The following is a 115,343-nucleotide window of genomic DNA, read 5'->3' as shown; positions in this document are numbered from 1 at the left end:
ACTTTGTTTACGTCGTTGTCAAAGAAGCGTGAGTTTGCGATAATCGTATCGGCGGTCAGCGTCTTTACTCTTGTTCGCGATGATAAAGATGAGCCTGGCTCATTAAACGCTATGTGACCATCCGGACCGATTCCTCCAAGGAACAAATCAACACCTCCGACAGCTTTCATTTTGGCTTCGTAAGCCGCGCATTCAGCTGAAAGGTCAGGTGCATTTCCATTCAGTATGTTTACATTCTCCGGATTAATATCTACCTGATTGAAGAAGTTCGTCCACATAAACGTGTGATAACTTTGTGGGTGATCTTTCGGTAATCCTACATACTCATCCATATTGAATGTAACAACATGCTTGAAAGATACCTTTCCCTGCTTGTGCAGTTCGATCAATCGTTTGTACATGCCCAATGGAGAAGAACCTGTAGGTAATCCAAGAACAAACGGTTTTTCTGCGGTTGGGTTCGCACTATTGATTTTCGAAGCAACATAATTTCCTGCCCAGGCAGATATTTGCGCATAGTCTGGTTCAATGATAAGTCTCATGGTTTGTGTATTTTATTGATTTAATTAATTTCTTTTACTTTTTCGGCAACAGCCTTTCCTAATGCGAGACAAGCCTCATAATTTGTTTCGGCAAGCGCGTGTTTTTGTTCCACAGGTACTCCGGTTGTTTCCCAGTTCATTTTTTCACCAAAAGCCGCGAGTTTTTTAACCGCTGCTCCTGCCCAGGTAAATGAACCGAAATAGCTATAGATTTTATTTTTAATTTCGCGAAGCTCTAATTTGCTCATAACAGATTCAATCTCAGGAAAAACCTGATTTGAATACGTAGGAGAACCGATGATCAGCCCTTTGTATTTGAATACATCACGTAATATATCCGATGCATGACTTTTACTTACGTTATGTAAAACAATATTCTTTATCCCGTTTTCGGATAAAGAAAAGGCAATTGCTTCAGCCATCTGCTCCGTGTTACCATACATACTACCGTAGATAATCGTAACACCCTGTTCACCTTCGTAACGACTTAACCGATCATAAATACCGATAGCTTCATTAATATGTTCACGCCATATCGGGCCGTGTGTGGAGCAGATCGTTTTTACTTCAATACTCTTCAGCTTTTGCAACGCGCGTTGTACCGGATTACCATATTTCCCTACGATACAGGCATAATAGCGATACATTTCATTCCATTCGTATGTGAGATTGATTTCAGAGTCAATAACCCCTCCATCTAATGTGCCAAAAGTACCGAACGCATCAGCAGAGAAAAGTATCTTCTCGGTCGATTCGTAAGCGAACATTACCTCCGGCCAGTGTACCATCGGAGCCATAATGAATGAAAACTCATGCTTTCCTATGTTAAGTGTTGTTCCTTCTTTCACTTCATAGAGTCCTGTGTTTATTCCGTGATATCCTTCCAGCATACTGAATGTTGTTTTATTTCCAACAATCTGTACGTCCGGATATTGTTGACGTAATAAGCGGATACTACCTGCATGATCAGGCTCCATGTGATTTATAATTAAATAATCCAATGGACGCCCGTTCAGCGCGTCTGCGATTTTCTTTAAGAAAACATCAGAATAGCATACATCAACAGTATCTACTAATACGCTTTTTTCGTCAACGATCAGATAAGAATTATAAGCCACTCCATAGGGTAGTGGCCATAAGTTCTCGAAAAATGATTTCTGACGGTCGTTAACTCCAACATAGTAGATATTGTCTGCTATCTCTTTTAATTTATACATAAAACTATACTAATTATTATTTTGTCTTAAGTGCACGCCAAATACTCCAACAGCCCAATATTACAAATGGTATGCTAAGGAGTTGTCCCATGTTCAGCATCATATCGGCTTCGAAGGTTTCCTGATCGTTTTTAAGAAATTCGATAAAGAAACGGCTTGTGAATATTCCGATCATGAAAATACCGAAGATCAAACCTTCTTTTTTATAAGCATCCTTTATAAAATATAACCAAAGACAGATCACAAATGTTATCAAATAACAACCTGCTTCGTATAATTGGGTAGGATGACTGGGAGCTGAGAATATAGGTTCGGCTCCTTGCCTCCAGGCGTGTAAATTCTCTATAAAGCGGAAACCCCACGACTGATCCGTAGGGTGTCCATATACTTCGTGATTCATCAGATTACCAAGACGTATCATTGCCGCAACAAGTCCGGTTGGTACAACTAACTTGTCGAAAGTCCACATCATACTTTTGTGCGTCACCCGTTTCGAATAGAAATACGTACCGATAATAATACCCAGTGTTCCGCCATGGCTGGCCAAGCCTCCTTCCCATATTTTGATTATCTCAAGCGGATTCGCGAGGTAGTACTCCGGTGCATAAAAAAGGCAATGCCCCAAACGAGCTCCGATAACCGTTCCCAATATGGTATAGATAAAAAGTGAGTCCAACCATTTTTCAGGCAGCTGTTCTTTCTTCCACATCTTAGCAACAATCCAATACCCGATGGCAAAACCAACAGCAAATGCAAGTCCGTACCAACGGATCTCACGGGAACCAAAAGAGAAAATGGCTGGGTCAACAGTCCATGTGATGAATGATAACATAATTAAACTAATCTTCTTATTAAATCTTCTTTATCTCCGGCAAGCATATCTATTACGGGGATTTCTATCATAGTATAAGCTCCGGGAGCTTGTTTCATACTTGCGCGAGCAACAGCTACCAATATCTGTGCTGTCAACGCCGGATTGTTGATCTTCATATTAAAGTCGATCAATTGATTCTGCGTTTTTCCGGAAACTCCTTTACGGGTAAGTTGTACGCCATGTCCCATATCGAGCAGGTTTTCAACAGACTCTACCTGCATAACGTGTGTTTCGTCGTGCGCAAAGTAATCATCTGCTTTGATTGCCGCTGCTACTTGTTTGAAATCATAACCGTCTTTCACTTCAATGTAAACCATGCGGCGATGAATACCCGTACCTACAGGGATTGTCATGCTTAGCGCGGCTTTAACTCCGTCGATAGCTTTCACTGCTACCGTGTGTCCCATACTCATACCCGGACCGAAATTGGTGTATGTAATTCCTTTGGGAACCATGGCTTCCAATAAAGCCCGTACAACAGAGTCGCTTCCGGGATCCCATCCGGCGGAGATGATCGACACCGAATTATGCGCTTTCGCTACTTTATCTAACGAACCGCGTAAATCAACGATACCGCCGTGAATATCAAAACTATCAACCGTGTTAATTCCTAAGGCAAGCATTTCTTTGGCAAAGGCCTCTACTTGTCTTGTCGGAGTTGCCAGAATAGCGACATCTACTTTCTCGAGTTTCGTGATATTGTCGGTTACCTTATACGGTTTTAGTTCCGCAGGAACGTCATCCGGGTTGCGTCTTACAACGCCTGCCACTTCAAAATCACAACTTGCCTCTAAAGCTTCAAGTACATATCGGCCAATATTGCCATAACCAACGATGGCTGCTTTTATTTTTTTCATACAATGCTAAACGTATAATTATTAGAATACAAAGTTAATGATAAATTAAAGTCAGCCCAACGGTTGAAAAATCTGTTTCATTTTTTTATATAATCCAATGGGAATACAGTTTCCTGATTTATGCCTGTAGCCGTGCGTATCCAGGTGCGAAAACTTCTTTCTCCTTCAGTCAGTTCAACTACACGAGCACCATTGGGCAGGTCGTTGTAAACCGTGTCTCCACCGGTGTAACGCCCGAAAGCTAAAAGTATGTTATGCCAGCTCACCGCATAATCGTTATTATGATCATGTCCTACGAATACACCCATCACGTCTCCTGCCTGTTTCATGGCTGTAAACATACCGGTGTTTAAAGCCGGAGGGCATGATTTTTCCCGACGAATGCCGTACAATTGCGCATCTTCAGAAGCGGCTGCCTGTGCGTATTCGGGCAAAGCGATGTGAAAATAAGCTAACGCAGGCAACGGTTTTCCGTTATTCCCTTTCGTAAACTCCGCGCTCTTATTCAAATACCAGTTGATCTGATCAAAATTGATAAAACCATATCCCTTTACATCCGGAATTGTGGAATAAGCGTTAGAGTCGAAACAATACAATAAAGCCTCGGTATCCTTTCCCGTAGCGCCTTTTACCTGAAGGATATAATTACCTACACCCGAAAGATTCGGTTCGTCAGCAGTTAGGCTGTTCGGAAACTCTTCAGACACCTTGATCAGCTCTTCCCTGGTCACGCCAAACTCATCGTCGTGGTTTCCGAAAAGAATAGAAAAAGGAATGTTATGACTTGCCACAGTCTGAAGCACCTTTCTCAGGTTGTCTTTAGCAGGTTTCCCAAAAATTATATCTCCGGTCAGGATGATCATATCCGGTTTTTCATCGCTGATCACCTGGTTGATACGCTCAAATACAATAGCTGATTTCGGTTCCTGATGCTGAACGTGCAGGTCCGTAAATTGAACTACCTTAAACTTCTTGTTCGCGTTGAATTTTAGTTCCGGCTTCTGAGCTGCCGTCAAAAAACTCATACTAAATAATAGAATAAAAGATAGAATGAAGTTGTTTGTAAATCTCATTATGTGTTTGTTTAAGTTTTTATTTTTTCTCGAAAAATGCGTCGAACGCATGTGCCGAAGGTTGGAAATCTAAGCGTTTTACAAATTCGCATGATTCCTTTGCTCCATGTTCACGGTCCATCGCGCTATCTTCCCATTCTACGGATAACGGACCGGTATAATTGATCGAGTTTAATGCCCGGATAATTTCCTCAAAGTTGATTTTACCTCGTCCCATACTTCTGAAATTCCAGAAACGCCGCGGGTCTCCAAACGTTACATAGCCACCGAAAACGCCCGCTTGTTTAAGTTCGTCGCTCCAGTAAACATCCTTCATGTGTACATGGAATATCCGTTCGGCGAAACGATAGATAAAATCAACATAATCCACGCCCTGATAACCTAAGTGACTTGGGTCGTAATTGAACCCGAATGCCGGGTGATAATTTACTGCCTGCAATGCTCTTTCAGCCGTAACTATGTCAAACGCGATCTCTGTGGGGTGTACTTCCAGCGCAAACCGAACGCCTAATTTCTGATAAGCATCTAAGATTGGAGTAAATCGTTTGGCAAAATCTTCGTAACCTTTATTAACCATTTCCTCCGTTACGGGAGGGAAAGAATATAAATATTGCCAGATGGAACTTCCGGTAAAACCCACAACCGTTTTCAAGCCTAATTCGGCAGCTACTTCTCCTGTGCGGATTAACTCGGCAGCCGCGCGCTCACGCACTCCTTCAGGATCACCGTCTCCATAAATGTAATCAGGAAGTATGGCTTTGTGGCGTTCGTCAATATTATCGCAAACAGCCTGTCCAATCAGGTGAGTTGAGATCGTATGAAGCTGTAAGCCATGTTTTTCCAGCAAAGCCTTAATCTTACTAAGATAAGCCGGGTCTTTACTGTGGATATCCAGATGATCAGGAAGACCGAGCTCAAGTCCGTCATATCCAAAACTTTTTGCCTTTTCGCAAACCGTGTTTAAATCCAGGTCACCCCATTGAAGGGAATACAAAGTTACAGGACGTGCCATTTTGTTGTTGTGTTTTAGCAAGTTAATAAAATTAGATTTTTACAAATCTACTAAATTAATGCTTTGTAGGGGTAGAATTACACGCTTTATATTTTAAAATACAAAAAATAAATAGTTCCTTTGCATCCGTGAAAAGCTATAATAATCAAACCTTATAACGAAAAATGAGCAAAGTTAACCTTACTTTCCCAGTCTGTATTTTTGTGTTATTTTTATTTTTTTCCTGTACGCAAACTGAAGAAAAAACCACCGAACAACGATTGTACTCCATAAGTTTTCAATTAATAAAGGATTTTGAAGTACTCCCTTTCTCCCGAACAAAGAGTATCCCGACTAACAAACCCGCAGAGCCTCATGCGAAAGAAGAGCAAGAAAATGCTTCGCTGTTTTCGCAAATAGAATACCTTGTGTATCATAAAGAGAGCGGTTCGGTTGTTAAATCTCAGTCCTTAACGGAGAATAATTCCGATGATTTTGGTATGTATATATACGACCAATTAGAAGCGGGAACTTACACGATCGTTCTGTTTGCACACTCAGCGTCCAACCTGTCTTTGTTGGGCAATGAGGCGCAGTTTCAGGAAATGACGGATGCGTTTTGTGCAACAAAAGATGTAGTCGTAGGGGCGGAAGACGAAGGAGATCCGATAGAAATTACCCTAAAACGCTTAGTTGCAAAAGTGGAGCTTGTAGGAACAAAATCAGTTCCGGCCAATGCAGCTAAATTTATCGTGGAAGTAGAAGAACACTACCGCTCAATCCTGTTGAGAAATGCCGAAACAACCACTTCCGGAACTTTGAAAAAGGAATATCCCCTTGCCGGAGGAATCAATCCGGCAGACGCTCCTGCTTATTCCTTTTATACATTTGTGCCCGAACCAATATCGGGAGATACTGCCTATCTGAGCGGAATTAAGTTGACAACGCTGGATATAAATGAAGACACCCTCCATACAATAAAACTGCGCGCTGTACCGGTGGTAAAGAACCGCGTGACACGTTATTCCGGTAGCCTATATACACCGAATACGTACACCGGAACATTAGCTCTTGATGTGGAAGATTACGGACATTGGCGAGATACAATTAATGTGCCGATTTAATCTTTCTTATATATATCTTGCATGATCAATCCGGCCAGTGTAAAGCCGAACATAGCTGTTGTGTGAGCCATTGTGCCATTTATTTTAGCCTTCAGGCTGCACCATTCATGATTCACAAGATCCGGATCTCCGGGGCCGTTAGTTGTTTTCGGACATAAACATTTCTCTGTGCCGCAAGACATATTGGCTCCTTTATTCTCCAGCAGTTCTTCGCTGAAGACACACTTGAATTTCTTCGCCGGTTTTTCTCCTTTTTTCATTTTTCGTCTCAACGCTGCCGCCAGCGGACAACCCTTAACTTTCCAGAATTCGGCTACCTGGATCTTTAACGGGTCTAATTTTAACGCGGCTCCCATAGAAGAAAAGAAGGTGGCCTGTGTGCGTGTTGCCCTGCGAATCAAATCGGCCTTGTTCTCCAGACTGTCTATCGCGTCGATAATATAATCGTATGAATCCAAGTTGAACGAATCTGCCGTTCCGGCCTCATAAATCTGTTGCAATGCCGTTATTTCAGCAGTAGGATTAATTTCGAGCAGACGACTTTTCAGTACATCCACTTTCACTTGTCCCACTGTTTTGGTGGTAGCCATAAGCTGGCGATTGATGTTCGTTACACAAACGCGGTCGGAGTCAACTATTGTCAGCAGTTTAATACCGGACCGGATGAGGCTTTCCGCGCACCAACTACCTACGCCGCCCACTCCGAATATAATAACCCGCAGGTTACCTATCCTATCCATTATATCATGACCCACCAGTAACTCGGTACGGTTAAATAAAGCACGTTCTATACCCATTTTGCTATGTCTGAATTCGGAGTGCAAAAATACAATATTTCTCAGAGAGGCAAAATAGCAATAAGTCATAATCACCAAAGCCCTACAAAGGCTTGTTTTTATAAGCGCCTACATCAAACTCCGCTGATTTGTATACAATTTTTTTATAATACTATATGAAAAAAAACATATCCTTTATAAATTAAAAAATAACCTTTATGTTTCCAAAAATAACCTTTATGTTTTTATCCATTGAAAATCAATAGCTATTTTCGCACTCATTTTGCCTCATAAATTCCAGTAAAAACAACATGAATTCGTAGGGGCGAAAAACATTCGCCCTTATCCCCGAAACCATCAAAAACACAATTTATTCCCCATGTCATCCTGAGCCTGTCGAAACATCTCATACCAACCCCATTGTCATGTTGAGCTTGTCGAAACATCTCATACCGTCTGACTATTATATAACGAAGCCCCATGCAGAGATTCCTCCACTTCGGTCGGAATGACAAAGAGGTTTACCAACAAAACTATCTAATAATCATTTGATTCCCATTGTCATCCTGAGCCTGTCGAAGGATCTCATCCCAACCCCTTGTCATGTTGAGCCTGTCGAAACATCTCATACCGTCTGACTATTATATAACGAAGCCCCATGCAGAGATTCCTCCACTTCGGTCGGAATGACAAAGAGGTTTACCAACAAAACTATCTAATAATCATTTGATTCCCATTGTCATCCTGAGCCTGTCGAAGGATCTCATCCCAACCCCTTGTCATGTTGAGCTTGTCGAAACATCTCATACCGTCTGACTATTATATAACGAAGCCCCATGCAGAGATCTCTCCACTTCGGTCGAGATGACAGGGAGGGGATGGTCGGAATGACGGGGAGAGGATGATCGGAATGACAGGGAGGTTTACCAACAGACTCATTATTGTTTTGTTCGTAAAACAAAAATACACTATCTTTATGCTGTGCGCAAAACAAAAGTAAAGGGCTATGGACAAAAATATGCTAAAAGCGGTTATTGCCGACAATCAAATAGAAGTTCCTAAATACAAGGTAATTCCAAGAAATTTCACTTTTGAGGAGTTTGGCAACTATGTTTTTGTCGGTATTCGAAGAGCGGGAAAATCATTCTTACTCTATCAACGGATGCAGCAATTACTTGTGCAAGGAGTGCAGTGGGATGAAATGCTGTACATCAACTTTGAGGATGAACGTCTGGTTGGTATGTCTTTGGACGATTTGAATCTGTTACTGGAAGTCCACTTAGAGATGTACGGAAAAAAACCGATACTCTTTCTTGATGAAATACAAAACATTGTGGGCTGGGAGAAGTTTGCTCGCCGAATGGCTGATACCAAACACCGGGTTTATATTACGGGAAGCAATGCCAAGATGTTAAGTCAGGATATCCAAACCACTCTTGGCGGACGGTATATTCCTGTTGATGTTTATCCCTATAATTTCAAGGAGTTTTTGACCGCAAATGAGATCAATTTCGATGAAACATCATTACTCTCAACGGAAGGAAAGGCAGAAGTCCTTAGAAAGTTCAATGATTACTTCTATTTCGGAGGATTCCCCGAAAGCGCAGAGTTTGCAGGCAAACGAGATTACTTGACAAGCGTTTATCAAAAGATCTATTTGGGAGATATTGCTATGCGACATTCGGTAGATAACACATTTGCGCTACGTATTATGTTCAAAAAAATAGCTGAAAGCGTAAAGCAGCCTTTATCGTTTACCAGAATAGCAAATATTGTATCGTCTACAGGGGCAAAAGTAGGAACACAGACGGTTATTAACTACATAGAATATGCAAAAGATGCTTGGCTAATCTCTTCGTTGCAGAACATAGCCGGAAAACTGGTTGATAAGGAACTGAATCCAAAGTATTACTTTACTGATAACGGGATTCTAAATCTTTTCTTACTTGATGGTAACACTTCCTTATTAGAAAATTTAGTGGCAATTAATCTATTGCGTAAATACGGTCGTAGTGATGCGGTTTTCTTCTACAACAAAAGCATTGAAGTCGATTTCTATATTCCGGATGAAGCAATTGCAATTCAGGTCTGTTATAATCTTGACAACAGCGATGGTACAATTGACCGGGAAGTTGGTGCTTTATTGAAGCTGCAGAGTGTGTTAGAATGCAAAAGGTTGATGATTCTTACAAGAGATAACGAACAGACGTTAGTGCTTGATAATAAAACAATTGAAGTAATCCCTATATGGAAATGGCTTCTGAATATATAGTATCCATCTGATAATCATTTGATCCCCATGTCATCCTGAGCCTGTCGAAACATCTCATCCCAACCCCATTGTCATGTTGAGCTTGTCGAAACATCTCATCCCGCCCCCCTTGTCATGTTGAGCTTGTCGAAACATCTCATCCCGTCTGACTATTATATAACGAAGCTATATGCAGAGATTCCTCCACTTCGGTCGGAATGACAAAGAAGTTTACCAACAAAACTATCTAATAATTATCTTACTCCTCATCATGTCATGTTGAGCTTGTCGAAACATCTCATACTGTCTGACTATTCTTTAACGAAGCTTTATGCTGAGATCTCTCCACTTCGGTCGAGATGACAGGGGAAGGTGGTCGAGATGACAGGGAGGGTAGTCTGGTTTGCAGGGAGGGTAGTCTGGTTGACAAAGAGGGTGGTCTGGTTGACAGGGAGGGCGGTCGTGTTGACAAAGAGGGTAGTCTGGTTGACAAAGAGGGCGGTTGTGTTGACAAAGAAGAGGGTGTTGGAATGACAAAGAAAGGGGAGGAGTATCATTCGTTACAGCGAAAAAAGCATTTTATCGGGTGATGGAACAGAAAAAAGATGTGCTTTCGTTTTTATCTATTGGAATTGTTTAATATTAAGCGCCTTATGAAAAAACTGAAATTTGTATCCTTATTTACAGTCTTGCTGTTTTGTTTGCTATTATTTGCCTGTTCTTCTAAAACAGCGCAAACTATTCGCTTAGGGGTTATTGCCGATATTCAATATTGTAATTGTGTTCTCTCATCATCCCCTTTATGCTTCTCCCGGTTTGACCGCGTTAAATGATATGGAAATATTGGACGTGCTTTCGGCATTTTCATGTGTGAAAGCCGGAATTAGCGGACACCATCATCCGGGTGATTTCGGGACATACAACGGTATTCCGTTTATAACGACCGAGGGTATGATTGAAACCGAAAGCAGTAATGCCTTTGGTGTGCTGGAGCTTACTAAAAAACAAATTAAACTTACAGGAAAGGGACGAACAAAGTCTTATACGTTAGAAATACGCAAATAGGACGACATATCTTACTTATATAATTGGGTGTTACTAATCTGTATTACTATCTTTGCACCCGTCGAAATAAAAATAAGTAGTTAAAATTATGGAAACAGTAGTTAGTGGTATTCGCCCAACGGGCAATCTGCATCTGGGAAATTACTTCGGTGCGGTAAAGAGTTTTTTGCAAATGCAGCATGAATATAATTGTTATTTCTTTATCGCCGATTGGCATTCCCTGACTACACATCCCCATCCTGATAATATCCGTAAAAGCGTTAAAACAATACTTGCGGAATATTTAGCTTGCGGCATCGATCCGGAAAAGGCGACGATTTATATTCAAAGCGACGTTCGTGAAGTGGCCGAACTTTACCTTTACCTGAATATGAACGCTTATCTGGGCGAGTTGGAACGTGTAACTTCCTTTAAGGATAAGGTTCGTTCGCAACCAAACAATGTAAACGCGGGGTTACTTACCTATCCTTCATTGATGGCTGCCGATATTATTATTCACAAGGCTGTGAAAGTGCCCGTAGGTAAAGACCAGGAACAAAATATGGAAATGGCGCGTAAGTTTGCCCGTCGTTTCAATAATATATATGGTGTGGACTATTTTCCGGAACCGGCTTCTTTCCACTTGAGCGAAAAGGCTGTAAAAGTGCCGGGACTTGATGGATCCGGGAAAATGGGGAAAAGCGAAGGTAACGCGATCTATCTGATTGACGACGAAAAAACAATCAAAAGTAAGGTGATGAAAGCCGTAACAGATTCGGGACCAACAGTGCCGAACAGCGAGAAGCCTGAACCAATCGCCAATCTTTTTATGATGATGGACATTGTTTCCACACCGGATACCTACCAGTTCTTCAATGAAAAATACAATGCGTGCGAGATTCGCTATGGCGATATGAAAAAGCAGCTTGCTGAAGATATCAACCTGTTTTGCAAACCTATCCGCGAACGTATCAACGATATGCTGACAGACGATGCTTATCTGGATCGTATTGCCCGTGAGGGAGCGGAAAAAGCGGCTGCAAACGCGTCGAAAACACTAAAGGAAGTGCGTGAGATCATCGGATTCAGGGGGTGATTAAGCACATAGGATATTGTTTTGTTTTAAATCAGCGAAGCCCTCAGCTTACGCTGATTTTTTGTTAAGGGTATGCAAAGAGATAATAAAGAATCTGAAATTCAATTCTTATATAAAATAAACGTGTTTCTTTGAAGGAAAATTATATAGCAACAAACTTTAATGACAGGTATATCTCTTCAGGAGTTTGAACGGAGCTTTAAATCCTTATACAAACCATTGTGTCTTTATTCATTGCGTATTACCGAATCATTGGATGATACGGAAGATATTGTGCAACAGGCTTTTTCCGACGCGTGGGATAAAAGCCGGGGTGGGGTTGTGATCGATAATTTAAAGGCGTATTTGTATAGGGCTGTTTATAATCGTTCGCTTTCTTTCGTATCACAGTCTCCTTCGCATCAAACTACAGAAGAATTGCCTGATATGGAAGATACGTCTGAGGATGAACAAATCTATGAAGCGGAACGGAACGCACGTTTATGGCGTGCGATTGATAACCTGCCTCCGGCAAGAAAAACTATTTTTTTGATGTCGAAACGCGACGGGATGAAATACCGGGAAATAGCGGAAAAGCTTGAATTGTCGGTTAAGACTGTTGAGAATCAGATGGGCAAAGCGCTTAAGGCTCTGCGGGAAACAGCTGTTCGCATTTATACATTCTTATTTTGCCCTGCATAAAATATTAATAGAGTAGGGGTTTTTCTTTTTATTCTGTCATAGGAGTAAAAGAAAGTATTTATTTAAAAATAAGAAACAGATATGAAACGTATTAAGGTCACTTTGATCGCTTTGATCGCTTTTTTAGGTATGCACGAAGCTACACATGCTCAATTGTCAGTTACTCCGGAAGCCGGGATTACTGCCGTAAACAGAGTAGATATGAGCAACTGGACGCCGAGTTTTAAAGTTGGAGCTTCTGTAGAGTACACTTTTAATGATTTCTTTTCTTTGCAATCCGGTTTGCATTACACGAAAAGAGATAATTCTTACAATTCACAGATCACAGTTCAAAAGATTGACGGAAGCGGCGAACAATGGACGTATTCTCTTTATAGTAATCACGGTTATCTGCAATTGCCGGTGAAACTTAAAATAGGTTGGGATATTTCGGACGATGTTCGATTGTTTATCGGTGCAGGGGCATACGTTGGTTACCGGGTTGGAGCTTCGTATAATTCGATGGGATACTATTTGTCTTATGGATACGGCTATGGTTATAGCGGATACGGTGAATACGGTTATGGCGGATACGGTTATGGCGACATTACCGGCTATTCTGTGTCGGGCAATCAGAATAAGGGGTACAAATGGGATTGGGGTACTACTTTTTCTGCTGGTATAGAAGCGAAAAAATGGGTGATGAGTGTAGGGTATGATCTGGCATTAGGGAAGGAATCTCAATTTGATTCTGTAGGTGCGAAATTTCATACCATCAGTATGACCTTGGGGTATAAGTTCAAATTATAAAAAATGAAAAACGAACAAGAGGATAAAACGGAAAAACGAATTCGCTTTGTAGCGAAACATTATCGTGAAGATGCAATAGACGAGAACAAAGCATGGCAGGTTTTTTCTGAAAAGAAAGGAATTAAACAACGCCGATTTACGCTTTCCCACTATTGGCAGGCTATTGCCGCTGCTATCCTTGTTTGTTTTGCATTAAGTACCTGGTATTATTTAGAGAACGTGAAAGAAGAATGGTTAATTGTTGTTTCGGATTCGGGACAAATAAAAAAGGTGTTTCTTCCCGACAGTTCTATGATTGTGATGGCTGAAAATTCCAGTATAAAATATAATCTGATTGGTTTTAAGAAGGGGAATCGGGATGTTGAATTGAAAGGAAAGGCTTTCTTTCAGGTGAAGAGAGATGAAGATTCCCCTTTTTCCGTTTCTACGGCAAAGACGGTAGTTAAAGTTTTAGGAACCAGTTTTCAGTTGAACGAAAAGACTGACCGCACAGCGTTGTATGTAAGCACCGGAAAAGTGGCATTTGCATCGATAGAAGGGGATGAGGAAATGATTTTGACTGAAGGGATGTCTGCTATTTACACGGACCGTGACGGTGTGGTGATGGAAGATGCTACTGATAAGTCGAATGTTCTTGCCTGGCAGACGAAAGAGTTGCATTTCAATAATGCATCATTGGAACAAATCGTTCGTGATCTGTCGGAATATTATGGGGTTGAGATTGTTAACCGTCTGGATAATGGCAATAAGCATCTGACAGCTTCATTTAATGATCTGTCACTTGATGAAACGCTGTTAATTATAAACCAGACATTGGATGTGCATTTGGTTGTTCAACCGGCTGATTAATTTTTATGCGAACTCTTGCTTTTTTATTCCTTCTTTACTGCTGGTTTATTACTCCTGTTTTTTCGCAAACCAGAGGTGCTGTTCCTTCGATTACGCTCGATGTGAAGGAAAAGCCTTTGAGGTATATCCTAACGGAACTGGAAAAGCAGAGTGGCTTCTTTTTCTCTTACGAAACAAATCTGTTGGATGATCTGCCTCTTGTTTCGTTCAGCGCGCAAAACGAATCGTTTAGCTTTTGCCTGAAAAAACTATTTATAAACCTTCCGATCACTTTTCGTGCTACAGGGCAATATATTATACTGAAACACAAACCGAGAGTGTATACGATTAGTGGGTTTGTGCGTGATTCGGCTTCTTATGAAAATCTGATCAGCGCTACAATCCTTGAAAAGAATTCGGGTACAGGGGCGATTACAAATAGTTATGGATTTTATAGTTTTAGTCTACCTCCGGGAGAAGTTACACTCCGGGTTTCCTATGTAGGTTATGAGGTTAAAGAGTTCAGGTTTAAGTTGGAGCGAGATACATTGGTTGATCTGCCGTTAGACCGGCAGGGTGTGTTGAACGAGGTGGTGGTAACGAGTTTTAATCCTGCATCAACCGTGTTGAGTTCCAGAACAGGATGTGCGGATGTTACCGTTAAACAAATCCGCCAAACTCCGGCACTACTGGGAGAGGCCGACCTGATAAAAACCATTCAGCAATTGCCCGGTGTTTCAGCCGGTATGGAGGGTATGAGTGGATTGTACGTACGGGGTGGGAATGTAGATGAAAACCTGTTTCTGCTGGATGGTAATCCGGTTTATCACATGAACCACATGCTCGGTTTTTTTTCAGCCTTTAATCCGGACGCGATAAAGAAGGTGTCCTTTTATAAAGGAAGCTTCCCTTCGGAATATGGAGGGAGGCTTTCTTCTATTGTAGATGTACGAATGAACGACGGAGACAGACAGGAATATCATGGAAATTTGTCTGTCGGGTTGTTGTCTGCCCGGGCAAATCTGGAAGGCCCGATAGTTAAGGGTCGAAGCTCTTTTCATGTATCCGTGCGCCGTACCTGGTTAGACCTGATTACGTGGGGAATCCTTTCCACACAAAATAAAGACAACGATGAAAAGCTGGTTGGTGGGTATCATTTTTTTGATGTAAATACAAAAGTAAATCATTCCTTTTCAGATCGTAGCCGTATGTACCTTAGTTTTTATATGGGACAGGATAGCTATCACGAAGGAGAACAAAGCAGATCACGAGAGGACCTGACGGATCTACGCTGGAGATGGGGAAATCTGATTGGTTCTGCCGGATGGACATATCTTTTCTCTAATGGTTTGTTTGGCAATTTTAATGCGGGGTATTCCAGATACCGGTCTCGTATACAAACGGAAGATGTAAACGTGAATTTGTTTATACCCAATGCACTAAGGCAGATTCAGCGTATAGAAGGCAATTATAGTTCTCAAATGGAAGATGTGAGTTTTCGCACTTCGTTTGATTATCGCCCCGAATCAAAACATAGTTTTAAGTTTGGTTCGGATTATCGCTTACATGTGTTTCAACCGGAAAATAATAAATTGAAAACCCTGTACATGGATTCGCTTGTGATGCAGCATACGTATACTGTTTTCGCACGTTCGGAACTGTTGGGGCATGAAGTTTCCTTGTTTGGCGAAGATGAATTAGAACTGACCGATCGACTGAAAATGACTGGAGGTTTGCGATACACGTTGTTTAATGTAGAAGGACAGACGTATCATTCTTTTCAGCCACGCTTTTCGGCCCGCTATTTATTGAACAAGAATCTCTCGGTAAAAGCCGCCTATACAAAAATGAATCAGTATATCCATCTGCTATCAAACGGAGATGTTTCTCAGCCAACGGATATCTGGGTTCCCGTAACAAAACGTATACGCCCGATGTTCTCGCATCAGTTTGATGCCGGAATTTATTATCAACCGGCTAAAGGCTATACGGTTTCGCTGGAAGCTTATTATAAGTACCGGCGCAACCTGATCGAATACAAAGAGAATAGTCTGGCTTTCCCAGCCTTTACAGAATGGGAAGACCGGGTTGCTTTAGGGAAGGGATATGATTATGGAATAGAACTGTTTGCCGAAAAAACAACAGGACGAACAACCGGAAGCGCTTCTTATACATTATTCTGGTCTGACCGGCTTTTTCCGGATGGTTCCGTAAATAGAGGAAAGCGCTATCCATCGCAATTCGATAACAGGCATAAGATTAATCTGATGTTTAGTCATAAGTTTTCCGATAAGATCGAGTTTACGGCAAACTGGACCTACGCAGGGGGTAATAACATAACACTCCCGGATGAGTTTCACCTGATTGATCTCCCCGAACCAACAAATTCCCCATATTATAATGGCAAATTAGCGGTCGGTGTGGCGCATGAGAAAAACAATTATCGTTTGCCCGCGTTCCATAAATTAGATATCGGTGTGAGTTTTTACCGCTACAAGAAAAACGGACGAATGGGTATCTGGAATGTAGGAATATACAATGTATACAACCGGATGAATGTGTTTAACGCTACCACTTATATCGGACATAATTATCGGGATGGAGAACCGGTATATGAGATGTGGATAGAGAAAAACACCTTATTCCCTATTCTTCCCTCTGTTTCATATACCTATAAATTCTGAATTATGAAAAAAAAAGATATAGGCTTTTATTTGTTGTTGTTGGTTCTTCACCTGTCTTGTGCGAATGAAGATATTGTGCGGATTAAGATAGGAGAGCCTAAATTAGTAATCAACGGCATTCTTTCTCCTGAACAAGAGATCGCAATACATTTAAGCAAGTCTTTTGGCAGTGGCAGCAAACTGTCTGACGCAGAGCTAAAGGAATTAGCTATTGTACGTGTATACATCAATGATCAGTTCAGCGGAGTTATGATTCCGGAGGATAAAGAACCCGAAGCGGAGAACGATATAGAAGAAAAAGGAAATTATCGTCTTGCCGGTGTAAAGCCTCTTGCACGGGATGAAATACGGATTGAAGCAGAAGTTGAAGGCTATCCGATAGCTGTTGTTACCACCCGCATTCCGGACTCACCCGTCTTGCTAACGGTCGATACGGTTCGTTATCTTGATGCAAAGACCGAGGAAAGAATGCGTTTGTATGTCAAAATGGAAGATGCGAAAGAGCAACGAAACTATTATCGTATACTTCTGAGTAAGGGAGTTACTAAGAACGGAATGAAAGAGAGGGAACAGTTTCCATTGTCTTATTCTTTCTACTATTATTATCCTTATTCGTATGGTTATGGAGGGTATGATGATGATTTCTGGTTCATTAATTATGAAGATCCGGCCTTTACCGCTGATCTTCCGATACAAACAATGGGTGCTGCCCGAATCAACGAATATGGTATTTTTTCAGATAATCTATTCAACGGGAATGAGTATGTGTTGAAGCTTTCTTTTACGAATCCGATAAATTCCATAAAATCAGACTCTCTTGATTTGCAGATTAAATATAATGTTAAATTGGTGTCTGTTTCAGAAAGCTATTACCATTATTACAAGCGAAGCAGTAGTTTATCGTTAAGTGTCGGTAATATCCAATTAACCCCGTTAAGGGATAATTATATGTCTTATTCTAACGTGATAAATGGGCTTGGGCTTGTCTTCTCCTGTAATGAAACAAAATATGAAATAGAGATGCCGGATGGAACTTCCTGAATGCTTAATGGAAAACCGGGAACACTAAAAACTGCCGTTGCCATTTTCTGACCATAGGGTTATAGTCATATTGAACACCGGCACCTACACCAAAATTCTTGTTTACCTTAATTTCTACCGAAGTTCCGAAATTATTGTGGTAAAAATAGGGACTCATTAACATGTGCGGGTTATTTCGTTCGTTGCTGTTGTAACCGGCATATTGCCCCCAGGCATTAAACTTAAGCCAGTCTGTTGCTTGATAGCTGGCATGTGCATTCACCCCACCAACAAATTCGGCACTTGGATTAAACGGAGTAAAATATCGTCCGCCAAATCCACCTCCTCCAATTGTCCAAGGGCCATCTTGCCAGTAAATAGAAGCGTGTGCAATGGTTTGTCCTCCCAGTCCGGGCCATGTTTGTTGCTGTCCCCCAACAACGAAAGTAAGATTTTCATTGATAGGGAAGAACTCCACCTCATTAAAATCAAAAGCAGTAGGAGAGACCCTTTTCAGCATGGGCGAATAAACATTATAAAACGGTTCATAAGCCAATGACAATACCTGCATATCCATTGGCCGTTCATCTAATTTAGGAGTTACGCCCGGTTCATAATGCTTAAGCACATCATGCTTAATTCGAGCTATAGAGGGAGTGTACGACTTATACGAAGCTTCGGGGATATTAAAGTCAAAATTAATACGTTTAGGCAAAGCGATCAACTTACCTTCCTTGTTGAGCATAAAGGTGAAATCAGACTGTGCATGAAGAACCTGCACCCCTAAAAAGAAAAACAGTAGAAATACGCATATTCTCTTCATAGTCAATCGTATTTAAATGGCAAGTTAATCGTTTTTATCCGGATTGACAAACTATAGCGCAATAAATCTGCTCTCAGTCAATCAAATAAAACACTTGCCCTACAACCCAAAAAAAAGCAGCTACTTTTTTGTAACTGCTTGATTATGACTGAGCCGAAAGCCGGACTTGAACCGGCGACCTATTCATTACGAATGAATTGCTCTACCAACTGAGCTATTTCGGCTTATTTGTTTTTATTTCGGGCACAAAGGTAAAAAATCATTCGATATCAGAAAGAAGTTTTTCTAAAAAATCATCCAAGTCGGCGTCTAAATCTTTTAGTAAAGGGTCGTCTAACCGTAATACTTCATCGTCGATGAACAGGAGCTCTTCTGTAACGGTAAAGTCTTCGTCTGTCAGGTTTATGGAGAATGGTTTGGCTATGCACGGCTGGTCAAAAGCTTCTTTGGATGCTAATGAAGCCAATGCGGCTTTAATGGCGGAGACCGCGTGCTTTATAAAGGCTTCTTCCGGTTGTGGAAAGTTAACCCAATCGAAAATCACTATTTTTTCTATCAATGATTCGGTGTCGTCGTAAATTGATAGTTCGCCACTTTCGCGGTCAAGTTGAACGTGTAGATCATTCACTAAACCTGTTGAATGTTCTTTTGCCAACTTCTCCAGAACTGTGGAAAACGTTGATTCTATTACTGTTTGTGTCTTTGCGTTGTTTGCACCCATTTTCGTCTAATTCAAATATTCAAACAAAGGTAGTAATAATATTGCTGAATAATAGGTTATGATTATCCAATTTGAATGTTTAGTTTTCTGTTTTCGGCAATACGTAGCCGAAGGGCTTTTGCATACTGATCTAACAGTTGATAGTCTCGCGTGTTTTCGCCTTTTTTCTGAAACGTTATTCGCGCTTTTTCCGCCCATTCTAAGGCTTCGGTATAGTTGCCTTGCATTTCTTTGGCAAACGCGATGTTGGAAGCTAACTTGGCTTTTTGGTTCTCGCTTTTTGTTTTGTTGTAAGCGGTATGCCATACTTGTTCCGCGGCATCCCATTTTTGAACTGAGGCATACGCGGAGGCTTGCTTCCATTCGGTGGATATACCGGTATAGAACCAGCGCACTTCATTATCCCAATGGGGCACGAAGTTCGGAGCGGCTATGCTGCCGAGGTATTTTGCCGATTCGCGTAGGGCATTCTCTACAGAAGGCAGGTAGTTTTCTATTTCTTTGATCGATTCGCCCTGCTCGCTCCAGAAAACGCTATCCGACAATAATACCGTAGCCAATGGGGTTTCTCTGTCGGGAATGTAAGCGCGCATAACGCTCGACATTTTTACGTCTATCAGGCCGAGGAATAGGTAGGCATTGAAAGAGGTTGTTGTTTTTGTTACGTCAAACAGCAAGCGATCGATGGAGATCACGGCGTCGGCATCGCTTTCTTCGCAGAGGGTCTGTACCGTTTCCTGAGACAGCTTCTTGTCTAATAGGTAGTTGTCGTCATCACGTGTTGTTTCGTGAAAAAGAAGTACGTCGCTGAAATAGTTGGTTTCTAAGATTGAAACGCCCAACGCTCTGCTTAAATCGAACAAGGCACTGTCTGTTTTAGCACGGGCAGTGTCTTGTTTCGTTCCTAAAAGTTTGTACTCGTATCCGGAGTTTTCGGGTTGAGGCACGGCGTTGTTTACAATTAATACCTTGTTTACCACTGAGGGGAATGTAATTTCCGCAGGCTTAAAAGTTTCTATATTGATGTAGCTTATGGTGCTACACCCGGTTAATACCGCTAATACAATGAATAAAAACAACGCTTTCTTCATACCTCTTTTTTTTAGAATTCCAGATCATTCATTGCTTTGAAATAGCCAATGGATTCTGCAATTCCAAGGAAAGGATCTTTCATGTCTTTCTCATATTCAAGACTGCACTTTCCGGTGTAATTAACTTCGCGCAATGCTTTTATAAGTGCGGGGAAGTCTATTTTGCCACGGCCTATTTCAATTCCTTTTCCTGCTTTGGACGAGTCTGTCACATCTTTAATGTGTATGTCGAATACACGTGTGTGATACTTTTTCAGATCGGCCACAGGGTCACATCCGTTTCGCAAGTCATGGCCGATGTCAAGACACATGCCAAGACGGGCATCCAGATCTTTTGTATGCTCCCATACGTCGGTTGCATCCGGATAGGTTTTAATGTCCGGTCCGTGCAAGTGAATAGCGTATTGGAAGTCATACTCTTTAACCTTTTTATCTACATAAGGCAGAAGCTCATAGTTCGGAACGCCGACAATCAGTTTCACGCCTACACGTTTCGCGTATTCAAAGCCTTTGTCTATTTCTTCCTGGCTTTTCATGTAGATAGGCCCTACGGCATATCCGGTAACACCATAAGAAGCGCACTTTTCATGAAAAGCTTTTATCTGCTCGTCTGTGCTGTTAAAAGGCAAATGAAAATCTTTGATACAAAGATAATGGATATCCAAACGCTGCAAAGTTTTTAGCGTAGTTTCTAAATCAAAGTGAACAAATGTATATCCGGCCATGCCTAATTGGAACGGATTTACTGCTTTCGGAGCTTTCGCTTTGACCGGATCGGGCAAGGTTACCGCGTGCCCTATCGAGGCTGAACCCATCAATAAAGCACCTGCAAGACCTTGTTTGAAAAAATTCCTTCTTGTGTGTTTCATGGTATTGTAAATTAATCAGTTGATAATGCTGTGTTGTGAATGTTTGCGAACACAGCGTAAAAATACTGAAATATTTTAGAATATCAATACGGTTGTTTAGGTTTTATAAAGGCCTATCGCAACTGTTCGGTTACTTGAACCGGACAGTTGCGATAGGCCACTACAGGTAATTTCCCCGGCTACTTGCTTAGCGAAGCGATGCTTTCTTCGATTGTTTTTATTTTGCTTTCCGCGTCGGCCTGCTTTTTGCGTTCGTTTTCTACGATTTCCGGTTTTGCGTTAGCCACAAACTTCTCGTTGCTTAGCTTTGCGGCTACTGATTTAAGGAATCCGCGTAGATACACAAGTTCATCATTCAGTTTTTTCAGTTCGGCTGCTACGTCGATGTTGTTGCCAAGCGGAACGGCATATTCGGTTGTTCCTACCAGGAAAGCCGCGGCTGTAGCGTCTTTTTCTGTTACTACGCTGATGGTTTCCAGGTTGGCCATTTTGCGGATGGCTTCGTCAAACGAATGGTCGTGTGTTCCGGCAATCTGAAGTGATAGCAGTTCCTTATTGGGGATGTTTTTTTGCAAACGTATGGAGCGTACGCCTGCTATGATCTCTTTTACTTTCTCGAACGAAGTGATCAGGTTGTTGTCCGTGGCTGATTCCTTCGGCATGGGCGAAACCATAATGCTTTCGTTTTTTTGGCGATCTGTTAATGCCTGCCACAATTCTTCTGTTATGAACGGCATGAACGGGTGCAACAAACGAAGCAACGCGTCGAAGTAATTCAGCGTGGCTGCATACGTATCCTTATCAATCGGTTGCTGATACCCCGGTTTTACTAATTCCAGATACCAGGACGAGAATTCATCCCAGAATAATTTGTAGATTGCCATAAGTGCCTCTGAAAGACGGTATTTGTCGAAAAGATCATCTACTTCCGCAATCGTTTTGTTCAACACGTGGCCAAACCAGTTGATGGCTATCCGGGCCGATTCCGGTTGTTCGGCGCTTTCGCTTACTTCCCAGCCTTTGATCAGGCGGAAAGCGTTCCATATCTTGTTGTTGAAATTTCGTCCTTGTTCGCAAAGCGCCTCGTCGAATGGTATATCATTACCGGCAGGAGCCGTTAGCATTAATCCCATACGCACACCATCGGCGCCGTATTGCTCGATCAACGCCAAAGGATCAGGCGAATTGCCTAAGGATTTAGACATTTTCCGTCCTAATTTATCGCGCACAATTCCGGTGAAATATACATTTTTAAAGGGCATCTCTTGTTTGTACTCATAACCGGCCATGATCATACGGGCCACCCAGAAGAAAATAATATCCGGTCCGGTTACCAAATCGTTCGTTGGGTAGTAATAGTTTATTTCCGCGTTGTCCGGGTTGTTTATTCCGTCAAACAAAGAGATTGGCCACAGCCAGGAAGAGAACCAAGTGTCGAGGCAGTCTTCGTCCTGACGCAAGTCGGCGATTGTAAGTGCCTTGTTGCCCGTTTTTTCGATAGCCGAAGCCAAGGCTTTTTCGGCCGTTTCCGCTACAACAAAACCTCCTTCCGGCAGGAAATAAGCCGGGATGCGATGTCCCCACCAAAGCTGGCGCGAAATACACCAATCTTTCACGTTTTCCATCCAGTGACGGTAGGTGTTTTTAAATTTGGCCGGATAAAAACGAATGTCGTCATTCATAACCGACTCTAATGCCGGTTTGGCCAATCCTTCCATTTTAAGGAACCATTGCATGGATAGCTTTGGTTCGATCACTACGTTGGTACGCTCGGAGTAACCCACTTTGTTTTCGTAGCTTTCTGCTTTTTCCAGCAAACCGGCCGCTTCCAGATCAAGCGTGATCTGTTTGCGCACCTCAAAGCGATCCTGTCCGATGTATAGTGTGCCGGCTTCGCTTATGGTTCCGTTGTCATTAAATATGTCGATGGCGGGGAGGTTGTATTTCTCGCCCAGCATATAGTCGTTTACATCGTGGGCAGGGGTAACCTTCAAACAGCCCGTACCGAACTCCACATCCACATACTCGTCCATAATGATGGGCACCGCGCGGTTTACCAGCGGAACAATCACTTTTTTGTCTTTCAGGAAGGCGTAGCGCGGATCATTCGGATTCACACACACAGCGGTGTCTCCAAGAATTGTTTCCGGGCGGGTGGTGGCAACTACAATGTACTTGTCGTTTTCTTCTTCTATTTTGTAGCGGAGGTAATACAGTTTGCTGTGTTCCTCCTTGTATATAACTTCTTCGTCTGATAGTGCCGTCAGTGCTTTGGGATCCCAGTTCACCATACGCACACCGCGATAGATCAGTCCTTTCTCGTATAAATCGATAAATACCTTGATAACGCTTTCCGAACGGGTTTCGTCCATGGTGAAAGCCGTTCTGTCCCAGTCGCACGAAGCACCCAGCTTGCGAAGTTGTTTCAGGATGATGCCTCCATGCTCTTCCTTCCAGTCCCAGGCATGTTTCAGAAAGTCTTCGCGACTTAACTCTTTTTTACTGATTCCCTGTTCAGCTAGGCGGCCCACTACTTTTGCTTCGGTGGCAATCGAAGCGTGGTCGGTTCCCGGAACCCAGCAAGCGTTTTTACCTTTCATACGGGCACGGCGCACCAGGATGTCTTGTATCGTATTGTTCAGCATGTGTCCCATGTGCAGCACCCCGGTGACGTTGGGCGGCGGAATAACGATGGTGTAGGGTTCGCGACCATCGGGTTTCGACTTAAAGTAACCATGTTCCATCCAATACTCATACCATTTCCCTTCCACTTCCTGCGGGTTGTACTTGCTTGCTATTTCCATCTATATCTGAATTAATAAATAGTTATTCATTTTTCACCGGAAAATGCGATTCTTCCGGAAAATGCAAAAGTATAAAATATTCATTATTGTGCGGTTACTTTTTCAAGAAACCACTTTTAACCGCGGCGAATACTTCGTAATAGTTTTTGGATTGCTTAAGTTTGCAGGGTATTTAGCCTGCATTTTATTTCAGTTGTTCTTAGAGCAGGCCGATTTTTCTACTCGTATTATTAATGTTTTTTTAAAATTTTCTACTTTATGGTGTATGGTTATATTAGAGTGAGTACCGACAGGCAAACTGTCGAGAATCAAAGGTTTGAAGTCAAAGAGTTTGCTGAACGAGAGAGTCTGAATGTTGATTCTTGGATTGAGGAAACAATTTCTGGAACCAAAGAAGTGAATGAGCGAAAATTAGGCTTACTATTTGACAAGATGAGAAAGGATGACATCCTTATTTGTACCGAGCTGTCGCGCTTAGGCCGTAATCTGATGATGATTATGGGTTTTTTAAACCAATGCATGAAAACCGGCGTTAAGGTCTGGACCATCAAAGACAATTATCGTTTAGGCAACGACATCAGCTCCAAAGTTCTTGCTTTCGCATTTGGCTTGAGTGCGGAGATAGAGCGAAATCTAATTTCCCAGCGTACGAAGGAGGCGCTGGCGCGTAAACGTTTTGAAGGAAAAATTTTGGGGCGGCCCAAGGGAAGCCTTTCGAAGAAAAGAAAATTAACAGGAAAGGAGAATCTGATTAACGATTTGCTTGCGAAACGTAATTCAATTTGTGCGATAGCACGGAGGTTAAAAGTTCACCGGTATACGCTTACCACATTTATCAAGGACTTTTTGTTGGAGAAAAAAGTGTTAATCCAAAAAGACGCGATTCGTGTAGACGGACGAATTTTTCTGCAATGCAAGGCGGGCTCGTCTTGTCTTAGCCAGGGAATGGAGCTTTGCGCTCCTTCGATAAATCCGCTTGATTTACCGAAAATGGATCGTTTGTTGGATAAACTGAAAGAAATCCTTCAAAGTGCTAAAAAACCGGGAATTTCGCTGATGCTGTCTATTTGGCAACTAAGTATGGATTACGAGATGAATTAAAGCGCGATTTTCCTGCTTTTTAATCTGTTTTTAGTCGTATAATTATGACTAAAGCTACTTTGTATCTCTCTGAAAAAGGGGGGACAGGGGATTTTTTTTGTCTGTTTTTTAGCTTGTGCGCAAGTCGGATTTTCGCCATAAATGGCTGGTTTACTTCCTAAAAGCGGAATATAATTCTGTTATTCCATCTCTTAAAAAAGAAACAAACGCAAAATACGTTTGAAGATATTACTCTCCCTACGTAAAACGAATTTAGTATGTGTGAAAATTACTTGTTATATCTATGGAAAATTGATATTTAAGTCTTTAGAAATTGAGAACACTACTAAATCAGAGAAAAAAGAATACTTATAACCGTCAATTAAATTCAACAGCAAAGATATATATAACATTGAGATAGGCAATTCCTTTCCGTGTTTTTTTTTCCTTACCCTATTCATTCTTATCCATAACCGACTATTTCGAGTACGAATGTAAGCATTTTCAATACAACACGACGTTTTTTTTCCTATACATTAATTAATAGGCTATCTTTTTCTTTTTTGTTTATATCCTTTTCTTTTCCTTTTATATCCTTTCTTTTCCTTTTTCTATATCTGTGGAAAAACTTTTCTATATCTGTGGTAAAGTTTTTCTATATATATGGAAAAAGGAAAATATCCTTTATTGAAACAGATTTAACCTATGTATCGGGGATTATAACCAATAATGCACAAAAAACGGCAAATCAAGCCGTTGTTTTCGAAATTCAATTGTACATTTTAATTGACGGTTTGAATTGTGCACTTCCAATGCAATTTGCTTGTGCATAGTTGCTGTGCTTAACTATATACAAGTCATTAAAAAGAAATTTTAAGTAATTCTATTACTAATATTAATTCTATTATTTTATGAACAAAAAAATTTTTACTTTATTTGCTGCTGCTGCGGCTTTGGGTATAGGTTCTTCTGCCTACGCTCAGCATGCAGGTTTGAGTACGAGTGCGGAGATTCCTTATCGTACGCAAGCAGTAGGCTCTGCTTCTTTTGATGCTACTCAAAACGACTTAGCGGTAAAACAAATTGAATCTACAAAGTGGTATCAATTGGAAGTTACTGATGCAAGTAGTACTGTTCCAGGTGGTACAGGTACGAAAGTATTGGTTCAGATGCGTGATTATGACACGGGCGAACTTACTTTGAAAGCTGTTGACCAGTCTTCATTAACAACCCCTGCTTCGAATGCTTCTTTGAATGCTTCTTTGTGGAAGATCAACGTGGTTTCAAGGACTCAGGGAGCTTATTTGTATGAGTTCACCAACAAGGAAACCGGCTTTAAATTAAGCTACAACTGCAATGATGCTGTGAAGTTGGACGCTTTGACTGACTTAAGTGCTAGTTCAGTAATAACAAAGGCCGGTGTGAGTACTGCTGCTACGGTTAACAAAACAGAAATCAGCAGCTGGCGTTGGTATACCGCTGATGTAAATGCAACAGGTGATTTTGATGAAGCTAAGCTTTATACATTTAATCACGGAGAAGGTGCTGACGAAAGAGTGCTTGGTTTGGCGATTAATACAAATGACGAGGTAGTATTGGTTGATATACCTTCTTCTCAGGTTACTGGTGCTGGTAATGCAATGGTTGCTGGCTACAATATCCTGAACTTTACGGTACGTAACGCAGGTGCGCGCGTATTGAGTGCTGCAGACATTAACTCAATGATCGATTCTGATAATTCATTAGCAAACAGAACGAATACAGCACTTAACGCGAAATTTAAATTAGCAGACGGTACTGTAGCTAACGATTTCTTCAAATCAAACTATACTGCGGTTGACGTGACTGACACACAGGTGGATAATGCAACCGGAGGTGTTTATGCCGGTTATAGCGTTGTATTGAAAGATGGTGATAAATATTTAATGGTAGCGACAGACGAAACGTACGAAAACGACCAGCTTCCTTCTCAACATAGTGGCTTTGTGGTTAAAAACGATGTGTATCCGCCTGCGGCTACAACACCTCAAGACCCTGCAACTACCCCAATAAATGCTCTTTCTGCTCGTTATATTTGGAAAGTTACTTATTTCCCAACTCCGGACAGTTTGGCATTCGAACCATTGAATGCTTCAATTGTAAGTGATGAGGATAAAAAAGCTGGTACAGACTGGTTAGCTTCTAATTTGTCTGGTGCTGCTATCACGTCTTTCTATAATACTGTTAATGCGGGTGTACCTCACGGTGCCGGAGCTGCAGCTACAGCAACAACAAATACAGTAGCACCTAAACTAGCACTTGAACCGGTTGCACTTACTTTAATGAATAAAAGTACCGGTATCGATTCAAAACAGGTATTAAGCGTAGGTAGTTCAACCAATCCGTTGGCTCCCGCACACGCTACAGCTAAATATGGTAAACCTGTATTGACTAATGTTCCTGCTGAAATGGGATTGAAAGTACAATTCGACCATACATATACTTATCTTGAACGCGCTGCTGTTGCAAGTGATGTATACATGATCCAAATCAACGTAAGTGATAACAAGAAAACAGACTACCGCAAAAATGGTATGTACCTTGTTTACAACATGGAAGGTCGTTTGATGTATGACAGACCGGATGACAACCAAGATTACCTGCAAATGCCGGCTACTCAATGGGTTGTTGAACGTGACACATGTGCTGTTAACAACGATGCTCCTTATGTAACAATTAGAAACCGTGAATACGGAGATCAAACTCCTGCTCCATTGTTCAAAGGACAATTGTATAAAGTTGCAGGTTCAACAGATAAATATTACATCATCAACCACCGTGATTATGATGTAAAATCAAATTCAAATGGTCTGTTTGCTGATGCACATCTTTCTTGTGGCGACACGATTTCTTTCACAGCAGTTCCTGCTGCGATCAAAGCTGATCCTTATTTGGGTTACAAAAAATTCAACGCTGAAAGTTTGAAATACGAAACTTATGCAATGCAATATCTGCAAGCTACTGAATTAGGAGCCCCTAACACAGATAAATTCCTTAGCATTGATGGTGACTCTAAATTATTAGGTATTAAGACTGAACTTTGGTCTGATTTCGAAATCGACACATTGTATGCTAATAACTTCGGTTATGCAAGTGCATTGGCTGGTGCGGTTCAATTGGAAAGAAGCAGTTATTCGTTGAAAGTTAAAGACGCCAACTTGGTAGACAACCAATGGAGATATGTTGTTGTTAAAGAAGACGCTAACGGTAATTCTTATTATCAGATGGCTCACCTGAAAGATGTAGATGGAAAGAATGTGAAATTAGGTACATTCTATTTCAAAGCAGATCAGGTTACTTCAGACAATACACCGGTTAATGCTTATGCGTTAGTTGATGCTACAGGATGGAGTCAAACAGCTTCATTCAAGAAAGAATACTGGATCAATGGTAAAACATACGCCGGACTTACAGTTATGGCAAAAGACTCTATGATGCTTGAAGCAAATCCAGATGAATCAGGTGTTTATGCAGGACGTAAATTCTTTGAAAATGGATTCAAACGTGCTGACGTAAAAGATCAAAACGCTAAGGTTTCATTCGCATCATTGAACACTGCTCCTATGGATCGCGTATCTGCATTCGTATTTACAGATAACCCACGTCCATTGTACAAAACACTTTCTTTAGAAGGAAACAATACAGTAAGTAAAGTATTCCGTCAAAGAGGTGCTAACGCTGAAGCTACTGAATATTTATTCGAAGATGGTAACAACGCTGCAGGTTTAAATGCCGGCGAATACATCAAAGGATTTAATTATTTAGGAATTACTGCTGAAAACGTAAAACCTGTAGGTAAAGAAAGCACAACAGCATTCTATATTGATTCTGTTATCTCTTCTAACCCACGTATGCCGAAGTATTTATTCTTCGTTGCTCCTGATAGCGTGAAAGATGGTCGCTGGTGTTCAACTAACCAACACGGTTACTTCCCAAGCGAATCAACTGCTGACGAAAACGATAAATCTCACCACGTATTCTACAATGGTTACCTGGCTGGTCGCGTAATGATTAACTTGAATGACTCTATCGATAAATATGCAGGTCATAACATGTTGAACGAAGCTCGTAGCTACGGTTACAGAAACTATTCACGTCTTGGATTTGTTGAAGCAATCCACATGAATGTTACTGCTGAAGAAGCTGCTCAAGTAGGTAAAGCATTTGATTTGAGTGAAGGTGAATACTTGTTCGTATTCAAAAGCACTACAATCAAAGATGTAACAAGCAAATGGAACGTTGTTGATCCTGCTGCTTTGAATGACGCTGTTAATGCAGGTAAAGTAGATAAGATCGTATTGAACGATGCTCACCAGAATGTAGCCTTCTCTTTACGTTTGACAGACGATTCTCAAGAAACTATCTTGTTAGAATCTAAAGGTCTTAATGTAACTGGTTCTTATGGAACATTCAGCGAAGCAAGTTGGGTACAGATCCTTGACGGAGTTCCAGTATTGGCTCAGAAATATAACATTAATGGTGACCATACTGAAATCGACGGAACATCAACGCTTAATCAATTGCTTAACCAAGCTCAGATCTTACGTATTGCAAACACAGACGATCGCCCAACTTCAAACGAAGACATCAACGCTACAGATGTTAAGGTTATCGCTGGTAATGGCAACGTAACTATTTTGAATGCTGCAGGAAAAACTGTATCAATCAATAATATCTTAGGTCAGGTTGTTGCTAAAACAACTATCACTTCAGATAACGCTACAATCTCTGCTCCTAAGGGAATCGTAGTAGTAGCTATCCAAGGTGAAGACGCTATTAAAGCAATTGTAAAATAAAAAACAACGAAATTGTTTACCCTATTGGGTAGATAGTGATAAATTAATATTAAATAATACCTTGAATCTGCTCCCTCTCAGGAGGGGGCAGATAAGTATCTCGAGAGAGTGAACAAGAGGTAAAAGTAGAAAAAGAAATGTTTTTAGTCTGTGAAGATTGAAGCACAAAACAAATGTAAAGAGCTACCATAAAATTCGTTTTATGGTAGCTTTTTTCTATTTACCCCACTTACACCCGTCATCACAACCACCCCTTCCTTCCTTCCCTGTCACCCCAACCATCCTTCCTTTATCACCACGACCACCCCTCCTTTGTCATCTCGACCGAAGTGGAGAGATCTCTGCATAAAACTTCATTAAACAATAGTCCGACAGTATGAGATGCTTCGACAAGCTCAGCATGACAGTGGATGGGACAGGGTTTTAAGGGGTTTCACCCCTGCGACCCCACATCATTTTTTGGCTTGATCCAAAAAACGAAGCAAAAAAGATCAAGGCTGCACTTCCTTCGCTAAAAAACACTGCGCTTTCGCTAAACAAATCGAAAACTCGCTTCGCTCAAACAACGATTTGTTTTTAACGCTCTCGCTCCGTGTTTTTCTTAACGCTCATCCAATGAGGCCGGTTTTTTCACGGCTCGCCGCTTATCGCGGCATCGCGCTCTTTTCCGGGTAGGAGTCATCCTTTTTGTCATCTCGACATCTCTCCCTGTCATCCCGACCACTCTTCCTTTGTCATTCCGACCGAAGTGGAGGAATCTCTGCATACAGCTTCGTTAAACAATAGTCCGACAGTATGAGATGCTTCGACAAGCTCAGCATGACAGTGGGTTGGTATGAGATGCTTCGACAGGCTCAGCATGACAATAGGAAATAAGATGATTATCCTACGAACACCGAACGCCTTTCTGTACTGATTGGCTGTGCGTATATAAAAAAAGCAGGAAGAACCACGATGGAACTTCCTGCCTGGAAAGATTTTGTTAGATAATTAGAAACGATTTATTTTTCTACTGTCAGTTTATAAATACAACGACTCTTATAGGTTTCTCCCGGATTTACAGTCGTTGTCGGGAAATTAGGTTGATTTGGCGTGTCAGGATAGTGTTGAGTTTCCAGACAAAGCGCGCCACGATGGTTGTAAGTTGCACCTAATTTGCCTTTATCTTCTGTCATAAAATTGCCGGAATAGAATTGAACTCCCGGTTCGTTTGTATAAACTTCAAGCGATATACCACTCTTCGGACATACTGCCTTTGCAGCTAAAGTGTTTATGTTGCCGTTTGCATTTAACACCCAGTTGTGGTCGTAGCCTTTTCCTTTAACCAACTGATCGAAATCATCATTTATGTGATCTCCTATAACGATTGGGTTACGCAGATCCATCGGTGTACCCTCTACAGAAGGAAGTTCTCCCGTAGGAATCAAGAGATCGTCAACCGGAGTATAGGTATCGGCGTTGATTGAAATAACATGATCTACAATAGAAGCTGTAGTGCCTGACAAGTTGAAATAGCTATGATTTGTCAGGTTAATTACCGTTGATTTATCCGTTGTAGCTTCGTAAGCAATATCAATCGCGTTATCATTTGTTAGCGTATAAACCACTTTAATAGTTACATTGCCCGGGAAACCGGCCTCTCCATCAGGAGAAAGATAGGTTAACTCCAACGCTTGGTCATTTAGCTGTTTAGCATCCCACACCCGGGTATGATAACCTTTAGGACCACCATGCAGACAATGTCCGTTATTGTTCTGAGGAAGCGTGTATTCTGTTCCATCCAAAGTAAATTTACCTTGCGCGATACGATTGCCGTAACGACCGATCAAAGCACCGTAGTTGCCGTCCGTGTTCACATATTGGGCGATATTATCATATCCCAATACTACATCAGTCATCTTACCATTCCTGTCCGGAACCATAAGAGAAACCAAACGTCCACCGTAGTTTGTAATACAAGCCTCAACGCCATTCATGTTCTTAAGCACGTAGAGCGCAGTAGGCTTACCTTCCACTTCAGAAACGAAATTAGTTTTCATTAAACCGGAAAGCGTGGCCTCTTCCTTTTTTTCGGTACACGACAACAGCACAGCCATTGCCATTACAGCCATAAATAATTTTTTCATCTTATAAAATTAGTTTTTGTGAGTAGTTCATCATGATGAAGACAAATATACACTTTTCATAGATTCCACGTGTACGCGCTCACAATAAATATTCTAAAACCCACCCCCATATCCCTCCCAAACAATGAAATATCCCCCCTTTTATCATTTCTATTAAATAAAACGTAAATTATAGCATGAATCTCCAAGAAGAGTCCTTTTAAAAAGCAACTGAGGTAATCTTATAAATAAATTAAGAGAGAATTCCATGTTCAAGAATAAAAAACTAAATTGGACGGCATATATTAGTGGTAGGTGAGAATCTCGCAGACTTTTTGGTGATTTTGTTTTGTGGAAAAATAACAAATAATACGATAAAACATGAAAACACGATTGGTGATGATTTTGGTTCTTTTGTTGAACATGGGTTTGGCAAATGCGGCTCAGCTTTTGGTTGAGGCGGAAAGTTTCAAGCATAAAGGAGGTTGGGTGGTAGATCAGCAATTTATGGATTTAATGGGGTCTCCGTATCTTATGGCGCATGGTTTGGGTGAACAGGTGGATGATGCGGTTACTCAGGTTACTTTTCCTGAAAGTGGAACTTATTTTGTTTATGTAAGAACGTTTAACTGGACTTCGCCCTGGAAAAAAGGAGAGGGTCCCGGTAAGTTCCGTTTGTCTGTGAATAGGAAAAAACTTCCTGCGGTTTTGGGTGTTGAAGGAGATGCCTGGATGTGGCAGTCGGCCGGAAAGGTTACCGTCAAAGATAAGCAGGTAACGTTGGGATTGCATGACTTGACAGGGTTTAACGGTCGTTGTGATGCGATTTATTTCACAACGGTAGAGAATGATATTCCTCCGACAGATAAGACTGCTTTGGATGCATTTCGTAGGAATGCACTTCAATTACCTGCCATAGCTCCCGATGCCGGCACGTATGATCTGGTTGTTGTTGGTGGCGGTGTTGCCGGGATAAGTGCTGCGGTATCGGCAGCACGTTTAGGGTGTAAAGTTGCTCTTATTAATGATCGTCCGGTACTGGGCGGTAATAACAGTTCTGAAATACGTGTTCATTTGGGTGGCCGTATTGAATCCGGACCATACAAGGAACTGGGAAACCTTCAGAAAGAATTTGGTCCTACTCGCGGAGGTAATGCGCAACCGGGTGATTTTTATGAAGATGAAAAGAAAGAACAGATTGTTGCCAATGAAAAAAACATTACGCTATTTTCTAATTTCCGTGCTATCGCAGTGAATATGGATAATTCAAAAATAAAAGCTGTAACAGCTAAGCATATTGAAACGGGTGAAGAGAAAACTTTTACTGCTCCCGTGTTTTCCGACTGTACCGGAGACGGAACAATTGGCTACCTTGCCGGAGCTGATTTTGCGATGGGACGTGAAGGGAAAGATGAATTTGGTGAAGCGACTGCCCCTGATATTGCCGATAAAATGACCATGGGCGCTTCTGTACAATGGTATTCTGAAGATCAAAAGAAGCCGGCTGCATTCCCGTATTTTAATTATGGCGTGAAATTTACGGATGCGAGTGCTGAAAAAGTGACAATGGGAGAGTGGACATGGGAAACCGGAATGAATTATGATCAGATCAATGAATTCGAACGTATTCGTGATTATGGTTTGATGGTTGTATACTCTAATTGGAGTTATCTGAAGAATGACCTGAAAGAAAACGACCTGTATAAAAATCGCAAATTGGGTTGGGTAGCTTATGTAGCCGGGAAGAGAGAATCTCGCCGGTTATTGGGCGATTATATATTAAAAGAAGAGGATTTGACCAAATATGTGGTGCATGAAGATGGTACCGCGGCCACTACCTGGACGGTCGATCTTCATTATCCGGATCCAAAAAATACAGAAAACTTCCCCGGAGCTGAGTTTAAGTCAATAGCCAAACACAATCCGATCTATCCTTATCCTATTCCTTATCGTTGTTTGTATTCCAGAAATATTGATAATTTGTTCATGGCCGGAAGAAATATCAGTGTGACGCACGTTGCATTAGGTACAACACGTGTGATGCGTACAACTGGAATGATGGGCGAAGTGGTAGGTATGGCAGCGTCATTGTGTAAGAAATACAATACGCTCCCGAGAGGTATTTATCGTTATCACCTGAACGACCTTAAATTGTTGATGCATGAAGGTGTCGGACAGAAAGGACTTCCCAATAATCAAAAATACAATGAAGGGGGAACCTTGAAAGCACCACCTACGATCAAATAACAGATAGCATAAAATTAGTATTAAAACAGAGGCTGTCCACCTAAATAAGCGGACAACCTCTGTTTTATCGTGTTTTACACAAAAACCTTTATAACTTAATTTTGGGTCTGTACATATCTTTTGCAGTCAAACCACATTCTTTTATCATCTGGATGGGATATTCTAACATACTAACTTGAGGTTCAACATTATTAGTCCCGAAGGTAAGCTTTACACCGGCTTCCTTTGCTTTCCGGATCACTGCCTTATTCGGTATTTTATAGCGCGCGTTTATTTCAAGTGCTTTTCCGCTTGCGGCTAAAACACCTACCACCTTATTCATTCGCTCTTCTGTCCAAAATTCATCGTATTGGTCTTGCATTGCTTCGGGTAGGAAAAAAGGATTTACATAAACATCCGCCGGTTCATTTTGTAAAACGGCACATGTTCTTTCTACAATCAGATCCATGTATTTCTGTTTGTTGTCAATTATTACTTCATTATTAATCCATAGATGAACACGTCTGTTCTTATGGTCGTTGAATGTCATGGCGTCAGTAAAAACGAAGTCAAACTCATCGCGGGCTTCCTGAGAAAAGGTAGTTACCCATTCACGCCCTTCTGCCTGCATTGCTAAAATGAAAGGCTGACTCCTCATCGTGTTCAGATAAGTATAAATCTCTTCATCATTTGTAATTGGGAAACCAATACCACAATTAGGAGCTATGGTATAATTAATGCCTGTTTTTCGCGATTGAGCAGCTGCTACCTCCTTTGTAAGTCCCCCCTTTAGATGTACATGATAGTCTAAAACCGGGAAATCGTTCTGATGTAATTTAATTATATCATCATTTTGTTCGTCTAAAGCCGATTCTAATTGAGCAACCATTTCTATGTTTTTGCTATCAAGAATGTTAACAGAAATGTTCTTAAATTCTACTGTACCGTTACCTGTGCTAACCAGAGCAAAAGTACCTTCAGATAAAACGGATTGTGAATTTTCACTTGTTCTATATGGTGTCGCTGGTTCTGTATACTCTACAACAAGTTCGCCGTTGACCTTAACCGTAATAAACCGCCCTTCTACTCGAATAGTCATATTGAACCAGTCGTTCTCACGAACAAAACTTTTTGTTAAGTTACGAACAGACATAAGACTACCCGTCATCCTCCACCAAACAGGATCTTCCCTGTCATTATTAAGCGCAACGCGATATCCTTTTCCGGACTGATCTGTGTGAATACCAACAAAACCTTTACCTCCTTTTGTTGTACGTGCTTCAAGTTCCAATTCAAAGTTTTTGTAATTCCCACCCTTCAAGACAGAACTCGAATTAGGACCAGATAAAGACAAGACACCTTCTTCAACAGTTACATCACCGGAGCTGATCCAGTCTGCATTTTCACTACCACTAAATAATACACCGCTTTTTGGCTGATTACATGAAGTAATAAATAAAAGACAAAAAGCCACCAATACAAAACTTATTTTACTCATATCGTTCTATTTATGTTAATGATAAATTTCTGTTAAAACATACCCTTTACAAAATGAAGGGTCACCAATATGAAACGAATATTCGATGAAATTACTAAATTCGTGCTTACAAAGAAATAAAACCTAAAACAATATTGTTATGTCAAACAGACGAGATTTTATCAAAGGAGCGTCTCTCCTTACTTTAGGAGGTTTACTGGCTGGGAAAACTACTCAGGCGGTGGCTTCTACAACGATGAAAACATCATCATCAGCTAAGAAGAACATCGGCTTGCAAATTTATTCTTTGGGAAAGGAACTTTATGAAGACGTGCCGGGAGGTTTGAAAAAGATTGGTCAGATGGGTTATTCTACAATTGAACTTGCAGGTTACAAAGAAGGAACGATTAATGGTGTTGATATGGTAGAATTCAAGAAAATGGCAGAAGATGCCGGCTTGAAAATAACCAGTACGCACGTAAATCCTCCTGTTCGGGAATATACTGCGGCCAATAAAGGAGAAATCGCTGACTTTTGGAAGAGAGCGGCTGATGATCATGCGAAAATTGGTGTTACTTACTTGATTCAACCGGGACAACCGTCTACTCGCAATGTGGAAGAAGTGGCTCGTGTTTGTGAGGTGTTTAATGAAGCCGGACAAATAGCGAAAGCTGCCGGATTATCATTTGGCTACCATAATCATGAAATGGAATTTGCACGTGTAATACCAGGAGGCGAAGATATGGTTTTCGGGCGTCGTGGATTTGGTAGAGAACAGCCAAAGGGCATTGAGGTAATCTATGATGCTTTTATTCAGAGAACAGATCCTTCATTGGTGTTTTTCGAAATGGATGTGTATTGGGCAGTTATGGGACAAAATGACCCGGTAGCTTATATGCAAAAATATTCGGACAGAATCAAGGTATTGCACATTAAGGATAAAGCGGTATTAGGACAATCCGGAATGATGAACTTTGAGAATATCTTTAAACAAGCTTATGCCAATGGTATCAAGGATTACTTTGTAGAACTGGAGGGCATAACAGCCGGTACCCAGTTTGAAGGAGTAAAAGGTTGTGTTGACTATTTATTGAAAGCTTCGTTTGTAAAATAATCTGTGACATCATATTCTGTAGCGACCTTTATTTTTTACATAATCTTCATGTTAATTTCTTTTTCGAGAAAAAACTTGAAGATTATGAAAAGGATAAAGGTCGTTTTATTATAAAAAAAATACACTTTCTGTTCACAAGTGGAATGAAATAAAGCGACAGGAATAAATTACTCCAACTGAAATGTCGCTAAAAGACCTTTGTGGTCTAATTCTCAACAACTGTTCCTTGTTGCCGGATATTGATCTCATATACCTAAATCACCGGTACTTAACCTTTACAAACGCTGATTTCGGATGTAAACTCGGTTGTTGGTGCGGCCTATGGCTTCCAGTTGTCCGTTTTGTGTTAAGAGGTGTAAATCGTCTTTGGCTTTGTGGGGGGATGTTTTGTTTAGGGGGGCACAGGTTTTCAGATCGATGTAGTGATGCTTTTCTACGTGGTAGAGTATTCGTTTGAGGCGTTCATCTTGTGGATACTCCGAACTTTTCTTTTTGGGTTTATGCTTTAATTTGAATTTTACTATCTGATTTTTTAAGTTGACAGAGGGGCGAAAGTGTATGCTGTTGATTTTTACCGTGAGGGCATTGTCTTTGTCTGTCTCCGGTTTTCTGGTGCTTTTTAATCCTAAGGAGAAAATTCCCAAATCGTCTAATTGAATACTATACCCTTGGGATAAATAGTATTCAAAGAAAAAATTAAGTGAATCTAATGTTGCCTTTACATCTGCGGAGGAAATGGAGCTTCGTTCGGTTATTAGCTGACAGAGTGATTTTGTGTCTATTGTTCCGGCGGAATTGATTCGCGCCTGAAGCATTTTTTGTTGTTTTCCTTGCTGTAAATTATAGACTTCATAGATGCTGTAAGATACTTCTTTCATGAGTTATTGTTTTAGTTACTGTTAATTTGGTTATATAAAGGGTTTTATCCTTAAAATATAGGCGTGAAATTATTTTTGAGGCTCCTCAAAAGATAAAAGCACGGCCGTCAAAAGACAAAAGCACGACCCTCAAAAAACAAAAGCACGGTCGTCAAAATTTTAGTTGAACGGTTGCAAATATAAAACCGGTACTACCCCTTTTGCAAGAAAAAAGAGAAATATTTTTATTGAAAACTAATCATATTATGGAGAAATGGTATCGGGAGTTATTGCCGAAGTATAAAGTACCCACCGAATAATCTGATTCGTTTCCTCACTCCGGAGAATTGCCATATACAATTAGTTTTGTAATTTTGCATCCAATTGATTTGGGAATGAAAGCATGAAACAATGAAACAATATTTGTCTTTACTTGACCGTGTGCTGACGGAAGGGGTGAAAAAGGAAGATCGTACGGGAACGGGTACACTTAGTGTGTTCGGACATCAGATGCGGTTTAATCTGGAGGATGGTTTTCCGATGCTTACTACGAAGAAGCTGCATCTGAAATCAATTATATACGAGTTGCTTTGGTTCCTGAAAGGGGATACGAATGCGAAATATCTACAGGATAACGGTGTGCGTATCTGGAATGAATGGGCCGATGCGGATGGTAATTTAGGACATATTTATGGTTATCAGTGGCGTTCGTGGCCTGATTATGATGGAGGAAGTATTGATCAAATCAGCGAGGTTGTTGACCAGATCAAGCATAATCCGGATTCAAGGCGGATCATTGTTAACGCATGGAATGTGGGAGATCTGAAAAATATGAATCTACCGCCTTGTCACATGTTTTTCCAATTCTATGTGGCCAACGGAAAGTTAAGTCTGCAAATGTATCAGCGTAGTGCGGATATTTTTCTGGGCGTACCGTTCAATATTGCTTCTTACGCGCTTCTTCTGCAAATGATGGCACAGGCAACCGGACTGCAAGCCGGAGAGTTTGTACATACACTCGGAGACGCGCATATTTATCTGAATCACTTGGATCAGGTAAAGTTGCAAATGACCCGTGAACTTCGTGCCTTGCCTCAGATGCTGATTAATCCGGAAGTGAAAAGTATTTTCGATTTTAAATATGAGGATTTTGAACTGACCGGTTATGATCCACACCCGCATATTAAGGGCGAGGTGGCTGTATAACTTTAAAACAGAACAGATATGAGTACTCTTTCTTTAATAGTGGCGATAGCAGATAATCAAGCGATTGGTAAGCAACAACAGCTGCTTTGTCACTTGCCGAAAGACTTGAAGCGTTTTAAGGAAATCACGAGTGGCCATACGATAATTATGGGGCGCAAAACATTTGAGTCTTTGCCTAATGGAGCTTTGCCTAATCGGAAAAATATTGTTCTGTCTTCGTCTGAAGGACTGTCTTATCCGAATTGTTTGGTTGTTAACTCTTTGGAGAAAGCATTGGCGGCATGCGAAGGAGAGTCTGAAGTGTTTATTATAGGAGGGGCTGCTGTTTATGAATTGGCATTAAAACAAGCGGATAAACTCTACATTACCCGTATTCATCATGCTTTCGAAGGTGCCGATACCTTTTTTCCGGAGATCGATAAATCGGATTGGACAGAGATCGAACGAGTGTCTTGTCAAGCCGATGAAAAGCACGCATATCCGTTTACTTTTATCACATACATCCGCAAACGTTAAGTCGATTGTGGATTTTTTTTAGTAGATTTACACCTTATTAACCGTTTATTCACTCTTTTTTAGACATTCTTTGTATCTATACTTTTATGTAGATTGTTTTACCTATAAACTCAAAGGGAAATGAAAAAAATAGCAATAGCTCTTATTTTGGTACTACTCTGTGGCGTTTCTTTACCTATATTTTACTCAAAAGCAGAAACCGTTGTAAATAATACGCAAATGATTACGCTGGCAATTAAAGAAAAAGATACATCTGCTCTGATCAAAAAACTGGTTGAAAAAATAAAAAATGAAACAGAAATAGATGAAGCGCGTTATCCGGCTCTTATTAAAGAGATAGAGGTATACGCAGCGTCATGTAATAAACCGGAAGAGGCGGCGATCCTTCATTCCCTTATTGCTGAAATGTATTCGAGTTTTGAGCAACAAAACGCGTGGAAGTACAGACAGCGTACTCCTATCGTTGGTTTTGTGCCGGAAGATATAAATGAATGGACAACAAATCTGTTTGAAGAAAAGATAAAGAAAGAGTATCAGTTGTCACTTCAACCGGAAGCACTATTGCAAGAAATTCCGATTAACCGGTATGCCGAACTGCTCAACTCCGGTAAGGATGAAAAACTGCGACCTACTTTATATGATTATCTGCTTTATCGTGTGCTGGAGGTTGATCCTACAGATGAGTTGTATCAAAAATTAATCACCTATAAAAAAGGAGCCGGTGATCAGAAGGCTTTGATGTTGGCAGAGTTGGATTATACGGAGTTTAAACACCGGAACACCCAATTTGCGAATGAACGGACGGCGTATCTTGCTTCATTGGATAGCTTGTATAACACTTATTCTACGGCCGACTTTGCAGCTGAAATATGGATAAACCGTGTTGGAGCGATGGAGTATGAAACTTACCGCTCGGGCGATCCGAATGCAAGCTCTTTAAATGGAGAGATTATGGCTCTTTGCGAACGGGCGATAAAAACATATCCGCAGTATGAGCGAATCAACTTTTTTAAGAATAAGCTGACCTCTATGCAAAATCCGGATCTGAATGTGAGTATACCTACTGTTTTATATCCGGGTCAGGAGGTGAAGATGAGTCTGAAATATAAAAATGTGAAGTCTGTTAGCATAAAGATGTATGAAACGGATATAAAACCGGAAGACATCAATGTTGCTGATTATTGGTATGGAAAGAGGGAAGGGCAGAAAAAAGCGAATCGTAAACTTATTCGTCAGGTAAACTCTTCTTTGGATATACCCAATACCTACCAGTTGGTGGATACGACTGTGTGGCTGAGTGGTTTGGATAGAAATGGTATCTACGAGTTCGAGGTGAGTGTACCGAATACGAACCTGAAATCATCACAATATATTTTCTTTAGTAAAATAGCTTCCGTGTCCCGTTCTGCAACAGGCGGAGGTGCAGAAGTTTTAGTTACGGATATGCAATCCGGAAAGCCGATCGAGAAGGCTTTAGTCTTGTTATATAAATCACACCAAAATGAAATTGTGCAGATCGATTCTGTGCAGACAGACACTAACGGTATAGCTCAAATAGCAGCGAATGATAAAATCCGTTATTTCCGTGCCGTAAACCGGGATGATAAGTTTACGCCTCTCACCTCAATCTATTTGGCGAATAATCGCTTTGGCGAAAGCGTTACGAATAGTGAGGAGAAAACGCAAGTGGTTTTATTTACCGACAGAGGGTTATATCGTCCGGGGCAATCTGTTTGTTTTAAAGGAATAGCTTATAGTGGAAACAAGGAAGATCGCGTTGTATTGCCGAACCGGGCAGTCAAGGTTATTTTAAGAGATGCAAATCATAAAGAGGTGGTTACCCGCGATTTTACAACAAACGAATTTGGGTCGTTTAATGGTGAGTTTACGTTGCCTCGTCAGGGATTAAACGGAAGGTTTACCCTATCTACTGAAAATACAACAGTTTCTCTTCAGGTTGAAGAGTATAAACGTCCTTCTTTCAACATAGAAATCAGTCCGATCAAGGGAGAGATCACTTTTGGCGATAGTGTGAAGATCGAAGGTAAGGCGCAAACCTATTCAGGCGTTGCGTTGCAAGCCGGAAAGGTAAGTTACCGTGTGTTGCTTCGTCCGTTCCGATTCTTCTATTATGGTGTGCCTTCTTTCGCTGAAACACAAGTATTGCAAGGGGAAACTACGCTGGACGAAAACGGCAATTTCTCATTTGATTTTGTGCCGGAAAAACAGAACGGAATACAGGCTTGGGCGAATTATGTATCGTATGAAGTCTCGGCAACAGTGAGCGACAGTAAAGGCGAAACACAGGAAACAAACTCCCGGTTCTCTGTTGGCAGCAGTAGTATTGTATTATCTACAAACCTTACCGAACAGATGAAAAACGAAGATCTGTCCGTACAGGTAAGTGCTCAGACATTAAACGGAGAACCTGTTCGTTCGCAGGGAAAATATACGATTTATAGCCTGATACATGAAAAGAAAAAAGGAGCAACGTCGATCGAAAAGAAGGAAGGCAATATCGTTACGCAAGGACAGTTTACGACAGACGAGCCGATTTCATCGACAGTCTTTTCTGAATTAGCTTCCGGCAGTTACCGGATTAAGTTTGAAACTTCTGATGCAAAAAACCGTCCGGTAGAATTGACGCAGGATGTGATTCTTTATACTGAAAAAGATAAACGCCCACCCGTTTTCTCGGATATATGGTTGGTTATGGATGATCTTTCCGCTCAACCGGGAGAAGAGGTAGAGTTTGTTTTTGGTACGTCGCACAAAAAGGCTTATGTTCTTTACGAATTGGTTTCAGCCAACAAAGTGGTATCCCGTAAACGTTTTGAACTGTCTGACGAAAACCGCAAAATAACGGTGCCTTTCTTAGAAACCTATGGTGATGGGGTAGTGGCTTTATTTACTTTCATTAAAGAAGGCAAATTATATACCCGACAAATAAATATAACCAAAAAAGTACCGAGCAAAACATTAACAATCAAAACGGAAACATTCCGCGATAAGTTAATGCCCGGTAATAAAGAAAGCTGGAAACTGAAAGTACTTACTCCCGACTCTTTACCTGCCACAGCAGAAGTACTGGCTTCTATGTATGATGCCTCATTAGACGCGATTACATCTTTCAAGTGGTATCTTTCCATCTGGGATCGTTCGTATTTGAATGCTTCTGCTTTCCGTGAAAATCGTTCTTACTTAGCTGCCGGAATGTATCTGACCGGTGATGTGAAATATGCAGCTATTTCCAACTTTGAATACAGTCGGTTTAATTGGGATATGGCAATGTTGAGGACCTATGCGTATTCCACTCGCCAGTCCCGGGCATCTTTAACGATGAAAAACGCGGCACCGGTAGCAGATATGGTTACAGCAGAAGCGGCTGAAGAAGAAATGGATGTAGCGGCATTTTCTAAACTTGATCAAGATGATCGTACAGCAACCGGAGCAACCGAGAAGGTGTCTTTAAGAAAGAACTTTAATGAAACAGCGTTCTTCTTCCCGGTTTTAAGAACGGATAAAGACGGTGCGCTTACGGTCAACTTTACTTTGCCTGAGAGCAATACAACCTGGAAGTTTCAAACGCTGGCACATACGAAAGATATGAGTTATGGGCAATTAACGAAAGAAGTTGTTTCGAATAAACCGTTGATGGTTTTACCTAATCTTCCGCGCTTTGTTCGTAAGGGAGACGAAGTAAATATTAGTACACAAGTGATTAACCGATCGGAGGGTTTATTGGCAGGAAAAGTGCGCTTGGAACTGTTTGATCCTGCGACTGACGAACCTATAGTTTGCCTTACGAAATCTCAATATCCATTCGATCTGGCTGCCGGACAGCAAACAACGGCCAACTGGACTATCCCGGTTCCCGCAGGAAACGAATTGCTCGGCGTACGCATTATCGCGGATACTGAAACCGTTAGCGACGGAGAACAGCATTTGTTACCCGTTCTGTCAAACGAGATTTTAGTGACGGAAACTACTCCAATCTATCTGAAGAGTGGTGGTGAAAAGACGATTGCTATTCCCGGAAATAGCACGGCTTCGTATAAACCTTATCTACAAACGTTAGAGGTAAGTGCAAATCCGATCTGGTATGCTGTGCAAGCATTGCCCAACCTTACTCGTCCATCCAATAATAGTGCGTCTGCTTGGTTTACTTCCTATTATAGTAATATTCTGGCAACTTCTATTGTACAGGCTAATTCTCGTATGCGTAAAATCATTGACCAATGGACGGCTGCAGGCAAAGATGCGAACTCGTTGTTGTCTAACCTGGAAAAGAATGAAGAGTTGAAGAATGTCTTGCTTGAAGAAACTCCTTGGGTATTGGAAGCGGAAAATGAAACCGAACAAATTCAACGTTTGAATACGTTGTTTGATCTTAATCGCGCGGAAAGTCAGCATGCCGAGGCGCTTCAGGAATTAATTCGTCTGCAACGTGAAGACGGTGCCTGGGGATGGTTCAGTGGTTTCGGGGCAGATCGATATGTAACGACCTCTATTCTGCAAGGAATGGCTGATCTTGTTAATCTGAATGCGGTACAATATGCTCAGTCGGAGAAAGAAATGCAAATGAATGCGCTTCGTTATTTGGACAATCAGATTGAAAAAGATTTTGAGTTGCTGAAAAAACATAACCAGAACTGGAAGAATATGTCTCCTTCCGGATGGCAACTGGATTATGTACTTATGCGTAGTCAATACCGGGATATTCCGGAAGAAAGAGGAACGCGCGAAGCCATTCGTTTCTATACCGATCAGGCAGAAAGCCAATGGGAGAAGCTGCCAATGCGTATGCGTGTTCAAACAGCATTGCTTTTACACAGAAACGGTAAGAAAGAAAAGGCGGAAACTATCATGAACTGGTTTAAGCGTACGGCTACTCAATCGGAAGAACAAGGGCTTTATTGGGCGAATAACCGTAGGAATGGTTTTTCTCCCGTGTCGCCTATCGAAACACATACATTACTGATGACTGCTTTTGCTGAAATCCCGGTTAAAGACATGGATGTAGATAAGATGAAGCAATGGTTGCTGAATCAGAAACGTACGCAAAACTGGGAAACAACTCCTGCCACACTCAATGCTGTATATGCCTTATTGCTGACGGGAGGAGATTGGCTGGCAGAAGATAACCGGGTGATTGTTAACTGGGGCAATGAAGTTATAGATACCCAAAATGGCACCAAGGGAATCGGATATAGCAAGACCGTACGTAAGTCGGCAGAAATATCCGGAAACGAAAAACTGACAATCCGTAAAGAAGGGAATAATCCGGCTTGGGGAGCATTGTATAATCAGTATTTTGTTCCAATGGATCAGGTCACCAAACATAAAGGTGATCTGAGTGTAGAGAAGAAGATATTTGTAGAAAAAGCATCGGATAAAGGACTTCAGTTAGTCGCTTTACAAGAAGGGGAAACGCTTCGTATAGGGGATAAAGCTGTTGTGCGCCTAACCATACGAACAAAACAGGAGATGACTTACGTACATTTAAAAGATATGCGCGCGGGTTGTTTCGAGCCTACAGACCAATTGTCGGGAACACAATACCGCGATGGTGCGTTCTATTACAGAAGCTCAAAGGATGTGTCCGAACAATTTTTCTTTGATCGTCTGCCTGAAGGAACTTATGTTATTGAATATGGTGTATACGTTTCAAGAAACGGAGAATATGCTTCGGGACCTGCTTCAATTCAGTGTTTATATGCACCGGAATATACTTCTCACACAGAAGGAGGACGTCTTATTATAAAAGATTAAACATCAAAGGAACAACCTAATGTTTGAAATTTATTAACTTTGCGAGTAATTAATTATAAATGAATAAAGAACGTATGAAACAGATTGTATTTATTTTCATGTCTTTACTTTTAATGACAGGAGGAGCTTTTGCTCAAAGCCAAGCTGTTATTGCTGCCGAAACAGCAACGCACGATTTCGGTACAATTCAGGAAGATAACGGAACAGTAACGCATACTTTTAAAATATCGAATACGGGAGATGCTCCTTTGGTACTTACACGTGTTATCGCGTCTTGTGGTTGTACCACTCCGGTTTGGACAAAAGAGCCTATTGCTCCGGGAAAGACAGGTGAGGTCAAAATTACGTTTGATCCTAAAGGACGTCCGGGTCCGTTTGCTAAAACAATATCTGTTTACAGCAATGGTAAAACCGGTAGTTTCGTTTTAACAATAAGAGGTGAAGTTCAATAATTGAACTTCCCTTCCCTTAATAATACCCATATACAGGTGAGACAGCTAACTTTCCTAATCTTTACTTTTTTACTTTCAAGTTCTCTACTTCTTGCACAGGATAAGACGAAGATCAGTGTAGATAAAGCCAATCATGATTTTGGTCTGATTAAAGAAGAAAAAGGAGAAGTAGAGCATGTCTTTTTGGTGAAAAATGCGGGAAAGACTCCACTTGTAATTGATCGTATTACTACTTCCTGCGGTTGTACTCTTCCCGAATGGTCTAAAGAACCGGTGCCTCCCGGAGGAACAAAAGAAATTAAAATATGGTATGATCCTGAAGGACGACCAGGCAGTTTTCATAAAACAATTTCCGTTTACAGCAACGCCGATACCAGGCGTTTTGTGATGACTATTAAAGGTGAAGTTCAGCGTAAACCGGCAGTCGTGTTGTCTCGTAATTATCCCTACTCTATCGGTGAACTGAAGCTATTGTCTAAAGCAATATCGTTTAATACGATTCGTCCGAATGAAACACTTAGCGAGAAAATAGAAGTAAAGAACTCCGGAGAAAAGACAATTACCGTTCGATTTGAAGAATTACCTTCCTTTATTACAGCCGAAGCACGTCCGATGTCTATTCGTCCGAACGAAGTGGGCGAAATCGTTTTTCTCCTGAATGCAAATGGTGTAGGCCGAAAAGGTCGTTATCATCTCCTTCTTCCCGTAAAAGTGCAAGCAGAAGGTGCCGCACCTATTGTTCAGAACATCACATTATCCGCCAATATTATTGATGATTTCACTAAATTATCACCTTCTGATAAGGAAAAAGCACCGGCTGCTCTAATTTCATCTACTTTAGTGGATTTCGGAAAAGTGGAGAAAAAAAGTACTATCTTAGGACTTGGTGGAAAAGAAACCAGGACATTTGAAATTACAAATAAAGGAAAATCGCCGTTAATCATATACAGTGTCTCTTCAGACGACCCTGTGATTGATATAAGTGGAGGAAAGAAAGAGTTGAAACCGGATGCCTCTGCTTCTTTTAAAATAGCTATTCGGCCTAAAGATTTTAAAGTAAAATTAGAATCAACAATTACAGTTGTTTGTAATGATCCGAATGGTCCGGTCAGATTAATAAAAGTTACAGCAGAAAAATAAAAGCCAAACGCTATGCAACATCCTGAAAACGATAACCAATACAAAGGGTTAAAAGTAAATAAAGGAGTAGCGGCGATGCCGACTATCAATCCTTATCTGAAAAAAAGAACACAACGTAAAGCCTATACCGTTGACGAGTTTGTGAAAGGAATCCTGGATGGGAATATCACAATCCTGAGTCAAGCCGTAACTTTAGTGGAAAGTTCTCTTCCGGAACATCAGGTGTTAGCGCAGGAAATTATCGAGAAATGCCTTCCTCATGCCGGAAAATCGATGCGTATCGGTATAACCGGCGTACCGGGAGCGGGCAAAAGTACGTCAATAGATACTTTCGGTATGCACCTGCTCGAGCAAGGACGCAAACTGGCGGTATTAGCTATTGACCCCAGCAGTGAACGATCTAAGGGCAGTATTCTTGGTGATAAGACACGAATGGAGGAGCTTTCACGTCAGAAGAACGCGTTTATTCGTCCTTCTCCCTCAGCAGGTTCGCTTGGTGGAGTTGCCCGTAAAACACGGGAAACCATTGTTCTTTGTGAGGCTGCCGGATTCGATACCATATTTGTGGAAACTGTAGGTGTCGGACAAAGTGAAACTGCCGTACATTCAATGGTGGACTTCTTTCTCCTGATTCAATTAGCCGGAACGGGGGATGAGCTGCAAGGCATTAAACGTGGTATTATGGAGATGGCAGACGGTATTATTATTAATAAAGCCGACGGCGATAATATTGACAAAGCCAATCTGGCTGCCAGCCAATTTAAAAATGCGCTACATTTATTCCCGCCCGCCGCATCCGGTTGGACGCCAAAGGTGCTGACCTATTCCGGCTATTACAATATCGGAATAAAGAAAATCTGGGATATGGTGGATGAATATTTACAATTCACCCGAGACAACGGTTACTTCACGCTTAAGCGCAAAGAACAGTCAAAATACTGGATGTATGAAAGCATAAACGATTCTCTTCGTAATGCTTTTTATCACAACGCAGCAGTTCAGGCTTCAATAAAAGAAGCAGAAGATCAGGTGTTGAAAAATGAAATTAGTTCGTTTGTTGCCGCACATCGCATGATGGAAACTTTTCTGTCTGATATTAAGAAGTAAGATTGATTCAGACACAGTTGTTTTTCTCCCCATTTTAACATAAAAACGAGCTTCTTTTTGTTAAAATCTTCAATTTTAAATAACGTTGAAAATCAACGAATGTAAAAGGTGTAAAAACATATCCTTTATTTTTGAAAAAATATCCTTTATTTCCGAAAAAATAAAGGATATCTTTTTTTTAATAAAGGATGTAGTTTTACCAGCTTTTGTTTTGCGGAAAATTTGAATTGTTAAAACAGGTTGTAGTTTGTTCGTAAAACCTTGAATTCTGTTCGGCGATTTATTTGGTCGGCTGTTTCCTGTTGTTCGGGTGTGAGCGTGAGTATAAACTCTTCGGTCAAAATATCTTCTTCTTTCAGGAAGTCGAATTCTTTAGCCATTTTCTTGTTGATTACTTTGGGCATGCTCTCTCCATAGCCTTTTGCTTCTAATCGATCGGTCTGGATGCCGTTTGCTATGAGGTAGTCTACTACCGACTGAGCACGGCGTTGTGCCAGGCGTTCGTTGTATTCGTCTGTTCCTTTGCGGTCGGTGTGGGCACCCAGTTCGATGGTTACGTTGGGGTTGTCGTTCAGCATTTTGATCATCTCGTCTAAGGCTTCTTTTGATTCCGGACGTAATGTCGCTTTGTCGAAGTCGTAGAAGATGTTTTCTATTACAACGGGCTTGCTGATCGGAGAGAGGAAGAAGTCGACAATATAGGTTTCGTTTTTTTCTTCCGGATCGGTCTTTAGCTCGAAGTTTTGATTGAGGTAACCACGGGCGCTTGCCATCATTACGTAGCTGATGTCTCTTTCAAGTTCTATTTTATAGGTTCCGTCTTTCTTTGCAATGGCCTTCTCGTTCAGTCCGTCTCTGCCTACAATGCGAATGGTAGCGTCTTCTATCGGATATTCATCGGCGTCAAAAACAATCCCTTCTATAAATACTTTAAATGTAGGGTATTCAAAGGAGTAGATATGGTCGTTTCCGCGGGCATCGTTGCGGTTGGAACTAAAAAAGCCTTGTTCTTTATTTCCTGCAAAGGTGATTCCGAAATCATCTGCCATGGAATTAATGGGGGCTTTCATGTTTTCTACAGTCCACCTCCCTGTGCTGTCTTGTGTAGCTTTAAAGAGGTCTAAACCACCCATCCCCGGATGTCCGTTTGATGCGAAATAAAGTGTAACAGAGTCTTTCACGTAGGGAAATAGCTCATCTCCCGGCGTGTTGATCTCCGGCCCGAGGTTCTCCATGGGACCGAAATCACTACCTATTAAGCGAGACCTGAAAATATCTTTTCCCCCGTGACCTCCTACTGCATCGGATACATAATAGAGGTATTTCCCGTCCGGTGAGATGGCCGGATGACCCAATGCCGTAACCGAATCTTTTACGATCGATGCTCTTGTTCCCTTTCCCCAGGAAGCACTGCTGCGGTTCGAAACGTAGATTTCGGAGGTGCGGTTGCCTTCGGGGTCTTGGGCGCAATAGGTATAATACATTGTGCTGCCGTCTGCAGAGAAAGAGGGAGTGCCTTCGTCGAATTCCGTATTGACGGGATCGGTTAATTCTTCAGGAGCCAGCCAGTCTCCTTTCTCATCTTGCTTTACTAAGAAAAAGTTATTGTTGTTCAGTCCGGTTATGGCACTGATTTTGGCGTCTTTATCTTTACTCCTGGAAGAGGCGAAAAGAAGTTGGTCGTACATACTGCCGTAAAGCATAGGACTGAATTCCGATCGGCGTGAATTAAATTTATCCATGCGTTTAACCAGGTACTTTGTGGGGTTTTTGCGCCAATCGGGAGCTTGCTCTGCTCCGGCAATGCCATTTAGCGCCAGTTGATCGTCCGGCTTATAGGTGAGGTATTCTTCGTAACTTTTTATAGCGTCCGCATATCTTCCGCTTTTATGTGCCATCTGAGCGGCACGTAGATAAACAACGCTGTCCGGATAATTATACCTCACGGCGTTGAGATAAGCACTTGTTGCGCGAGGCGTATTGTTGATCAACCGATTGCATTCGGCCATACGGAATGCGATATAACCTCGCAGATCACGTTTCTTGGCAGACGTTTTAGCATATATTTTCCGGTAGATAGCGGCTGCCTCGAAATACTCTCCAATACGCTGCTTCTCTTCAGCATCTGCAAGTTTGGCTGTCTTACATGAAGATAATCCTCCGGTAAGTACGGTGAGAAGAAAGATATAAGATATAATTGTACGCAAAGTCATCTGATACGCTAAATTTCTTATTCTATAACGTTGTAAGTCTGTTCTTATTGCTTATAGAAGCAAGGAACTATCTCCATAACTAAGAAAACGGAAGTCGTGATCAAGGGCATAGTCATATATCGGCTTCCAGTTTTCTTTTACAAATGCGGAAATCAACAGCAGCAAGGTGCTTTGTGGTTGGTGGAAATTGGTTATGATTCCACGCACGAGCTTGAATTCATACCCCGGTGCAATGATTATACGCGTCGCGGTCAGGAGTTTGTCGGATTGATGTCTATCCAGATAATCCACAATATGCTGTAGAGATTCGTCGATGCTCAACTGATTGTTCGCGTCGTCGTAGGGCATCCATTGGTTTACGGTTAGCTCCTCACCGCTTGCTTCGGGATTGCGCGACAGGGTTACTCCTATATAATAAAGACTCTCCAACGTGCGAACCGAGGTAGTACCTACTGCAATAATATTCCCGATATTCTCTTTGATGTGCTCTATCGAACTACGGTTAACCGAGATAAACTCGGTATGCATCTCGTGGTTTTCAATGGTTTCGGTCTTAACCGGTTTGAAAGTGCCTGCACCAACATGCAATGTTACCTCTTCCCGTACGAACCCCTGATTGTCTAACTCCTTTAGCACATCGTCGGTAAAATGAAGACCGGCCGTAGGGGCAGCCACAGAGCCTTTAATCTTGGAGTAAACCGTTTGATAGGTACGTAAATCCTTTTCTTCCGTTTCACGGTTGAGGTAGGGAGGGATTGGCAATATTCCGGCAGCATCGAGAAGTTCGGCAAAAGTCAGCTCCGGGTTATTCCACGAAAATTCAATCAGATGGCTTTCGCCGTAACTTTCCTTTTTCTCCGCGCGAAGGGTTACGTTCTTATTGTCAACCAGGATCTCTTTCTCGAGTATGCCCTCTTTCCATTTTTTCGCGTTTCCTACAAGGCATAACCAACTGCAACGTTCGGTTTGCTGAAAAATCAATGCGTAATCGTGCGGGCTAACCGGCTCGAGGCAAAAGATTTCTATTTTCGCACCGGTCGATTTGTTGAACAACAGCCGGGCTTGTATTACCCGCGTGTTGTTGAATACAATCAAAGCACCATTCGGTAAGAAATCGGGCAGATGCTTAAACTCACTTTCGTTAATTTCCCCATCGCGGTACAGAAGTAATTTGGATTCATCCCGTTTTTCCAATGGAAAGCGCGCGATACGCTCATCGGGTAGCGAATAGTTGTATTCCGCTATATGTATTTGCTTAGTTTTTACAGTCATTTTTTTATTATCTGCGCAAAATTAGTGAACTTTGTCCGTATAACAATCATAGGTAGAGACGATATGGGGATAAAAGTAGGAGATAAAGTTCGCTTTCTGAATAGTGTAGGAGGTGGTGTTGTGACAGGTTTTACCGGAAAAGACAAAGTGTTGGTAGAAGATGAAGATGGTTTTGAAGTACCTTCGCTTATTCGTGAATGCGTGGTGATTTCGGATGCAGGACCGCAGGTGCATAGCTCAAATAAACCCCGGGTTTCTGTTCAGCCGGAGGTTAAACGCCCGGTTCCTGTGCCGGAAGAAGTAATAATCGAAGAAACTGCCGAAGGAGAGCGATTGAACATATTCCTTGCTTACCTGCCCGTTGATCCGAAAGCTTTTCAGCAAACAGGCTATGAAGCCTATTTTGTAAATAGCAGCAATTATTACCTGTTCGTAAACTATATGAATAGAGAGAACAATAGCTGGATAAGTCGCTATAACGGAATTATCGAACCGAATACAAAAATATTCATGGAAGAGTTCGATAAAACCGAATTAAATAAATTAGAACGCATTTGTGTGCAATTTGTGGCATTCAAAAAAGACAAGCCGTTTGCCTTGAAAAATACCGTTTCGGTAGAACTCCGTCCGGATACCGTGAAATTCTATAAAGTCCATTGTTTTATGGAGAATGACTTCTTTGAAGAAGACGCATTGGTGTTTCCGGTTGTGAGGGAGGATGTGCCTGAAAAAGAATTGCTCGTTTCGGCGGTAGATTTGCAAGAAGCCATGATGCAGAAAGCGAAAGAGGATAGACGCGCTCCCAAGCCTGTTGTAAAGAAGCATAAAGAAGCTACAGCCGTGATCGAGGTTGATTTGCATATTCATGAACTGTTGGATAATACAGGCGGATTAAGTAATACGGATATGCTGACTTGTCAATTAGATAAATTTCATGAAGTATTGAGCCAATACGCAGGAAAGAAGGGCCAAAAAATTGTATTTATCCACGGTAAAGGCGACGGTGTGCTGCGAAATGCGATCGAAAAAGAATTAAAAACAAAATATAAATCGTATTATTATCAGGATGCTTCATTTCGCGAATATGGATTTGGAGCAACAATGGTAACCATAAAATAAAATGGCAATTGAAATAGAGCGTAAGTTTTTAGTTTCAGGCAATTTCCGGGATGCGGTAATACGTGCTGAAAGGATTGTGCAAGGCTATCTTTGTGCGGCCCCTGATAAAACCGTGCGTGTGCGTATTCGTGCAGAGAAAGCTTTCCTGACTATTAAAGGAGCCTCCGATAAAGCAGGACTTGTGCGAAGTGAGTTTGAATACGAAATTCCGGTAGCTGATGCAGAAGTATTACTTACGCTTTGTGAATCCGGAGTGATCGACAAAGTCCGGCATTTGGTGCCTTTTGAGGGGCATACGTGGGAAGTTGATGTGTTTCATGGCTGCAACGAAGGATTGGTCGTTGCCGAGATAGAACTGACAAGCGAAGATGAATCTTTTGAACGGCCGGATTGGCTGGGCGAAGAAGTGACAGGAGAAAACCGCTATTATAATTCGATGTTGTCGCAACATCCTTATGCTACATGGCTTCCTGTAGAAAAATAAATACTATAAAAATAAAAAAATGAAAAAAGGATTACTTGTACTTATCGTGACGGTCTTGGCTTTTCCCTTGAAGGCAGATGAGGGAATGTGGCTATTGCCGTTGTTGAAACAACAGAAATTTCCCGAAATGCAGGCTTTAGGGCTAAAGTTGCAGGATTACGATATCTACAGTCCGGATTCATCAGCACTTAAAGATGCGGTTGTTATTTTCGGTGGTGGTTGTACGGGCGAAATGGTTTCCTCCGAAGGTTTGTTGCTGACGAACCATCATTGTGGTTACGGACAGATACAAATGCACAGTACGCTGGAGAATGACTATCTTACAAATGGATTCTGGGCAATGTCTCGCGAACAAGAACTCCCTAATCCCGGATTAACAGTTACGTTTATTGACAAGATAGAAGATGTAACCGATTTTGTGAAGAAAGAACTCGCGAAGGAGGATGATCCGAATAATATGAACTTTCTTTCTCCCAAATACCTGAACGGATTGGCTAAAACGCGTGCCGGAGATGCTTACTTGCAGAATAATCCGGGACTTTCTGTGGAGATTAAGCCTTTTTATGGAGGTAATGTATATTATATGTTTACGAAGAAAACCTATTCAGACGTTCGTTTGGTTGGTGCGCCACCTTCTTCCATTGGTAAATTCGGTGCTGATACGGACAATTGGATGTGGCCTCGGCATACGGGTGACTTCTCTGTTTTCCGTGTTTATGCAGATGCGAATGGGAATCCGTCGGAATATTCCGAGCAAAATGTACCTCTTCGCCCCAAGCGTTGGCTGAATATTTCCTTGAAAGGAGTACAGGAGAACGATTTTGCGATGATGATGGGATTTCCCGGTCGTACGAATAAGTATTATACGTCATGGGAAGTAGCCGAAAGACGGGATATCGATAATACCGTACGTATAAATATCCGCGAACTACGTCAGCAAGTAATGCTGGAAGAAATGCTGAATGACCCGGCTGTGCGTATCCAATATTCAAGTAAATACGCCGGCTCTACCAATGCGTATAAAAATTCGATAGGAAGTAATTGGGCTATTAACAAACATAACCTGGAGCAGGTAAAAAAAGTAGAGCAAGACAAACTGATCGAATGGGGAAGGAAAAACTGTCAACCGGATTATGAAGAAGCGCTTTTAAGCTTGGAGCAACTCATTCATGAAAGAAAGGACCTGCGTTTTCGCAGTTGGATGCTGGACGAAGCCATATCGCGTGGGATAGAATTTACGCGTGTGCCAACAGATATACAAACGCTTTGCGATGCACTTCGTGCGAAAGACAAGGCTGAGCAGCAACAACAACTTCGGTTGTTAGAAATGGCTTATAAGAGATTTAAGGATAAAAACTATTCGGCCGAAGTCGATAAGAAAATAGCCAAGGTTATGTTGGAAGAATACAGACGATTGCTTCCTCCGGCTTCTCAACCGGCTTATTTTTCGGTAATTGACAAACGCTTTAAAGGTGATGTAGGTCGTTTTGTGGATGATTTGTTTGCGAAATCGGTGTTTGGAGATGAACGAAATATGCAAAAGTTCATGTCTTCGCCTTCTGCCAAAGCCTTGGAGAACGATCCGATGATCCTTTTTGCTGTTGCAGTGCAGAAAGAAAAGGCAGCGTTGACTCAGGATCTTGCCAACTTTGAAGACGGCTATGCCATTGCACATAAAACTTATGTAGAAGGTCTGCTGAAAATGTACGGCGATAAAGCGAATTTTCCCGATGCAAACTTTACTTTGCGACTTACATACGGTCAGGTAAAAGGCTATACACCCCATGATGCAGTTTATTACCGTTGCCAAACAACGTTAGACGGTGTAATGGAAAAGGAAGACCCTGACAACTGGGAGTTTGTTGTTCCCGATCAATTAAAGAAATTTTATGCTGAAAAGAATTTCGGCAGATACGCCATGCCAACCGGTCAGATGCCCGTGGCTTTCAGTGCAACCACGCATACAACGGGAGGAAACTCAGGAAGCCCGGTTCTGAATGCCAATGGCGAACTGATCGGGATAAACTTTGACCGAAACTGGGAAGGTGTAGGCGGTGATATTCAATACCTGCCGGATTATCAGCGCAGTATAATAGTTGACATCCGATACGTATTGTTTATAATCGATAAATATGCCGGAGCCGGATATTTGCTGAATGAAATGAATATCAAAGAATAATTGCAGTTACGTGTATATACGGAAAAAGCGGATGATTAAAAATCACCCGCTTTTTTTGTATTTTCTGATAAGAATTTCTTAAAATGTGAATTTATCCAAGTCTGATGCTTTAACACGGAAAATTTTACCGTTGCGTGAAAAGACCAATTCACCATTCACTCTCTTCTTTTCTGTAACCAAACGTTGGAAAGCGATGTTTGCCCCTTTCAGGATATTCTCATCAAATTCTCTTTGTTCTTTCTCATTCATGATTCTCAAGTTTTTTAAAAACAATGGGATTAAAAATTTCTTTTTTATCTTCTTTAAAACCTTTGGCTATAATTTCCATTGGAGTCATAGAGTTGTCTGTAATCATCCAATAGTCACTGGCCGGTAAATATAATTCAAATAAATTGTGTATTCCGGCTTCATAACGTCTGCGAATTGTACTTTCCTCGATGTTATGCCCACCGGCTGCTACTCTCATTTTTACCCGTTCTACTGCTAAATCCGGCGTGTTAAGCCAAAAATAGAGCAAAGTAACATAGTAACCAGCTTTTTGAGCCTCCTGCATCAGTTTTACGACTGAACGGGTGGCCAAAGTTGTTTCTAATGCGAATGTTTCCTGAGCGGCGATAAGTTCTTTTATTCGTTTATACATTATTCGTCCTGCCTCAACCGCTACTGCAATGTTCTCAGAATTAAAAGGAGAGAGTCCTTTCGCTATTTCGTCAGAATTGACAAACTCCTTACACTTAAGCATTTCCGGCAAAATAGTATAAGAAGCAGTCGTTTTTCCTGCACCGTTACATCCTGATATTATATATAAATAGGGCACCTTCACATTGTTTACACTCTGCAAATATATACAATAGTTTAATATCACAAGCTTTTTTCATAAAAAATAGAACAGCCGGATACTTAAATGTCCTTAAAATCGAAGGGTTTGTAGGCGAAACGTACTGTTTCGTCCTCGTGTTAAACGTATAAAAGATCGCTCATAATGCGGTCGGAGATGAAAATTCCCTTGGCAGATAGCTTTAAACTGTTTTCGTGATGCAGTAATAAGTTGTTTTTAATATACGTATCGGCTTGTGCTAAGCAGAAGTTTTTCTTTTCCAAACCGTATTTTTCTTCTATTTTGTCTAAACGAACACCCCACATTGTTCTTAGTCCTGTAATGATGTATTCGTTGTATTTTGTGTTCGCGTCTAACAATTCCTTTTCAACGTTTGGTACACCTGTTTCTATTCCGGACAGGTAGTGTTTCATGGAAGCGATGTTCCATTGGCGGCTGTTTCCATCGAATGAGTGGGCCGATGGTCCTATACCTATATAGGTTGTTTCGTCCCAGTAAGCGCTGTTGTGTTTGGAAAAGCAATCGGGTTGAGCGAAATTAGAAATCTCGTAATGCAGGTAGCCGGCTTTGCTTAGTTTATCGATCAGCAGCGTGAAGAAATCTTCGCTGAACTCTTCGCTTACCGGAAGTACTTTTCCTGCGGATTTCAATTTAGTGAGCTTAGTTCCTTCTTCATATATAAGATGGTAGGCGGAGATATGCGGCACTTTCAGCGCAATTGCTTCATCCAGGTTTTGGCTCCATTGTTCCGGTGTTTGCCCGGGCAGACCGTATATCAGGTCGATGCTGATATTCGACAAGCAGTTTGCCTTGCACGTAGCTACGGCATCAATTGCCTGTTGGCGGTCATGCCGCCTGTTTAAGAAAATCAAATCCTCGGGTTGAAAACTTTGCACCCCCATGCTCACCCGGTTGAAGGGGAGGCTTTGCAACGAGTGTACGTATTCCGGCGTCATGTCGTCGGGGTTAGCTTCAAGGGTGATTTCTTCGCACTTGTCCGTATTATAATAGGTAAAGACGGTGTCGAAGATGCGCTCGAAATTATTTGCTGAAAGCTGCGAAGGCGTTCCACCTCCGAAATAAATGGTTCGCAGCGATTCGCCCTTCAGGTAATCTTTACGAAGAATAAGTTCTTTACATACAGCATCAACATAAGCAGCTTTGCTCTTTTGGTTGGTGCTGGTAAAAAAGTCGCAGTAAATACATCTTTTCGCGCAATAAGGAACGTGTATATAAAGTCCGGCCATTCGGTGTGTTTTTTTTGCGGTAAAGATACGATACAAAAGTAGAATATAATTTCCCGACTAACCTATATACTTGTTTTTATATCCTTTATTTATTTTGTTCTACAGCTGTGGTAAAGTTTTTCTATATATATGGAAAAACTTTACCACAGCTGTAGAAAGCTTTTTCCATATATATAGAAAAAGGAAAATAAAGTATGTTTATATTAAAACAAAGTATGTTTGCATTAAAAGAAAGAATAAAAACATAGCCGTGAAGGATGTGTGTCAGCGGTGCTACAGAAATATGTTTTCAAACAGAACGCTTAAATTGTAAATCTTCCTCATAATCTATAATTTGCAGGCTCACGAAGAAACGGATTTATTCTTTTAGTTAAACATAAATTTAATATCTGATATCATGAAAGTTTATCAAACGGATGAAATTAAGAACATCTCTATCCTGGGAAGTTCGGGCTCTGGGAAAACCACTCTCGCTGAAGCAATGCTTTACGAGGGTGGAGTTATAAAACGTCGCGGAACAGTTGAGGCCGGAAATACTGTGAGCGATTATTTCCCGGTTGAGAAGGAATATAAGTATTCAGTGTTCTCAACCGTTTTTAGTGTTGAGTGGCAAGACAGGAAGTTAAACTTTATAGACTGTCCGGGTGCTGATGACTTTATCGGAGGGGCAGTGTCTGCTTTAAACGTTACAGATACGGCTTTGATGGTGCTAAACGCGCAATACGGTGTTGAGGTTGGCACGATTAATCAGTTCCGTTACACAGAACAATTCCACAAGCCGGTTATCTTCGTGGTTAACCAGTTGGATAATGATAAGGCCGATTATGATAGTACAATGGTTCAACTGAAAGAACGTTATGGCGACAAGGTGGTTGCTGTTCAATACCCTGTCAATAGCGGTTCTGAGTTTAATGCCATTGTGGATGTGCTAAAGATGAAAATGTATCGTTGGAAACCGGAGGGAGGAGTGCCCGAGGTGCTTGAAATTCCAGCAGAAGAATCCGAAAAAGCAATGGACCTGCATAAAATATTAGTGGAGGCCGCTGCTGAACACGATGACGCGTTGATGGAGAAATTCTTTGAAGAAGGAACTTTAAACGAAGATGACATGCGTGCCGGTATTCGTGCCGGATTAGTTACGCGCGGAATGTTTCCTGTTTTCTGTGTTTCTGCCGCTCGCGATATGTGCGTGCGTCGTACGCTGGAGTTCCTTGGCAATGTAGTACCTTGTACGGATAAAATGCCACGTTTGGTAACTACCGAAGGTGTTGAAGTAACGCCGGACGTAAAAGAACCAACCAGTTTGTTCTTCTTTAAAACAATGACGGAGCCTCACATCGGGCAGGTGTCTTACTTTAAGGTACTCTCCGGAAAGGTTAAAGAAGGTGACGATTTGCAGAATTCAACCCGCGGTTCCAAAGAACGTATCGCGCAATTATTTGTTCCTGCCGGACAAACCAGAACGCAGGTGCCCGAAATGGTGGCCGGAGATATCGGTGCTACTGTTAAACTGAAAGACGTACGTCTGGGCAATACATTGAACGGTAAAGGGGTAGATTATAAGTTTGACTTTGTAAAATATCCGAACTCAAAATATCGTCGTGCGATAAGACCGGTTAATGAGGCGGACTCGGAAAAGCTGAGTGAAATATTGAGCCGTATGCGTCAGGAAGATCCAACCTGGGTTATCGAGCAATCAAAAGAACTGAAACAAACGATTGTTTCCGGTCAGGGAGAATTCCACCTGCGTACGCTGAAGTGGAGAATTGAGCATAACGATAAGTTGGCGATCGAGTTTCTGGAGCCTAAGATTCCTTATCGTGAAACAATTACCAAATCTGCCCGTGCGGATTACAGACATAAAAAACAATCCGGTGGTGCCGGTCAGTTTGGCGAGGTGCATCTGATTGTTGAACCTTATTATGAAGGTATGCCGGCTCCGGATGTGTATCGTTTCGGCGGTCAGGAATTTAAAATGAACGTGCGTGATACGCAGGTGATTGATTTGGATTGGGGTGGCAAACTGGTGTTTGTAAACTGTATTGTGGGTGGAGCTATCGATGCCCGTTTCCTTCCTGCCATATTAAAAGGACTAATGGCAAGAATGGAACAAGGACCGCTAACCGGATCGTATGCCCGGGATGTGCGCGTGTTGGTTTACGATGGTAAGATGCACCCGGTAGATAGTAATGAAATCTCGTTCATGCTTGCCGGTCGTAACGCATTCAGTACGGCCTTTAAAGAAGCAGGACCGAAGATTCTGGAACCTGTTTATGATGTAGAAGTGTCTGTTCCGGCAGATTTCCTTGGTGATGTGATGGGAGACCTTCAGGGACGACGCGCGATAATCATGGGTATGAACAGTGAAAAGGGTTATGAAAAACTTCAGGCAAAAGTTCCTTTGAAAGAAATGTCAAACTATTCAACATCGTTAAGTTCGATAACTGGTGGTCGTGCTTCTTTCATGATGAAATTTGCTAACTATGAACTTGTTCCTGCGGATGTTCAGGACAAATTATTGAAAGAATACGAAGCTTCTCAGGAAGATGATTGATTTTGATAATCCATAAAAACTAAAGGAAGGGGGTGGAACTTCCCCTTCCTTTACATCCTTTTTTCACTTGTTCGTCTTCATACTGTAATGGTGAATGCATTCTTTTGGTGATGTAATAACTGAAAGTTATCCAAACCATTTATGCCGCAGTTATATGAGAATATTATTTATCATACAAGGAGAAGGACGTGGGCATTTGACACAGGCATTGTCATTGCGACAGAAGCTGGAAAAAGATGGTCATAAATTAGTCGGAGTTTTGGTTGGAAAAAGTCCTGCGCGGACTATCCCATCTTTTTTTAGTGATAAAATAGCGGCTCCGGTATATTCTTTTGAAAGTCCGAATTTTCTTCCTACAGCAAAAAACAAGCAAGTTAATATGCTTAAAACCGTAGCATATAATCTTGTACGCCAACATAAGTATATTTCCGGCATCCGATTTATTCATCGGATGATCAAAGAAACAGACGCCGAAGTAGTCGTTAATTTCTACGAACTGCTCACCGGACTTACCTATTTATTTTTCCGTCCGAAGGCGCATATGATCAGTATTGCGCATCAATACCTTTTTTTACATCCTGATTTTCAGTTCCCAAAAGAAAGGAAACTTAATTTAGCTTCATTGCAATTTTTTACCCGCCTGACTACAATAGGAGCAACCAAGATTCTCGCTCTCTCATTCCGTAAGATGCGTGAGTTGCCGGATGCCCGTATCATTGTTGTGCCCCCGTTGTTGCGTAAGGAAATTTTCTCAATTAAGCCTGAGAAAGGAGATTACCTGCACGGTTATCTGCTAAATAGTGGATTCGCAGAAGAAGTTAAAGGCTGGCATACTGATAATCCGGATGTTCCGCTGCATTTTTTTTGGGATAAGAAAGATGTCGAGAAAAGAGTAGATATCGATAATACTTTGTCTTTTCATCAGTTGGATGATGAATTATTCCTTCAGTATATGGCCGGGTCCAAAGCCTATGCAACAACCGCGGGGTTTGAGTCCGTTTGCGAGGCAATGTATCTGGGCAAGCCGGTGTTGATGATACCTACCCATATCGAACAAACATGTAATGCCTACGACGCTATGCAGTCCGGCGCCGGTGCTATATCAGATGAGTTTAATCTGGATACATTGCTCGAACTTGCCGAAAAGCACCAACCTAATCAAGATTTTAAGTATTGGGTAAAGCAAGCAGACTGGCTTGTGTTAAGAGAGTTTCGTGAGGATCTGCTTCGCAAAGAAACTCAGCTCGGTTTATTATCTCGCTTGTTTGTTCATTGGATTGCCCGACTTGGCAAAAGTTTGTCTATATAGAATCAACTTGATCTGTTCGTGCATATTTATTTTCGCCTGAATAATCATCGGATTAGTTGCGTTTTCAGGTTTTTTTAGTTGGATATGTGTTTTTTTTAAGACCGATTATGGCTAATAAAGGAAAAATTCTTATGAAATCGCTGTGATTTTCGAATAATGAAATTATTGATTTGCAAAACTTCTTATCGGCTGATAGAGTATCTCTATTGGCTATTTGGAGTGCGGTAGTCAAGAAAATCAATGCTTATAGGGGTATAATGTGCGAATTTAATTTTCTATATGCGTGTTTTTTATAAACGATAATTACAAAAAACGAAAATATGTTGTTTCGAAATTTGGCATAACGAAACTTTGTTATATCTTTGTTGTCATAAAAGGGAACGTCCGAGCGCGGAAGTCCTTCGAAAATGGATAATTGACAAGTTAGAACTTTATAATTTTTTAGAATTTAGAATTAGAATTAGTAGTTAGAATTATTTGATTATAGGCATACTCTTTCCAAAAGATAATCTATAATCATGGATTAAAAGCTGTTATTATTGATACTAACAAGACAATGATTTAGAGAATGTAATAACAGACATTTACATAGAACAATAGTTAAGCAAATTTGATAAGTAGCTTCTCAACTTTTCTAATAAAAGTAAGTAACCTGCGAGGGCGAAATAATTGGAAGTGAACTAGTGATAAAATAATAGAAATACACCGTGATTAGACCTTGTGAAAGAGTAAAGCGGAAAAAATTACCTCCTTCAGTTTTTTTTTTAGAATCTGAAGGAGGATTTTTTTGTATTATCCCGTCCTATACTTTCAGGAATATATTGTGTTTATACATGTGCCGGATAATTAAATAGAGAATGCAAAACTCTCCTAAAGCAACAATGCAGGGAAAAAATGAGCCGCTATACTGCTCAAAACCACGCAATAATGTAGCTGATATCTGTCCTAATCCAAATGTAGTATGAAGCATATATGCCGCGATAGAGTTAAGACCAAGCACACGGAAAACCTGCACTAATCCGGATTGTATTTTCCATCTATCCGTAATTTGATAAGTACATGCTAAAAGCAGAAAACAAATGCCACTGCTTAAAAGAATCATGGAGCAAGACCAGATTTTTTTGATAATGGGCATTTGCATACTAAGAAGTAAACCGGCGGAAATCAACAGAATTCCTGCAATGAGCAGATGTCGAAGTCGCTCTGCCGGTAGGTAATTATGTTTCATAATCAAGCCGGCGCAATAACCGGAAAAGACGGTAGCCCCGAATCCCAAGCTGCTTATCACCCACGTATATTGTGTGCCGTCGTCGAACTTACCAAGAAGTAGGTGATCAATGTATATTGCCGCATTGCCGTCTGGTGTTAATGCATTGATGCCATGTCCGGGCACGGGGATAAATGTCAGCAGGATCCAGTAAATAAGTAACAGGGAACTTCCGGCAATAAGCCGTTTGGGTATGCTCCTTATATTCAAGATAATAATCGCAGTGATCAAATAACCAAAGGCTATCGAATGTAATGTGTTACAGTAAATATGGAAACGATCCAAACTTAAATCAAGTAGGTTTCCTTGCGCGATCCAACCGAGTAAAAAGAGCAGAAAGAATCGCTTCAGGATTTTTCTGTACAGTTGACTTTTACTATGCCCCTGATCCCTGAATTTGCCGAAAGAAAAGGGCATCGATAATCCGCTTGTGAAAAGGAATAGCGGCATGATGATGTCCCATGCCGTGAATCCAATCCATTCTGCATGACTTAATTGATACATCACAGGGTCTAAAGAACCGGTGTTGAAGCCGCTGATGAAACGACGTAAAACGTCTCCAATACCAACTAAGAAAAACATATCAAATCCCCGGAGCACATCAATAGAGAGCAATCTTTGCGGGGGAAGGCTTGTCGGTCGCATACTTGTGTGAATTTAAATTTTATTCAGGGCTTGTTCCAAATCTGCTATAATATCGTCAACACTTTCAATCCCGACGGAAAGGCGGATCAGATCAGGGGCTATGCCTGCTTCTATTAATTGCTCTTCGCTTAATTGTCGGTGTGTATGACTGGCCGGATGAAGAACACAAGTGCGGGCGTCAGCAACGTGTGTAACGATAGCTGCTAATTGAAGATTGTCCATGAAACAAGTAGTTTTCTGTCTGTCTCCTTTCAAGCCAAACGACATTACACCACAAGTACCTCTCGGCATATATTTTTGCGCAAGGTTATAATGTTTGTTGCTTATCAAACCGGGATAGCAAACCCAGCTAACTTTCTCGTGCTTCTCCAACCATTCGGCTATTGCTTGAGCATTTTTACAATGTTGAGGCATTCTTAAATGGAGCGTTTCTAACCCCAGATTAAGGAGGAACGCGTTTTGCGGAGATTGTATAGCGCCTAAATCACGCATCAGTTGACTGGTTGCTTTTGTAATGAAGGCCAGTTTTCCAAATTTTTTAGTATACGTGAGTCCGTGATAGGAGGGGTCCGGATTGCATAACCCCGGAAACTTATCGGCATACATATCCCAGTTGAAATTACCACTGTCTACTATGCAACCTCCAACGCTTGTGGCGTGCCCATCCATGTATTTAGTTGTTGAATGCGTAATGATATCGGCACCGTATTCAAACGGGCGACAGTTGATCGGGGTCGCGAACGTGTTATCTATCATTAGCGGTACGCCTTGCGCATGTGCGATACGCGCAAACTTTTCAATATCCAAAATCATTACTCCCGGATTTGAAATTGATTCGCCGAACAACAGCTTGGTGTTCGGACGGAATGCTTTTGCTATCTCCTCTTCTGAAGCATCCTGATCGATAAACGTACATTCAATGCCAAGCTTTTTTAACGTAACGGCAAGTAAATTGTAGGTTCCTCCGTATATACCTGTTGCACTCACGATATGATCTCCCGCTTCACATATATTAAAGAAGGCAAAGAAGTTGGCTGCCTGTCCTGACGACGTTAGCATTGCGGCAACGCCTCCCTCTAACGCGGCAATCTTAGCCGCAACGGCATCGTTGGTGGGGTTTTGTAATCGGGTGTAAAAGTATCCGCTTTCTTCCAGATCAAACAGCTTTGCCATCTGATCACTGGTTTCGTATTTGAACGTTGTGCTTTGATAAATAGGAAGTACACGTGGTTCTCCTTTTTTGGGTTGCCAGCCTGCCTGAACACAGAGCGTTTCCGGCTTCAATTGTTTTTCCATTTTTATAGTAAAAATTAATTTATAATCGTTTTGTGTCACAAAGTACGCAAAAAACAATGCAAAAGAAGCGCTGAAAGCCTATTTTTTATTTAATAGCTAAATATTGCCGTTCCGTCGCTGTTTGTTGCTGAATTATTAAAAACAGAAACGCTATTTCAGCAGCTTCTTTTTTAATAGCCTAAACCACCCGAAGGCTACGATTCCCTTCAGCGTACTTGTTATGCTGATTGCCCACCATACGCCTTCGATGCCCAGAGAAGTCCCTGCGAGATAGATAGCTAAAGGTATGCGAAGAAGATTAAGCGTGATGCTGATAATGGCAGGAGGCATTGTGCGTCCGGTTCCATAGAATAGCCCTTGCATCGTTATTTCCAACATCATAAACCACATGGAGTAGCCGTCTATGCGTAAGAAAACCCCTCCGGCCTCAAAAGCCTCTTGGGTGGGAACGATCAGGGAAAAAACTTCATTCCCGAAGAAAACAAATAGGATGGTGCAAAATATCCCCAGAACGGATGTCATCACCAACGTGGTGCGATAGGCTGAGTTTATCCGGTCGCTCTTTTGAGCTGCGTAATTTTGCGCGACAAAGGCGCCTAAGGCCGAACTGAATCCTTGAGACGTGTTCCATGCGATAGCTTCTATTTGTCCGCCCGCCGTCATGGTCATCACACCAATATGACCACCGGCAACTGAGGCAGTTCTGGCCATAAACAAGTTGATTACCGCAAATAATGAGTTGAGTAAAGCAACGGGAAGTCCTAACTGGAAAATCCGACGCGTGAACGTGCCCTTTAGTTTTGTGATGATCGGGAAGCCGCCGAAAAGAGGATTGCGTACCTTTATATTATAGAGAAATAAAACGAAAACAGTTCCTTGCGATATCCATGTGGCCCATGCCGCACCTATTATGCCCCAATCGAATACCCAGATAAATAAGGGATCAAGAATCATGTTGATTACTAAACCGGTAGCACTGATGTAAAAGGGAATACTTGTATGTCCGCAAGCATTATAAATGCCGGTAAACGCGGCCGAAAGAAACACGAATGGGAAAGCCGTAGTGATGATCTTCAGGTAGATCGCTGCCTGATACGTAATGTTAGCTTCAAGCTTGTATATGCTGATTATCGGAAACGCCAACGCGAATAGAAGCCCTCCCCAAAGTAGAGATAAAATAAGTGAGATCGTGAGGTTGTGTGATGCGAACGAACGAGCTTTATCAACATCCTGCCCACCGATGCTTTGTCCGACACTAACTTCCGAACCCACCCTGTTCAGCAGGGCGATAGAGCTGGTCATCCAGGTGAGGATACCTACCGCACCGATCACGGCTACCGCCTCACTGCCAAGCCTGCCTATCCAGGCCATGTCCGTGATGCTATAAGCCATTTGGGTAAAAGAAGTTCCCATGATCGGTATAGCCAGATTGAAAAGTTGCTTTCTGATAGATCCCTGAGTTAAATCTTTTGCTCCCTGCATATTCATCTTAATTTTCGGCAAAGGTAAGACTTTTTCTACCGTATTTATGGTATGCGGAATGCCATATTTATGCGATTGCGCACTTCTGTGCCTTGAAATATCTTTGCTGCATGAATTAATTAATACTTATTCTTATGCATTTTTATTTTTGATTAGTAACAATTCATCTCCCGTCGATACAGGGAGAGCAAAGTGATGTTTTTACCAAGTGATTGCTAAGGTTATCTAAATAAAGGGTACACTGTGAAAGTATACCCTTTATAAAAAAATACATAAAGGATGTTTTCCTTTTTCTATATATATAGAAAAACTTTGCTATATATGTAGAACAACTTTACCACATATATAGAAAGCTTTTTCTACAGTTGTCGAAAAAGAAAAATATCCTTTGTTTTTTCTACGCTATCCTTTATGATTGAAAAAATAAAGGATGCGATAACGTTTTTTTCCGGTTTAAGTGCTTATGTTGGTGAAATGATCTGTTTTGTAAGAAGAATGCTGCATTTCGTACAAGGAAAGATATTCAATGGATAAGAATAGGTGTAATATGATAAAAAAGAGCTAAAAAGAATTGCTTGTATAATTCTTATCGTTATCTTTGTTCGCTAAGAACTGTATTGTATTCGCCCCTGTAGAGGGTTGTTTTGGTTGAATTTTAGAATTTTATTTACGCAATTATTAATATTAATTATTTTATTATGAACAAATTGATTTCTACATTATTTTGTGGAGCTTTAGCACTTATGTCGTTTACGGCATCTGCTGCTGTTGAACCTCCATTCTTTAAGCTTAAGGCTCAAATTAATGGTTCAGACGCAGGTTATGTTGTTGGAGTGAGCAAAGACTCTGTAATTCTTTCAACAGACGCTGCTGTTTTGACTTCAAATGCGGCTTTATGGCGTGTAACTTCTGAAAAACGTCCAGTATCTGAAAACTTGGCCTATCGTTTCCAAAACAAGAGCACAAATGCTTTTTTGACATTTGATAACGATGGTGATCAGTTGGCCGTTGGTGAACGCCTTAATGTGTTGAACCGTTTGGATACATTGACAGAAGCTTCTCCTGTTTACAAACAAGTATTTTTTTCTAAAGAAGATACTGCTAAGTATTTAGTTAAAGGTGCTACAGGTAAATTAGTTGCAGATGCAAATGCAACTCCTAGTGACATTGTAAAACTAGTATTAGAAGTTCCTGCTCGTCGTTGGTTATCTACTGTTGACTTGCAAGAAAATCAAAAATACACATTCTCTATTCCTTCTCAGAATGGTAATATTGAAGGTCCGTATACTTTTACTGCTTCAGATAATGACAATACAGTTTTTGTGTTAAACACTCCTAAAGGTCATTTATATGTAGACTCTGCAAGCTGGTTAACAAACTCAACTGTAGATCAAACATTCATGGCAAAACAATTTGGTTTCAAATATGGTGTGGCTGACACAACAGGTTTGATCAATACATTTGGTTTACTTTATGACCCAACTACTGACAAAGTAGCTGTAGCTGTTAGAGATACAATGTATGCATGGGATGTAGTTAAGAAAAAATATGATGCAGCTTCTAATCTTTCTGTAGATACTGCTGCTTTCTTAGGTACAGTTCGTTTTGTTGGTGACTATGTTTATTATACAACTGTAGATAGTGTTGATAATCCAACAAACGGTAATGCTTTCTGGGTAGCTGCTCCTCAACCAGGTGACGAAATTGGTAATATCTTCGAAAAAAATCAACCTTATACATTAACTGTTGTTTCAAAAGATGCAGCAAAGAATGATTTCATGAAGGTTAATGTTTATAGAACTTTAGGACAAGGTAGAACTGGTGCTCTTGTAAAAGATGCTAAAATCAAACCTGAAAACCAATGGTATATTGACACAGACCTAGAGTATGGTAAATTAATCTATACTATCTCCAACCGTTATTATGCTGCTGATACTTTGTTAAATAAAGGACGTATCACGAAGGTAGATGCTGGATTTGTAGTTGGTACAGATACATTGAAAATCGAGAAAGTTGCTAATTTGAATGGCTATAAAGTATTCTCTGATTTAGAATCTAAAACAGCAACTGTAAGTATTGAAGTTGTTAATGCATTTGGTGCTGATGTTTATTTAGCTCAGTCTACAGAAAAGGGAGATACTACTTTAGTTGCTTATTCTACAAAGAATCCAATTAAATTCAGTTTCAAACCATATCAGAACTTTCTTGCTCCTGATTCATTCCCATATTCTTACTTAAGCAAAAAACTTAAGAATGAAGCTGACATCTTGCAAGCATATGAATTATCTACAGTAGTTGGAAAAGATACATTGTATTTAGGTTTTGGTCAAGGAGGAGTTTCTCCTTATACAACTAATCCTTATTTTGTATTATCAAAAACTCCTGCTCGTAAGTCTGCATTTGTTTTCAAAGCGGCTACAGATGCTGAAGAAACTGGTTATTTATTAGTGCCAGTAGCTACTACAGAGCCTAAAGTTGCTAACCCAAGTAGTACTGAAGGTGCTTATGTTGCTCGTGTTCATGAAAGAGGTGAAGCAGTTGAAGCTATCCAATATACTGCTGTAGATGCTACAACAAACCTTTCTTCTCGTCCTTCTTACTTTAATCTTGTATTGTCGGATCCTATTTACGAATATGCAAAATTAGCTGCCGGTCACTATACATTCAAAGATGAAAGCGAAACGGCTACAGGTCTTGATTATTTAACGAAGAGAGACAATGGTGAAGCTAAATTCTTACGTGTAGGTGATGATTTGAAAGCAGCTTCTATTGCTTCTGATTTTGCATTGTGGGTTGATTCTGCAAGCGTTGCAACATCTGGCGTAGAAAGCTTAACTCCTTCTTATTATATCTTGAAGGGTGCTGAGCATTTTGCTGACAATGATTCATTGAAAGGAAACTTCTTAACGGTTAAGGGTGAATTTGATAACCTTAACGATAGCATCAACTTCATTGCTAATGAAAATGGTGTTCGTGTAAACGACGTTAGAGCAAATATCAAGAAAGAAAGCGCATTCTTGTTCCGCATCACTGATGCAGACAACGTTTATGAAATCGTTCCTTTCGAAGAAGTAGAAAAAGCTGAACCTCGCAGACTTGCGCTTATCAATGGTGTTGTTGTTTCTTCTTCTGATAAAACAGCTCTTCCGGTACTTGTTGCTCCAACAACTGATGCTCCGGTTGCTAATGAAGATGTTAACGCAGCAGATGCTGTTAAGGTTTCAACTGAAGCAGGTGCAGTAAGAATTCAAAATGCTGCCGGCAAATCTGTAACTATCAGCAATATCTTAGGACAAACTGTAGCCAGCCAGACTATCTCTTCTGACGATGTTACTATCGCTGCTCCTAAGGGTATCGTAGTAGTTTCAGTAGTAGGTGAAAAAGCGGTAAAAGCTATCGTTAAGTAATTAACGGTCAATAAATAACCTGATAAGGGGTAACTGTTTTAATGCAGTTATCCCTTATTTCTGTGAAATATTGCAAGCCACGCGTCAGGTTTCCCTCAAATATTCAATTCTCCGAGCGTTAACTGAATACGTGAGAAAGCTTGATTTCAAGGCACATTGGCGTATAACAAAAAAGAGGCAGCCCCTTACATAAAGGCTGCCTCTTTTTTTGTTATCAACTGCGTTATTAACGTATAAAGAGTAATTCTCTGTATTTAGGAAGTGGCCAGATTTGATTGTCAACAATCAATTCCAAATCGTCAATATGTTCGCGTATTTCATTTAAGTAGGGCGAAACGGTATCGTGGTAGGCTATCGCTCTTTCCCGCAAGTCTTGAATTCGATTGGCCTTTTTACGCGCCTCGATCATGTCGTCTACCATACGTGTAACAGCGCATATATGATGCCCTATCTTACGTACCAACCGACGTGGTTCGGTGGACAGATCTTCGTATTCGCCTTCACTAAATGTTTCTTTCAATTTTGTCAGATTGTCTAAAAGACTCGATTGGTAGCGTAAAACTACGGGAGTGATGTGATTCATCGACAAATCACCTAACACACGTGCTTCAATCTGTACCTTTTTGATGTAAATTTCCCATTTCACCTCATTGCGAGCGTGAAGTTCTTTTTCATTCAATACTTTTGTTGCTTCAAACATGCGTATAGACTCCGGAAGCAAATAGGCGTCATATTGTAGCGGAACGCTGGTTTCGCAATCTAATCCACGTTTATTAGCTTCTTGCTTCCATTCTTCGCTGTATCCGTTTCCATCAAAGCGGATAGGCTTAGATTCTTTAATATAGGCTTTAAGAACTTCGTAAATAGCTTCTTGTTTGCTTTTCCCCTTTTTGCAGCGTGTTTCTACCTCTTCTTTGAATTGCTGAAGCTGATAGGCTACTGCCGAGTTTACAGCAAGCATAGCGACTCCACAATTGGCCGATGATCCGAGCGCTCGAAATTCAAAACGATTCCCGGTAAAAGCGAATGGCGAGGTGCGGTTTCTATCCGTGTTGTCAAGTAAAATCTCCGGAATTTGACCAAAGCCAAGATAAAGGCGTTTTTTGCTGTCCATCTCTATCGCATCTTCGATCGAACTGTTTTCAAACCGGTCGAGCACTTCGCTGATTTGAGTGCCTAAGAAAGAAGAAATAATAGCCGGAGGAGCTTCGTTAGCCCCTAAACGATGTGCGTTTGTAGCCGAAGCAATACTTGCTTTTAGCAGCGAATTGTGCTTGTAAACCGCCATTAAGGTGTTTACTACGAACGTAATAAACAGTAAATTGTCTTCCCTGTCTTTTCCCGGTGAGAAAAGATTGATACCCGTGTCTGTTGCCATAGACCAGTTACAGTGTTTGCCGGATCCATTTACACCCATGAACGGCTTTTCGTGCAATAATACACGGAAGAAATGTTTTTCGGCAACCCGTTTCATCAATGACATAAGCAACTGATTGTGATCGTTTGCCAAATTGCACTCTTCAAAAATAGGAGCAAGCTCGAATTGATTAGGTGCAACTTCGTTGTGACGAGTTTTAACCGGAATGCCCAGTTTATAACATTCGATTTCCAGGTCTTTCATGAATTCTTGTACACGTGTAGGAATCGAACCGAAATAATGGTCGTCTAACTGCTGGTTTTTAGCACTTTCATGTCCTAAAAGCGTACGTCCTGTTAATGAAAGATCCGGACGAGCCGAGTATAGATCTTCGTCTACAAGAAAATACTCTTGTTCCCATCCGAGAAAAGTAGTGATTTTATTCACCTCTAATGAGAAAAAGTCGCACACCTCTTTCGCCGCTTTGTTTAATGCTTCAATAGAGCGGATAAGCGGCGTTTTATAGTCGAGTGCTTCTCCTGTGTAAGCAATAAAAATGGTAGGAATACAAAGCGTGTCATCTACAATAAATGCCGGTGAGGAGGGATCCCAAGCGGAATAACCACGTGCTTCGAACGTGTTTCTGAGTCCGCCGTTAGGAAAGCTCGATGCGTCCGGTTCCTGTTGAGCTAACAGTTTGCCGCTGAATTCTTCGATCAGTCCGCCGTTGCCATCGTGTTCCACAAAAGCATCATGTTTTTCCGCTGTTCCGTCGGTAAGCGGTTGAAACCAGTGTGTATAATGCGTAACACCTTTTTCGAGCGCCCACATACGCATACCGGCAGCAACATGATTTGCGATCTCCCTGTCTATGGGGGTGCCGTTATCAATTGCTTCCGTTAATAATCGGAACGTTTCTTTAGAGAGATACTTCTTCATGGCCTTACGATTAAACACGTTTTCGCCAAAGAAGTCGGATACTTTGCGATCCGGAACAAGAGCCGGAACAGCCTTGCGGTTAGATGCTCTTTCTACCGCATTGAAACGGAAAGTTGACATTTGTGTAGATTGATTTATGTTATAACGGCGTAAAGGTACGCAGTTTTTTGAATAGATATTCTAATATTTCCGATTAAGAATTTCACTATATATGATTGCTTTTCTTACTTCATCTACATCTTGTATATGAAAATCTTCCCTGGATATGTGATGATCTGTTTCGATAGGTTCTTCAAGAAGAATGTTGGTTTGTTGTATGGGAGACGAACCAATGGATTCACCCGAAAGGAAAGGCGAAGAGATAACAGTTGCAGCTTTCGTGCTTTTTGCGGCAACTTGCTTTTTCTCCGGTTTTTGTTTTGGCAAACGTTTGGGTTGTTGCTGGCCGTTCTGCATTTCTTGCAATATTTCCCAGAAACCTTTTCCCTGATCCGAACCGGGTGATGTGTCGACTTGTTGTTGGGGTTTAACAGGCTTTGCCGCAGACCGTTTTTTCTTCTTTTCGGAGAAAAGACCGCTTACTACCGCAATGGCGAGGAAAACAATATAAAGCCAATCACCCAGGTTGTCCATAACTTTGATTATTTTTGCACTTCAAATATAAAAATAAATAGTGGAACAGAAAATATATAACCTATATAAAAGCAATAAGGGTAACTTCTCAGCCACCCTTATCAAATTTAACCAAAACCTTAACTATGAAAAAATTTACGTTTTTCTGATGCAAATATAGCCCTAATAATTAATCGGGCAAATATTTCTAATCATGTTTTGTAGTAATATGATGTTTTTTTAGTAATTATTAATAAATATAAACTTAATGGAAACAGAAGACAAGGGTGCGGACTTAAAATCTGCTACTCCTAATTTAGAAAAAAAGCTGTTTATTGAAACTTACGGCTGTCAGATGAATGTGGCAGACACGGAGGTAGTGGCGTCTATCATGCAAATGGACGGTTATGTGGTGACTGAAGATGTAAACGAAGCTGACGCGGTTTTTGTAAACACCTGCTCTGTGCGTGATAATGCCGAACAACGGGTGTATAACCGGCTTCAGTACTTTCAATCATTAAAAAAGAAGAAAAAGAATCTTATCGTAGGTATTCTGGGTTGTATGGCGGAACGTGTGAAGGAAGAGTTGATCAATTCTCATCAGGTGGATTTAGTGGTGGGGCCCGATTCTTACTTAGACCTGCCGTCGTTGGTAGGAGCAGCCGAGTCCGGAGAAAAAGCAATTAATGTTCAGCTCTCGAAACAGGAGACTTATAAAGATGTGATCCCGCTAAAACTGGGCGGACAACGTATCTCGGGATTTATTTCTATCATGCGTGGTTGTGATAAGTTCTGTACGTATTGTATTGTGCCATACACGCGTGGTCGCGAAAGAAGCCGCGATGTGGAAAGTATTCTGAACGAAGTGCGTGATATGAAGGAAAAAGGCTTCCGTGAAATTACACTTTTAGGTCAGAACGTAAACTCCTATGCGTTTAAAAGAGCAGAGGATGATGTCGTGACTTTTGCCATGCTGCTTGAAATCGTGGCCGAAGCGGCTTATCCGATGCGCGTACGATTCACCACGTCACATCCCCGTGATATGGGCGATGACATGCTTTATGTAATGGCAAAACATGACAATCTGTGTAAGCATATTCATTTGCCCGCACAGTCCGGAAGTTCGCGTATGCTGAAAATAATGAATAGAAAATACACGCGCGAATCCTATATGGAAAAGATAGCGGCAATCCGTCGTATATTGCCGGAGTGTTCAATTACCACCGATCTGTTTTGCGGATTCCACTCCGAAACGGAAGAGGACTATCAGGAAACGCTTGCTATGATGAAGGAAGTAGGCTACGACACCTCCTTTATGTTTAAATACTCCGAACGCCCCGGCACTTATGCTGCCAAGCATTTGCCGGACGACGTGCCTGAAGACGAGAAAATTCGTCGTTTGCAAGGCATGATCGATTTGCAGAACAAATTATCGGAAGAAAGTAACCTTCGCGATATAGGTAAGACTTTCGACGTGCTGATTGAAGGTTTTTCTAAACGCTCCCGCGAGCAATTATTCGGGCGTACGGGTCAGAATAAAGTTGTGATCTTTGATAAGCGCAATTATCATGTTGGGCAAGTGGTGAAAGTTAAAATAAACCGGGCTACCTCTGCCACAATGTTTGGTGAGCCGGTAGAAGAATAATATAAGGATTATATCTATCCGTCAACTCGTAATCACGAACTAACAAAGCGGGGTTACGGGGGCTGGAGGCAGGTAAAAAACAGGGCTTGATTTGCTGTTTTTTACCTGCTTTTTATGTTGCTGAAAATCAGCGAGTTGTTTATGCGGAAAAACATAAAGGTTATTTTTGAAAAAATAAAGGATATCTTTTCAAAAATAAAGGATATCTTTTTTTTTATATAGTAATGTAAAAAACAGCCGCTGTTTTAAAACGAATTTTACAGGTTGATTGTATGTACCAACCGGGTTTTCTTGTTAAATTATGGTAATGGGTAGGGTTCTTAGGTAAATAATTCGTTATTTTGCAGAAAAATTGGGCGGTTTGTTGTCTTTACATAGCTGCTCTGTTCTGTAAATTAAAAAGGTATCGTCAGATGGCTGATAATAAAAAGATTAGTTCGGTTTCTTTCTTCAATTCCCGTCTTACTTCTATAATAAGCATTGCCTTGGTGCTGTTTTTGTTAGGTCTTGTTTTTTTAATCGGACTGTTAGGTAATAAACTATCTGTATATGTGAAAGAGAATATGTCTTTTTCAATTATTCTTAAAGACAACCAAAAAGAGGCAGACATCAAAAAGGTTCAAAAAACATTGGATGCGCAACCCTTTATAAAGTCTACCAATTACATATCCAAAGAGCAGGCCGTAAGGGAGTTGGAAGAGGAGTTGGGCGAAAATCCGGAAACGTTTCTGGGCTTTAATCCCTTGCAGGCTTCTATCGAAGTAAAGCTGAATTCCGAATATGCCAATGTAGATAGTATGGCCATTATCGAGAAACAGATAAAAAGCTACACTTCCGTGTCTGACTTGCTTTACAGGAAAGATATGATGGAGATGGTGAACGAAAACATGAAGAAAATAGGTTTTGTTCTTCTGGGGCTGGCCGTGTTGCTGATGACTATTTCTTTTGTTCTGATCAGTAATACAATTCGACTTTTAATTTATTCGAAACGTTTTTTGATTCATACCATGAAATTGGTCGGTGCGACATCCGGGTTTATCCGTGCGCCGTTTATTCGTTATAATATGGTTAGCGGTATATTTGCCTCCTTGCTGGCAATATTGATGCTAACCTCTGCGTTATATTATTTACAACGGGAAATATTAAGCGGATTCATTCAGATATTGGATTTGACTACACTGCTTGCGGTTTATGGCGTAGTGTTGATTCTGGGTGTTTTGTTGTCTGTATTTGCCACAATCGTTTCTGTGAATAAATATCTTCGTTTAGGAGTAGATAAATTATACTATATATAAATATAAAGAAAAGATGACTAAAAGAGACTTTGCTTTTGGTAAGGAAAATTTTATCCTGATTGCTGTAGCCGTTGTGTTCATAGTGATTGGTTTTGTGTTGATGAGTGGTGGAGGCCCTGTGGATGAAGTATCCTTTAACCCTGAAATATTTAGCGCGCGGAGAATTGTGATTGCTCCAATCGTTACAATGTTAGGATTTCTTTTGATGATAGCCGGTATTCTTGTTAACAGTAAAGGAAAAGAAACGGCCGAATGAGTTGGATAGAAGCATTGGTGCTTGGTATAATTCAAGGACTTACTGAGTTTTTGCCCGTGAGTAGTAGCGGGCATCTTATTATTGGTGGTGAGATTTTCGGACTGAGTGGAGAGGAAAATCTGACTTTTGCCATTGTTGTACATGCGGGCACCGTATTGAGTACAATCGTTGTGTTGTGGCCGGAAGTGTCTACACTCTTCAAAGGCTTTTTTAGTTTTAAATGGAATAAAGAGACGCAATTTGTCGCCAAGATATTGCTATCAATGATACCGGTTTGTATTGTCGGTTTGTTCTTTAAAGATTATGTTGAAGCGCTTTTTGGCAACGGATTATTGTTGGTTGGTTGTATGCTGCTTATAACAGCGGCGTTGCTGGCTTTTTCATATTACGCAAAACCTCGTTTGAAAGAAGAAATTGGTTATAAAGACGCATTTCTGATTGGTTTAGTACAGGCATGTGCTGTTTTACCCGGACTTTCCCGTTCGGGCTCAACAATTGCAGCCGGTTTATTGTTGGGTAATAAGAGAGAGCTTGTGGCCAAGTTTTCTTTCCTGATGGTTATCATCCCTATTTTAGGTGAAGCATTTCTGGATATGCTGAAAGGTGGCTTCTCAGCAGAAGCGTCCGGTATACCTGCCGTTTCGTTGGTAGTTGGTTTCCTTGCTGCTTTTGTATCCGGTGCTTTAGCATGTAAATGGATGATTAAACTGGTAAGTAAAGGTAAGCTGATTTACTTTGCTTATTATTGTATGTTTGCAGGTTTGTGTGCGGTTATATATTCGTTGATTTAAGAGCAGATGGATTTTATTGCGGGAGAAGTTCTCTTTTTTAATAAGCCACTAACGTGGACATCATTTGATTTAGTAAATAAGTTTCGGTATAAATTATCCCGAAAACTGAATGTGAAAAAAATAAAGGTGGGTCATGCGGGCACTTTGGATCCGTTGGCCACGGGTGTTATGATTATCTGCACGGGAAAGGCTACTAAACGGATTGATGAGTTTCAGTATCAAACCAAAGAGTATGTCGCTACAATCAAGCTGGGGCAAACCACTCCTTCTTTTGATTTGGAAACGGAGGTTGATCATGAATACCCGACCGAACATATATCAAGAGCGCTTTTAGATCAGGTGTTACCCAATTTTATCGGAAAGATCGAACAGGTTCCCCCTGTTTATTCGGCTTGTAAAATAGAGGGTAAAAGAGCGTACGAACTGGCACGCGAAGGAAAAGAAGTTGAGCTCAAGTCTAAAACATTAGTTATAGATGAGCTGGAGCTATTATCCTGTGAGTTGCCTGTTCTAAAACTCCGGATTGTTTGCAGCAAAGGTACTTATATCAGGGCATTAGCCAGAGATATCGGACTGGCGCTCGGTTCCGGTGCTCATTTGATTGCTTTGGAACGTACCCGTATAGGGGATGTGACGCTGGATAAATGTATGAGTCCGGAAGACATAGATTCGTTTCTGGAGCAAGTAGTAATAGAAGAAAAAGAAAATAAATAAAGTTCATTATGAAGTTATCAAAATTCAAATTTAGTTTACCAACAGAATTGATCGCTCTTAATCCTACCAAAAACAGGGATGAGGCGAGATTGATGGTGGTGCATCGTAAAACCGGTGAGGTTGAGCATCGTGACCATTTCAAGGATATCCTTGAATATTTCGACGAGAAAGATGTGTTTATCTTTAATAATACAAAAGTATTCCCTGCCAGATTGTATGGAAACAAAGAGAAGACAGGTGCTCGTATCGAGGTTTTTTTGTTGCGCGAACTGAATCCTGATTTACGCCTGTGGGACGTACTGGTTGATCCGGCCCGTAAAATTCGTATCGGAAATAAATTGTATTTCGGTGAAGATGACTCCATGGTTGCGGAAGTGATTGATAATACTACTTCACGTGGACGTACGTTGCGTTTCCTTTATGATGGCGATCACGATGAATTCAAGAAAGCATTGTATGCGTTGGGTGAAACTCCGCTTCCAAAATACATTGAACGCGAAATTAACGGAGATGATGAAGAGAGATACCAGAACATTTTTGCTTCCGAAGAAGGTGCGGTTGTGGCTCCTGCGGCAGGTTTGCACTTCAGCCGTGAGCTGATGAAAAGACTTGAGATTAAAGACTGTCGTTTTGCGTTTCTTACGCTACATTCCGGTTTAGGTAACTTCCGTGATATTGATGTGGAAGACCTGACAAAGCATAAAATGGACTCGGAGGAAATGATCGTTAACGCTGAAGCTGTTCGTGTCGTAAATGAAGGAAAAGACGCCGGAAAACAGATATGTGCTGTCGGAACTTCTGTTATGCGTGCGATCGAAACCGCGGTAAGTACAGACGGACATTTGAAAGAATTTGCCGGATGGACAAATAAGTTTATTTTCCCTCCGTATGATTTTAGTGTAGCTACAAGCATGGTAACAAACTTCCACATGCCTTATTCTACTTTGCTGATGATGTCTGCTTCATTTGCCGGTTACGATCTGATGATGGATATTTACCAGCAAGCGATAAAAGAAAAATATCGTTTCGGAGCGTATGGAGATGCGATGTTGATCATTTAATATGGCAAAAGTATTTATAAGTCTGGGCACCAATCTGGGCGACCGGCATAATAATATGTTAACAGCTATTGCGCTGTTGGCAGAAAGGGTAGGAAAGATTCTTGCCCTTTCTGATTTATTCCAAACCGCACCATGGGGCTTTGATTCAGACAATCATTTTCTGAACGCGGCTTTGGAGCTGGAAACCGACCTTCAGCCTTTGGAACTGCTGGAAATAACGCAGGATATTGAGCGGAAGATGGGGCGAACGGAAAAAAGTAACGGTGCCTATGCTGATCGGCTGATCGATATTGACCTGCTTATGTATGATGATCTTGTTTTGAACACTCCTTTGCTTACCTTACCCCATCCACTGATGTTAGAGCGCGAATTTGTATTGAAACCATTGGTTGAAATTGCCGCCGATGTTGTTCATCCGGTAACGAAAGAAACGATTCGTCAATTGTATGATCGGTTGCTTTCATAATAAATAAGGTTAAAATTGTCGTGTGATAACGATTAAATACTAAATTTGCGAATTATAGAATTGACGTGGATAGATTTGTCTTTGATTGCAACCACGGGAAAAAATGCTAAAACAAATATTCTTCCTGTTGTTTGTCTTCCAGACAATTTCCTATCGTCAATTCATTACAAATAATCAATTTAAGTTAGTAATGAGTTATTTATTCACCTCCGAATCGGTGTCTGAAGGGCACCCCGATAAAGTAGCCGATCAAATATCGGATGCTTTGCTTGATGAGTTTCTGGCGTATGACAGAAATTCGAAAGTTGCTTGCGAAACTCTTGTAACAACCGGGCAGGTTGTTCTTGCTGGAGAGGTTAAATCGAAAGCATACGTAGATGTGCAGGAAGTTGCCCGCACAGTCATTGAACAGATCGGTTATACAAAGAGCGATTACCAGTTTGAAGCAAAATCATGCGGTGTACTCTCCGCTATTCACGAACAGAGTGGCGATATTAACCGTGGTGTAGAGCGTCAGGATCCTTACAATCAGGGAGCAGGAGACCAGGGAATGATGTTTGGTTATGCAACCAACGAAACCAACAATTATATGCCGTTAGCATTAGATCTGTCTCACTCGTTGTTGCAGGAGCTGGCATTGATACGAAAGAAGGAAATCAATCTGATGCCGTATCTTCGTCCGGATGCGAAGAGTCAGGTAACGATCGAATATGATGATAATGGCAAACCGCTTCGTATTGATACCATTGTTGTTTCTACTCAGCACGATGAATTCGTACAAACAAAAGGCATCTCTCAGGAAGAAGCGGATCTGGCGATGCAACGGCGCATTGCGAATGATGTGAAAAGCATCCTTATCCCTCGTGTGAAAGCACATTATCCGAAGCATGTACAGGAACTGTTCAATGATAATATTATCTATCATGTAAATCCGACAGGTAAGTTTGTTATCGGTGGGCCTCATGGAGATACCGGTCTTACCGGACGTAAAATCATTGTAGATACATACGGAGGAAAGGGTGCTCATGGTGGTGGTGCTTTCTCCGGAAAAGATCCTTCCAAAGTGGATCGTTCGGCAGCCTACGCAGCTCGGCATATAGCGAAAAACTTAGTTGCCGCCGGAGTTGCTGACGAAATACTCGTGCAAGTGTCTTATGCAATCGGTGTGGCCAAACCCATGAACATTTTTGTAAACACGTATGGTCGTTCGAATGTGTCTTTGACAGATGGCGAAATTGCGGAAAAGATTTGGAATCTGTTCGATATGCGTCCTAAAGCTATCGAAGAGCGATTAAAATTAAGAAACCCGATTTATCTCGAAACAGCCTCTTACGGACACATGGGGCGTACTCCTCAAACAGTGACAAAAACGTTTACTTCACGTTACATTCCGCAACCGGTCGTTTGCGAAGTAGAGTTGTTTACCTGGGAAAAACTTGATTACGTAGATAAGATAAAAGAAGCGTTCGGATTGAAATAAACACGCTGAAATTCGTGCGAAAAGCTGTTTTTAGTCTTCTTATAAGACTGAAAACAGCTTTTTTATTTAAAAAGGGGCGCACAGCACGTGCGTCTCTACAATAATATTTACCCTCACCCTTCTTCCTGTGTTTTTTCCATGTCTTTTACTTTTCGGAATAGGTCTGAGGCAAAGATGAAGTCGTTTAGTGCTTGGTTGTTTGATGTGATTACCTGATGTTTGTTGCCTTGCCATTCTAAGATTCCTTCTTTGATAAAGATGATGTTATCTCCGATATTCATAACCGAATTCATGTCGTGCGTATTGATCACTGTCGTCATGTTGTATTCTTTGGTGATGGAATAAATCAGGTCGTCGATGATGAGCGACGTTTTGGGGTCAAGACCGGAGTTTGGCTCATCACAAAAAAGATATTTAGGTTGCAGCGCGATGGCACGGGCAATGGCGGCACGTTTCATCATTCCCCCGCTTATTTCAGAAGGATATAAATGTCCGGCTTCCGATAAGTTTACACGCTCAAGGCAGAATTCTGCCCGTTTTTTTCGTTCACGTGTCGAGTCTTTAGAAAACACATCTAAGGGGAACATCACGTTCTCAAGCACGGTCATACTGTCAAACAAGGCCGACCCTTGAAATAGCATTCCCATTTCCCGGCGCAGCAACTTTAGTTCCTTTTTGTTCATGTTCAGGAAGTTGCGCTTGTCGTATAGAACCTCTCCCGTGTCCGGTTTCATCAATCCGATGATGTTTTTGATCAGTACCGTTTTGCCGGAACCGCTTCGTCCGATAATCAGATTGGCTTTTCCATCCTCAAACTGTGCGCTAATATCGTGCAGGACAGTGCGTCCGTCAAAAGATTTCGTAAGATTTTTAACCTCTATCATTTTAGGTAAGCATTAAGTGGGTTAAGATAACATCAGCCAAAAGAATCATTACGCTGCTCATAACAACCGCGTTAGTACTTGCTTTACCTACTTCCAAAGCACCTCCTTTAACATAATAGCCGAAGAAAGCAGCGATAGACGAGATGATGAAAGCGTATATGATTGATTTAATGATAGAATACCAGATGTAGAAGGAATTGAAATAAAACTGCAAGCCGTATTCAAAAGAAGCCGGCGTCATACCGTTGCCAGAAACATAACTGGCCGCTATCCCCCCCAGAATTCCGGTGAACATACTGAAGATCACAAGCACGGGGATAAACAACATAAGTCCGGCTATTTTAGGCATTATCAGGTAATTGGCAGAATTAACACCCATAATTTCCATTGCGTCGATTTGTTCGGTCACGCGCATGGTTCCGATTTCGGAAGCGATATTACTACCTACTTTACCGGCAAGGATCAAACACATGATGGAAGACGAAAATTCCAGCAGAATGATCTCGCGGGTTGTATAACCGATTGTAAACTTAGGGATTAACGGCGAACTAATGTTCAACGATATCTGGATTGCGATAACCGTTCCGATAAATATCGATATGATGATAACGATCCATAATGAGTCGACACCCAACTTATAGATTTCACGTATCAATTGTTTGAAGAACATATTCCACCGGTCGGGAAGTGTAATCGATTTCTTCATCAGGAGCGTATATTCTCCCATTGTATGTAATGCTTTGTACATTTCTGTTTCTTTGATTTAGAAGATGCAAATATAAGTTATTTATACTAACACTAATAGCTAAAAGATGTTGTTGCCAAGAATAACAGTCGTTTTCTATTGGCATAAAGCTTTTTAATTCAGCAGTAAATTATACATTTATTTGTAGGAACAATAATTAACCAGTATGATACATCTATAAGAGCCTGCTAAAATATTGCTCGTTTCCGTTTTGACAAATTGATACTAAAACAGCCGTTTTTGTATTCATCTATAGATGGCATGATTGTTAACAGGTGTTTAGTGGTGGTGTTGAAAAGTAAATGAATGCTAATAAAGAACGAAAACTCCTTTTAAAAACCCGAAATCATCCCTTTTTCTCTCATAATCACACGAACGCTTCCGGGAAAATAAACTGATAACTTTTGTGAGACATCCTTTATGTTTTTAAAAATAACCTTTATGTTTTAAAAAATATCCTTTATCCTGAAAAACACATAGTAATATAGTTTTTAACAATAAAAGAGTACGATTGAAAACTGCGATAAATCGATTCTGAGACACTGAAGGCGTAAATGGGGCGATGGTTTGTTTTTTCAATAAAACGCGTTGAGGAATCATTAAAATAAACGGGTGGCAATTTGTTTGGAAAAAGACTGTTTTTCTTACTTTTTTGATTAACCTGATCGCTGTGGAGCAATCTGATATATAGCAGATATCTGCCTTAAACAGTTGTTGATTGGTGAAAGAACGTTAAACGTGTAAGCCTGCATTTAAAACGCGATTAAATTCTGTTACTTTGCAGTAAATCTTTAGTTATGACAGACGATCAGCAAATGGTACTCCGCACGGAGGATCTGGTAAAAAAATATAGAACCCGTACTGTGGTGAACCATGTTTCTATCAATGTGAAGCAGGGCGAGATTGTAGGTTTACTCGGTCCGAACGGTGCCGGAAAAACAACTACATTTTATATGACCGTAGGACTTGTCACGCCTAACGAGGGTAAGATTTTTCTGAATGATATGGAGATCACAAAATTTCCGGTCTATAAAAGAGCCCGAAACGGAATTGGTTACCTTGCCCAAGAAGCCTCTGTGTTCCGTAAAATGACGGTTGAAGATAACATTCGTTCCGTACTGGAAATGACCGAAACCACCCCCGAATACCAGAAAGAAAAATTAGAAAGCCTGATTGCTGAATTCGGCCTGTATAAAGTGCGGAAAAATCTGGGAGACCAGTTATCCGGAGGAGAACGCCGTCGTGTGGAGATTGCCCGTTGTTTGGCCATAGACCCGAAGTTCATCATGCTTGACGAACCCTTTGCCGGAGTCGATCCGATCGCCGTACAAGACATTCAAGCCATTGTAGCAAAGCTAAAGCACAAAAACATCGGTATCCTTATCACCGACCACAACGTATACGAAACCCTAAGCATAACCGACCGTGCCTACCTGTTATTTGAAGGAAAAGTATTGTTTCAGGGCACAGCCGAACAATTAGCCGAAAACGAAATTGTCCGCGAAAAATACTTAGGAAAAGACTTCCAACTACGAAAAAAAGTCTTTTAACCCCCCTTCACAGTCACCCAAAGCCAGTAAAAGCATCTCATCCCATCAGACTATTCTTTAACGAAGCCCCATGCAGAGATCTCTCCACTTCGGTCGGAATGATAAAGAGGGATAGTCGGGTTGACAGGAAAGGGTGGTCGAGATGACAAAAAAGATGATTCCTACCCAGAAAAGAGCGCGATGCCGCGAAAAGCGGCGAGCCGTGAAAAAAACCGGCCTCATTGGATGAGCGTTAAGAAAAACACGGAGCGAAAGCGTTAAAAACAAATCGTTGTTTGAGCGCAGCGAGTTTTCGATTTGTTTAGCGAAAGCGCAGTGTTTTTTAGCGAAGGAAGTGCAGCCTTGATCTTTTTTGCTTCGTTTTTTGGATCAAGCCAAAAAATGATGTGGGGTCGCAGGGGTGAAACCCCTTAAAACCCTGCCCCATCCGCTGTCATGCTGAGCCTGTCGAAGCATCTCATCCCATCAGACTATTCTTTAACGAAGCCATACGCAGAGATCTCTCCACTTCGGTCGAGATGACAGTGGAGGGGTGGTCGCGATGACAAAGAGGGGTGTCGGAATGACAAAGAGGAAGGATTGTGATAACAGGAAAAATGTCAGTATAAAACAAAAAAAAACGAACTGAAATACCTAATTTCATTTCGGGCTAATTATTTCTTTATATAGAACTACTCTATTTTTTACTCTTTCTTTTGTTCGTTTCAGGAGACTGACGACAATCCCAGATATCATATACGTAAATTACATCACTGCCAATGTAGTATACCACTTTATACGTGCTTGTAACAACCAACGAGCGGTAAATTAGAGGTTCATCTTCTAATAAAAATTCAACAGCAGCCATTTCCGGAAAATCCTTCAACTTCATTACTGCTGTTTTTATTTGCCTTACTATCTTCCTGGCCGCCCTCTCGCTATACTCTTTCTTATAGTAATCTGTTATTTCTTTTAAACTTTCCTTTGCAGGTGAAAGCCATATTAGAACCATGTTTCAACCTCTTTCATAAATTCTTCATGCTCAATACCGCCACCATTATCAGCCTCTTCTTTACCTCTGGCTAATCGACCTTTCAATTCATCCAATGTATATTGGCAAGGCATATTATCACCCTTAGCCTTTTTCAATTTACGGTAATATTTTTGTATTTTTTCCAATATAACATTATCTTGTTCATTGTCAATATCTTGCAGTATTTTCGCTTTTAATTCTAAAGTAGTCATAGTAACCCCCTTTCTTATTCGTTATATATGCAAATATACAAAAATAAATACCAACCGTAGCAACAACCGCTCATCATTCAAAACCAAACCAATACACATTAATAAACAACCAATAACCACTGTCATGCTGAGCCTGTCGAAGCATCTCACCGCAACCCCTTGTCATGCTGAGCTTGTCGAAGCATCTCATACCGTCAGACTATTCTTAACCGAAGCCATATACAGAGATCTCGCCACTCCGGTCGAGATGACAAAGAGGGGTGTCGGAATGACAAAGAGGAACGGTCGGGATGACAGGAAAGGATGTCGAGAAGACAAAAAAGATGGTTCTTATCCAGAAAAAAGCGCGATGCCGCGAAAAGCGGCGAGCCGTGAAAAAACCGGCCTCATTGGATGAGCGTTAAGAAAAACACGGAGCGAAAGCGTTAAAAACAAATCGTTGTTTGAGCGCAGCGAGTTTTCGATTTGTTTAGCGAAAGCGCAGTGTTTTTTAGCGAAGGAAGTGCAGCCTTGATCTTTTTTGCTTCGTTTTTTGGATCAAGCCAAAAAATGATGTGGGGTCGCAGGGGTGAAACCCCTTAAAACCCTGCCCCATCCACTGTCATGCTGAGCTTGTCGAAGCATCTCATCCCATCAGACTATTATATAACGAAGCTTTATGCAGAGATCTCTCCACTTTGGTCGAGATGACAAAGAGGGATGGTCGGGTTGACAAAGAGGAGCGGTCGGGTTGACAGGAAAGGGTGGTCGGGTTGACAGGGAGGAACAGTCGCGATGACAAAGAGGAACGGTCGCGATGACAAAGAGGTTGGTTGTTTATTAAAGAAATATGGATTATCATTGTATTGTCTATTTGTATTATCTCTTTGTATTTACGATAAATTTAAATTCTATGAAAACATCAATTGATTTACATCACCGGAGTTCTACCCGGGGAAAAAACTTTTCGGGCAGTTTGTTTGTCCGGATCATTCGCGAACGGAAATCAGCAAGTATAACATTACCCTATACGCTGTTTCCCGAAGAGTGGGATCGGAACCGTAAACGTGTGCGCTGGGAGGATGCGCCAAAGTCGCGGTTGGATTACCTGAGCCGTGTGGAACGGGAAACTGTTCAGGTGCTCAGTTGTTTGCGTCAGTTGGCCGACCGGTTGGCATTGAAGGGGGCATTTTCATCGCTTGAACTTGTTGCCGCGTACCGGTTGAAAACTTCAGGATGTTCTTTCTTCTCCTTTGCATCATCGCTGTGTGAAGAGATGCGCGCCGCGGGAAAGATCAGTTCTGTCCGTTCGTACACTACGGCCTTACTTCGGCTGAAGAATTTTACCGGCAACGGGAGTCTTTCTTTTTCGGACATTACGCCGCGATTGATCAGCTCGTTGGAGGAACATTTGCAAAAGGAAGGCATGAGCCGCAACACTACCTCTTCTTATATGCGAAGCCTTCGCGCTATATATAACAAGGCGGTGGAGTCGGGTAGGGCAGACCGCACCGGTATCGATCCTTTTATGAATGTATATACGGGAGTGGACGAAACACGTAAACGCGCGCTTTCGGAGAAGGAGATCAACCGGATTGCGAAACATGTTCGTGATTTTTCGGCAGACGAATGCAGCCCTTCGGAAGAAGAGAAGCTGCAAAAGGCGCGTCGTTACTTTCTGTTTGCTTTTCTGGCGCAGGGCATGTCGTTTGTCGATATGGCTTTTCTCCGCAAAACGGATATCCGTGGCAACCAGATCTGTTACCGCCGCCGTAAAACGGGTCAGCGTATAGTAGTGAGTATTACGCCGGAGTTGCGAAAGCTGATCCACAGTTACGCTGACCAGGTGAAAAACTCGCCTTATGTGCTTCCGGTTATTTCCCGTCCGGGCGAAAACGAGTTTCTGCAATATGAGAGCGCGCTTCGTCTGCAAAATAAATGGTTGAAACGGCTTACGGCTAATCTTTCCACGCACGTTGCCCGTCATACGTGGGCTACTATCGCGCGTCGTAAGAATCTTCCTGTGGGTCTGATCAGTGAATGCCTGGGCCATACGTCCGAAAAGACCACCCGTATTTATCTGGGAGCTTTCGATGGGCGTGCGTTGGCGGATGCGAATAAGAAAGTTACTTGCTTTTTAAGTTAACTATTGTTAATGGGCTGTGGTTTATAAAATTGTTTTTTACCTTTGCTCCTGTAAAATTAATGTTGTTAATCAAGACCTATACTAACTAAGTGTCGGAATGTAAAGACATAATTGGCTGTAAAAAACCGAAACCATTTAATCCTTTTACTTAACTTTTCAAAGCTTTTTGTGTAGATTAACTATCAAATTCATCCATTAAACGGAACTTCCATACAGTGGTTAGCTATATATATCCGCTTTGATTGTGTTTGCCCATAAAATCCGGGTTGTCATCACTTATTTTATAAGCGAGCGTACCCTTTTTTCGTCATTCAACAGGTAAAAACACGTGTCGACAAGTATGCTTTTAAGCAACTTAGGTGTTTTTATCGGTCTGATACTCAGAAGCTGTAGTTGATTATGGTTTCCGAGCCGGACCGGCTATACCCGTTTTCTGTTAATTTTTAGAGGAGAAAATAAGGAGTCACCTCCAAACTTATTTTTAGTTCGGCAACGTACTTATTTTATATCCTTATGGGCTGCATCTATCACTTAATTAGTTGTTAAACCTTCAATAGAAGATTAAATAACCCTGTAATAAAGGTTTGTCTTTTTCTCTGCTGTTTTTATCACCCGGGCTTATCTGCCGCCAAGTGTAAAAGACAAGCAATACTTGTTTTTGAACAGTAACATAGTCATAATTTTGGTTCATAATACATTGTAAATTACCTTGTTTAAAAAACGCTTACAATTTTTCTTTTCGTAGTGTTGTAATATCCGCCTAACGGATGCTATACAAAACATATTTTTTCAATTTTTACGCCTGATTGTTTTCCCAATGTTTTCAGGCCTAAAAATGTTGAGGTTTTAATTTAATCAATCCGCTAACTAATAGCGTTTTAACACGCTCGCAAATAGACATTCCGACACTTAGTTAGTACCGGAATAAGCGAACTGTTCTATATGACTTTGTTCATGGAGATTAGCTGCTGAAAGACTGCCAAAGAAATAAACGATTACATATAAAAAAGAGGTGTTCTGTGGTGTGTACCACGGGGTGGAGAGTATTTGCTTTTATTTTACATTATAAATATATATTAAGTATTTCTATTATTAATTAAACAGATTTTGAAAATGAAAAAGAATTTCAAATTTTCGGCTTTAGTAGCCATGGCATTAATGGCCGGTTTCAGCAGTTGTTCAAACGAGAACGAACCTACGGAAATCAGCAAAGAAACGAAATCGGTTACATTGAAATTGGACCTGAGCTCTCCCACCACTTATGCGGACGAAGCTTCAGCTACAGGCACTACCGCTACGCTTAGCAATGGGTATGTGTATTTTGTGAAAACTGGCGGAGCGATTGATCGAGTGGTTGCAATGTCATTATCTCCGGCTCCGGGTGAAGCAGATATCAATACGATCGCTACTGCCGGTCATACTGAAACGGGTGTTGACGGAGCCGTTCAAACTATTTATGTTGTTGGTAATGTACCTGCTTCTTTGAACGCTACATTGTCTGCTGCAACAACTCTTAGTGCGGTTGAAACTGCGGTGCTGGCTATTGCCGATCAAGCTACGGTAGCTAATGTAACGCTGCAAGGACAGAGCGGTCTTTCTGTTAGTCCTACAGCGACTAATGTGTATACGGCTACTGTGACCATCAAACCGGTTGTTTCTCGTTTTGAGATCGCGCAGATTGAATACGATAACTCGACTGCCGCATCTTTAGTCGACCCAATTACCGGATTTAGCGTAGAGGGTATTTTCGTGAATAACACGTATCGGGCTATGCAATTTGACGGTACTGTATCAAGCTTGCTTTACAACGGTCCTACTGCTGCTGCAAACTTCACTGCTGCTAATTATGGTTCCTTGGCTGATTTAGGACTCCCATTAGGTTCATCAAGTGTAAGTTCACTAACGAAAGTTCCTAACACTACCCCAGGAGTTTGGGCTTACCAGTTCTTCCCAGTTGATGCTACAGCTGCTAATCCATCTCCCGACGCGCTTCCGGAGTTAGTAATTAAATTAGACAATTTCACGAGTACCGGTGGTACAATAACCGGAACACAATGGATTACTATTGCTCAGTTCAAGGACGCTTCAACCGGTTTGGTGATTGATAAATTTGATGCGAATAATATTTATAAAATTGCGAATATCAAATTTGATAACAGCAATTTAAGTGCAACTCCTTCTACTACAACTAAGGATATCACGGTATATGTAACTGTTCAGGCTTGGGATACAGTAAATGTAGACCCTGTTTTATGATCGGTTTAATATAAAAAGGAATTTATAAACCTTAACTATATAAGCGGGGAGGGCATCCCTCCGGTCTGTTTTCTGATTGGCGCCGCCCTCTTCCGCTTTACAAACTTATCAATCCGGTCTTTTGCTTTGATCCGGTCTAAATGTCTTACAAATGAAATGGTTTAAAACGATATTAATTCTTTCACTGCCGCTGCTGCTTTGTTGTTGTTTGCATGACAACGGAGGGAGTTGCCCATCCGATCGTAACCACCTGCTGCTGTTCAACTATCCCGATTTTCAGTCACGCATAAGTTGTGTGAACCTGGGTGTTTTTGATTCGTTGGGTGTTTGCGTGGAGAGTAGGTGTGTGGAGAAAGAGGAATTAATGTCTCTTCAAGGTATTGGTCTTTCGCTTGCGGAGGGTGATTATACCGTTGTTTGCTGGGGTAATGTGCTCGAAAATACGGTACTCAGCGGCTTTTCCGTGGGGTGTTTCTTCGAAGAGGTGGAAGTATGCCACCCGAACCTGAACACCGACCTGCCGATACCGACCACCGACCCGTTATATTACGGCACACAGACTTTTACCGTTGATTATTCCGCCGTACAGCCGGATACGGTTTTTTTTCGTCCTGCCCATATCGGGCTTGATATTCATGTGCGCGGCATCGACGCACCACAGCTTAGGGAAGCGGCTTCGTTTCCGCTTATCGGCATCAGCCATACGCGTACGTCTTTCGGTTACGCGATGCAATGTCTGGGAAAGTTTGCTGATTATTATCCTCCTGTTGTTTTTGAACCGATAAATAAAATGGCACATACCTCACTGAATGTATTACGCTTTTCGGAAGCAGATGATTTAGAAGTGGTTTTATACGATACGCATACGGGAAAGTCCCGTTTTTCGGTCTCGCTTTCCTCCTTTGTCCGTAAACACGGAATCGAGATCACGGAAGACAATGAGGTGCTTGTCCCGATCTATTTAGAAATAGTAAACACAACTGTCCGGGTTACTGTGGAACCTTGGAAAGAAACTCCGGTGGATCAGTCCTAAAAAGAAATTGAACGAATGAAAATAAAGAAAAACTTTGCTTTTTTCCCTGCCGTTACCCGTGTATTGGCTTTTATGTTCGTGCTCTCGCTTACTGCCTGTAGTGATGAGGAGGCGGTGAACCCGACGGGTACGGGAGGAGATGAAAAAGAAATTGTGCTGACGCTTTCTACCGGAAAAGGGCTCTCGCCCACCACCCCGTCTACCTACGCGTTGACGATGACGGACGAAGCCACGATAGCCGGCGTTGATGTTCTTTCCTTCCTCAACGACGGTTCCGGCACTTATTACTATGAGAAAAGGCAACAGCCCCTTTCCGCAGGTGGCAACGGCTATAGCTTTAAAGTCGCGAACCACAGCCAAAGCCAGCGGTTTGTGGTGCTGACCAACGCGAGTGCCGCGTTGACGGCTGTTACGCTAACACCTGCCGACAAGCTGGATGATGTGTTGCAGAAATTAGAACTGGCAAACACGGGCGAATGGCAGGGAAACAGAATCCCGATGTACGGCTGCACGGCACCACTAAAGGCGGATACGCTCAGCCGTATCGATCTGAAACTGATCCGTATGCTGGCGCGCATGGATGTTAGTGTGAAGAGTGGTGTTGATTTTAAACTGACCAACGCCCGACTATATAATATACCGCTTAACGGACGGGTAGCCTATAGTGAACTGCCTACCGCTTGGGATGCTGCTAAATTTACGGTGCTGGCTCCCACGCTACCGGCATCTGTACAAAAGCAGGAAAAGCCTGCCGTTGTGTTCAAGGCGGACGCTTCGGGTATAATCCGGCGTGAGATCTACCTGTTTGAATCCGGTAAACCTCTGAACCGCGACCATGCCACCGCGCTTGTGGTGGGCGGTTTGTATAACTACTCGACCAATAAGAACGATACGACCTATTACCGCATCGACATACCCGAGTTTGTGAATGGAACGGAGCAACCCAACTCGTTGGGCGAAATTTTACGCAACCATTCTTATGATATAAAAATACAGGGAGTAACGGGCAAAGGTAGCGATACGCCCGATGAGGCTTTTTATACGATCGCCAATATGACCAGTAAGGTACAAGACTGGAGCCTGCCGGATATTGACGACGCCGTGTTTATGGGTGTGAACAGCTTGCGTGTAAACCAGGCGCTGTTTACCATCGCCAACAACGGAGAGAATAATCTTCGTTTGGATATCGAAACGAGCTATGACGAAGGCTGCGAAGCTTGGTTGGTTCCGTCGGATGCCGATTCCTGGCTGAAGTTTACGCCTGCGCCGAACGCTTCGCGCAATCCGGATTTCAGCAGAATTACCGCGGGGCAATTACAACTTCGTTTCAATGCCTTGACAAATAGTTCCGGAAAGGACTGGCGCCATGCTGCGCTGAAGATCCGGTCGGGTAATCTGGTAAAATACATTGATTTTTTCCAGTCGGAATACCGGCTTGGGAATGAGCTATTTGATTGGGAAACAGCGGATATCGAAACGGGCATAGAGATGTACCGCTTGGGCGTGAGCCGCGCCGCTTTCTCGTTGGGCCTCAATAAGAACGATTCCATAGAAGTGGTGGCTACGACCGATTTTTCGGGTGGATTAGAGGTGTATACGGAATACCCGAATGGCGGCAACTGGCTGTCGGTAAAGGGGCCGAATAAGTTTCCGTCGGCGGGAACGCATACGATCCGTTTTGCGGTTGAACTGAATAATACGGGTAATCCACGCATGGCTTACTTGGTGATAAAAGCGGGCACCTTGCTTAAGAAAATCAAAATCGACCAGCTGATCGGCCCTGAACTGGATCCGTCTGTTCGCCCCTGGGACGATCCGGGATTCGACCCGGAAACTCCGGTGATCGACTACTGGCTTAAAACAAGCCGTTCGGGTTATCTCTTGTACCGCAACGCCTACGATAAGGTGGAATTGATTGTCGAAACCAATCAGCCGGGAGGATTCAAGGTGTATCCCGAAAACGGCAGTTGGCTTTCGGTGGTGGGCAACGACACGTTCGCGACCGGACAGCATTCGGTTTATTTCGCGGCCAAACAGAACGATTCGGGCAGTCCGCGTACGGCCTATTTTGTAGTGAGTTCGGGCAATATGCGCAAGAAAGTGGTGATCAACCAAGCAATAACGGTAGGCCCTGCCGTATTGCCGCCATTGAGTCCTTGGGAAGATCCGGGTTCGGAACCCAATATCCCGGTTGAATCGAAAGACTTTTATGTGAACCGCACCGCTTGCGCGTATGATAAAGACGCGAAAAATTCGATTGAATGCGTGCGGGTAACCACGGAAACAGGCAAGAGCTGGTCGGCAACGTCGAGCGTGCCTTGGCTGACGATCGAAACGCCTCCGACCACCGGCAACGGAACGCCGCAACCGCTGAAGATATCGGTGGATGCTTACCCGAGTGGCGCGGACCGTACGGGTACGATCATACTGCAATCGGATAATCTCCAAAGAGAGATCAAAATAACGCAATACAGCAGTACAGGAGTTCAGATAAGCAATCTATTAACGGAATACGGGTACAACCCGGATATGCCCAATGAGAAACATAAATTCAGGCTGCGCACAAAATCTCCGTGGGAGGCAACCGTGATTACGGATACACAAAACCTGATCCGTCAGTTGCATACGCCGTCTGATATGGGAAACTGGACCGGAATAGATTTTCTGTTCACGCTGAACGGCTTTGCTTCGGGTACTAAAAGCGCGACCATACGCATCAGCAGTATCTATAATGAATTTAATCCGATGGATGTAACGATAGATGCAAAACCGGTACTTCCGTATTTTGAACTGGGTGGGTTGCAGGTGAAACGCAATGACCAGCCGGGTAGTCAAACCTGGTATGTTTTCGCCAATGTGCCGAATGGTACTAATACGTTCGATGTGCCGCCGCTTGGACAACAGGTAACTCCGCCGCGCCAGTATAGTTGCGCTTCGTACAAAACAGATAACTCATCGAAGCCCTGGCGCTTGCCTACACAGGCGGAGATGGCGGCTGTTATTGCCGATGCCAAAGCAAACGGAGGGCTTGCCGCGTATAATTTTCCTGCCAGCGGTTATTACTATACTGCCACTTCTACCACCGGAGATAACACAAAGGCTATACAGGAGAGAACTAACTCAAGTACAATTTATAATGAGAGTAAATCAAGGACAGGTGGCGGATCCGACTTTGCCCGTTGTGTACGTGATATATAAAACAATATAAAAACAACATAATAAGATGAAAAAATGGATTATAGTATGGTTGTTGCCTGCCTTGCTTTGGCTGGTAGGGTGTAGTGAAGAGAGCATTTACGAACAACCGGCCGGCAAAAGAGTAACCGAACTGACGCTCAACGTGGCGTTGCCGATGGCTTTCGAACCGACTACCTATGCGGCGTCGGAAGCGCAGGAAAACCAGGTAGACTCGATCAATGTGCTGGGCTTTGAAACATCGACAAAGAAACTGCTGTTTCATACGCAGGGCGTGGACTTAAAAGACGCGACGGGCTCAGTAAATGGAGACAAAAAAAGCTTTCGGGTGCTGATTCCCAATGGAACGTACACCAGTGTGTTTTTGGTGGTGATCGGCAACGCGCACAACGAAATAGCGACCGCTTTGCAAACAAACACAGTAACGATGGGAATGACGCACGACCAGGTTGCGACCGCCCTGCAACTCACAAAGTATTCGACCGATCCGACAGCAAACGGAAAATGGACGGTTAAGCCGTCACCTTTCCGGGCGTTTCCGATGTGGGGCAGAACAGGTGATATTAACCTGACCAGTGCCTCACTAACTATCCCCATCTTGTCGCTGCTTCGCTCTGTGGCGCGTGCGGATGTTGAAGTGAATTCGGGAAACGGACTGTCTAACTTCGAGATGAAAGAAGTTTGGTTAGGCAATTCGATGAAACACCTGCAGCTGCTTCCCTTGGAAAGAAACATCGATCCTTCGCTTTCGTTGGTTACGGATGCTTCTGTTCGCTATTCCGCAACCAGTACGTCAAATGTATATTCGCAGATTAAATACGATGTTCCGAATGCCGACCAGAATGCGTTTAAGGGAGAAATCTTTATACCTGAACATGCAAAAGGCGTTTCGGGAACTAACGTAAAGTGGAACTGCTGCTTGATTATCGGGGGGTACTACAATGGCTCGTCCACTATATCGTATTACAGGGTGGATTTTGCAAAAACAACGCGTAATGCGGCAGGAGACGTAACGGGTAGCGAATACCTGCCGGTGATGCGTAACCACAAGTACGCGGTGAATATCACAAAGATAAAAGGCGCGGGCGCAACCTCTGTAACCACGGCCATGGCCGGTGCAGGAGTAAATATCGCGGTGGATGTGATATGTAAATCGGAAGATATTGTTAATATCGTGTACGACGGGCAATATATGTTGGGTATCGATCGCCCCCACGACGATTATAAACTAAGCAACCAAGCAACCAGCCACTCGGTAGCCGTTAGCACCACCTTCCCCAGCGGTTGGAAAGCCACAACAGCACAATCCTGGATTACGCTCAAGAACAGTACTCAAAACGCAGCCGGTCAATCAAACCTCACGTTTGATATTGCCGCTCAGGCCACTACTTCCAGCACAAAACGTACCGGACAAATCCAGATACAAGCCGGAGGATTAATCAAAACCCTGAACATCTCTCAGGAGTTAAGTAACTATATTGAGCCTGTCAATAAAGACACCATTTACCCGATGAGTGGCGATACTTTTACCTTTAAAGTAAAGTCCCCTCATCCTTGGTCTGTCAAGATAAAAGACGACCAATACAATATACTGAAACACTTCACTACATCGGGAACAGCCAACGCAAGCAGCGGAGTTGACTTTAAATTTAGTTTAGTAAATGATATGCCGGATCAGTTCTTAAAGGATAAAACCACGAAGCTGACCTTTTATAGCCCAACCAACGATTTCCCTGAAGTAGATGTTCCCATCAGAGGATGGAGCGATCCGGCGGTAGTTTCCTTTGACTTAGGAGGTGTTTGGGTTTGGAAAAGTGATGATGGCAGATACAATGAATCATGGTATGTAGTTACCAATACACCGGATAATACATACTCAATGTTAGTTCCTCCGGGAAACGGTGCTTTACAGGTGAGTCCTCCCCGGCGATATAGCTGCGCCGAAATTCCCGGAAACCCGGCTAAACCCTGGCGTGTACCGACCTTAAGTGAGTTGAGTGCTATCGGTAATGCTGCAAGAACGGGAGGAACCCCTGATCGATACGGCTTTAAAAATTCCAATTATTGGACAGCTACGTCAGGCAACACCTCAGCTGCTTATTATATAATAATCTACAATGGAGGGCAGTATAGTACGGGTAAAGGCGGCTCATCAAGCATGAGAGTCCGATGCGTAATGAGCAAATAAGATATTTTTTTATTTATCGTTTAAAAAATACAATAGAGAATAAGGGCGTGATCAGTTGTGAAACTCGTCTCGTTCGATAATAGTCAAGAAAGTTGATTAAAATAAAAATTAACTTTAAAAAGCTGTACCGATTGTGAAATTAGTACAGTTTTTTTATTTCTTCCCACCACCACATTGTCATGCTGAGCCCGTCGAAGCATCCCGCCCCACCCAACCACACTGTCATGCTGAGCCTGCCGAAGCATCTCATCCCAACTCATCCCCACTGTCATGCTGAGCCTGTCGAAGCATCTCATCCTGTCTGAGTATTCTTTAACGAAGCTATATGCAGAGATTCCTCCACTTCGGTCGGAATGACAAAGAGGTTGGTCGGGTTAACAAAGAGGGCGGTCGGGTTAACAAAGAGGGCGGTTCCCTCCCCACTGTCATGCTGAGCCTGTCGAAGCATCCCATCCCAACCCATCCCCACTGTCATGCTGAGCCTGCCGAAGCATCTCATCCCAACCCATCCCCATTGTCATGCTGAGCTTGTCGAAGCATCTCATCCTGTCTGAGTATTATTTAATGTAGTTTTATGCAGAGATTCCTCCACTTCGGTCGGAATGACAAAGAGGGGAAGTCGAGTTGACAGGGAAGAGATGTCGAGATGACAAAAAGGGAAGTTCCTACCCGTAAAAGAGCGCGATGCCGCGAAAAGCGGCGAGCCGTGAAAAAACCGGCCTCATTGGATGAGCGTTAAGAAAAACACGGAGCGAGAGCGTTAAAAACAAATCGTTGTTTGAGCGCAGCGAGTTTTCGATTTGTTTAGCGAAAGCGCAGTGTTTTTTAGCGAAGGAAGTGCAGCCTTGATCTTTTTTGCTTCGTTTTTTGGATCAAGCCAAAAAATGATGTGGGGTCGCAGGGGTGAAACCCCTTAAAACCCTGTCCCTTCCTTTGTCATGCTGAGCCTGTCGAAGCATCTCATCCCATCAGACTATTCTTAACCGAAGCCATATACAGAGATCTCTCCACTTCGGTCGAGATGACAAAAGAGGGGCGGTCGGGTCGACAAAGAAGGGCGGTTGGGTTGAAAGGAGGAACGGTTCCTTCCCCCATTGTCATGCTGAGCTTGTCGAAGCATCTCATACTGTCTGACTATTCTTAACCGAAGCCATATACAGAGATCTCTCCACTCCGGTCGAGATGACAGGGAAGGGCGGTCGGGTTGACAGGGAAGGGTGGTTGGGTTGAAAGGAGGAACGGTTCCTTCCCCCATTGTCATGCTGAGCTTGTCGAAGCATCTCATCCCATCAGACTATTCTTAACCGAAGCCCCATGCAGAGATCTCTCCACTCCGGTCGAGATGACAAAGAGGGGCGGTCGGGTTGACAGAGAAGGGTGGTTGGGTTGAAAGGAGGAACGGTTCCTTCCCCCATTGTCATGCTGAGCTTGTCGAAGCATCTCATCCCATCAGACTATTCTTAACCGAAGCCATATACAGAGATCTCTCCACTTCGGTCGAGATGACAGGGAAGGGCAGTCGGGATGACAGGGAAGGGTAGTTGGGTTGACAGGGAAAAGCGGTTCCTACCCGTAAAAGAGCGCGATGCCGCGAAAAGCGGCGAGCCGTGAAAAAACCGGCCTCATTGGATGAGCGTTAAGAAAAACCCGGAGCGAAAGCGTTAAAAACAAATCGTTGTTTGAGCGCAGCGAGTTTTCGATTTGTTTAGCGAAAGCGCAGTGTTTTTTAGCGAAGGAAGTGCAGCCTTGATCTTTTTTGCTTCGTTTTTTGGATCAAGCCAAAAAATGAAGTGGGGTCGCAGGGGTGAAACCCCTTAAAACCCTGTACCATCCGCTGTCATGCTGAGCCTGTCGAAGCATCTCACCGCGTCTGACTATTCTTTAATGAAGCCATATACAGAGATCTCTCCACTCCGGTCGAGATGACAAAGAGGGATAGTCGGGTTGAAAAAAGAGGATAGTCGGGTTGAAAGAGAAGGTAGACCCTGATCAACTATGTTATCAATCGTGCTTTTTTTCATATAGTATTATAAAAAAACGCATCATTTTAACGCTGACTTTTGTGAGCACTAATCCGAAGGAATTATAGTATATTTGCAGAATAAACTAATAGTATCACAACGTAATAAACTAACAGATACACATCATAATAAACTAACAGTTGCACATTGAGATGTACTAAAGCAATGGTGAGCATTAAAAATAGAATAAAAATATGGCAGCAATTCAGGAAAAACTCGCGGAATCGTTGACGATATTACAAAATTTGCAAAACGAGAGTGGCTTTGCAATCGTAAAGTCTTCGGAAATTTCAAGAACTCACATGGAGAGATTGGTTTCCAATAGCTTTCTTCAAGAGGTGATGAAAGGATGGTATATTTCTGCCCGTCCAGACAGTGTTCCCGGTGACACTACGAATTGGTACACTTCATATTGGTATTTCATTACAGCGTATTGCAATTCACGTTTTGGCAAAGATTGGTGTTTAACGCCCGATCATTCTTTATCCATATATAGTGGTAATTGGATTGTTCCAACGCAGGTTATTATCCGTTCCCCCAAAGGAGCGAATAATGTGGTGAAACTTATGCATAAGACATCACTACTGGATATTAAAGTATCAGTAGCCAATTCAATTTATACAGAACCACGATTTGGCATAAATCTTTACTCTTTGCCGGAGGCATTGATAGAATGCAGCCCTGATTTTTTCAAATCAGATAGTATTACCGCACGTACGTGCTTATCGTTAATTGCAGATGCCTCGGATTTATTGACTATTCTATTAGAGAAAGGACAAAGTACAAAGGCTGGGCGACTTGCCGGAGCCTTCCGCAATATAGGACACACGGTAGTAGCTAATGAAATTGTTAGCACAATGAAAAGTCTTGGATACGATATTCGTGAAGAAGATCCATTTGAAGATAAAACAACCATTTCCTATTCTCGTGAAACATCACCTTATGTTGCCCGATTAAAACTTATGTGGAATAATATGCGCGAAGCTGTGATAGCTAATTTCCCTGAGACAAATAATGTATATACTGATATTGATGCTTGCATGAATGATATTGAAGCTCAATATAAATTGGATGCATACCACTCCCTTTCCATTGAAGGCTATCGGGTAACGGACGAGCTCATAGAGAAAGTAAAAAGTGGGAATTGGCAACCGGATGCCAATTCCAATGATGCGGAACAAAAAAATGCAATGGCTGCCCGTGGTTACTATCAGGCTTTTGAATCGGTAAAAAGTAGCATAAAAAGTATACTGGAAGGCAAAAGTGCAGGAGAGGTTATTGACAACGATCACAGAGCATGGTATCGAGAGCTTTTTGCACCAAGTGTTACTGCCGGAATCTTAAAGCCGTCCGATCTGGCCGGATATCGTACCGGGCAAGTTTATATTCGTGGTTCACAGCATACGCCTCTAAACCCGGAAGCAGTGCGAGATGCAATGCCTGTCCTTTTCGAATTACTTAAAGAAGAAGCGGACGCTCGTGTTCGTGCAGTATTAGGTCATTTCATATTTGTATACATACATCCTTACATGGATGGAAACGGAAGAATGGGACGGTTTTTGATGAATGCCATGCTAATATCCGGTGGATACAGTTGGGCAATAGTCCCCGTTGAAAGACGCCAAGAATACATGAAAGCCATAGAAAAAGGAAGTGTTAATGGAGATATTACCGGCTTCACATTATTTATTGCTTCATTAGCATCTCATCCCACCCCCCTGTCAAACTAAACCCGTCGAAGCATCTCATCCCACCCCATTGTCATGTTGAGCTTGTCGAAACATCTCATCCCATCAGACTATTCTTAACCGAAGCTCCATGCAGAGATCTCTCCACTCCGGTCGAGATGACAGGGAGGGAGGTCGGGTCGACAAAGAGGAACGGTTCTTTCCCCCATTGTCATGCTGAGCCTGTCGAAGCATCTCACCGCGTCAGACTATTCTTAACCGAAGCTCCATGCAGAGATCTCTCCACTCCGGTCGAGATGACAGGGAGGGGTAGTCGGGTCGACAAAGAGGGCGGTCGGGCTGACAAGGAGGAACGGTTCCTTTCCCACTGTCATGCTGAGCCTGTCGAAGCATCTCATCCCATCAGACTATTCTTAACCGAAGCTCCATGCAGAGATCTCTCCACTTCGGTCGAGATGACAAGGAAGGGTGGTCGGGTCGACAAAGAGGAACGGTTCTTTCCCCCATTGTCATGCTGAGCCTGTCGAAGCATCTCACCGCGTCTGACTATTCTTAACCGAAGCTCCATGCAGAGATCTCTCCACTCCGGTCGAGATGACAAAAGAGGGGCGGTCGGGTCGACAAAGAGGAACGGTTCTTTCCCCCATTGTCATGCTGAGCCTGTCGAAGCATCTCATCCCATCTGACTATTCTTAACCGAAGCTCCATGCAGAGATCTCTCCACTTCGGTCGAGATGACAAAAGAGGGGTGGTCGGGTCGACAAAGAAGGGTAGTTGGGTTGACAGGGAAGGGAGGTCGGGTTGACAGGAAAGGGCGGTTCTTATCCAGAAAAGAGCGCGATGCCGCGAAAAGCGGCGAGCCGTGAAAAAACCGGCCTCATTGGATGAGCGTTAAGAAAAACACGGAGCGAGAGCGTTAAAAACAAATCGTTGTTTGAGCGCAGCGAGTTTTCGATTTGTTTAGCGAAAGCGCAGTGTTTTTTAGCGAAGGAAGTGCAGCCTTGATCTTTTTTGCTTCGTTTTTTGGATCAAGCCAAAAAATGATGTGGGGTCACAGGGGTGAAACCCCTTAAAACCCTGTCCCATCCCCTGTCATGCTGAGCCTGTCGAAGCATCTCATCCCAACCAACTGTCATGCTGAGCCTGTCGAAGCATCTCATCCCAACCAACTGTCATGCTGAGCCTGTCGAAGCATCCCATCCCATCAGACTATTCTTTAACGAAGCTCCATGCAGAGATCTCTCCACTTCGGTCGAGATGACAGGGAAGGGAGGTCGGGTTTAAAAAAGAGGATAGTCGGGATGACAGAGAAGGGTGGTCGTGTCGACAAAGAAGGGTGGTCGGGTTGAAAGGGGGGAACGGTCCTTCCCCTTGTCATGCTGAGCCTTTTGGGGATCAAGCCAAAATGACGTGGGATAGCAGGGGTGAAACCCCTTAAAACCCTGTCCCAAACCCGGAAAAAAGAGCCTGTTTAATCTACCGGTTTTGCTTCTTTGGCCAGTTTCTTATTTAATAAAAAGAAGAGGGAAAAAGTAATTACGGCAAAAAAGAAATAACCGAGCAAATGCTCACTCTTAATATCACCGGTGATAAATTCATTATAATTATTTTCCGGATTCATATTCCGGGTAGCAACAACAGCAACCGCATTGTTGATGAAATGCGCGAGTATAGGAAGCCATATACTTTTGCTCCAATATAAAAGATAACCTAAATAAGCCCCCAGAATCATACGCGGGATGAAACCGTAAAACTGCATGTGTATCGCGCTGAATACGATTGCTGCAAACCAGATAACAACATGATGGTTCTTTGTCCATTTTTCGATGATTCTTTGAATAGCTCCCCTGAAAAGAATCTCTTCGGTCAATGCGGCAAGCAGTGCCATCACTACGAGATTGGCTATAAACGCACCTCTGCTTTTATCTTGAATCAAAAGATTAACAATACCCTCCATTTCGGCTTCCTTCGCTTTCATCCATAACTCTACAGACTCTAAAAAAGGCGGCAATACTAATTGCTTATTAAGCAGGGCGGTCATATTTATTGTTGGTCCGAGTAAAAATAAACTTACAAAAACCAACAAACACACCTTTGCCGAGGGAAATTTAGTTAATGAAAGATATTCGAGTGGCGATTCGCTGCAAAACCAGGCCAAGGCAAGCGCAGGCAATAAAAAAGAAAACACGACGGAAACAGACTGGATCAGTCTCAAATAGCCCGGATCTTGCAAAGAACCGACAACGTCTGCCTTAATAAAAAAAACAACACTCAGGAGGGAAATGATCAGTAAACCTGCTATAATTAAGAAAAACAGTAACCACAACTGAGTCAGTCCGGACTTGTTTGAAAAGGAAGCTTTTAATCTCATTTTGTTTTTTCGCTGGTATTTGTTTCTGTAAAAAAAAACTCCCACCAAATGCTCGGCGGAAGTTCTTTATTTCTTCTAAACAATAAGAAGTACGGTAGCTTACGCTTTAGGTCTAGCTTCTTTAACAACCATCTGGCGACCTTCGTATTCAGCTTCGTTCAACTCTTCGATCGCTTTTTTAGCGTCTTCGTCGTTAGCCATTTCTACGAAAGCAAATCCTTTAGATCTTCCGGTTTCACGATCCTTGATGATTTTTACTGAGTCTACTGCTCCGTATTCTTCCATCACTTGTTTCAAATCCTCTTCCCGAACACGATAATTCAGGTTTCCAATGTAAATGTTCATAAAAATAAAAGTAATTAAAAATAAAAATTGTTGTTTCAATGAAAAGTGGTAAACCGGAATTTCGTAACAGTGATAGATAAATCGACAAGAGATATTGAAGAAATAAAAAACATTGTTAGGTACGTTCAAGGTAAATTGCCTTTCACGCTACAAAGGAATATATTTATTTTTGAATAGCAAGTTTTTAGCTTAATAAAATATGCGCGTAATAGTTTTTAAGTAAACAATTTGCGTTATTAAAAGAATAAGTCTAATTTTGCACCCTGAAAAAATGTGAAGGATAAAACAAATTAAATAAAACGTTCAGAATGAATATTTCACTTCAAAATAATGATGCTGATAATAGCGGTATCCTGAAAATAGAAATAGTGAAGGCCGATTACGCAGAAAAATTAGAAAAAAGTATGCGTAATTTTCGTCAGAAAGTAGCACTTCCGGGTTTTCGTAAAGGTATGGTTCCACTGGGAATGGTGAAGAAAATGCATGGAACTCAGTTGTTGGTTGAAGAGATCAACCGACTGGTTTCTGATAGCCTGTTTGATTACATACGGGACAATAAGCTGAATATACTTGGCGAACCGATGCCGAATGAAACTGAACAAAAAGAGCTGAACTTCGTTACACAGGAAGATTTTGAATTTTCTTTTGACTTAGCGTTTGCTCCTGAAATAAAAATCACCTTGAACAAAAGAGATAAGTTGACTTCTTATAAAGTACTTATCGATGATGAGATGGTGAACGAACAAGTTGAATCATATCGTTCGAATTTCGGGCAATATGACGAAGTAGATGATACAATCGTAGAAAAAGATTTGCTTAAGGGAACTTTGGCTGAACTGGAAAACGGAGCGGTTAAAGAAGGTGGCATTGTGGTGGAAGAAGCCGTGTTGATGCCTTTCTACCTTAAAGATGAAGCGGAAAAAGCGAAATTTCTTGAAGCAAAGAAAAACAGTGTAGTGATTTTCAATCCTAAGAAGGCTTATGAAGGCGCAAATGCTGAAATAGCTTCATTATTGAAGATTGAAAAAGATAAGGCGGAAGAAATTACGGCTGATTTCAGCTTTGAAATAGAGGAAATTACCCGTCATAACCTTGCTGAATTGAACCAGGAGCTTTTTGATAAAGCATTAGGTGAAGGTGCTGTGAGCAATGAAGAAGAATTCCGTGCTAAGATAAAAAGTATTTTGGCTGAACAATTCGAGCCACAGGAAAACTACAAGTTTTTGACTGACGCCCGCGAACTGTTGGTTAAAAAAGCAGGAGACCCTGCATTTGCCGATAGCATATTGAAACGTTGGTTGTTGGAAACAAACAAAAAACAATCTGCGGAAACGCTGGATGAAGAGTTTCCTAAACTGATTGAAGACCTGAAATATCAGTTAGTGAAAGAGTCGTTGGTGAAAGAACACGACATCAAAGTAGAAGATGCCGATATCGAAGCTTTTGCTGTACGCATAGCTAAATCTCAATTTGCACAATATGGCATGCTGTCCGTTCCTGAAGATGTATTGGGCGGTTATGTTAAAGATATGCTTAAAAACAAACAGACATTGCAAAACATCATCGACCGTGTGGTTGAGGAAAAATTGTCTGACGTATTAAAGGGTCTTGTGAAAATTGAAGTAAATGAGGTATCTGTAGAAGAGTTTAATAAGCTCTTCGCATAAAGAAATCCAATCTTTGCAGCAGGTTAACCTGTTGTGTGTAAGTGAAAAAGGGGAATTCTCTGTGAAAAACTCTTGACGATAAAAGATAAGTTTGTTTCTTTCAGAAATTTATTTATAACTTTGTTTTATTGTTAAGAAAAAGAGGGTTCCCTTTTTTGTGTCTTTAAAATTACAGAAGAATAGAATTATGGAAGATTTCAGAAAATATGCTACGAAGCATTTAAGGATGAGCGGTACTGCTCTTGATAGTTACATGAACATCAGTAGCAGCTATATTTCTCCTACAATTATAGAAGAGCGTCAGTTGAACGTGGCGCAAATGGATGTGTTCTCACGTTTGATGATGGATCGTATCATTTTCCTTGGAACACAAATTGATGATTACACAGCTAATGTGATTCAGGCTCAATTGCTTTATCTTGATTCAAGCGATCCGGGCAAAGATATTTCGATTTACATCAATTCTCCGGGTGGTTCGGTGTATGCCGGTTATGGTATATACGATACGATGCAGTTTATCGGAAGCAATGTGTCTACCATCTGTACAGGAATCGCGGCATCTATGGCCTCTGTCTTGTTGGTTGCAGGAACGAAAGGCAAACGATTCGCTTTACAACATTCCCGTGTGATGATACACCAGCCTTTAGGCGGCACCCAGGGGCAAGCTTCAGATATTGAAATTGCAGCTCGTGAGATATTGAAGGTAAAAAAAGAACTTTATACGATCATTGCAGATCATTCCGGAAAATCTTTTGAAGAAGTGGAGAAAGACAGTGACAGAGATTACTGGATGACTTCGGAAGAGGCTAAAGCGTATGGAATGATTGATGATATATTGACCCGAAAGTAATTCATGTTTTAATTTTATTAGAGGATATATATGGCCAGAACAGGCGAATCGTGTACCTTTTGCGGTAGAAATAGCAAGGATGTAAATTTATTGATAAATGGTATATCCGGTGCTATATGTGATGACTGTGTGCAACAGGCTTATGAGATAGTAAAGGAGCAGACAGTGTCTAAAAAGAATCCGTTAGGTATTACACAAAAAGATCTCCCCAAACCAAAGGATATAAAGATTTTTCTTGATCAATACGTTATTGGACAGGATGATGCGAAACGATATTTATCGGTTTCCGTATATAACCATTACAAACGTTTGCTTCAGCGAATCACAAAAGATGATGTTGAAATTGAAAAATCCAATATCATTATGGTTGGAGCAACCGGTACGGGAAAAACGTTACTGGCACGTACGATTGCAAAACTATTGCAAGTGCCGTTTGCTATTGTTGACGCGACTGTGTTGACGGAAGCCGGATATGTTGGTGAAGACATTGAAAGTATCCTGACCCGATTGCTACAGGCGTCTGATTACGATGTGGATTCGGCCCAGCGTGGCATTGTTTTTATCGACGAAATCGATAAAATAGCCCGTAAAAGCGATAACCCTTCCATTACGCGGGATGTAAGTGGAGAAGGCGTTCAACAGGGATTGCTCAAATTGTTGGAAGGTTCGATCGTGAATGTGCCTCCTCAGGGTGGCAGAAAGCATCCTGATCAGAAAATGATAGCGATTGACACCAAGAATATTTTGTTTATCTGTGGTGGTGCGTTTGACGGGATAGAGAAGAAAATAGCCCAACGTTTGAATACACGGGTGGTAGGCTACTCCGCGAATAAAGAAGTAAGTGCCCTCGACAGGAATAATTTATTGAAATATATTACTCCGACAGATTTAAAATCTTTTGGACTAATTCCCGAAATAATTGGTCGTTTGCCAATTCTTACTTACCTTAACCCCCTTGATAGGTCTACTTTACGGAATATATTAACAGAACCTAAAAATTCGATCGTAAAGCAATATCTGAAATTGTTTGAAATGGATGGAATTGAATTGTCTTTTGATGAAAACGTCTATGAATATATCGTGGATAAGGCTATGGAATTTAAACTGGGAGCACGTGGTCTTCGATCAATTGTGGAAGCAATAATGATGGATGCTATGTTTGCCATGCCATCCGGAAAAACTAAAAAGCTTCACGTCTCTTTGGAATACGCGAAGGAAAAATTCGAAAAATCGGATGTAAGCCGTTTACAGACCGCTTAGAGATTGTAAAGAGAGAAAATAACCAAATATGGCAAAGAAGGATATGTTAACTGAGGCTTTGAAGACTCATTTTGGCTTTGGTACCTTTAAAGGGACTCAAAAGGCTATTATTCAAAATGTCTTAGACGGGAAAGATACCTTTGTCTTAATGCCTACCGGAGGTGGGAAATCCCTGTGTTATCAATTACCCTCCCTGCTTATGGAGGGTACAGCTATTGTTGTATCTCCGTTGATTGCCCTGATGAAAAATCAGGTAGACGCGATGCGTAACTTCAGTGAAGAAGACGGGGTGGCACATTTTATTAATTCGTCGTTGAATAAAACCGCGATCGAACAAGTGAAAAGTGATATAATCAGTGGACGAACAAAACTGTTGTATGTAGCTCCGGAGTCACTGACAAAAGAAGAAAATGTAGATTTCCTTCGTCAGGTAAATATTTCTTTCTATGCGGTTGACGAAGCGCATTGTATTTCAGAATGGGGACATGATTTCCGGCCTGAGTACAGACGAATCCGTCCGATAATCAATGGTATAGGTAAACGCCCGGTGATTGCTTTGACTGCTACGGCAACACCTAAAGTGCAACATGATATCCAAAAAAACCTGGGAATGAGTGACGCGACAGTCTTTAAGTCGTCCTTTAACCGGGCTAATCTCTATTACGAAATTAGACAGAAAGACACGAATGTTGATCGTGAAATAATTAAATATATTAAGGCGAATGAAGGAAAATCAGGAATAATCTACTGTTTGAGTCGTAAAAAAGTAGAAGAATTTGCTGATATCCTCCTGGCCAACGGTATTAGAGCGCTATCCTATCATGCCGGAATGGATTCTATGACGAGAACGGCAAATCAGGATGCTTTTCTGATGGAAAAGGCAGACGTTATTGTGGCGACCATCGCTTTTGGAATGGGCATTGATAAGCCGGATGTACGTTATGTTATTCATTATGATATCCCAAAGAGTCTGGAAGGCTACTATCAGGAAACAGGGCGTGCCGGGCGAGATGGAGGAGAAGGACAATGTCTGGCCTTTTACGCTTATAAAGACTTGCAGAAATTAGAAAAATTCATGCAGGGAAAACCTGTCGCAGAGCAGGAAATAGGCAGGCAGTTACTATTGGAAACTGCCGCATACGCAGAAACCGCTGTGTGTCGCAGAAAGGTTTTGCTGCATTATTTTGGAGAAGAATATTTAGAAGAGAATTGTGGTTGTTGTGATAATTGTTTGAACCCTAAAAAACAAGTGGAAGCAAAAGAATTATTAAGCGCAGTATTAGAAGTTATCAGCGCGTTAAAAGAAAAAATTAAAACCGAGTATGTTGTTAATATCCTGGTGGGTAATGAAACGGCAGAAATACAGTCTTTTAAACATAATGAACTCGAACTTTTCGGTTCGGGGCAGGACGAAGACGAGAAAACCTGGAATGCTGTAATACGGCAAGCCCTGATTGGTGGTTATCTTGAAAAAGACATCGAGAACTACGGACTGTTGAAAATTACTAAAAAAGGACAAGGATTTATGACAAATCCTGTTTCTTTTAAAATCATTAAAGATAATGAGTTTGAGGAGGAAGAAGAAGAAACGCAAGTAAGAGGAGGTGGCACTTGTGCTGTGGATCCGATCTTGTATTCCATGATGAAAGATTTGCGTAAGAAATTATCCAAACGTCTGGAAGTACCTCCTTTTGTAATCTTCCAGGATATTTCATTGGAAGCAATGGCGACGACTTATCCGGTTACATTGGACGAACTGCAAAATATCCCGGGTGTTGGTGCCGGAAAGGCCAAACGTTACGGAATGGAGTTTATCACATTGATCAAAAAACACGTTGAAGAGAATGAAATTGAACGACCGGAGGATCTACGCGTACGAACAGTCGCAAACAAATCAAAACTGAAAGTCTGGATTGTTCAGAGTATCGACCGCAAGGTGGCCTTAGATGATATCGCACTGACTAAAGGACTGGAGTTTCCGGAACTGCTGGACGAAGTAGAGGCTATTGTTTATTCCGGTACGCGCATCAATATCGATTATTTCTTGAATGACGTAGTAGATGAGGATCACATAGAGGATATCTATGAATACTTTAAGGATTCTGAAACAGATGGGCTGGAGGATGCTATCGAGGAACTCGGAGGTGACTATACGGAAGAGGAAATACGTTTGGTCCGAATTAAATTCTTGTCGGAAATGGCCAACTGATGATTATAAAAAACGCTAAATATAAAGGATTATATACTTTTTGGAGTTATAGAACGTTTTATATTTTATGTTATTTATAAATGGAATATCAAAAATGGAAAAAGGATTCAGAATGAGACGTTTGTTGTTGTTGAGTTTTATTGTGCCTTTCTTTTGTAATGCTCAGATAAGTTCAGACTCTGTGATTATGACTGTTGCCGGGAAAGAGATCTCTTTGGCGGAATTTGAATATATGGCAACAAAGAACAATGAAGTAGACTTAACCAATAAAAAATCACTGAATGCTTACGTGGATTTGTTTAAAAACTTCAAACTGAAAGTTGCCGACGCGGAAAACTTAGGGTTGGATAATACGAATTCATTCCAGTCGGAATATAGAAAATACAAAGCAGAGCTGACCGAAAGTTATATGAATGATCAGCAAGGTCAGGATGCTGTAACAAAAATGATATACGACAGAGGCGATCGGGTGCTGAGTTTACGTTATATCCTTTTCGCGTTTCCGGGAGTAGTCGTTTCTAAAGATACATTAGCTGTTTATCAGAAAGCCTATAGCGCCTATGAACGAATTAAAGCAGGTGAAGACTTTGATAAAGTGGCGGAGCGAGTTGTTAAAGAAGACAGCACCTCGCAACTTGTGTTCAGTGGTAAAAACGAATCGCTGCTTCCCTTGAAAGCGCTGAAAGCTTTTGATAATGTAGCGTGGAATATGAAGGAAGGAGAACTGTCTATTCCTTTTCGTACGTCGGCCGGATATTATTTAATCAAATTAGATAAACATAAGCCAAACCAAGGACAGGTAAGGGTGGCTCATATACTTTTTCGTGTAAACGACAGTGAAAATGAAGAACTGTCTTCCGAAAAACTTAAATTGGCCAATGAGGTTCGGGAAAGATTGTTGTCCGGTGAAAGTTTTGAGGAGTTAGCGAAGGAGTTTTCCGAAGATGAAGGAAATGCAGGAAAAGGTGGCGTTTTACCATTTTTCTCACACGGCGTTATGGTTCCTGAATTTGAACTGGCTGCATTTAACTTAAAAGAAAAAGGAGCTATTTCATCACCAGTAAAAACAGCTTTTGGATATCATCTGATTAAATTGATCGATAAAAAGCCCCGGTCTTCTTATGAAGAAGAGAAAGACAGAATCGCTTCTGTTATGAGAAAAGACGAATGGAATTTTGAATTCTATAATTCTTTTGATACTCGTCTTAAAAAGGAGTATGGATATACATTTTATCCGGAAGCTTATGCAAAATTAGAACGCGTATGTGATAGCTATTTTCCCACAGACTCCATGTTCTTTAAGCAGTTGAAAGACGAACAGGATACATTGGCTATTATCAATAACCGGGTTATTGATTTAACGGAATTTTGCTATTATCTGTACCGCAATCCCTTTTCAACGAAAACGTATTCCAAGGATTTTATGCAGGAAGTATATGATTTGTTTTTAAGAGATGTTGTTAAAACGCATGAACGTGAAAACTTAGAGACAAAACATCCGGAATACCTTCATCTGCTGCAAGAATACCGGGATGGTATCTTATTGTTTGAAGTGAGCAATGCCCGTGTGTGGCAGAAACCTATCGAAGAACAGCCGGAACTGGAACGAAAGTGGATGGCGGAAATCCAGAAGAAATATCCGGTGGTGGTTAACACTAAATTATTGAAAAAGATAAAGAAACATTAAGAATCGAATGAGGATTTGTTTTTATTTCATAGCATTTGTATTTTTGCTGAGTGCATGTAATCATACACAAACAGCAGAAGGTGATGCTTTAGTTGAAGTTAATGGACAAATTCTGTATAAATCCAACCTGAAAGGAATTATCCCTACCGGTATATCTTCTTCTGACAGCCTGATGTTTGCTGAGAATTATATTGAAAAATGGGTAAAGGATAAATTGATATATGATGTAGCATTAAAAAATCTGGATGATGCGCAGGAAGTAGAAAGACTGGTAAATGTTTATAGGCAATCACTTATAAGATACAGATATCAGGAACGATTAGTACTTGAAAAACTATCTCCTAATATCAGAGAAAGTGACAAGCTGATTTATTTCGAAGAGAACCAGGAGTATTTCAGGCTTAATAATGCGATTGTAAAAGGATTGTTTCTTAAAATTCCCGTTGAGGCTCCCGGTTTGGATGAGGTTAAAAAATGGTATAAATCCAATTCTACCGAATCTTTAGAGAAGATTGAGAAATACAGTATTCAAAATGCGAGTATATTTGATTACTTTTTTGATAAATGGGTTGATTTCGATGAAGTAGCAGGCAATATTCCGGTTCCGGTGACAAATGGCAATGCTTTTTTACAGTCGAATAAATTTGTAGAAGTTTCAGATAGTGCCTTTTGTTACTTGCTGAATATACAAGAATATATATCTGCCGGTAGTATTGCTCCTTATGATTATGCAGAATCACGCATTGTTGAGATGCTGATTAATCAAAAAAAGAAGGATTTTATAGCAGATTTTGAGAATGAATTATATACTGACGCGGTTAAACGTGGGAATGTGAAGTTTCTTTCGACCACGGAAAACGCTAAATAAAACAGGTAAAATGAAAAAGTTACTGACTTTATTTTTTATGATGTGCAGCTCTTGTTTTCTGATCGCACAGGAGAATGTAATTGATGAAATTATTTGGGTGGTTGGAGATGATGCTGTATTACGTTCGGATGTTGAGGCACAACGTTTAGATATGCAAGTCAGCGGTCAACGTATTAACGGTGATCCCTACTGTATGATTCCTGAACAGATGGCCATACAGAAACTATTCCTGAATCAAGCAAAGATTGACAGTATCGATGTGAGCGAAAATCAGGTTATACAAGAAGCGGACAGGTGGGTTAATTATGTAATCAACCAGCTTGGATCAAAAGAAAAGACAGAGGAATATTTCAACAAGAAGTTGTCTCAACTAAAAGACGAACGTAAAGACCTGATCAGAGAACAGCAAATCGTTGAACAGATGAAACGACATTTGATTGGCGATATAAAACTAACTCCGGCAGATGTCAGGAAATATTATAATCAACTCTCCCAGGATAGTTTGCCCATGATTCCAACTACAGTTGAAGTGCAAATAATCACCGTTGAACCAAAAGTATCTTTTGAAGAAACAGATGCGATTAAAGCTCGTTTGAGAGACTTTACAGAACAAGTAACCAAAGGCGAAAAAGAATTTTCTACGCTGGCGTTGTTGTATTCTGAAGATCCGGAGTCGGCTAAACGGGGAGGGGAACTGGGATTTTTAGGTAAGACTTATTTGTTGCCGGAATTCGCGAACGTTGCTTTTAATCTTACCGATCCTAAAAGAGTGTCTAATATTGTTGAAACGGAATACGGTTTTCATATTATTCAATTGATAGAAAAGAGAGGTGATCGTATTAATTGCCGCCATATCTTGTTGCGTCCGGAAGTGTCGGAAAGTGAGATGAATGAGGCGATTGTTAAGATGGATTCTTTATACACAGATTTATTAAGTGCTAAATTCACCTTCGAAGAAGCTGCTACATTTGTGTCTTATGATAAAGATACGCGTAATAATAAAGGGTTGATGGTAAACTCAAGTTACGAAAGCGATAATCACAACACCCCTCGTTTTGAAATGCAGGAGCTTCCCCAGGAAATTGGTAAAGTAGTTTTCGATATGCAAGTAGGAGATATTTCCAAGCCGTTTAAAATGATTACCAACAAACAAAAGGAAGTGGTAGCGATTGTTAAATTGAGAGCTCGTACGGAAAGTCACAAGGCTAATCTTGCCGACGACTATCAAGCTTTAAAAACAATTGTTGAAGCTAAAAAACGCGAAGAGTTGCTAAACGAATGGATAGCGAAGAAGCAAAAGACTACCTATGTGCGCATCAGCGAAGGTTGGCGTAATTGTGACTTCGAGTTCCCAGGATGGGTAAAAGAATAAATGTGAAGAATCGATTATTGTTATTCGTTCTGTTTTCTTTTTTTGTATCCTATACTGCCGCGCAGGAGCAGGATACAATACCTCCCCAAACAACCTCTGTTTATTTGGAGCATGCTGATCTATTGTCTTATGATAAGGATCTGATTTTAGATGCGCAGATTTTAAGAGGTAATGTTTGTTTCCGCCATGACAGCTCTTACATGTATTGTGATAGTGCGTATTATTATGAGGAAAAAAATTCTCTTGAGGCTTTCAGTAATGTAAAAATGGTACAGGGGGATACACTCTTTGTTTATGGAGACTATCTGATCTATGATGGGAATACGCAATTAGCCCGGTTAAGAAATAATGTGCGGATGGTTAATAAGGAGGTTACCTTATATACGGATAGCTTGAACTATGACAGGGCAGTTGATATAGGATATTATTTTGATGGCGGACGAATTGTTGATGAGCAAAATATTCTTTCTTCATTTTTCGGTAAATATTCGCCTAATACGAAATTAGCCGTGTTTAATGATAGTGTTAAATTAGAAAATCCTCAGTTTACACTTTTTTCGGACACATTAGAATATAGTACACAATCAAAAATAGCAACCATATTAGGACCATCTGTAATACTTTCAGATAGTGGAACTATTTATACCTCGAGAGGGTGGTATGACACTGTAGCTGATAAATCGTTATTATTAGATCGTTCGCGGGTTTTATCCGGAAACCGTATATTGACCGGAGACTCTATTGCTTACAACAAAGCGTTGGGCATTGGGGAGGCCTTTGGGAACATGAGTATTCAAGATACAGCTCAAATGGTTACCTTGGAAGGTAATTACGGGTATTATAATGAACTGTCTGAATATGCTTTTGCCACGGATAGTGCCCGTTTCCTGGAGTATTCAAAAGGAGATACCCTGTTCCTTCATGCCGATACACTGGAGATGGTTACCGTTGATTCTTTATATAGAGAAGTTAAAGCGTATTATGGGGTTCGTTTCTTTCGGGTAGATATGCAGGGTGTATGTGACTCTTTACAGTTCAACACCCGGGACTCTGTTTTATATATGTTTAAAGACCCGATTCTTTGGAATGAACAATATCAAATTCTCGGAGATACGATTCTGGTATTCATGAACGATAGTGCGATTGATTACGCCCATGTAAAAGAATACGCTTTTGCGGCTCAGTACCTGGACTCAACGTATTACAATCAATTGAAGGGGAGTGATTTGAAGGCCTATTTTGAAGGACAGGCGGTTAAGCAAATTGATGTGGAAGGGAATGCGGAATCTATCTTTTATCCTTTGGAAAGTGATGGAGCCATGGTCGGATTGAATGAATCAAAAAGCGGATTTTTGAGTATTTGGTTAAAAGAAAACAAGCTTGAACGATTAAAGATATGGCCAACGCCGGTAGGTAGTTTGACTCCTATTCCGGATTTAAATCCGGAACAGAAAACACTAAAAGATTTTAAATGGTATGATTATCTGCGTCCGAAAGACAAAGATGATATTTTTACGGTTCATATTCGAGAAGTACAAACAGATAAACCGAAAAGAAGTAATAAATTTGTACATTAGTTGCTAAGTTTAATAGTTAAGAAAAGGAATATGGCTGCATTTTTGTTTATGAACTCGCGTCGACCTCGTAAATACGAGCATAAACCGATTTATTGGGATCCTGAAAAAGAAAAGGAAGAAGAACGCGAGCGCCGGATTAAGCGCGAGATGGGTATTGAGGAAGACCTAACTGATTATAAACCTCAGATAAAAGGTTCTTTTTATGAAGGTACTACGCATCTTAGGAAAAGTGTAAATCGCGGAGATGATATGGATAGCCGGAAATATAGAAATGTGAAATTAGCGGCTGTCTTGATCATATTGGCGTTAGTGGGTTGGTTTATCTTTTTGAAATGAGTGATATAATTCATCTTTTACCTGATAATATTGCTAATCAAATAGCAGCAGGCGAGGTTATTCAGCGACCGGCATCTGTTGTGAAAGAATTAGTAGAAAATTCCATAGATGCCGGTGCTTCTTGTATTCAGATCAATATCAAAGATGCAGGGAGAACGTTGATTCAGGTTATTGATGACGGGAAAGGAATGTCTGAGACTGATGCAAGAATGGCCTTCGAAAGACATGCTACTTCTAAAATCTCCTCCGCTGATGATTTATTCGCACTTCGTACTATGGGCTTTCGAGGTGAAGCTCTTGCTTCAATTGTAGCCGTCGCGCATGTAGAACTTCGCACGCGTACCAAAGATTTAGATGTAGGTGTTAAATTAACGATCGCCGGTTCTGTATTGTCGGGAATTGAGGAAGACGTTTGTGCTGTCGGAAGTGTGTTTTCTGTGAAAAACTTATTTTTTAATGTGCCGGCAAGACGGAAATTCCTAAAATCAAATGAAACCGAATTTCGAAATATAGTTAATGAATTAGAGCGCATTGCTTTAGTAAATCCACACACTGCGTTTTCGTTGTTTCATAATGATGTCGAGATAATTAATCTGCCTGAAGCGGGAATGCGACAACGTATACTTGACGTTTATGGAAAAGCATTAAATCCGAAACTACTTCCTGTCGAAGTACAAAGTAACTTAATCACGATATCTGGCTTTGTAGGAAAGCCTGACTCGGTAAAGAAAAGAGGAGCTTTGCAATATTTCTTTGTAAATGGTCGTTTTATGAAACATCCTTATTTTCATAAAGCGGTTATGCAGGCTTATGAAAATATAATTCCGGTAGGTGAAATGCCTAATTATTTTATCTACTTTACGCTTGACCCCGAAACTATTGATGTAAACATTCATCCGACAAAGACAGAAATAAAGTTTGAGAATGAGCAGCCGATATGGCAAATATTAGTTGCTGCCGTCAGGGAAGCTTTGGCAAAAGCAAGTATGATCCCGACAATCGATTTTGATAGGCAGGATGCAATTGATATTCCTGTTTATACCCCTTCTTCAAGTAATGCAACGATTACTCCTCCTACCGTACGTGTTAATGCGGATTATAATCCTTTTGATCTTTCTTCAGGTAGATCGGAAAGAAAAGAATTTGATTGGTCTAAACTCTATCAGGATTTTGAAAACAGCAAAACAGCTCTTGATCATGATCTTTTTGATGAGACACATGCGGATGTTGCCGGAAACGAGGAACCGGTTGTTTCCGGTTCTGTAAATCAGTCTAAGGAATTGTTTCCTTGTTATCAATATAAAGATAAATACATTATAACGGCGCTCAAATCCGGACTTGCGCTGATAGATCAACACAGGGCGCATCTAAATGTGCTTTATGAGCAATATGCCAATAATATTAAACAAAGAAGAAGCATCAGTCAAAAGATTCTTTTCCCCGAAATAGTTGAATTGTCATCTTCAGAAGCGTTGATACTACCGGACCTGCTGGACGATTTGTCTTATGTGGGTTTTGAATTGTCTGATTTAGGTAATAATACCTATGTAATTAATGGTTTGCCTTCCGAGTTAGAAAGTGTAGATCCTGTATCGCTTTTGAAGGACATGATAAGCAAAGCGATGGAGCATAATAATTCCATAAAGGAGGATTTGGCTCATATTCTTGCGCTAACTCTTGCTAAGGCTACAGCAATAAAATACGGTAAGACCATGTCTGTCGAAGAAATGGAGCACCTTATCGCTTCTCTTTTTTCCTGCCGGGAAACCCGTTTAACTCCGGATGGAAAGAATATTCTTACCTTAATTAATGATGACGAATTGGAACGTAGATTTCGATAAGTTAGCCGTTAAATCCTCTTTCCCTATAAGGCAACAGTATGTAAAGCCCTAACCTTAAAACTTATATAATGTTAATTATAT

Annotated in this window: 85 protein-coding genes, 1 tRNA gene and 1 pseudogene (1 of these 87 cut by a window edge); 52 read left to right on the top strand and 35 right to left on the bottom strand. The window is 41.5% G+C overall.

Annotation, left to right across the window (positions count from 1 at the left end):
- From nagB to B9Y81_RS02855, 6 genes are all read right to left on the bottom strand, one after another.
- Positions 1 to 542, bottom strand: the 5' portion of a protein-coding gene (gene nagB, locus B9Y81_RS02880; protein WP_085535477.1) for a glucosamine-6-phosphate deaminase. It extends 271 nt beyond the left edge of the window; 542 of the gene's 813 nt are visible here — the first part of the coding sequence; the start codon lies at positions 540 to 542; its stop codon lies beyond the left edge, outside the window.
- A gap of 20 nt (positions 543 to 562) precedes the next feature.
- Complete coding sequence (locus B9Y81_RS02875) at positions 563 to 1,759, bottom strand: FprA family A-type flavoprotein (protein WP_085535476.1); 1,197 nt, start codon at positions 1,757 to 1,759, stop codon at positions 563 to 565.
- Positions 1,760 to 1,775: 16 nt separating this feature from the next.
- Positions 1,776 to 2,591, bottom strand: coding sequence for a prolipoprotein diacylglyceryl transferase (gene lgt / locus B9Y81_RS02870; RefSeq protein ID WP_085535475.1), 816 nt, complete (start codon positions 2,589 to 2,591; stop codon positions 1,776 to 1,778).
- Positions 2,592 to 2,593: 2 nt separating this feature from the next.
- A complete protein-coding gene (locus B9Y81_RS02865) occupies positions 2,594 to 3,490 on the bottom strand; it encodes a diaminopimelate dehydrogenase (protein WP_085535474.1) in 897 nt (298 codons plus the stop codon).
- 77 nt (positions 3,491 to 3,567) lie between these two features.
- Complete coding sequence (locus tag B9Y81_RS02860; protein WP_085535473.1) at positions 3,568 to 4,563, bottom strand: metallophosphoesterase family protein; 996 nt, start codon at positions 4,561 to 4,563, stop codon at positions 3,568 to 3,570.
- A gap of 19 nt (positions 4,564 to 4,582) precedes the next feature.
- The gene (locus tag B9Y81_RS02855; protein ID WP_085535472.1) at positions 4,583 to 5,575 is read right to left on the bottom strand and encodes a sugar phosphate isomerase/epimerase family protein; all 993 of its coding nucleotides are present in this window, start codon (positions 5,573 to 5,575) and stop codon (positions 4,583 to 4,585) included.
- Between the two features lie 164 nt (positions 5,576 to 5,739).
- Here B9Y81_RS02855 and B9Y81_RS02850 point away from each other — a divergent pair, with 164 nt between their 5' ends.
- Entirely contained in the window at positions 5,740 to 6,678 is a 939-nt protein-coding gene (locus tag B9Y81_RS02850; protein WP_085535471.1) for a FimB/Mfa2 family fimbrial subunit, read from the top strand.
- On the opposite strand, the gene B9Y81_RS02845 is transcribed toward B9Y81_RS02850, so the two are convergent.
- The gene (locus B9Y81_RS02845; protein ID WP_085535517.1) at positions 6,675 to 7,475 is read right to left on the bottom strand and encodes a tRNA threonylcarbamoyladenosine dehydratase; all 801 of its coding nucleotides are present in this window, start codon (positions 7,473 to 7,475) and stop codon (positions 6,675 to 6,677) included. The genes B9Y81_RS02850 and B9Y81_RS02845 overlap by 4 nt on opposite strands.
- 985 nt (positions 7,476 to 8,460) lie before the next feature.
- Between B9Y81_RS02845 and B9Y81_RS02840 the strand changes: the two genes are divergently transcribed.
- From B9Y81_RS02840 to B9Y81_RS02800, 9 genes are all read left to right on the top strand, one after another.
- Positions 8,461 to 9,726, top strand: coding sequence for an ATP-binding protein (locus B9Y81_RS02840; protein WP_085535470.1), 1,266 nt, complete (start codon positions 8,461 to 8,463; stop codon positions 9,724 to 9,726).
- Positions 9,727 to 10,064: 338 nt separating this feature from the next.
- Positions 10,065 to 10,295: a hypothetical protein gene (locus tag B9Y81_RS02835; RefSeq protein ID WP_085535469.1), complete on the top strand. Its 231-nt coding sequence runs from the start codon at positions 10,065 to 10,067 to the stop codon at positions 10,293 to 10,295.
- Between the two features lie 244 nt (positions 10,296 to 10,539).
- Positions 10,540 to 10,770, top strand: coding sequence for a metallophosphoesterase family protein (locus B9Y81_RS02830; protein ID WP_139822880.1), 231 nt, complete (start codon positions 10,540 to 10,542; stop codon positions 10,768 to 10,770).
- Between the two features lie 88 nt (positions 10,771 to 10,858).
- Positions 10,859 to 11,845, top strand: coding sequence for a tryptophan--tRNA ligase (gene trpS / locus B9Y81_RS02825; protein ID WP_085535467.1), 987 nt, complete (start codon positions 10,859 to 10,861; stop codon positions 11,843 to 11,845).
- Between the two features lie 162 nt (positions 11,846 to 12,007).
- Positions 12,008 to 12,526: an RNA polymerase sigma-70 factor gene (locus tag B9Y81_RS02820; RefSeq protein WP_085535466.1), complete on the top strand. Its 519-nt coding sequence runs from the start codon at positions 12,008 to 12,010 to the stop codon at positions 12,524 to 12,526.
- 81 nt (positions 12,527 to 12,607) lie between these two features.
- Positions 12,608 to 13,315 carry a porin family protein gene (locus tag B9Y81_RS02815; RefSeq protein WP_085535465.1) on the top strand — a complete coding sequence of 236 codons (708 nt, stop codon included), beginning with the start codon at positions 12,608 to 12,610 and terminating at the stop codon, positions 13,313 to 13,315.
- Between the two features lie 3 nt (positions 13,316 to 13,318).
- The gene (locus tag B9Y81_RS02810) at positions 13,319 to 14,164 is read left to right on the top strand and encodes a FecR family protein (RefSeq protein WP_085535464.1); all 846 of its coding nucleotides are present in this window, start codon (positions 13,319 to 13,321) and stop codon (positions 14,162 to 14,164) included.
- A 5-nt stretch (positions 14,165 to 14,169) separates the two neighbouring features.
- Positions 14,170 to 16,827: a TonB-dependent receptor gene (locus B9Y81_RS02805; RefSeq protein WP_085535463.1), complete on the top strand. Its 2,658-nt coding sequence runs from the start codon at positions 14,170 to 14,172 to the stop codon at positions 16,825 to 16,827.
- A gap of 3 nt (positions 16,828 to 16,830) precedes the next feature.
- Complete coding sequence (locus B9Y81_RS02800; RefSeq protein ID WP_085535462.1) at positions 16,831 to 17,868, top strand: DUF4249 domain-containing protein; 1,038 nt, start codon at positions 16,831 to 16,833, stop codon at positions 17,866 to 17,868.
- 4 nt (positions 17,869 to 17,872) lie between these two features.
- Here the strand turns inward: B9Y81_RS02800 and B9Y81_RS02795 are convergent, their stop codons facing one another.
- The 6 genes from B9Y81_RS02795 to B9Y81_RS02770 all read right to left on the bottom strand — a co-directional run bounded on the left by B9Y81_RS02795 (position 17,873) and on the right by B9Y81_RS02770 (position 24,155).
- Entirely contained in the window at positions 17,873 to 18,670 is a 798-nt protein-coding gene (locus tag B9Y81_RS02795) for a hypothetical protein (protein WP_085535461.1), read from the bottom strand.
- A gap of 151 nt (positions 18,671 to 18,821) precedes the next feature.
- Positions 18,822 to 18,894 (bottom strand) — tRNA-Thr (locus B9Y81_RS02790).
- A 35-nt stretch (positions 18,895 to 18,929) separates the two neighbouring features.
- Positions 18,930 to 19,391 carry a hypothetical protein gene (locus B9Y81_RS02785; protein WP_085535460.1) on the bottom strand — a complete coding sequence of 154 codons (462 nt, stop codon included), beginning with the start codon at positions 19,389 to 19,391 and terminating at the stop codon, positions 18,930 to 18,932.
- 62 nt (positions 19,392 to 19,453) lie between these two features.
- Positions 19,454 to 20,482: a DUF6340 family protein gene (locus B9Y81_RS02780; RefSeq protein WP_085535459.1), complete on the bottom strand. Its 1,029-nt coding sequence runs from the start codon at positions 20,480 to 20,482 to the stop codon at positions 19,454 to 19,456.
- A gap of 11 nt (positions 20,483 to 20,493) precedes the next feature.
- Positions 20,494 to 21,351 (bottom strand): sugar phosphate isomerase/epimerase family protein, encoded by an 858-nt coding sequence (locus B9Y81_RS02775; protein ID WP_085535458.1) that lies wholly within the window; start codon positions 21,349 to 21,351, stop codon positions 20,494 to 20,496.
- Positions 21,352 to 21,530: 179 nt separating this feature from the next.
- Positions 21,531 to 24,155, bottom strand: coding sequence for a valine--tRNA ligase (locus B9Y81_RS02770; RefSeq protein ID WP_085535457.1), 2,625 nt, complete (start codon positions 24,153 to 24,155; stop codon positions 21,531 to 21,533).
- Positions 24,156 to 24,413: 258 nt separating this feature from the next.
- On the opposite strand from B9Y81_RS02770, the pseudogene B9Y81_RS02760 reads away from it, so the two are divergent.
- Both B9Y81_RS02760 and B9Y81_RS02750 read left to right on the top strand, forming a co-directional pair.
- Positions 24,414 to 25,010, top strand: a pseudogene (locus B9Y81_RS02760) (master DNA invertase Mpi family serine-type recombinase); the annotation flags it as partial.
- Positions 25,011 to 26,146: 1,136 nt separating this feature from the next.
- Complete coding sequence (locus B9Y81_RS02750; protein ID WP_085535453.1) at positions 26,147 to 30,070, top strand: DUF6383 domain-containing protein; 3,924 nt, start codon at positions 26,147 to 26,149, stop codon at positions 30,068 to 30,070.
- Positions 30,071 to 30,671: 601 nt separating this feature from the next.
- Here B9Y81_RS02750 and B9Y81_RS15250 read toward each other — a convergent pair.
- Both B9Y81_RS15250 and B9Y81_RS02745 read right to left on the bottom strand, forming a co-directional pair.
- Complete coding sequence (locus B9Y81_RS15250; protein WP_176221435.1) at positions 30,672 to 30,836, bottom strand: hypothetical protein; 165 nt, start codon at positions 30,834 to 30,836, stop codon at positions 30,672 to 30,674.
- A gap of 235 nt (positions 30,837 to 31,071) precedes the next feature.
- Entirely contained in the window at positions 31,072 to 32,196 is a 1,125-nt protein-coding gene (locus B9Y81_RS02745; RefSeq protein ID WP_085535452.1) for an aldose epimerase family protein, read from the bottom strand.
- A 360-nt stretch (positions 32,197 to 32,556) separates the two neighbouring features.
- Between B9Y81_RS02745 and B9Y81_RS02740 the strand changes: the two genes are divergently transcribed.
- Complete coding sequence (locus B9Y81_RS02740; protein WP_085535451.1) at positions 32,557 to 34,422, top strand: FAD-dependent oxidoreductase; 1,866 nt, start codon at positions 32,557 to 32,559, stop codon at positions 34,420 to 34,422.
- Positions 34,423 to 34,510: 88 nt separating this feature from the next.
- On the opposite strand, the gene B9Y81_RS02735 is transcribed toward B9Y81_RS02740, so the two are convergent.
- On the bottom strand, positions 34,511 to 35,899 hold the full coding sequence (locus B9Y81_RS02735; protein WP_085535450.1) for a DUF1080 domain-containing protein: 1,389 nt from the start codon (positions 35,897 to 35,899) through the stop codon (positions 34,511 to 34,513).
- Between the two features lie 139 nt (positions 35,900 to 36,038).
- Between B9Y81_RS02735 and B9Y81_RS02730 the strand changes: the two genes are divergently transcribed.
- Entirely contained in the window at positions 36,039 to 36,992 is a 954-nt protein-coding gene (locus B9Y81_RS02730; RefSeq protein WP_085535449.1) for a sugar phosphate isomerase/epimerase family protein, read from the top strand.
- Between the two features lie 275 nt (positions 36,993 to 37,267).
- Here the strand turns inward: B9Y81_RS02730 and B9Y81_RS02725 are convergent, their stop codons facing one another.
- Positions 37,268 to 37,870, bottom strand: a complete 603-nt coding sequence (locus tag B9Y81_RS02725) for an HU family DNA-binding protein (protein ID WP_085535448.1) — start codon at positions 37,868 to 37,870, stop codon at positions 37,268 to 37,270.
- Positions 37,871 to 38,260: 390 nt separating this feature from the next.
- On the opposite strand from B9Y81_RS02725, the gene B9Y81_RS02720 reads away from it, so the two are divergent.
- The 6 genes from B9Y81_RS02720 (at position 38,261) to meaB (ending at position 48,042) form a co-directional block, all read left to right on the top strand.
- Entirely contained in the window at positions 38,261 to 39,055 is a 795-nt protein-coding gene (locus B9Y81_RS02720) for a thymidylate synthase (RefSeq protein ID WP_085535447.1), read from the top strand.
- Between the two features lie 18 nt (positions 39,056 to 39,073).
- The gene (locus B9Y81_RS02715; protein WP_085535446.1) at positions 39,074 to 39,571 is read left to right on the top strand and encodes a dihydrofolate reductase; all 498 of its coding nucleotides are present in this window, start codon (positions 39,074 to 39,076) and stop codon (positions 39,569 to 39,571) included.
- 120 nt (positions 39,572 to 39,691) lie between these two features.
- Positions 39,692 to 45,343, top strand: a complete 5,652-nt coding sequence (locus B9Y81_RS02710; protein ID WP_085535445.1) for an alpha-2-macroglobulin family protein — start codon at positions 39,692 to 39,694, stop codon at positions 45,341 to 45,343.
- A gap of 74 nt (positions 45,344 to 45,417) precedes the next feature.
- Complete coding sequence (locus B9Y81_RS02705; RefSeq protein ID WP_085535516.1) at positions 45,418 to 45,795, top strand: DUF1573 domain-containing protein; 378 nt, start codon at positions 45,418 to 45,420, stop codon at positions 45,793 to 45,795.
- Between the two features lie 36 nt (positions 45,796 to 45,831).
- Positions 45,832 to 46,935: a DUF1573 domain-containing protein gene (locus B9Y81_RS02700; RefSeq protein WP_176221434.1), complete on the top strand. Its 1,104-nt coding sequence runs from the start codon at positions 45,832 to 45,834 to the stop codon at positions 46,933 to 46,935.
- Positions 46,936 to 46,947: 12 nt separating this feature from the next.
- On the top strand, positions 46,948 to 48,042 hold the full coding sequence (gene meaB / locus B9Y81_RS02695; protein WP_085535443.1) for a methylmalonyl Co-A mutase-associated GTPase MeaB: 1,095 nt from the start codon (positions 46,948 to 46,950) through the stop codon (positions 48,040 to 48,042).
- A gap of 230 nt (positions 48,043 to 48,272) precedes the next feature.
- Here the strand turns inward: meaB and porE are convergent, their stop codons facing one another.
- Positions 48,273 to 50,255 (bottom strand): PorE family type IX secretion system protein, encoded by a 1,983-nt coding sequence (gene porE / locus B9Y81_RS02690; protein WP_085535442.1) that lies wholly within the window; start codon positions 50,253 to 50,255, stop codon positions 48,273 to 48,275.
- A gap of 51 nt (positions 50,256 to 50,306) precedes the next feature.
- Positions 50,307 to 51,527: an S-adenosylmethionine:tRNA ribosyltransferase-isomerase gene (locus tag B9Y81_RS02685; protein WP_085535441.1), complete on the bottom strand. Its 1,221-nt coding sequence runs from the start codon at positions 51,525 to 51,527 to the stop codon at positions 50,307 to 50,309.
- 63 nt (positions 51,528 to 51,590) lie between these two features.
- Between B9Y81_RS02685 and B9Y81_RS02680 the strand changes: the two genes are divergently transcribed.
- The 3 genes from B9Y81_RS02680 to B9Y81_RS02670 are packed head-to-tail and all read left to right on the top strand — an operon-like array spanning position 51,591 to position 55,309.
- Positions 51,591 to 52,646 (top strand): DUF2027 domain-containing protein, encoded by a 1,056-nt coding sequence (locus B9Y81_RS02680; protein ID WP_085535440.1) that lies wholly within the window; start codon positions 51,591 to 51,593, stop codon positions 52,644 to 52,646.
- Position 52,647: 1 nt separating this feature from the next.
- Entirely contained in the window at positions 52,648 to 53,130 is a 483-nt protein-coding gene (locus B9Y81_RS02675) for a CYTH domain-containing protein (RefSeq protein WP_085535439.1), read from the top strand.
- Positions 53,131 to 53,149: 19 nt separating this feature from the next.
- Entirely contained in the window at positions 53,150 to 55,309 is a 2,160-nt protein-coding gene (locus B9Y81_RS02670; RefSeq protein WP_085535438.1) for a S46 family peptidase, read from the top strand.
- 78 nt (positions 55,310 to 55,387) lie between these two features.
- Here B9Y81_RS02670 and B9Y81_RS15245 read toward each other — a convergent pair whose 3' ends face one another.
- The 3 genes from B9Y81_RS15245 to hemW all read right to left on the bottom strand — a co-directional run bounded on the left by B9Y81_RS15245 (position 55,388) and on the right by hemW (position 57,394).
- A complete protein-coding gene (locus B9Y81_RS15245) occupies positions 55,388 to 55,558 on the bottom strand; it encodes a hypothetical protein (protein WP_176221433.1) in 171 nt (56 codons plus the stop codon).
- A complete protein-coding gene (locus B9Y81_RS02665) occupies positions 55,551 to 56,126 on the bottom strand; it encodes an ATPase (protein ID WP_085535515.1) in 576 nt (191 codons plus the stop codon). The genes B9Y81_RS15245 and B9Y81_RS02665 overlap by 8 nt, the downstream gene beginning before the upstream one ends.
- Positions 56,127 to 56,266: 140 nt before the next feature.
- The gene (hemW, locus tag B9Y81_RS02660) at positions 56,267 to 57,394 is read right to left on the bottom strand and encodes a radical SAM family heme chaperone HemW (protein ID WP_085535437.1); all 1,128 of its coding nucleotides are present in this window, start codon (positions 57,392 to 57,394) and stop codon (positions 56,267 to 56,269) included.
- Between the two features lie 397 nt (positions 57,395 to 57,791).
- Here hemW and B9Y81_RS02655 point away from each other — a divergent pair, with 397 nt between their 5' ends.
- Together B9Y81_RS02655 and B9Y81_RS02650 are read left to right on the top strand one after the other, a co-directional pair.
- On the top strand, positions 57,792 to 59,948 hold the full coding sequence (locus B9Y81_RS02655) for an elongation factor G (protein ID WP_085535436.1): 2,157 nt from the start codon (positions 57,792 to 57,794) through the stop codon (positions 59,946 to 59,948).
- A gap of 154 nt (positions 59,949 to 60,102) precedes the next feature.
- Positions 60,103 to 61,257 (top strand): glycosyltransferase family protein, encoded by a 1,155-nt coding sequence (locus tag B9Y81_RS02650; RefSeq protein ID WP_085535435.1) that lies wholly within the window; start codon positions 60,103 to 60,105, stop codon positions 61,255 to 61,257.
- Between the two features lie 802 nt (positions 61,258 to 62,059).
- On the opposite strand, the gene B9Y81_RS02645 is transcribed toward B9Y81_RS02650, so the two are convergent.
- The 3 genes from B9Y81_RS02645 to B9Y81_RS02635 all read right to left on the bottom strand — a co-directional run bounded on the left by B9Y81_RS02645 (position 62,060) and on the right by B9Y81_RS02635 (position 65,947).
- Positions 62,060 to 63,169, bottom strand: a complete 1,110-nt coding sequence (locus B9Y81_RS02645; protein WP_085535434.1) for an acyltransferase family protein — start codon at positions 63,167 to 63,169, stop codon at positions 62,060 to 62,062.
- 12 nt (positions 63,170 to 63,181) lie between these two features.
- A complete protein-coding gene (locus tag B9Y81_RS02640) occupies positions 63,182 to 64,465 on the bottom strand; it encodes an O-acetylhomoserine aminocarboxypropyltransferase/cysteine synthase family protein (RefSeq protein WP_085535433.1) in 1,284 nt (427 codons plus the stop codon).
- Between the two features lie 150 nt (positions 64,466 to 64,615).
- Positions 64,616 to 65,947 (bottom strand): MATE family efflux transporter, encoded by a 1,332-nt coding sequence (locus tag B9Y81_RS02635; RefSeq protein WP_085535514.1) that lies wholly within the window; start codon positions 65,945 to 65,947, stop codon positions 64,616 to 64,618.
- Between the two features lie 411 nt (positions 65,948 to 66,358).
- Between B9Y81_RS02635 and B9Y81_RS15435 the strand changes: the two genes are divergently transcribed.
- Complete coding sequence (locus B9Y81_RS15435; RefSeq protein WP_262494091.1) at positions 66,359 to 66,481, top strand: hypothetical protein; 123 nt, start codon at positions 66,359 to 66,361, stop codon at positions 66,479 to 66,481.
- A gap of 164 nt (positions 66,482 to 66,645) precedes the next feature.
- Positions 66,646 to 69,354, top strand: coding sequence for a DUF6383 domain-containing protein (locus tag B9Y81_RS02630; protein WP_085535432.1), 2,709 nt, complete (start codon positions 66,646 to 66,648; stop codon positions 69,352 to 69,354).
- A gap of 226 nt (positions 69,355 to 69,580) precedes the next feature.
- Here B9Y81_RS02630 and B9Y81_RS02625 read toward each other — a convergent pair whose 3' ends face one another.
- Together B9Y81_RS02625 and B9Y81_RS02620 are read right to left on the bottom strand one after the other, a co-directional pair.
- Entirely contained in the window at positions 69,581 to 71,770 is a 2,190-nt protein-coding gene (locus B9Y81_RS02625) for a glutamine synthetase III family protein (RefSeq protein WP_085535431.1), read from the bottom strand.
- A 60-nt stretch (positions 71,771 to 71,830) separates the two neighbouring features.
- Positions 71,831 to 72,283 (bottom strand): hypothetical protein, encoded by a 453-nt coding sequence (locus B9Y81_RS02620; RefSeq protein WP_085535430.1) that lies wholly within the window; start codon positions 72,281 to 72,283, stop codon positions 71,831 to 71,833.
- 247 nt (positions 72,284 to 72,530) lie between these two features.
- Here B9Y81_RS02620 and miaB point away from each other — a divergent pair, with 247 nt between their 5' ends.
- From miaB to metK, 8 genes are all read left to right on the top strand, one after another.
- Positions 72,531 to 73,907 carry a tRNA (N6-isopentenyl adenosine(37)-C2)-methylthiotransferase MiaB gene (miaB, locus tag B9Y81_RS02615; RefSeq protein WP_085535429.1) on the top strand — a complete coding sequence of 459 codons (1,377 nt, stop codon included), beginning with the start codon at positions 72,531 to 72,533 and terminating at the stop codon, positions 73,905 to 73,907.
- Positions 73,908 to 74,320: 413 nt separating this feature from the next.
- Positions 74,321 to 75,202: a cell division protein FtsX gene (locus B9Y81_RS02610; protein WP_085535428.1), complete on the top strand. Its 882-nt coding sequence runs from the start codon at positions 74,321 to 74,323 to the stop codon at positions 75,200 to 75,202.
- A 13-nt stretch (positions 75,203 to 75,215) separates the two neighbouring features.
- Positions 75,216 to 75,458: a DUF3098 domain-containing protein gene (locus B9Y81_RS02605; RefSeq protein ID WP_085535427.1), complete on the top strand. Its 243-nt coding sequence runs from the start codon at positions 75,216 to 75,218 to the stop codon at positions 75,456 to 75,458.
- Complete coding sequence (locus B9Y81_RS02600) at positions 75,455 to 76,249, top strand: undecaprenyl-diphosphate phosphatase (protein WP_085535426.1); 795 nt, start codon at positions 75,455 to 75,457, stop codon at positions 76,247 to 76,249. Before B9Y81_RS02605 ends, B9Y81_RS02600 begins: the two co-directional genes overlap by 4 nt.
- Before the next feature lie 6 nt (positions 76,250 to 76,255).
- Positions 76,256 to 76,963, top strand: a complete 708-nt coding sequence (gene truB, locus B9Y81_RS02595; protein ID WP_085535425.1) for a tRNA pseudouridine(55) synthase TruB — start codon at positions 76,256 to 76,258, stop codon at positions 76,961 to 76,963.
- Between the two features lie 8 nt (positions 76,964 to 76,971).
- Positions 76,972 to 78,024: a tRNA preQ1(34) S-adenosylmethionine ribosyltransferase-isomerase QueA gene (gene queA / locus B9Y81_RS02590; protein ID WP_085535424.1), complete on the top strand. Its 1,053-nt coding sequence runs from the start codon at positions 76,972 to 76,974 to the stop codon at positions 78,022 to 78,024.
- A 1-nt stretch (position 78,025) separates the two neighbouring features.
- Positions 78,026 to 78,490, top strand: a complete 465-nt coding sequence (folK, locus tag B9Y81_RS02585; RefSeq protein WP_085535423.1) for a 2-amino-4-hydroxy-6-hydroxymethyldihydropteridine diphosphokinase — start codon at positions 78,026 to 78,028, stop codon at positions 78,488 to 78,490.
- A gap of 190 nt (positions 78,491 to 78,680) precedes the next feature.
- Positions 78,681 to 79,970, top strand: coding sequence for a methionine adenosyltransferase (metK, locus tag B9Y81_RS02580; protein WP_085535422.1), 1,290 nt, complete (start codon positions 78,681 to 78,683; stop codon positions 79,968 to 79,970).
- 113 nt (positions 79,971 to 80,083) lie between these two features.
- On the opposite strand, the gene B9Y81_RS02575 is transcribed toward metK, so the two are convergent.
- Positions 80,084 to 80,854, bottom strand: a complete 771-nt coding sequence (locus B9Y81_RS02575; protein WP_085535421.1) for an ABC transporter ATP-binding protein — start codon at positions 80,852 to 80,854, stop codon at positions 80,084 to 80,086.
- Between the two features lies 1 nt (position 80,855).
- Positions 80,856 to 81,602, bottom strand: a complete 747-nt coding sequence (locus tag B9Y81_RS02570) for an MlaE family ABC transporter permease (RefSeq protein ID WP_085535420.1) — start codon at positions 81,600 to 81,602, stop codon at positions 80,856 to 80,858.
- 794 nt (positions 81,603 to 82,396) lie between these two features.
- Here B9Y81_RS02570 and lptB point away from each other — a divergent pair.
- The gene (gene lptB / locus B9Y81_RS02565; RefSeq protein WP_085535419.1) at positions 82,397 to 83,149 is read left to right on the top strand and encodes an LPS export ABC transporter ATP-binding protein; all 753 of its coding nucleotides are present in this window, start codon (positions 82,397 to 82,399) and stop codon (positions 83,147 to 83,149) included.
- A 457-nt stretch (positions 83,150 to 83,606) separates the two neighbouring features.
- Here the strand turns inward: lptB and B9Y81_RS15185 are convergent, their stop codons facing one another.
- From B9Y81_RS15185 to B9Y81_RS02555, 3 genes are read right to left on the bottom strand one after another with little or no spacing between them, the layout of a single operon-like run.
- Positions 83,607 to 83,792 carry a hypothetical protein gene (locus B9Y81_RS15185; protein WP_139822879.1) on the bottom strand — a complete coding sequence of 62 codons (186 nt, stop codon included), beginning with the start codon at positions 83,790 to 83,792 and terminating at the stop codon, positions 83,607 to 83,609.
- 33 nt (positions 83,793 to 83,825) lie between these two features.
- Entirely contained in the window at positions 83,826 to 84,140 is a 315-nt protein-coding gene (locus B9Y81_RS02560) for a type II toxin-antitoxin system RelE/ParE family toxin (protein WP_085535418.1), read from the bottom strand.
- Entirely contained in the window at positions 84,131 to 84,373 is a 243-nt protein-coding gene (locus tag B9Y81_RS02555; protein ID WP_085535417.1) for a hypothetical protein, read from the bottom strand. Before B9Y81_RS02555 ends, B9Y81_RS02560 begins: the two co-directional genes overlap by 10 nt.
- 892 nt (positions 84,374 to 85,265) lie before the next feature.
- Here B9Y81_RS02555 and B9Y81_RS02545 point away from each other — a divergent pair.
- The 5 genes from B9Y81_RS02545 to B9Y81_RS02525 all read left to right on the top strand — a co-directional run bounded on the left by B9Y81_RS02545 (position 85,266) and on the right by B9Y81_RS02525 (position 95,170).
- Entirely contained in the window at positions 85,266 to 86,498 is a 1,233-nt protein-coding gene (locus B9Y81_RS02545; protein ID WP_176221432.1) for a tyrosine-type recombinase/integrase, read from the top strand.
- Between the two features lie 1,113 nt (positions 86,499 to 87,611).
- Complete coding sequence (locus tag B9Y81_RS02540; RefSeq protein WP_085535414.1) at positions 87,612 to 88,754, top strand: hypothetical protein; 1,143 nt, start codon at positions 87,612 to 87,614, stop codon at positions 88,752 to 88,754.
- A gap of 151 nt (positions 88,755 to 88,905) precedes the next feature.
- Positions 88,906 to 89,787 carry a FimB/Mfa2 family fimbrial subunit gene (locus tag B9Y81_RS02535; RefSeq protein WP_085535413.1) on the top strand — a complete coding sequence of 294 codons (882 nt, stop codon included), beginning with the start codon at positions 88,906 to 88,908 and terminating at the stop codon, positions 89,785 to 89,787.
- Between the two features lie 15 nt (positions 89,788 to 89,802).
- A complete protein-coding gene (locus B9Y81_RS02530; RefSeq protein ID WP_085535412.1) occupies positions 89,803 to 92,985 on the top strand; it encodes a BACON domain-containing protein in 3,183 nt (1,060 codons plus the stop codon).
- A gap of 25 nt (positions 92,986 to 93,010) precedes the next feature.
- Complete coding sequence (locus B9Y81_RS02525) at positions 93,011 to 95,170, top strand: BACON domain-containing protein (protein WP_085535411.1); 2,160 nt, start codon at positions 93,011 to 93,013, stop codon at positions 95,168 to 95,170.
- Between the two features lie 960 nt (positions 95,171 to 96,130).
- On the opposite strand, the gene B9Y81_RS15240 is transcribed toward B9Y81_RS02525, so the two are convergent.
- Positions 96,131 to 96,295 (bottom strand): hypothetical protein, encoded by a 165-nt coding sequence (locus tag B9Y81_RS15240; RefSeq protein ID WP_176221431.1) that lies wholly within the window; start codon positions 96,293 to 96,295, stop codon positions 96,131 to 96,133.
- A gap of 1,090 nt (positions 96,296 to 97,385) precedes the next feature.
- On the opposite strand from B9Y81_RS15240, the gene B9Y81_RS02515 reads away from it, so the two are divergent.
- Positions 97,386 to 98,921 (top strand): Fic family protein, encoded by a 1,536-nt coding sequence (locus tag B9Y81_RS02515; protein ID WP_085535409.1) that lies wholly within the window; start codon positions 97,386 to 97,388, stop codon positions 98,919 to 98,921.
- A 1,429-nt stretch (positions 98,922 to 100,350) separates the two neighbouring features.
- On the opposite strand, the gene B9Y81_RS02510 is transcribed toward B9Y81_RS02515, so the two are convergent.
- Together B9Y81_RS02510 and B9Y81_RS02505 are read right to left on the bottom strand one after the other, a co-directional pair.
- On the bottom strand, positions 100,351 to 101,250 hold the full coding sequence (locus B9Y81_RS02510; RefSeq protein WP_085535408.1) for a CPBP family intramembrane glutamic endopeptidase: 900 nt from the start codon (positions 101,248 to 101,250) through the stop codon (positions 100,351 to 100,353).
- A gap of 99 nt (positions 101,251 to 101,349) precedes the next feature.
- On the bottom strand, positions 101,350 to 101,595 hold the full coding sequence (locus tag B9Y81_RS02505; protein ID WP_085535407.1) for an RNA recognition motif domain-containing protein: 246 nt from the start codon (positions 101,593 to 101,595) through the stop codon (positions 101,350 to 101,352).
- A gap of 308 nt (positions 101,596 to 101,903) precedes the next feature.
- On the opposite strand from B9Y81_RS02505, the gene tig reads away from it, so the two are divergent.
- The 10 genes from tig to mutL all read left to right on the top strand — a co-directional run bounded on the left by tig (position 101,904) and on the right by mutL (position 115,262).
- Positions 101,904 to 103,262 carry a trigger factor gene (gene tig, locus B9Y81_RS02500; RefSeq protein ID WP_085535406.1) on the top strand — a complete coding sequence of 453 codons (1,359 nt, stop codon included), beginning with the start codon at positions 101,904 to 101,906 and terminating at the stop codon, positions 103,260 to 103,262.
- 187 nt (positions 103,263 to 103,449) lie between these two features.
- On the top strand, positions 103,450 to 104,112 hold the full coding sequence (gene clpP / locus B9Y81_RS02495; RefSeq protein ID WP_085535405.1) for an ATP-dependent Clp endopeptidase proteolytic subunit ClpP: 663 nt from the start codon (positions 103,450 to 103,452) through the stop codon (positions 104,110 to 104,112).
- Positions 104,113 to 104,142: 30 nt separating this feature from the next.
- Positions 104,143 to 105,372, top strand: coding sequence for an ATP-dependent Clp protease ATP-binding subunit ClpX (gene clpX / locus B9Y81_RS02490; protein ID WP_085535404.1), 1,230 nt, complete (start codon positions 104,143 to 104,145; stop codon positions 105,370 to 105,372).
- A 28-nt stretch (positions 105,373 to 105,400) separates the two neighbouring features.
- The gene (gene recQ, locus B9Y81_RS02485) at positions 105,401 to 107,581 is read left to right on the top strand and encodes a DNA helicase RecQ (RefSeq protein ID WP_085535403.1); all 2,181 of its coding nucleotides are present in this window, start codon (positions 105,401 to 105,403) and stop codon (positions 107,579 to 107,581) included.
- A gap of 94 nt (positions 107,582 to 107,675) precedes the next feature.
- On the top strand, positions 107,676 to 109,268 hold the full coding sequence (locus B9Y81_RS02480; protein ID WP_085535402.1) for a peptidylprolyl isomerase: 1,593 nt from the start codon (positions 107,676 to 107,678) through the stop codon (positions 109,266 to 109,268).
- Positions 109,269 to 109,275: 7 nt separating this feature from the next.
- Entirely contained in the window at positions 109,276 to 110,136 is an 861-nt protein-coding gene (locus B9Y81_RS02475) for a hypothetical protein (protein ID WP_085535401.1), read from the top strand.
- A gap of 10 nt (positions 110,137 to 110,146) precedes the next feature.
- On the top strand, positions 110,147 to 111,508 hold the full coding sequence (locus tag B9Y81_RS02470; protein WP_085535400.1) for a peptidylprolyl isomerase: 1,362 nt from the start codon (positions 110,147 to 110,149) through the stop codon (positions 111,506 to 111,508).
- Positions 111,493 to 113,085, top strand: coding sequence for an OstA-like protein (locus tag B9Y81_RS02465; protein WP_085535399.1), 1,593 nt, complete (start codon positions 111,493 to 111,495; stop codon positions 113,083 to 113,085). Before B9Y81_RS02470 ends, B9Y81_RS02465 begins: the two co-directional genes overlap by 16 nt.
- A 30-nt stretch (positions 113,086 to 113,115) precedes the next feature.
- Positions 113,116 to 113,421 carry a hypothetical protein gene (locus B9Y81_RS02460; protein ID WP_085535398.1) on the top strand — a complete coding sequence of 102 codons (306 nt, stop codon included), beginning with the start codon at positions 113,116 to 113,118 and terminating at the stop codon, positions 113,419 to 113,421.
- Positions 113,418 to 115,262: a DNA mismatch repair endonuclease MutL gene (gene mutL, locus B9Y81_RS02455; RefSeq protein ID WP_085535513.1), complete on the top strand. Its 1,845-nt coding sequence runs from the start codon at positions 113,418 to 113,420 to the stop codon at positions 115,260 to 115,262. The genes B9Y81_RS02460 and mutL overlap by 4 nt, the downstream gene beginning before the upstream one ends.
- The last annotated feature ends 81 nt before the right edge of the window (positions 115,263 to 115,343 follow it).

It is taken from the genome of Massilibacteroides vaginae, assembly GCF_900178525.1.
GTDB classification, from domain to species: Bacteria; Bacteroidota; Bacteroidia; order Bacteroidales; family Tannerellaceae; genus Massilibacteroides; species Massilibacteroides vaginae.
The sequence above is the reverse complement of the archived record's forward strand: the minus strand, read 5'-3'. Positions and strand labels throughout refer to the sequence as shown.

Excerpts from the sequence above, each read along its gene's own strand:
- B9Y81_RS02875 (WP_085535476.1), bottom strand. The coding sequence starts at position 1,759 with ATGTATAAATTAAAAGAGATAGCAGACAATATCTACTATGTTGGAGTT.
- lgt (WP_085535475.1), bottom strand. The coding sequence starts at position 2,591 with ATGTTATCATTCATCACATGGACTGTTGACCCAGCCATTTTCTCTTTT.
- B9Y81_RS02865 (WP_085535474.1), bottom strand. The coding sequence starts at position 3,490 with ATGAAAAAAATAAAAGCAGCCATCGTTGGTTATGGCAATATTGGCCGA.
- B9Y81_RS02860 (WP_085535473.1), bottom strand. The coding sequence starts at position 4,563 with ATGAGATTTACAAACAACTTCATTCTATCTTTTATTCTATTATTTAGT.
- B9Y81_RS02855 (WP_085535472.1), bottom strand. The coding sequence starts at position 5,575 with ATGGCACGTCCTGTAACTTTGTATTCCCTTCAATGGGGTGACCTGGAT.
- B9Y81_RS02850 (WP_085535471.1), top strand. The coding sequence starts at position 5,740 with ATGAGCAAAGTTAACCTTACTTTCCCAGTCTGTATTTTTGTGTTATTT.
- B9Y81_RS02845 (WP_085535517.1), bottom strand. The coding sequence starts at position 7,475 with ATGGGTATAGAACGTGCTTTATTTAACCGTACCGAGTTACTGGTGGGT.
- B9Y81_RS02840 (WP_085535470.1), top strand. The coding sequence starts at position 8,461 with ATGGACAAAAATATGCTAAAAGCGGTTATTGCCGACAATCAAATAGAA.
- B9Y81_RS02835 (WP_085535469.1), top strand. The coding sequence starts at position 10,065 with ATGACAGGGGAAGGTGGTCGAGATGACAGGGAGGGTAGTCTGGTTTGC.
- B9Y81_RS02830 (WP_139822880.1), top strand. The coding sequence starts at position 10,540 with ATGGAAATATTGGACGTGCTTTCGGCATTTTCATGTGTGAAAGCCGGA.
- trpS (WP_085535467.1), top strand. The coding sequence starts at position 10,859 with ATGGAAACAGTAGTTAGTGGTATTCGCCCAACGGGCAATCTGCATCTG.
- B9Y81_RS02820 (WP_085535466.1), top strand. The coding sequence starts at position 12,008 with ATGACAGGTATATCTCTTCAGGAGTTTGAACGGAGCTTTAAATCCTTA.
- B9Y81_RS02815 (WP_085535465.1), top strand. The coding sequence starts at position 12,608 with ATGAAACGTATTAAGGTCACTTTGATCGCTTTGATCGCTTTTTTAGGT.
- B9Y81_RS02810 (WP_085535464.1), top strand. The coding sequence starts at position 13,319 with ATGAAAAACGAACAAGAGGATAAAACGGAAAAACGAATTCGCTTTGTA.
- B9Y81_RS02805 (WP_085535463.1), top strand. The coding sequence starts at position 14,170 with ATGCGAACTCTTGCTTTTTTATTCCTTCTTTACTGCTGGTTTATTACT.
- B9Y81_RS02800 (WP_085535462.1), top strand. The coding sequence starts at position 16,831 with ATGAAAAAAAAAGATATAGGCTTTTATTTGTTGTTGTTGGTTCTTCAC.
- B9Y81_RS02795 (WP_085535461.1), bottom strand. The coding sequence starts at position 18,670 with ATGAAGAGAATATGCGTATTTCTACTGTTTTTCTTTTTAGGGGTGCAG.
- B9Y81_RS02785 (WP_085535460.1), bottom strand. The coding sequence starts at position 19,391 with ATGGGTGCAAACAACGCAAAGACACAAACAGTAATAGAATCAACGTTT.
- B9Y81_RS02780 (WP_085535459.1), bottom strand. The coding sequence starts at position 20,482 with ATGAAGAAAGCGTTGTTTTTATTCATTGTATTAGCGGTATTAACCGGG.
- B9Y81_RS02775 (WP_085535458.1), bottom strand. The coding sequence starts at position 21,351 with ATGAAACACACAAGAAGGAATTTTTTCAAACAAGGTCTTGCAGGTGCT.
- B9Y81_RS02770 (WP_085535457.1), bottom strand. The coding sequence starts at position 24,155 with ATGGAAATAGCAAGCAAGTACAACCCGCAGGAAGTGGAAGGGAAATGG.
- B9Y81_RS02750 (WP_085535453.1), top strand. The coding sequence starts at position 26,147 with ATGAACAAAAAAATTTTTACTTTATTTGCTGCTGCTGCGGCTTTGGGT.
- B9Y81_RS15250 (WP_176221435.1), bottom strand. The coding sequence starts at position 30,836 with ATGCAGAGATTCCTCCACTTCGGTCGGAATGACAAAGGAAGAGTGGTC.
- B9Y81_RS02745 (WP_085535452.1), bottom strand. The coding sequence starts at position 32,196 with ATGAAAAAATTATTTATGGCTGTAATGGCAATGGCTGTGCTGTTGTCG.
- B9Y81_RS02740 (WP_085535451.1), top strand. The coding sequence starts at position 32,557 with ATGAAAACACGATTGGTGATGATTTTGGTTCTTTTGTTGAACATGGGT.
- B9Y81_RS02735 (WP_085535450.1), bottom strand. The coding sequence starts at position 35,899 with ATGAGTAAAATAAGTTTTGTATTGGTGGCTTTTTGTCTTTTATTTATT.
- B9Y81_RS02730 (WP_085535449.1), top strand. The coding sequence starts at position 36,039 with ATGTCAAACAGACGAGATTTTATCAAAGGAGCGTCTCTCCTTACTTTA.
- B9Y81_RS02725 (WP_085535448.1), bottom strand. The coding sequence starts at position 37,870 with ATGAAAGAAGTATCTTACAGCATCTATGAAGTCTATAATTTACAGCAA.
- B9Y81_RS02720 (WP_085535447.1), top strand. The coding sequence starts at position 38,261 with ATGAAACAATATTTGTCTTTACTTGACCGTGTGCTGACGGAAGGGGTG.
- B9Y81_RS02715 (WP_085535446.1), top strand. The coding sequence starts at position 39,074 with ATGAGTACTCTTTCTTTAATAGTGGCGATAGCAGATAATCAAGCGATT.
- B9Y81_RS02710 (WP_085535445.1), top strand. The coding sequence starts at position 39,692 with ATGAAAAAAATAGCAATAGCTCTTATTTTGGTACTACTCTGTGGCGTT.
- B9Y81_RS02705 (WP_085535516.1), top strand. The coding sequence starts at position 45,418 with ATGAAACAGATTGTATTTATTTTCATGTCTTTACTTTTAATGACAGGA.
- meaB (WP_085535443.1), top strand. The coding sequence starts at position 46,948 with ATGCAACATCCTGAAAACGATAACCAATACAAAGGGTTAAAAGTAAAT.
- porE (WP_085535442.1), bottom strand. The coding sequence starts at position 50,255 with ATGACTTTGCGTACAATTATATCTTATATCTTTCTTCTCACCGTACTT.
- B9Y81_RS02685 (WP_085535441.1), bottom strand. The coding sequence starts at position 51,527 with ATGACTGTAAAAACTAAGCAAATACATATAGCGGAATACAACTATTCG.
- B9Y81_RS02680 (WP_085535440.1), top strand. The coding sequence starts at position 51,591 with ATGGGGATAAAAGTAGGAGATAAAGTTCGCTTTCTGAATAGTGTAGGA.
- B9Y81_RS02675 (WP_085535439.1), top strand. The coding sequence starts at position 52,648 with ATGGCAATTGAAATAGAGCGTAAGTTTTTAGTTTCAGGCAATTTCCGG.
- B9Y81_RS02670 (WP_085535438.1), top strand. The coding sequence starts at position 53,150 with ATGAAAAAAGGATTACTTGTACTTATCGTGACGGTCTTGGCTTTTCCC.
- B9Y81_RS15245 (WP_176221433.1), bottom strand. The coding sequence starts at position 55,558 with ATGAATGAGAAAGAACAAAGAGAATTTGATGAGAATATCCTGAAAGGG.
- hemW (WP_085535437.1), bottom strand. The coding sequence starts at position 57,394 with ATGGCCGGACTTTATATACACGTTCCTTATTGCGCGAAAAGATGTATT.
- B9Y81_RS02655 (WP_085535436.1), top strand. The coding sequence starts at position 57,792 with ATGAAAGTTTATCAAACGGATGAAATTAAGAACATCTCTATCCTGGGA.
- B9Y81_RS02650 (WP_085535435.1), top strand. The coding sequence starts at position 60,103 with ATGAGAATATTATTTATCATACAAGGAGAAGGACGTGGGCATTTGACA.
- B9Y81_RS02645 (WP_085535434.1), bottom strand. The coding sequence starts at position 63,169 with ATGCGACCGACAAGCCTTCCCCCGCAAAGATTGCTCTCTATTGATGTG.
- B9Y81_RS02640 (WP_085535433.1), bottom strand. The coding sequence starts at position 64,465 with ATGGAAAAACAATTGAAGCCGGAAACGCTCTGTGTTCAGGCAGGCTGG.
- B9Y81_RS02635 (WP_085535514.1), bottom strand. The coding sequence starts at position 65,947 with ATGCAGGGAGCAAAAGATTTAACTCAGGGATCTATCAGAAAGCAACTT.
- B9Y81_RS15435 (WP_262494091.1), top strand. The coding sequence starts at position 66,359 with ATGATTGAAAAAATAAAGGATGCGATAACGTTTTTTTCCGGTTTAAGT.
- B9Y81_RS02630 (WP_085535432.1), top strand. The coding sequence starts at position 66,646 with ATGAACAAATTGATTTCTACATTATTTTGTGGAGCTTTAGCACTTATG.
- B9Y81_RS02625 (WP_085535431.1), bottom strand. The coding sequence starts at position 71,770 with ATGTCAACTTTCCGTTTCAATGCGGTAGAAAGAGCATCTAACCGCAAG.
- B9Y81_RS02620 (WP_085535430.1), bottom strand. The coding sequence starts at position 72,283 with ATGGACAACCTGGGTGATTGGCTTTATATTGTTTTCCTCGCCATTGCG.
- miaB (WP_085535429.1), top strand. The coding sequence starts at position 72,531 with ATGGAAACAGAAGACAAGGGTGCGGACTTAAAATCTGCTACTCCTAAT.
- B9Y81_RS02610 (WP_085535428.1), top strand. The coding sequence starts at position 74,321 with ATGGCTGATAATAAAAAGATTAGTTCGGTTTCTTTCTTCAATTCCCGT.
- B9Y81_RS02605 (WP_085535427.1), top strand. The coding sequence starts at position 75,216 with ATGACTAAAAGAGACTTTGCTTTTGGTAAGGAAAATTTTATCCTGATT.
- B9Y81_RS02600 (WP_085535426.1), top strand. The coding sequence starts at position 75,455 with ATGAGTTGGATAGAAGCATTGGTGCTTGGTATAATTCAAGGACTTACT.
- truB (WP_085535425.1), top strand. The coding sequence starts at position 76,256 with ATGGATTTTATTGCGGGAGAAGTTCTCTTTTTTAATAAGCCACTAACG.
- queA (WP_085535424.1), top strand. The coding sequence starts at position 76,972 with ATGAAGTTATCAAAATTCAAATTTAGTTTACCAACAGAATTGATCGCT.
- folK (WP_085535423.1), top strand. The coding sequence starts at position 78,026 with ATGGCAAAAGTATTTATAAGTCTGGGCACCAATCTGGGCGACCGGCAT.
- metK (WP_085535422.1), top strand. The coding sequence starts at position 78,681 with ATGAGTTATTTATTCACCTCCGAATCGGTGTCTGAAGGGCACCCCGAT.
- B9Y81_RS02575 (WP_085535421.1), bottom strand. The coding sequence starts at position 80,854 with ATGATAGAGGTTAAAAATCTTACGAAATCTTTTGACGGACGCACTGTC.
- B9Y81_RS02570 (WP_085535420.1), bottom strand. The coding sequence starts at position 81,602 with ATGTACAAAGCATTACATACAATGGGAGAATATACGCTCCTGATGAAG.
- lptB (WP_085535419.1), top strand. The coding sequence starts at position 82,397 with ATGACAGACGATCAGCAAATGGTACTCCGCACGGAGGATCTGGTAAAA.
- B9Y81_RS15185 (WP_139822879.1), bottom strand. The coding sequence starts at position 83,792 with ATGAAATTAGGTATTTCAGTTCGTTTTTTTTTGTTTTATACTGACATT.
- B9Y81_RS02560 (WP_085535418.1), bottom strand. The coding sequence starts at position 84,140 with ATGGTTCTAATATGGCTTTCACCTGCAAAGGAAAGTTTAAAAGAAATA.
- B9Y81_RS02555 (WP_085535417.1), bottom strand. The coding sequence starts at position 84,373 with ATGACTACTTTAGAATTAAAAGCGAAAATACTGCAAGATATTGACAAT.
- B9Y81_RS02545 (WP_176221432.1), top strand. The coding sequence starts at position 85,266 with ATGAAAACATCAATTGATTTACATCACCGGAGTTCTACCCGGGGAAAA.
- B9Y81_RS02540 (WP_085535414.1), top strand. The coding sequence starts at position 87,612 with ATGAAAAAGAATTTCAAATTTTCGGCTTTAGTAGCCATGGCATTAATG.
- B9Y81_RS02535 (WP_085535413.1), top strand. The coding sequence starts at position 88,906 with ATGAAATGGTTTAAAACGATATTAATTCTTTCACTGCCGCTGCTGCTT.
- B9Y81_RS02530 (WP_085535412.1), top strand. The coding sequence starts at position 89,803 with ATGAAAATAAAGAAAAACTTTGCTTTTTTCCCTGCCGTTACCCGTGTA.
- B9Y81_RS02525 (WP_085535411.1), top strand. The coding sequence starts at position 93,011 with ATGAAAAAATGGATTATAGTATGGTTGTTGCCTGCCTTGCTTTGGCTG.
- B9Y81_RS15240 (WP_176221431.1), bottom strand. The coding sequence starts at position 96,295 with ATGAGATGCTTCGACAAGCTCAGCATGACAATGGGGGAAGGAACCGTT.
- B9Y81_RS02515 (WP_085535409.1), top strand. The coding sequence starts at position 97,386 with ATGGCAGCAATTCAGGAAAAACTCGCGGAATCGTTGACGATATTACAA.
- B9Y81_RS02510 (WP_085535408.1), bottom strand. The coding sequence starts at position 101,250 with ATGAGATTAAAAGCTTCCTTTTCAAACAAGTCCGGACTGACTCAGTTG.
- B9Y81_RS02505 (WP_085535407.1), bottom strand. The coding sequence starts at position 101,595 with ATGAACATTTACATTGGAAACCTGAATTATCGTGTTCGGGAAGAGGAT.
- tig (WP_085535406.1), top strand. The coding sequence starts at position 101,904 with ATGAATATTTCACTTCAAAATAATGATGCTGATAATAGCGGTATCCTG.
- clpP (WP_085535405.1), top strand. The coding sequence starts at position 103,450 with ATGGAAGATTTCAGAAAATATGCTACGAAGCATTTAAGGATGAGCGGT.
- clpX (WP_085535404.1), top strand. The coding sequence starts at position 104,143 with ATGGCCAGAACAGGCGAATCGTGTACCTTTTGCGGTAGAAATAGCAAG.
- recQ (WP_085535403.1), top strand. The coding sequence starts at position 105,401 with ATGGCAAAGAAGGATATGTTAACTGAGGCTTTGAAGACTCATTTTGGC.
- B9Y81_RS02480 (WP_085535402.1), top strand. The coding sequence starts at position 107,676 with ATGGAAAAAGGATTCAGAATGAGACGTTTGTTGTTGTTGAGTTTTATT.
- B9Y81_RS02475 (WP_085535401.1), top strand. The coding sequence starts at position 109,276 with ATGAGGATTTGTTTTTATTTCATAGCATTTGTATTTTTGCTGAGTGCA.
- B9Y81_RS02470 (WP_085535400.1), top strand. The coding sequence starts at position 110,147 with ATGAAAAAGTTACTGACTTTATTTTTTATGATGTGCAGCTCTTGTTTT.
- B9Y81_RS02465 (WP_085535399.1), top strand. The coding sequence starts at position 111,493 with ATGGGTAAAAGAATAAATGTGAAGAATCGATTATTGTTATTCGTTCTG.
- B9Y81_RS02460 (WP_085535398.1), top strand. The coding sequence starts at position 113,116 with ATGGCTGCATTTTTGTTTATGAACTCGCGTCGACCTCGTAAATACGAG.
- mutL (WP_085535513.1), top strand. The coding sequence starts at position 113,418 with ATGAGTGATATAATTCATCTTTTACCTGATAATATTGCTAATCAAATA.